This is a genomic window from Parapedobacter pyrenivorans (genome assembly GCF_014636865.1).
Taxonomy (GTDB): Bacteria; Bacteroidota; Bacteroidia; order Sphingobacteriales; family Sphingobacteriaceae; genus Parapedobacter; species Parapedobacter pyrenivorans.
This window is the reverse complement of record NZ_BMER01000001.1, coordinates 2,490,233-2,605,575: the sequence shown is the minus strand read 5'-3', so window position 1 is coordinate 2,605,575 and position 115,343 is coordinate 2,490,233. Positions and strand designations below refer to the sequence as shown.

84 protein-coding genes and 2 tRNA genes (2 of these 86 running past the window's edge) are annotated in these 115,343 nt (G+C 48.6%); 32 read left to right on the top strand and 54 right to left on the bottom strand.

Annotation, left to right across the window (positions count from 1 at the left end):
- The 3 genes in view from asnS to nhaA are tightly spaced (at most 47 nt apart) and all read left to right on the top strand, a layout consistent with a single transcriptional unit that may run on beyond the window.
- Positions 1 to 1,295: the 3' portion of an asparagine--tRNA ligase gene (gene asnS / locus IEV98_RS10225; protein WP_188505738.1), read on the top strand. It extends 151 nt beyond the left edge of the window; 1,295 of the gene's 1,446 nt are visible here — the last part of the coding sequence; the start codon falls outside the window, past its left edge; the stop codon is at positions 1,293 to 1,295.
- Between the two features lie 2 nt (positions 1,296 to 1,297).
- A complete protein-coding gene (locus IEV98_RS10220) occupies positions 1,298 to 1,918 on the top strand; it encodes an L-threonylcarbamoyladenylate synthase (protein WP_188505737.1) in 621 nt (206 codons plus the stop codon).
- A gap of 47 nt (positions 1,919 to 1,965) precedes the next feature.
- A complete protein-coding gene (gene nhaA / locus IEV98_RS10215) occupies positions 1,966 to 3,138 on the top strand; it encodes a Na+/H+ antiporter NhaA (protein WP_188505736.1) in 1,173 nt (390 codons plus the stop codon).
- A gap of 18 nt (positions 3,139 to 3,156) precedes the next feature.
- On the opposite strand, the gene IEV98_RS10210 is transcribed toward nhaA, so the two are convergent.
- A complete protein-coding gene (locus tag IEV98_RS10210; protein WP_229738662.1) occupies positions 3,157 to 3,864 on the bottom strand; it encodes a basic secretory protein-like protein in 708 nt (235 codons plus the stop codon).
- A gap of 265 nt (positions 3,865 to 4,129) precedes the next feature.
- Between IEV98_RS10210 and IEV98_RS10205 the strand changes: the two genes are divergently transcribed.
- From IEV98_RS10205 to IEV98_RS10195, 3 genes are read left to right on the top strand one after another with little or no spacing between them, the layout of a single operon-like run.
- Entirely contained in the window at positions 4,130 to 5,548 is a 1,419-nt protein-coding gene (locus tag IEV98_RS10205; protein ID WP_229738661.1) for a sensor histidine kinase, read from the top strand.
- Between the two features lie 6 nt (positions 5,549 to 5,554).
- On the top strand, positions 5,555 to 6,253 hold the full coding sequence (locus IEV98_RS10200) for a response regulator transcription factor (RefSeq protein ID WP_188505734.1): 699 nt from the start codon (positions 5,555 to 5,557) through the stop codon (positions 6,251 to 6,253).
- A gap of 17 nt (positions 6,254 to 6,270) precedes the next feature.
- Positions 6,271 to 6,636, top strand: a complete 366-nt coding sequence (locus tag IEV98_RS10195; protein WP_188505733.1) for a DUF1304 domain-containing protein — start codon at positions 6,271 to 6,273, stop codon at positions 6,634 to 6,636.
- Between the two features lie 6 nt (positions 6,637 to 6,642).
- Here IEV98_RS10195 and IEV98_RS10190 read toward each other — a convergent pair whose 3' ends face one another.
- Genes IEV98_RS10190 through tilS form a run of 5 tightly spaced genes read right to left on the bottom strand, consistent with a single transcriptional unit; the run spans position 6,643 to position 10,244 of the window.
- Positions 6,643 to 6,915 (bottom strand): DciA family protein, encoded by a 273-nt coding sequence (locus tag IEV98_RS10190; RefSeq protein WP_188506200.1) that lies wholly within the window; start codon positions 6,913 to 6,915, stop codon positions 6,643 to 6,645.
- Positions 6,916 to 6,932: 17 nt separating this feature from the next.
- A complete protein-coding gene (recF, locus tag IEV98_RS10185; protein WP_188505732.1) occupies positions 6,933 to 8,048 on the bottom strand; it encodes a DNA replication/repair protein RecF in 1,116 nt (371 codons plus the stop codon).
- Positions 8,049 to 8,074: 26 nt separating this feature from the next.
- Positions 8,075 to 8,371: a DUF4834 family protein gene (locus IEV98_RS10180; protein ID WP_188505731.1), complete on the bottom strand. Its 297-nt coding sequence runs from the start codon at positions 8,369 to 8,371 to the stop codon at positions 8,075 to 8,077.
- A gap of 45 nt (positions 8,372 to 8,416) precedes the next feature.
- Entirely contained in the window at positions 8,417 to 8,911 is a 495-nt protein-coding gene (locus IEV98_RS10175; RefSeq protein WP_188505730.1) for a hypothetical protein, read from the bottom strand.
- A gap of 4 nt (positions 8,912 to 8,915) precedes the next feature.
- Positions 8,916 to 10,244, bottom strand: coding sequence for a tRNA lysidine(34) synthetase TilS (gene tilS, locus IEV98_RS10170; protein ID WP_188505729.1), 1,329 nt, complete (start codon positions 10,242 to 10,244; stop codon positions 8,916 to 8,918).
- Between the two features lie 395 nt (positions 10,245 to 10,639).
- Here tilS and IEV98_RS10165 point away from each other — a divergent pair, with 395 nt between their 5' ends.
- Entirely contained in the window at positions 10,640 to 13,204 is a 2,565-nt protein-coding gene (locus IEV98_RS10165; protein ID WP_188505728.1) for an OstA-like protein, read from the top strand.
- Here the strand turns inward: IEV98_RS10165 and IEV98_RS10160 are convergent.
- The 3 genes from IEV98_RS10160 to IEV98_RS10150 form a co-directional block, all read right to left on the bottom strand.
- Entirely contained in the window at positions 13,134 to 13,856 is a 723-nt protein-coding gene (locus IEV98_RS10160; RefSeq protein ID WP_188505727.1) for an SDR family NAD(P)-dependent oxidoreductase, read from the bottom strand. The genes IEV98_RS10165 and IEV98_RS10160 overlap by 71 nt on opposite strands.
- A gap of 94 nt (positions 13,857 to 13,950) precedes the next feature.
- Positions 13,951 to 14,142, bottom strand: a complete 192-nt coding sequence (locus IEV98_RS10155) for a cold-shock protein (RefSeq protein WP_188505726.1) — start codon at positions 14,140 to 14,142, stop codon at positions 13,951 to 13,953.
- A gap of 99 nt (positions 14,143 to 14,241) precedes the next feature.
- Positions 14,242 to 15,309: a fatty acid desaturase family protein gene (locus tag IEV98_RS10150; RefSeq protein ID WP_188505725.1), complete on the bottom strand. Its 1,068-nt coding sequence runs from the start codon at positions 15,307 to 15,309 to the stop codon at positions 14,242 to 14,244.
- A gap of 245 nt (positions 15,310 to 15,554) precedes the next feature.
- Here IEV98_RS10150 and IEV98_RS10145 point away from each other — a divergent pair, with 245 nt between their 5' ends.
- The 3 genes from IEV98_RS10145 (at position 15,555) to IEV98_RS10135 (ending at position 18,411) form a co-directional block, all read left to right on the top strand.
- Positions 15,555 to 16,016: a cold-shock protein gene (locus tag IEV98_RS10145; RefSeq protein ID WP_188505724.1), complete on the top strand. Its 462-nt coding sequence runs from the start codon at positions 15,555 to 15,557 to the stop codon at positions 16,014 to 16,016.
- Positions 16,017 to 16,123: 107 nt separating this feature from the next.
- On the top strand, positions 16,124 to 16,939 hold the full coding sequence (gene panB / locus IEV98_RS10140) for a 3-methyl-2-oxobutanoate hydroxymethyltransferase (protein ID WP_188505723.1): 816 nt from the start codon (positions 16,124 to 16,126) through the stop codon (positions 16,937 to 16,939).
- Positions 16,939 to 18,411, top strand: a complete 1,473-nt coding sequence (locus tag IEV98_RS10135) for a S10 family peptidase (RefSeq protein ID WP_188505722.1) — start codon at positions 16,939 to 16,941, stop codon at positions 18,409 to 18,411. The genes panB and IEV98_RS10135 overlap by 1 nt, the downstream gene beginning before the upstream one ends.
- Here the strand turns inward: IEV98_RS10135 and obgE are convergent.
- The 3 genes from obgE to IEV98_RS10120 all read right to left on the bottom strand — a co-directional run bounded on the left by obgE (position 18,401) and on the right by IEV98_RS10120 (position 20,129).
- Positions 18,401 to 19,399: a GTPase ObgE gene (obgE, locus tag IEV98_RS10130; protein ID WP_188505721.1), complete on the bottom strand. Its 999-nt coding sequence runs from the start codon at positions 19,397 to 19,399 to the stop codon at positions 18,401 to 18,403. The genes IEV98_RS10135 and obgE overlap by 11 nt on opposite strands.
- Positions 19,400 to 19,413: 14 nt before the next feature.
- On the bottom strand, positions 19,414 to 19,992 hold the full coding sequence (locus tag IEV98_RS10125) for an adenylate kinase (RefSeq protein WP_188505720.1): 579 nt from the start codon (positions 19,990 to 19,992) through the stop codon (positions 19,414 to 19,416).
- A 63-nt stretch (positions 19,993 to 20,055) separates the two neighbouring features.
- Positions 20,056 to 20,129: transfer RNA gene (locus tag IEV98_RS10120), tRNA-Arg, on the bottom strand.
- Positions 20,130 to 20,285: 156 nt separating this feature from the next.
- Between IEV98_RS10120 and IEV98_RS10115 the strand changes: the two genes are divergently transcribed.
- The 3 genes from IEV98_RS10115 (at position 20,286) to IEV98_RS10105 (ending at position 27,998) form a co-directional block, all read left to right on the top strand.
- Entirely contained in the window at positions 20,286 to 21,116 is an 831-nt protein-coding gene (locus IEV98_RS10115; protein ID WP_188505719.1) for an alpha/beta fold hydrolase, read from the top strand.
- Positions 21,117 to 21,242: 126 nt separating this feature from the next.
- Positions 21,243 to 22,346, top strand: a complete 1,104-nt coding sequence (locus tag IEV98_RS10110) for an MBL fold metallo-hydrolase (RefSeq protein ID WP_229738660.1) — start codon at positions 21,243 to 21,245, stop codon at positions 22,344 to 22,346.
- Positions 22,347 to 22,409: 63 nt separating this feature from the next.
- Entirely contained in the window at positions 22,410 to 27,998 is a 5,589-nt protein-coding gene (locus IEV98_RS10105; RefSeq protein ID WP_229738659.1) for an alpha-2-macroglobulin family protein, read from the top strand.
- 8 nt (positions 27,999 to 28,006) lie between these two features.
- Here IEV98_RS10105 and IEV98_RS10100 read toward each other — a convergent pair whose 3' ends face one another.
- On the bottom strand, positions 28,007 to 29,020 hold the full coding sequence (locus IEV98_RS10100) for a D-alanine--D-alanine ligase (protein ID WP_188505717.1): 1,014 nt from the start codon (positions 29,018 to 29,020) through the stop codon (positions 28,007 to 28,009).
- 223 nt (positions 29,021 to 29,243) lie between these two features.
- Between IEV98_RS10100 and IEV98_RS10095 the strand changes: the two genes are divergently transcribed.
- From IEV98_RS10095 to IEV98_RS10075, 5 genes are all read left to right on the top strand, one after another.
- Positions 29,244 to 30,002 (top strand): PASTA domain-containing protein, encoded by a 759-nt coding sequence (locus tag IEV98_RS10095; protein WP_188505716.1) that lies wholly within the window; start codon positions 29,244 to 29,246, stop codon positions 30,000 to 30,002.
- 27 nt (positions 30,003 to 30,029) lie between these two features.
- Positions 30,030 to 31,076: an endolytic transglycosylase MltG gene (gene mltG / locus IEV98_RS10090; protein WP_188505715.1), complete on the top strand. Its 1,047-nt coding sequence runs from the start codon at positions 30,030 to 30,032 to the stop codon at positions 31,074 to 31,076.
- A complete protein-coding gene (locus tag IEV98_RS10085; protein ID WP_188505714.1) occupies positions 31,076 to 31,483 on the top strand; it encodes an acyl-CoA thioesterase in 408 nt (135 codons plus the stop codon). The genes mltG and IEV98_RS10085 overlap by 1 nt, the downstream gene beginning before the upstream one ends.
- 3 nt (positions 31,484 to 31,486) lie before the next feature.
- Positions 31,487 to 32,500, top strand: a complete 1,014-nt coding sequence (locus IEV98_RS10080; RefSeq protein WP_188505713.1) for a YihY/virulence factor BrkB family protein — start codon at positions 31,487 to 31,489, stop codon at positions 32,498 to 32,500.
- Between the two features lie 83 nt (positions 32,501 to 32,583).
- Positions 32,584 to 34,713 (top strand): ATP-binding protein, encoded by a 2,130-nt coding sequence (locus IEV98_RS10075; protein ID WP_188505712.1) that lies wholly within the window; start codon positions 32,584 to 32,586, stop codon positions 34,711 to 34,713.
- A 68-nt stretch (positions 34,714 to 34,781) separates the two neighbouring features.
- On the opposite strand, the gene IEV98_RS10070 is transcribed toward IEV98_RS10075, so the two are convergent.
- Positions 34,782 to 35,708, bottom strand: coding sequence for an OmpA/MotB family protein (locus tag IEV98_RS10070; protein ID WP_188505711.1), 927 nt, complete (start codon positions 35,706 to 35,708; stop codon positions 34,782 to 34,784).
- 275 nt (positions 35,709 to 35,983) lie between these two features.
- Here IEV98_RS10070 and rpsA point away from each other — a divergent pair, with 275 nt between their 5' ends.
- The 4 genes from rpsA (at position 35,984) to IEV98_RS10050 (ending at position 39,647) form a co-directional block, all read left to right on the top strand.
- Entirely contained in the window at positions 35,984 to 37,927 is a 1,944-nt protein-coding gene (gene rpsA, locus IEV98_RS10065; protein ID WP_188505710.1) for a 30S ribosomal protein S1, read from the top strand.
- 155 nt (positions 37,928 to 38,082) lie between these two features.
- Entirely contained in the window at positions 38,083 to 38,607 is a 525-nt protein-coding gene (locus IEV98_RS10060; RefSeq protein ID WP_188505709.1) for an SRPBCC family protein, read from the top strand.
- Between the two features lie 7 nt (positions 38,608 to 38,614).
- Positions 38,615 to 39,178, top strand: a complete 564-nt coding sequence (locus tag IEV98_RS10055) for a YdeI/OmpD-associated family protein (protein WP_188505708.1) — start codon at positions 38,615 to 38,617, stop codon at positions 39,176 to 39,178.
- A 10-nt stretch (positions 39,179 to 39,188) separates the two neighbouring features.
- Positions 39,189 to 39,647, top strand: coding sequence for a YciI family protein (locus tag IEV98_RS10050; protein ID WP_188505707.1), 459 nt, complete (start codon positions 39,189 to 39,191; stop codon positions 39,645 to 39,647).
- A 5-nt stretch (positions 39,648 to 39,652) separates the two neighbouring features.
- Here IEV98_RS10050 and IEV98_RS10045 read toward each other — a convergent pair whose 3' ends face one another.
- The 8 genes from IEV98_RS10045 to IEV98_RS10010 all read right to left on the bottom strand — a co-directional run bounded on the left by IEV98_RS10045 (position 39,653) and on the right by IEV98_RS10010 (position 52,546).
- On the bottom strand, positions 39,653 to 41,872 hold the full coding sequence (locus IEV98_RS10045; RefSeq protein ID WP_188505706.1) for an NADP-dependent isocitrate dehydrogenase: 2,220 nt from the start codon (positions 41,870 to 41,872) through the stop codon (positions 39,653 to 39,655).
- A gap of 105 nt (positions 41,873 to 41,977) precedes the next feature.
- On the bottom strand, positions 41,978 to 43,864 hold the full coding sequence (locus IEV98_RS10040; RefSeq protein WP_188505705.1) for a RecQ family ATP-dependent DNA helicase: 1,887 nt from the start codon (positions 43,862 to 43,864) through the stop codon (positions 41,978 to 41,980).
- Entirely contained in the window at positions 43,857 to 45,986 is a 2,130-nt protein-coding gene (locus IEV98_RS10035) for a ComEC/Rec2 family competence protein (RefSeq protein ID WP_188505704.1), read from the bottom strand. Before IEV98_RS10035 ends, IEV98_RS10040 begins: the two co-directional genes overlap by 8 nt.
- Positions 45,987 to 46,088: 102 nt before the next feature.
- Positions 46,089 to 47,234 carry a glycerate kinase gene (locus IEV98_RS10030; protein ID WP_229738658.1) on the bottom strand — a complete coding sequence of 382 codons (1,146 nt, stop codon included), beginning with the start codon at positions 47,232 to 47,234 and terminating at the stop codon, positions 46,089 to 46,091.
- A 42-nt stretch (positions 47,235 to 47,276) separates the two neighbouring features.
- A complete protein-coding gene (locus IEV98_RS10025) occupies positions 47,277 to 49,325 on the bottom strand; it encodes a helix-hairpin-helix domain-containing protein (RefSeq protein WP_188505703.1) in 2,049 nt (682 codons plus the stop codon).
- The gene (locus IEV98_RS10020) at positions 49,315 to 50,109 is read right to left on the bottom strand and encodes a PorV/PorQ family protein (RefSeq protein WP_188505702.1); all 795 of its coding nucleotides are present in this window, start codon (positions 50,107 to 50,109) and stop codon (positions 49,315 to 49,317) included. The genes IEV98_RS10025 and IEV98_RS10020 overlap by 11 nt, the downstream gene beginning before the upstream one ends.
- Before the next feature lie 104 nt (positions 50,110 to 50,213).
- Positions 50,214 to 51,638: a Gfo/Idh/MocA family oxidoreductase gene (locus IEV98_RS10015; RefSeq protein ID WP_188505701.1), complete on the bottom strand. Its 1,425-nt coding sequence runs from the start codon at positions 51,636 to 51,638 to the stop codon at positions 50,214 to 50,216.
- A 50-nt stretch (positions 51,639 to 51,688) separates the two neighbouring features.
- A complete protein-coding gene (locus IEV98_RS10010; protein ID WP_188505700.1) occupies positions 51,689 to 52,546 on the bottom strand; it encodes a sugar phosphate isomerase/epimerase family protein in 858 nt (285 codons plus the stop codon).
- A gap of 147 nt (positions 52,547 to 52,693) precedes the next feature.
- Between IEV98_RS10010 and IEV98_RS10005 the strand changes: the two genes are divergently transcribed.
- Complete coding sequence (locus IEV98_RS10005) at positions 52,694 to 53,719, top strand: LacI family DNA-binding transcriptional regulator (RefSeq protein ID WP_188505699.1); 1,026 nt, start codon at positions 52,694 to 52,696, stop codon at positions 53,717 to 53,719.
- 129 nt (positions 53,720 to 53,848) lie between these two features.
- On the opposite strand, the gene IEV98_RS10000 is transcribed toward IEV98_RS10005, so the two are convergent.
- The 15 genes from IEV98_RS10000 to IEV98_RS09930 all read right to left on the bottom strand — a co-directional run bounded on the left by IEV98_RS10000 (position 53,849) and on the right by IEV98_RS09930 (position 79,492).
- Entirely contained in the window at positions 53,849 to 56,005 is a 2,157-nt protein-coding gene (locus tag IEV98_RS10000; RefSeq protein WP_188505698.1) for a c-type cytochrome domain-containing protein, read from the bottom strand.
- An 8-nt stretch (positions 56,006 to 56,013) separates the two neighbouring features.
- Positions 56,014 to 57,486, bottom strand: coding sequence for a DUF1501 domain-containing protein (locus IEV98_RS09995; protein ID WP_229738657.1), 1,473 nt, complete (start codon positions 57,484 to 57,486; stop codon positions 56,014 to 56,016).
- Between the two features lie 43 nt (positions 57,487 to 57,529).
- Positions 57,530 to 59,878, bottom strand: a complete 2,349-nt coding sequence (locus IEV98_RS09990; RefSeq protein ID WP_188505697.1) for a PSD1 and planctomycete cytochrome C domain-containing protein — start codon at positions 59,876 to 59,878, stop codon at positions 57,530 to 57,532.
- Positions 59,879 to 59,982: 104 nt separating this feature from the next.
- Positions 59,983 to 62,109: an outer membrane protein assembly factor BamB family protein gene (locus tag IEV98_RS09985; protein WP_188505696.1), complete on the bottom strand. Its 2,127-nt coding sequence runs from the start codon at positions 62,107 to 62,109 to the stop codon at positions 59,983 to 59,985.
- 31 nt (positions 62,110 to 62,140) lie between these two features.
- Positions 62,141 to 63,289, bottom strand: a complete 1,149-nt coding sequence (dgoD, locus tag IEV98_RS09980) for a galactonate dehydratase (protein ID WP_188505695.1) — start codon at positions 63,287 to 63,289, stop codon at positions 62,141 to 62,143.
- A 37-nt stretch (positions 63,290 to 63,326) separates the two neighbouring features.
- Positions 63,327 to 63,950 (bottom strand): bifunctional 4-hydroxy-2-oxoglutarate aldolase/2-dehydro-3-deoxy-phosphogluconate aldolase, encoded by a 624-nt coding sequence (locus tag IEV98_RS09975; protein WP_188505694.1) that lies wholly within the window; start codon positions 63,948 to 63,950, stop codon positions 63,327 to 63,329.
- A 14-nt stretch (positions 63,951 to 63,964) separates the two neighbouring features.
- Complete coding sequence (locus IEV98_RS09970; protein WP_443094350.1) at positions 63,965 to 66,274, bottom strand: DUF7133 domain-containing protein; 2,310 nt, start codon at positions 66,272 to 66,274, stop codon at positions 63,965 to 63,967.
- An 88-nt stretch (positions 66,275 to 66,362) separates the two neighbouring features.
- The gene (locus IEV98_RS09965) at positions 66,363 to 68,009 is read right to left on the bottom strand and encodes an FAD-dependent oxidoreductase (protein WP_188505692.1); all 1,647 of its coding nucleotides are present in this window, start codon (positions 68,007 to 68,009) and stop codon (positions 66,363 to 66,365) included.
- 24 nt (positions 68,010 to 68,033) lie between these two features.
- Positions 68,034 to 69,005 carry a sugar phosphate isomerase/epimerase family protein gene (locus IEV98_RS09960; protein WP_188505691.1) on the bottom strand — a complete coding sequence of 324 codons (972 nt, stop codon included), beginning with the start codon at positions 69,003 to 69,005 and terminating at the stop codon, positions 68,034 to 68,036.
- A 45-nt stretch (positions 69,006 to 69,050) separates the two neighbouring features.
- Positions 69,051 to 70,355 carry a Gfo/Idh/MocA family oxidoreductase gene (locus IEV98_RS09955; RefSeq protein ID WP_229738656.1) on the bottom strand — a complete coding sequence of 435 codons (1,305 nt, stop codon included), beginning with the start codon at positions 70,353 to 70,355 and terminating at the stop codon, positions 69,051 to 69,053.
- Positions 70,356 to 70,367: 12 nt separating this feature from the next.
- Positions 70,368 to 72,380, bottom strand: a complete 2,013-nt coding sequence (locus tag IEV98_RS09950) for an FAD-dependent oxidoreductase (RefSeq protein WP_188505690.1) — start codon at positions 72,378 to 72,380, stop codon at positions 70,368 to 70,370.
- 203 nt (positions 72,381 to 72,583) lie between these two features.
- On the bottom strand, positions 72,584 to 74,038 hold the full coding sequence (locus IEV98_RS09945; protein WP_188505689.1) for a RagB/SusD family nutrient uptake outer membrane protein: 1,455 nt from the start codon (positions 74,036 to 74,038) through the stop codon (positions 72,584 to 72,586).
- A 12-nt stretch (positions 74,039 to 74,050) separates the two neighbouring features.
- Positions 74,051 to 77,317 carry a SusC/RagA family TonB-linked outer membrane protein gene (locus IEV98_RS09940; protein ID WP_188505688.1) on the bottom strand — a complete coding sequence of 1,089 codons (3,267 nt, stop codon included), beginning with the start codon at positions 77,315 to 77,317 and terminating at the stop codon, positions 74,051 to 74,053.
- Positions 77,318 to 77,589: 272 nt separating this feature from the next.
- Entirely contained in the window at positions 77,590 to 78,816 is a 1,227-nt protein-coding gene (locus IEV98_RS09935; RefSeq protein ID WP_188505687.1) for a FecR family protein, read from the bottom strand.
- A gap of 73 nt (positions 78,817 to 78,889) precedes the next feature.
- Positions 78,890 to 79,492: an RNA polymerase sigma factor gene (locus IEV98_RS09930; protein WP_188505686.1), complete on the bottom strand. Its 603-nt coding sequence runs from the start codon at positions 79,490 to 79,492 to the stop codon at positions 78,890 to 78,892.
- A gap of 156 nt (positions 79,493 to 79,648) precedes the next feature.
- Between IEV98_RS09930 and IEV98_RS09925 the strand changes: the two genes are divergently transcribed.
- Positions 79,649 to 80,686, top strand: coding sequence for an LLM class flavin-dependent oxidoreductase (locus tag IEV98_RS09925; protein WP_188505685.1), 1,038 nt, complete (start codon positions 79,649 to 79,651; stop codon positions 80,684 to 80,686).
- A gap of 26 nt (positions 80,687 to 80,712) precedes the next feature.
- Here IEV98_RS09925 and IEV98_RS09920 read toward each other — a convergent pair whose 3' ends face one another.
- The 8 genes from IEV98_RS09920 to IEV98_RS09885 form a co-directional block, all read right to left on the bottom strand.
- Positions 80,713 to 82,356, bottom strand: a complete 1,644-nt coding sequence (locus IEV98_RS09920; RefSeq protein ID WP_188505684.1) for an arylsulfatase — start codon at positions 82,354 to 82,356, stop codon at positions 80,713 to 80,715.
- Positions 82,343 to 84,472 (bottom strand): arylsulfatase, encoded by a 2,130-nt coding sequence (locus IEV98_RS09915; RefSeq protein ID WP_188505683.1) that lies wholly within the window; start codon positions 84,470 to 84,472, stop codon positions 82,343 to 82,345. Before IEV98_RS09915 ends, IEV98_RS09920 begins: the two co-directional genes overlap by 14 nt.
- A 98-nt stretch (positions 84,473 to 84,570) precedes the next feature.
- Positions 84,571 to 86,028: a RagB/SusD family nutrient uptake outer membrane protein gene (locus tag IEV98_RS09910; protein ID WP_188505682.1), complete on the bottom strand. Its 1,458-nt coding sequence runs from the start codon at positions 86,026 to 86,028 to the stop codon at positions 84,571 to 84,573.
- 72 nt (positions 86,029 to 86,100) lie between these two features.
- Positions 86,101 to 89,364, bottom strand: coding sequence for a TonB-dependent receptor (locus IEV98_RS09905; RefSeq protein ID WP_188505681.1), 3,264 nt, complete (start codon positions 89,362 to 89,364; stop codon positions 86,101 to 86,103).
- Between the two features lie 208 nt (positions 89,365 to 89,572).
- On the bottom strand, positions 89,573 to 90,712 hold the full coding sequence (locus IEV98_RS09900) for a FecR family protein (RefSeq protein ID WP_188505680.1): 1,140 nt from the start codon (positions 90,710 to 90,712) through the stop codon (positions 89,573 to 89,575).
- 363 nt (positions 90,713 to 91,075) lie between these two features.
- The gene (locus tag IEV98_RS09895; protein WP_188505679.1) at positions 91,076 to 91,666 is read right to left on the bottom strand and encodes an RNA polymerase sigma factor; all 591 of its coding nucleotides are present in this window, start codon (positions 91,664 to 91,666) and stop codon (positions 91,076 to 91,078) included.
- Positions 91,667 to 91,869: 203 nt separating this feature from the next.
- Positions 91,870 to 92,205, bottom strand: a complete 336-nt coding sequence (locus IEV98_RS09890) for an MmcQ/YjbR family DNA-binding protein (RefSeq protein ID WP_188505678.1) — start codon at positions 92,203 to 92,205, stop codon at positions 91,870 to 91,872.
- Between the two features lie 10 nt (positions 92,206 to 92,215).
- Positions 92,216 to 93,199: an ABC transporter substrate-binding protein gene (locus IEV98_RS09885; protein ID WP_229738654.1), complete on the bottom strand. Its 984-nt coding sequence runs from the start codon at positions 93,197 to 93,199 to the stop codon at positions 92,216 to 92,218.
- Positions 93,200 to 93,290: 91 nt separating this feature from the next.
- On the opposite strand from IEV98_RS09885, the gene IEV98_RS09880 reads away from it, so the two are divergent.
- The 6 genes from IEV98_RS09880 (at position 93,291) to IEV98_RS09855 (ending at position 99,855) form a co-directional block, all read left to right on the top strand.
- Positions 93,291 to 94,073: a patatin-like phospholipase family protein gene (locus IEV98_RS09880; protein ID WP_188505677.1), complete on the top strand. Its 783-nt coding sequence runs from the start codon at positions 93,291 to 93,293 to the stop codon at positions 94,071 to 94,073.
- Positions 94,074 to 94,600: 527 nt separating this feature from the next.
- Complete coding sequence (locus IEV98_RS09875; protein WP_188505676.1) at positions 94,601 to 95,425, top strand: prephenate dehydratase; 825 nt, start codon at positions 94,601 to 94,603, stop codon at positions 95,423 to 95,425.
- Positions 95,426 to 95,493: 68 nt separating this feature from the next.
- The gene (locus IEV98_RS09870; RefSeq protein WP_188505675.1) at positions 95,494 to 96,600 is read left to right on the top strand and encodes a chorismate mutase; all 1,107 of its coding nucleotides are present in this window, start codon (positions 95,494 to 95,496) and stop codon (positions 96,598 to 96,600) included.
- Entirely contained in the window at positions 96,600 to 97,856 is a 1,257-nt protein-coding gene (gene aroA, locus IEV98_RS09865; protein ID WP_188505674.1) for a 3-phosphoshikimate 1-carboxyvinyltransferase, read from the top strand. Before IEV98_RS09870 ends, aroA begins: the two co-directional genes overlap by 1 nt.
- Before the next feature lie 48 nt (positions 97,857 to 97,904).
- Positions 97,905 to 99,008, top strand: coding sequence for a chorismate synthase (gene aroC, locus IEV98_RS09860; protein ID WP_188505673.1), 1,104 nt, complete (start codon positions 97,905 to 97,907; stop codon positions 99,006 to 99,008).
- Positions 98,992 to 99,855 (top strand): ROK family protein, encoded by an 864-nt coding sequence (locus IEV98_RS09855; RefSeq protein ID WP_188505672.1) that lies wholly within the window; start codon positions 98,992 to 98,994, stop codon positions 99,853 to 99,855. Before aroC ends, IEV98_RS09855 begins: the two co-directional genes overlap by 17 nt.
- Positions 99,856 to 99,881: 26 nt before the next feature.
- Here the strand turns inward: IEV98_RS09855 and IEV98_RS09850 are convergent, their stop codons facing one another.
- The 7 genes from IEV98_RS09850 to IEV98_RS09820 form a co-directional block, all read right to left on the bottom strand.
- The gene (locus tag IEV98_RS09850; protein WP_188505671.1) at positions 99,882 to 102,302 is read right to left on the bottom strand and encodes an alpha-ketoacid dehydrogenase subunit alpha/beta; all 2,421 of its coding nucleotides are present in this window, start codon (positions 102,300 to 102,302) and stop codon (positions 99,882 to 99,884) included.
- Positions 102,303 to 102,546: 244 nt separating this feature from the next.
- Positions 102,547 to 102,741: a YwbE family protein gene (locus tag IEV98_RS09845; RefSeq protein WP_188505670.1), complete on the bottom strand. Its 195-nt coding sequence runs from the start codon at positions 102,739 to 102,741 to the stop codon at positions 102,547 to 102,549.
- Positions 102,742 to 102,817: 76 nt separating this feature from the next.
- A complete protein-coding gene (locus tag IEV98_RS09840) occupies positions 102,818 to 103,282 on the bottom strand; it encodes a Dabb family protein (RefSeq protein ID WP_188505669.1) in 465 nt (154 codons plus the stop codon).
- 10 nt (positions 103,283 to 103,292) lie between these two features.
- The gene (gene rseP, locus IEV98_RS09835; protein WP_188505668.1) at positions 103,293 to 104,621 is read right to left on the bottom strand and encodes an RIP metalloprotease RseP; all 1,329 of its coding nucleotides are present in this window, start codon (positions 104,619 to 104,621) and stop codon (positions 103,293 to 103,295) included.
- A gap of 12 nt (positions 104,622 to 104,633) precedes the next feature.
- A complete protein-coding gene (locus IEV98_RS09830; protein WP_371870666.1) occupies positions 104,634 to 105,806 on the bottom strand; it encodes a 1-deoxy-D-xylulose-5-phosphate reductoisomerase in 1,173 nt (390 codons plus the stop codon).
- Between the two features lie 38 nt (positions 105,807 to 105,844).
- Positions 105,845 to 106,630, bottom strand: a complete 786-nt coding sequence (locus IEV98_RS09825; protein ID WP_188505666.1) for a beta-carotene 15,15'-monooxygenase — start codon at positions 106,628 to 106,630, stop codon at positions 105,845 to 105,847.
- 105 nt (positions 106,631 to 106,735) lie between these two features.
- Positions 106,736 to 106,809: transfer RNA gene (locus tag IEV98_RS09820), tRNA-Ala, on the bottom strand.
- Between the two features lie 179 nt (positions 106,810 to 106,988).
- Here IEV98_RS09820 and IEV98_RS09815 point away from each other — a divergent pair.
- Both IEV98_RS09815 and IEV98_RS24590 read left to right on the top strand, forming a co-directional pair.
- Entirely contained in the window at positions 106,989 to 110,024 is a 3,036-nt protein-coding gene (locus IEV98_RS09815) for a ligand-binding sensor domain-containing protein (RefSeq protein WP_188505665.1), read from the top strand.
- The gene (locus IEV98_RS24590) at positions 110,021 to 110,626 is read left to right on the top strand and encodes a response regulator transcription factor (protein WP_188505664.1); all 606 of its coding nucleotides are present in this window, start codon (positions 110,021 to 110,023) and stop codon (positions 110,624 to 110,626) included. Before IEV98_RS09815 ends, IEV98_RS24590 begins: the two co-directional genes overlap by 4 nt.
- On the opposite strand, the gene IEV98_RS09805 is transcribed toward IEV98_RS24590, so the two are convergent.
- A complete protein-coding gene (locus tag IEV98_RS09805) occupies positions 110,627 to 112,747 on the bottom strand; it encodes a S9 family peptidase (protein ID WP_188505663.1) in 2,121 nt (706 codons plus the stop codon). It lies immediately after the preceding gene.
- Between the two features lie 28 nt (positions 112,748 to 112,775).
- Positions 112,776 to 115,343 carry the 3' portion of a leucine--tRNA ligase gene (gene leuS / locus IEV98_RS09800; protein ID WP_188505662.1) on the bottom strand. Its footprint extends 222 nt past the window's final position, so only the last 2,568 of its 2,790 coding nucleotides appear in the window; its start codon lies off the right edge, out of view; its stop codon occupies positions 112,776 to 112,778.

Genomic DNA, 115,343 nt, shown 5'->3' with positions numbered 1-115,343 from the left:
TCAACAATACCGATGAAGCGTTGCTGAAGCGGATTACCACGGGTGCGGCTGTCGCCGTTACGGGGCCTTTGGTGGAATCAGTGGGCAAAGGGCAGCGCGTGGAAATCAAAGTCGAAGTCTTGGAAATCTTGGGCGATAGCGATCCCGAAAAATTCCCCCTGCAACCTAAAAAGCACAGCCTTGAATTCCTGCGCGAAATCGCACATCTCCGTTTCCGCACCAGTACATTCAATGCCATATTCAAGGTGCGCAATGCACTATCCTTTGCCGTGCATCAGTTTTTTTACGAGCGCGGGTTTGTATACATGCATACTCCAATCATTACAGGCTCGGATGCGGAGGGTGCTGGCGAAATGTTCAAAGTAACCACACTCGACCTCGACGACACCCCACGGAACGCCGATGGTTCGATTGACTACAGGGAGGATTTCTTCGGCAAGCCGACCAATCTCACGGTTTCCGGACAATTGGAGGGCGAGCTGGCTGCTATGGCCCTGGGCAACATCTATACGTTTGGCCCGACGTTCCGTGCTGAAAATTCCAACACGACACGCCACTTGGCAGAGTTTTGGATGATCGAACCCGAAATGGCGTTCTATGAATTGGAAGATAACATGGATTTGGCGGAAGAGTTGCTTAAATATGTAATCCGGTCTGCCCTCGATCATTGCCCCGATGAAATCGAATTTCTCAAAAATCGGCTGCTCGAAGAGGAAAAGAACAAACCTCAGAACGAGCGATCTGAAATGGACTTGATTGCCAAGCTCAATTTTTGCCTGGACAATCGCTTTGAACGGCTCACCTATACAGAAGCTATTCACATTTTGCAACGCAGCAAACCGAACCAAAAAAAACAATTCAAATACCTGATTGAAGGCTGGGGAACGGACTTACAGTCCGAACACGAACGGTACCTTGTCGAAAAACATTTCAAGAAACCCGTCATCCTTACAGACTATCCAGCAGACATTAAATCGTTTTATATGCGGATGAACGAACCGGATGATGAAGGGAGACTTACTGTTGCCGCTATGGACATCCTATTTCCCGGCATTGGCGAAATGGTGGGCGGCTCCCAGCGGGAGGAGCGTTACGACAAACTGATCCAACGGATGAAAGAAATGGGCGTCCCGACTGCCGAAATGGACTGGTTTCTGGATACCCGGCGTTTCGGCACTGCCCCGCATTCCGGTTTCGGTGTCGGGTTCGAGCGCCTCGTGCTATTCGTCACGGGTATGACCAACATCCGGGATGTCATACCTTTTCCCAGAACGCCAAACAATGCGGAATTTTGACCATGCTCCTCAAAATCTACGAACAAAATCCAAACCCCAAGGCTATCCAGCAGGTAGCGAACGTGCTACGGCGGGGCGGCCTCATCATTTACCCTACTGATACCGTTTATGGACTGGGGTGTGACATCAACAACCACAAAGCCATTGAGCGCGTATGCGAATTGCGGGGGATCAAACCGGAAAAAGCCAACCTTTCCTTTATCTGCTATGATCTCACGGCAATTTCTCAATACACCAAACCTTTTGGCACGGTTACATTCAGGATACTGAAAAGGGCCCTACCCGGGCCCTTTACGTTTATCTTCAATGCCAGCGGGCAAGTACCGAAATTGTTAAGCTCAAAGAAAAAAACAGTGGGCATCCGGGTTCCGGACAACAACATTGCCCGTGAAATTGTACGCGAATTAGGCAACCCCATCGTATCGGCATCTATCCACGATGAAGATGAAATTATTGAATATTCTACCGATCCCGAACTCATCTATGAAAAATTCGGCGATCTGGTGGATATCGTCATTGATGGCGGATATGGTGGCAATGTGGCCTCCACGGTCGTGGACGCTACGTCGGACGATTTCGAAATTCTCCGCGAAGGCAAGGGAGATCTGAGCCTCTTTTTGTAACTTAGCTGCCAGTTTAGTGTCATTTTCATTAACAGCTATTTTTCCAGATGCGTAAGCAAATCAAGCAATTTTTCGAGGCGGATTCCGCAAGTGGCATTACCCTACTTGTTTTTTTGGTCATTTCTCTTATTATCGCCAATTCTCCTTGGGGGCCACATTTTGAATCGCTGCTTGCCCAGCAAATCGGAATAGAAACTCAGCAAATACACCTCAAATACAGCGTTTTGCTGTGGATCAACGACGGTTTGATGGCGCTGTTCTTTTTGATGGTGGGCATCGAAATCAAGCAAGAGCTGGCTCATGGGCAACTTTCATCAGCGAAGAAAGCATCATTACCATTTTTCGCTGCTTTGGGAGGTATGGTTGTTCCAGCCGGTTTCTACGCGTTATTTAACACGGGCACCGAAACCGGTCACGGATGGGGTATCCCGATGGCTACGGATATCGCCTTTGCGATTGGTATATTATCCCTCTTGGGCAAACGTGTACCCATCGCATTGAAGGTGTTCCTTACAGCTTTGGCAATTGTAGATGATCTGGGCGCCATTTTGGTCATTGCCATCTTTTATACCACTCAACTCGAATCCAGCTACCTGCTTTATGCATTGGGATTATTCGCCCTCTTGATGTTCATGAATCGCATGGGCGTAAAATCGATATGGTTTTACTTAATCCCTGGCCTATTTATCTGGTATTTCATCCATCACTCCGGCATCCACGCTACCATCGCCGGTGTGCTTACAGCATTTGCCATACCCATCAAGGGACGTAAACAGGGGCACTCCCCTATCCAAACCGTAGAACATGCAATCAGTACCCCTGTCAATTTTGTGATCATGCCGTTATTTGCATTAGCCAACACGAACATCCGTTTTGAAAGCGGGATGATAGACGGGCTAGTCAGCCCACTTGGCTTAGGCATTATTGCCGGGCTCTTTATCGGCAAACCCTTGGGGATTACTCTGCTTTCCTGGATTTCGGTTAAATTGGGATTAAGTGAGTTGCCGAAAGGAACCAAATGGACCCAGGTTTTGGCGATTGGTCTCATGGGTGGCATTGGGTTTACGATGTCCATATTCATCGCATTATTATCGTTCAGCGATATATCGCATCAAACGGAAGCAAAATTTGCCATCCTTGTGGCGTCGGCATTGTCGGGCATTATTGGCTATTTCATCCTGAAAAATATGGGACGAAAACACATCGCCGAAAAGCAATAATGGTTTGAGCGATACTCTTCACCGGTCATGCTCAACATAAGCTGCCCACAACGCACCCAGATCAAGTCCCGTTTCAGACTTCCAGATATCTTCCGTATACGTACGGCTACGCATAGCGCTGTCTAGCGCTTTCACAAAGCCAGCCTTCTGGGTGCTCTCTATCCAATTTAGGAAACGGGCCGTTACCCGGTAGCTGTTGGTATAATGATGATCATCCTGCAAGTGAGGCAAAGACCATCCGGCACCAGCATTATCCACACCATATTTATGGCGTACATAGTCCGCAATTCCTTCCACCAACCAGCCCGGCTCACTACCGGCAGGATAGGCTTGTACAATATGCATCACCTCATGGGTGACTACATCCACATCATGGGGCTTTTTCGCCAACCAGTCCTGGCTGATGACCACCCGCCCATCATGTGCGTACGCCACACCTTTGTAGGCGGTATCAACAGTAAGGACCACCTGATGTACGGCATCCGAGTTAAATGTCTCCACAAGCACGGGATATACTGCAAAAAAGGTTTCTTTTAACCGGGTAGCTACCGCGGTATCAAAGTTCGAATCTTGCTGAATAAAGATAAGCCGAAACCCGTTGTTATCCAACGTGTCACGACCTTTTTCACATGCTGTCTTAACGATCTGCGAGTGGCCATTACTCGCTAACAAAACATATTGGGTGGCGATAAACAATAACGAAATAACTGAAAAACGTATCATCATGCTCGGATTAAAAAACCGAAATGGGCAACCTTTGTCGTTACAAAAATTGCCCATTCGGCATTGGATATATTTATTTTAATAGGGTACAACAGGACTTTCTGCAACAAAAATAATACATGAGCTCGATGAAGCATGTTAACAAATGCCTAATGAAATGTTAACAAAAACCAAATAAATAGGTGTGAGATAGCTATCACACTAATTTCATTGCTATATTCGCTCGTGCTATAACAGCGTTTGATCAGACAAATCAATGAGGTATTCGTTGAGCATACATAAAGGCATTTCACTATTGGGGCTCACCCTATTGATTTCCGTTCTGTTTTATCTCACGTACAATACGTTTAAACTTGAAGACGAACAGTACCAGGCTGTAGAAAAGACCCTCATCAATGACCGCTATACACAACGCATCCGCAATGACAAGCTATTTCCGGGAGGTGTGGCCATTATTGACCGCTATCTGATGACCAACATCCATGCACTGGAATCCGCTTACCACCTCGATCGGGATGTATTTGAACGTGAAAAGAACAAGGTATTGGATAGCATGTTCCGTGCGCTCCGGGCGGGAAACACCATGGATGTCCTTTTCGCAGAAATAAAAACCGAGTATAAACTGGACGGAGATCTCGAATATTTGCTGACCATCAATGCGATACAACTGGTCTTCGAAAACATGCACTTGGTCAACATCTACCATGCCAACCAACCGTCCCCTTTCTTAGCCGACAGTTTGAAGACTACAATCGGCGCCCATATTGGTGGCGCGTTGAACACACCGTTGCCGCAAAACCAAATAGCGAGCATCACGGTCAGCAATGCTGAAGACTACAACTATTGGATGACTTTTTCCTTGCATGCAGACCACCGCAACCGTACCTGGCGTATCATGAAGTTGATGATGCCCACATTTTTGCTGGCCCTCTTTGCCATCGGCTGCGTCGTATCAATTTACTACGTCACCTACCGAAATTGGCTGAGACAAAAAAAACTCGCCGAAATGAAGTCTGACTTCGTCAACGGCATCACGCACGAGTTTAACACGCCCCTCTCGACCATCATTGTGGCCAATAAAAACATGCAAAACAGCAAAATACAAGCTAATACAGAAAATATCAGGCCCCTTACGAAAATTATTGAACGCCAATCATTACGCCTGCAGAAACTGTTTGACCAGCTGATGGATATCACAACGATGGATAATTCTACCCTGCAGAAGGAACCTCACGAACTTAACCAACTACTCCACGAAATCGTTAACGATTACAACGTGAAGCTCTCGGTTCAAAACACTGCTGTTGCGCTTCGCACCTCGCGTCAGCCCCTGGCTGTCGAATTAAATAAATTTTTCTTCACGACCATGCTTTTAAACCTGTTTGACAATGCGATCAAATACAACCATAATGATCACAAGCAGATTACGATAGCTACTGAACTCGCCGATCATGCGATCAAAATACAGATTTCAGACAACGGAACAGGCATTCCCAACAAGGAGATTGAGCATGTTTTCGAAAAGTTCTACCGCTTCCAAAAGCAGGGGACACGGCACATCCCCGGACTAGGTTTAGGCCTCTACTATACCTATCAGTGCATTAAAAGCCACGGTTGGACACTGTCCGTAGTGAGTAAGGAAGCAGTGGGCAGTCAATTCTCCATACTCATTCCTTATAAAAGTTGATCAGTGATGAAACCGAAATTACTCTATGTAGAAGATGAGCTGGATTTGGGCAATGTAACCAAACAATACCTGGAAGCAATGAATTTCGAGGTTACCTGGTGTACGAATGGTAAAAATGCTTATCAAGAGTACCTGCACCATGAGACAACATACAGTCTGGTCATCATTGATATCCAGTTGCCGGACATCAATGGTTTTGACTTGGCGCGAAAGATCGTGGAATACAACAAAAATGCCTTTTTCCTCTTCCTAACGGCACGGAAGGAAAAAAAGGACCGGCTATATGGGCTGGATATTGGTGCAATGGATTACATCACCAAACCCTTCGACATCGATGAGTTGGTATTACGGATACGCAATATAACAAGGCGAACAAAGCCCACCGAAGAAAAAAGCCAACCGGACACCATCGAAATCGGCAATATCGTTTTAAATAAGGAATCTCTCAGCCTCTCGGTAGACGGACATATCAAAACTACGTTGACACTGCGCGAGGCCGAACTGCTGGAATACCTTTATACCTATCGAAACAGCATTGTAAAGCGTGAGGACCTCCTCGTCCGGTTTTGGGGTGAAAACGACTATTTCATGGGCCGTAGCTTGGATGTATTCATATCCCGATTGCGTAAGTTGTTACGGCATTCCTCTTCAGGAGTACGGATTGAGAACATTTATGGTGTCGGCTTCATTTTATCAGTACCTTAGAGAATAAAATCAACATCATGGAACTATTGAAGAATGTACTCGTATTGGTAGTCGCTTTTGAGCATCTCTACATTCTATGGATAGAAATGTTTGCTTGGGAAACTGCGGGGAAAAAGGCTTTCAGAGGCAGCTTACCTGACCACCTTTTTACGCCAACCAAAAAATTAGCGGCGAACCAGGGATTATATAATGGCTTTCTAGCAGCGGGTCTCATTTGGTCGCTACTTATTGAAGATGCTATATGGAGCAAGTATATAGCGATATTCTTTCTTGTATGCATCATCGTAGCTGCGATATACGGTACAATTACTGCCAGTAGGAAGATATTAATTATCCAGGGATTGCCCGCGATTATCGCGTTAGCGATGCTCCTGCTGTTTTGAACAAATTCAAAGTACGACCAATTCCTCAATCACCGCCTGTCCCACAAATTCATTCAGGCGACCGATGATTTGCGAGCGCATCAGCACCAGCTCGCTTTTGATGACCGACGATTCTACTTTCACAAACAGCTTTTTATCGCGGATATACAGTTGCTTGGTACGGTTCGCAATGGCTTTACCCATCAGTTGCGGCCAAGCTGCCACCAATGAGGTTTCATCAAACTTGCGTCGCAGCTTGTACACATCGAACATCTTCTCGATGGCTTCCTTGATGGTCATATCGTCACCCCTGCTGCTCACGCCGTTTCCAATTGCTGTACCGTGCCGTCATTGATTTCGAAAACCCGCACTTTCCGGCCTATTTCTTCAAAGATACGGTTTATTCGACCCGAATCCGTATCCGTCAGAAATATCTGCCCAAAATCATCTGCAGATACCATCTGCATCAGCTTGCGCGTACGCTTATCGTCGAGCTTATCGAAGATATCATCCAACAACAGCAATGGCTTGAATCCTTTTTGACGGTGCAGGAAACTGTACTGCGCCAGTTTCAGCGCAATGAGAAACGACTTTTGCTGTCCTTGTGAGCCGAATTTTTTGAGCGACATATCTCCGTGTATGGAAAACAACAGATCATCCTTATGGATGCCTACCGTGGTACGCTCCAGCAGGCGGTCGCGTTCCAGCTGTTGTTCCAACAGGTCGGCAAACAGCCCTCCCAACAGCTGCGATTCGTACACTAACGACACCCTTTCAGCCGTCTCGGTAAGGAATTGATAATGCTTATTGAACTCGGGGATAAACTCAGCCATAAACGCCTGTCGTTTCTCGAAAATCGGTACTCCCAGTTCCACGAGCTGCATACTCAACACGTCGAGCAGCCCTTTATCCAATGATCCATTTTTGACGGCTTGCTTCAACAGGCTATTACGCTGCGTAAGGCAGTGGTTATAGGCAATCAACCCGTCGAGGTAACCCAGATCGGTTTGTGAAATCACATTATCGATGAAGCGTCGGCGTTCCTCACTGCCATCGGCCACGATGGCGGAGTCATTGGGGGAAACCATGACCAAGGGAAAGAGGCCGATGTGGTCCGCAAGACGGGTATAAGCTTTTTTATTCCGCTTGAATTGCTTTTTCTGATTGCGTTTGAGACTACACGCCACGATCTCCGATTGCCCGTCTTTATCAAAATCGCCTTGCACCATAAACCAGTCTCCACCCTGTCGGATGTGCTGGGAGTCTACCGGATTGAGAAAACTCTTACAAAGTGAAATGTAGTGGATGGCATCCAACAGATTGGTCTTCCCCGCTCCGTTAGTACCCGTGAATGCGTTCACTTCGGGCACGAAGTAAAGCGTGGCTTCGGCATAATTCTTGAAACTAAAAACGGAAAGTTGCTTAAGCCACATACCCGCAAAGGTAAGGTTTTCCTTGGCTATTCAGTGGATGATTTGATTTCTTCGAACTCCACGAATTCCCCTGCACTTTTAGCCCCCTTTTTTGGTTTCTCTATGGGAGGCATATAGTCAATCCGAACCTTGCCATCCGGCTGGCGCCGCTGATTGGTATTGGCACCTCGATAAGTCGTATTTTTAAAGTCGTGTTGGCGTTGAGCATCGCCCATTACTTTCTGTGCCATCTTGCGCATCGCCCACGGGAAAAGAAGCCGCGCTACCAAACGCACCAACCAAAGAACGGCTATCGCAATGAATAAAAATTTCAACAATCCCATATTAATACAAACTTAAATAAAATTGTATTTATATGCAAGTTTACGTCAACTGATTGACGACTTCGCTTTAGCTTTTGAAATGGCCTGCTGGAGTTCGACCTGACGCTGTGTACCGATGATGTACAGTAAGCCGTCACGGTCGGTGAGCCATATGGCATCCTTTCCCCCAGCATAAAATTTTATTCTGCCCTTTTGATGGAGATTATATACCGGATTATTGATAAAGAACTTACTATACGGCTTGCATTCTACCTTCACAATACTGTTGAGATCAATCTTCACAAGGCGTGTGGTCCACAGGCCACTTAATTTCACACAGCCGGTTTCTACCGTAATGCGATATTGAAGCATGTACATCATCACAATTGACACAAACAAAATTGCAATTCCCACCACAAGGAACAATTGGCTTTCGCTCTCCCTATCGATGTTTATGTAATAGGCCGTGAAACAAAACAACGCAAGTACAAGCCTCACGCTTACCCAGCCGCGATCGCGCCCCAGGTATTGATTTTCCACGTATATTGGTTTTTCTCCCATCACTTTAAGAACGTGCTAATGTAAACACTTTTTTCGTTTTGCCCGTAATTTTATAGCGATTATCCAATCGATAAGGGACAACCCAAATAATATCGCCGTTACCATTAACGAGCACCGGTACAGTATGTTTACGATAAACCGGGATTTTGAGCGACACAAAAAAATCGCTCAGCTTTTTGCGTCCCTTCATCCCCAACGGGCAAAACACATCGCCCTCCTGCCATGATCGAATCCGGATGGGAAACACCATCAAATCCGCATCGAACTGTGCAACATGGGTGGCTGTATCGATACCCGTATCGGAAGAACAATCCGATTGGAAGCAGTGTCCGCCCCATTGTACATGGTCCCCTGGTTTTCCGATGACTACCATCTCCTCACGGATTGCTTTGCAGGGTTTCAGCACGACCTCATCGCGATCGAGGTACAATACATGCGACTGTGATAAAAACTGCTTACCGGACACGCCCGACAAGGCCCTTGCCAAATCGCCCAAAACAGCTTCCGTAAACCCGAACGGCTTAAACAACTCATACAGCAAAAATCGCTGTGGTTCAAGTGAAATCAGTTCGGCGATGGGAATGTGCCATTCCCCTGCCGCCTGCTCCGTGAATAGTTTACTACGCATTGCCGTAACATGGGTTTGCAATACGGCATAGGTGTCAGCAAATCGAGTCATTTCCGTTGCAATGGTACGCTCAAGTGAAGGATTAAGTACGCTCAGCTGGGGAATAATTTCCAACCGGATTTTATTGCGGGCATATTTGGTGGAAAAATTGGAGGCATCGTCACGGTATTCCAGTCCCCGCTCCTTCACCTCACGCCCTACCTCCTCGGCATTGAGAAATAAAAGCGGGCGGATGATGCAGCCACGTTTGGGTTGGATACCCTGTAAGCCCGCGAGCCCCGTACCACGCACCAAGTTGAGCAACAAGGTCTCTACATGGTCATTTTGGTGTTGTGCCACCGCGACATAGTCATAATCCTGCGAAGTACGGATGGTTTCGAACCATTCGTATCGCAGTTCGCGCGCCGCCATTTGGATGGAAACCTTGTGCTGCCGGGCATATGCCTCCGTATCAAATGCCGTTGCATAGAATGGAACCCCTAAGGTCTTGGCAAGTTGATAGACCAATGTTTCATCAGCATCAGATTCCGTACCCCGTAATCGGAAATTACAGTGAGCGATACCAATGACGTAACCAGCCTCGGCAAAAAGGTGCGTCATTAATACCGAGTCCTTGCCGCCGCTTACCGCGAGGAGAATCCGGTCATGTGGATTGCACAGCGCCTGCTCGCTAAGGTATTGGCCAAGTCGTTCCTGTACGCTCATGGGATCAAAGGTACGGGATATTCGCAATGGCACAAAACGGTCGGGCTACAACCTATAGCGCACAGCCAGCAACACAGCGCATGAAATAGTTAACCTGTTTACCTACGGTCATTACTTTTTCTCTGACATTGCTTTATATGATAGTTATGGATATCACGGAAATAAAACGGGATTTATTCGGAGTTTGTTCGGAGTTAATTCAGATATACCCGAATAATATCCGAATGAATTCAGGGTTATTTTATGATAAACTTCGACAAATTATTAAATTTAGATTAAAGAAAGTACAAATCAAAAGTAAACCGCGATAAAAAAACTATTGGACGGCATCCAATGCTTTGCCGGAATTTCTCGCAGTATTTACGAATACCATCCATTTTAGCTAAGTTTGCACAGTGAAGAAAAGCCTGCTGCTGATATGCGCTACCACACTGGTTTGCTCCTTGCTACATGCACAGCAGCGGGATGAGCTGAGGCTCATATCATCTTCCCACAGTCGCTTGAATGCTACCACCGGCAACATGATGAATTACCGCCCGGTTTATGAGCACCATGGTTCTACACTCTCGGCGGATAGCGGCTATATCTATAACGACGATGAAGGCAAGCAGTACTTCGATGCCTTCGGGAAAGTCATCATTACCCAGCCCAATGGTACGGTCATTTATGCAGACAAACTGCATTACGCAGCGGAAACACAACTAGCAACACTCACCAACAATGTACGCATGGTGGACGGCAATTCGGTACTCACTACCAACCACCTCACCTACAATATGAAAAGTAGCGTAGGCACCTACACAGATGGTGGTCGGATTTTAAACGCCACGGATACCATTACCAGCCAAAGGGCTTACTATTTCGATAACACCAAAGATGCCTACTTCCGCCATGACGTGATTGTGCGCACACCCGATGTGAAGATCTATACAGACACCATGCGTTATAACTCGGGCACCAAGGTGACCTACTTCTATGGGCCCACCAACATCAAGGGCAACGAAGGGGAAAACCTGTATACCGAACGCGGCGAATACAATACGGAAACCGAGCAAGCATGGTTTGACCGAAATAATCTCTATACCGAAGGGAGCCGGTTTCTCCGCGGCGATAGTATTTATTACGATGGCCAGTCCGGAAACGGCCGCGCCGTGCAGAACGTCGTATTCGTCGATACTGCCGACCAGTATTTCACCTTCGGCGGCGAGGGGGTATACAACCGAATGGATGAATCCATAACCATGACTAGAAATCCGCTCGTCATGACCATTACCCGCAGCGATAGCACGACGACTGATAGCGCCACGATGGATAGCCTGGCGGTGGACAGCGCAGCAATCTCGTTAGATAGCCTTGATACGGACACCTCCAAGCGTGCAAAACGTTCTCCAGACAGCCTTGGCGTGCCCCCCGCGGCGCGACCGGCAGCAGACACCATTTACCTGACGGCAGACACCCTGTTTTCTCGCCTGATCCCCCTAAAAGAGTATATACCCAAGGTTTTTGAGCTCAATCGGGAAGGTGGCGACCTCGACGAATATGAGGACGAGGACTTTGGCGAAGACTTTGACACCATAAATGAAACGGGCGTGCCCGACGATTTGGGCCCAGCGACGCTGACTAGGCCCCAAGTCGATATGGACACCACTTCCCAAGATAGTATCAAGCAACTGCCGGCGGACTCCATCAGCACTCCTGCGGATTCGCTGAAGGCACCGCCTGATAGCTTAACGAAGTCAGGCAAGGATTCGACACGCGCCACCGATATGGTCCTCGAGACCGATTCAGCGGTACTGAAAACGCATATCAAACGGGTGGGCGCTGTACCATTAGCGGTGCAGCTAGGTCACGATGCACTCACACGGAACCTTGCTGCCGACAGTGTATTACGGGCTGAAGCCGTAATTCCCAAAGGGGGCGAGGCAGATAGCCTTATGGCCGATGCCGTGGCTGCCATTTCTAGTCAGGCAATAGATACCATACTGCAGGATTCATTAGCGAACGACACCGCCAAGACACGTATCATCAAAGCGTATTATAATGTGAGGCTGTTCAAGTCAGATTTACAAGCGGTGGCGGATTCGGTCTATTACGGTTACCCTGATTCGATGATGCGTTTTTTCGGCAGACCGATGATCTGGGCACAGGGTTCTCAGATGACCGCGGACACCATATTCATGCAGGTTCGTAATGAGCAATTGGATAATATGCTTTTGATGAACAATGCCTTTATGGTGAATACGCAATTGGACTCAAGCAAATATAATCAAGTAAAGGGCCGTCGGATTACCGGATTTTTTACCAATAATGCGTTGGACAGGATGTTTATAGATGGCAACGCCGAGAGTATCTATTACATGATTGATGAGAAGCAGCAGACTTATACCAATATGTACCATAGCCGGAGCAGCCGTATCAAAATCTTGGTAGACAGCAATCAAATTGTGGAATTTAGCCCCATTAGGCGTGTCGACGGTAAAGTATACCCGATACATCTCATCCCACAGGAAGTTGAAATTTTGGAAGGATTCGTGTGGAAACCGGGCGACCGACCGACGTCCAAAGAAGATCTACTGGCGCGTCGCCGCCCACCCGCAGACGCAGGTTTAGCGGTGCCCTCGGATTCTACGACGTCCGGAGGACAGCCCGGCGGAGCGGGCAGGCCCACAACCACAGACTCGCTGGATACAAAGACCCTCGCTGTCCCACCAGCTGATCGTACCAACACCAAGGATAGTACGGCCTTGGATAGCTTACGTAGTAGACAAGCGCCTATCGATAGCCTCTCGCGAGATTCCCTTGACTCCGCGGTATTCAATAAGCCTGCTGTACATCCGCTTATCGAAGCCAGCCGAGACCGCCCCACATCAGCCCCGCATACTGTGTGCCTTACATCCGTTCGTGCAGCCTACTCGGAAGCCAACGGTAAATCCAGGCGATTATTCGCCACCTTTTGGTGATGTACACCACTTTCCGGCGTTTGCGTAATCCCTGATAGATCTGCCTGGCGGCTTTGGGCACTGGCGCTACCCAGAATCGCACAGGCGATTTGGCCGCTGGAGTATCCACGAATCCGGGACGGATATCCGTAATGACGATATCCGCCTGTTCCCTATTGGCTTTCTGCCGCAATCCCTGGAGGTAAGTAATTTGGTAAGCTTTCGTAGCACTGTAAGCCGGTGCCTGCCTGCTCCCCCGGATACCTGCAATGGAGCTAATTGCAGCCAAATGTCCATGCCCACGACGTTTGAAATAGTTAAATGCCCAATCGGCCACTTGCGTAAAAGCACGTACATTAAGATCGATCATTTTTTGCTCCACCCCAAAATCCAATGATTCGTTGACATCCCCACCCCCCGCGCTGATGATTACGGTGTCCACACCGCCCATAGCGGCGGCTAATGCTTCCAAGTGTTCAATACTGGTATCAACAGCGGTTACATCAAATCCGCTCATGTAATAGCGGTCGGGACGGGAGGCCGCTAATTCACGGAGCAACGGCTTCCGGCGCCCCGTGATTCCAACGAAATACCCTTCCGATACCAACGTCTCAGCCAGTGCACGGCCAATGCCGGAGGTGGCTCCAATGATAATAATTTTCCCCTGATCCATCGCTTATTTGTCAACGTCCAGCGCGCTCCATGTACGCGCACAAAAAAACCACCTACCTGTTGGTGGGTGGTTCTCACAATATCTGAAAATTGAATTAAATCAGCTTTACATTTACTGCATTTAAACCTTTTTGGCCTTGCTGTACTTCGAATGAAACCTCGTCATTCTCACGGATACGGTCTATTAGCCCTGATGTGTGGACAAAAATTTCACGCCCGCCGTCTTTGGGAGTGATGAATCCGAAACCTTTGGTTTCATTGAAAAATTTTACTACGCCTTCTTGCATGGTAATAGAAATAAAATAAAAAATCGATTAATTGCCCATAAAGGTAGAAACAATTATTTGATTTCCAACTTTTTTTGATTTTAAGTATGCAAAGAATCCCTATTGCCGTCCAAGTTGATAAATGTGGCGCAGGTGCGATGCAAACGCATTTCCCATCGTTCGATGTTCCAGATACACCACATTAAATTCCAGGCAGGTAGCTTTGACAAGCTTGTTGATTGCCGGATAATGAACATGGCTAATGCGGGGGAATAGGTGGTGTTCGACCTGAAAATTGAGGCCGCCTAGGAGCCATGATACGACTTTACTACCCGTCGCAAAATTGGCAGTGGTACTTAGTTGGTGTACCATCCACTCTTGCTCAATTTTATTGGTATCAATATCAGGTAAGGGGAACTGTGTCGCCTCGACCACGTGGGCTAATTGAAATACAACGGCCAAACAAAAACCACAGGCTACCCCGGCAATGAGCCAACCGAGCAATGCGGGGCCCCAACCAACCAACAGAATAGGGATGATCAGGTACACGGCAAAATACGTGATCTTTGTTGTCCAGAATATCAGATGCTCACGCAGTGGCATCGCTTTGCTATCGGCTTTCACCCCCATCTTCCCACTGAAATACTTTTCAAAATCCTGGTAAGCCACCCAAGCGATATACGATATACCATACAGTACAAACCAATAGGCAAATTGGAAGCGATGAAACCATTTCCGTGGTTGGTCGGCATGCATGCGCATGAACTTAACATCAATATCGTGGTCTAAGCCATCAACATTGGTAAATGTATGATGGGCGATATTATGCTTTTGCTTCCAAAAATAGATGGTACCGCCCAACATGTTCAGGCTGTAAGCCGAAACCAGGTTGAGCCACCCCTTTTTTGAGAAGCTCTGATGTCCGCCCTCATGCATAATGTTGAAACCAATCGCGGCAAGGTTGCAGCCAAAAAGGATACATAACAGGATGGCTAGCCAAACGGGTGGGGTAAAGAAAACCAAAATGACGTAGCCTGCTACAGCCGTTGCGACCAAAATTACACTTTTGAGGTACAGCCGGCGATTGCCCGTATTGGAAATACGATGGGCTTTGAAATAATCATTTACCCGAGTGCGTAGTGTGCTGGAGAATTGTTTATTGGTGTTATTGAAACTAATCTTTGTCATGAAAAAACTGAAAAATTTCGGGAAGATACGCATTAAATCCGTGCATCGCGCAAAAGAATCCGAATTAACGTTTTTTTAACATCTCCAATGCATCGTTACTGCACCCTTGATTATCCGACTTCCATTTTGTATCTTTGCACGAAGCACCATTTTCATACCTTTCGTTTTTGCTCCCTGCCCAGTTTGCATCATCGAACGTCCGCATTGGTTGCTTAGGAATAAAATGTTTAATTTAAAAATCATCAATGGGAAGATCACAAGAGACATTCAGTAAAAAAGAAAACGCCAAGAAACGACTGCAGAAAAAAAGAGAGAAAGAACAACGTCGTGATGAAAAAAGGCAATCCGCCGGATCCAATAAGGGTAAAAGCTTGGATGACATGCTGGCCTATGTCGATGAAAACGGCAACATCACGACTACCCCCCCGGATCCAAAGAAACTGAAGGTAGTTTCTGCGGAAGAAATCATGATCAGCACACCAAAGCTTGAAGACATAGAAGACGCCAACGGTGCGCGCACCGGTCGCGTGGCCTATTACAACGAATCCAAGGGATACGGTTTCATCAATGATTCCAGCAGCGGTGAGCGTATCTTTTTCCATGTCAACGACCTAACCGAACCCATCGCCGAAGAAAACCGCGTGGAATTTACCGTTGTGAAAGGTCTCAGAGGATTGCAAGCGAGCGCCGTAAAGAAAATCGGCTAAAACGCAAGGCTTTCCCTGCCGAACGGCAGGTATGTTACCCCGCACAACGCTTCCCTTCGCAACACAGAAATTTGCGTTCATTGCGTTTTTTTTATTACGTTTGCTTTATGTCTGTAAATAAGGAAATCAAGCGAATCACCACGCATACCATCCGCGAGATGAAGACCCGTGGTGAAAAAATAGCTATGCTGACGGGCTACGACTTTTCCATGGCTCGCGCATTGGATGACGCAGGAATAGACATTATTTTGGTAGGTGATTCCGCTGCCAATGTGATGGCTGGCTACGAAACCACGGTGCCGATTACCCTAGAAGAGATGATGATGCATGCCTCATCGGTAGTCCGCGCGGCCAAACGTGCGCTTGTTTTGGTGGATTTACCATTCGGCACATATCAGGGGGATAGCAGCGATGCCCTGAAAGCCGCGGTGCGCGTAATGAAGGAGACCGGCGCACATGGTCTCAAAGTAGAAGGAGGCATCGAAATCCAAGAGACCGTACAACGTATCGTCAATGCCGGAATTCCGGTGATGGGTCACTTGGGCCTTACTCCCCAATCCATTTACAAATTCGGCACGTATACCGTCCGCGCCAAAGAAGAGGCCGAAGCCGAGAAGCTGAAATCGGATGCCAAATTGTTGGAAGAGGCTGGTTGCTTCAGTATTGTACTAGAAAAAATCCCTGCAAAGCTGGCCACGGAAGTAACGAACAACCTCGCCATCCCTACCATCGGCATTGGTGCTGGTGCAGGCTGTGATGGACAGGTGTTGGTGATACATGACATGCTTGGACTCAATAAGGGGTTCAAACCCAAATTCTTGCGCCAGTACCTCAATCTTTATGAGGAAATCGGCGGTGCAGTAAGCCGTTACATTAAGGACGTGAAGTCATCGGATTTCCCGAACGAAAACGAGCAGTATTGATGAAACATCTCCTATCCACGTTGGTCGCCATCGCGATCTGCCTACTTTCGGTAGCACAATCCACGATCCCCGCCGACTCCGTAATCATCACCACGCACGAAACAAGCATTAAGGGTAAGCATATTAACTACACGGCGTATAAGGGCACCCAACCCGTATGGGATGAAGATGGGAAACCTATTGCCACCGTTGACTATACTTACTATGAACGTGATGGCATCGACGACCGTACTTCGCGTCCGCTTGTCATATCGTTCAACGGCGGCCCCGGTTCGGCATCGGTATGGATGCAAATCGCCTATACTGGGCCTACGCTATTGGAAATCGACGACGAAGGCTATCCGATTCAACCTTATGGCATCAAAAAGAATCCTTATTCCATATTAGACGTTGCTGATATTGTCTTTGTCAATCCGGTCAATACCGGCTATTCGCGTATCCTCGACAAGGAAGCGAAAAAATCCACCTTTTTCGGTGTCAATGCGGACATCAAATACCTGGCCGAATGGATCAACACCTTTGTGACCCGACAAAACCGGTGGCCATCACCCAAATACCTCATCGGGGAGAGCTACGGCACAACACGTGTATCCGGGTTGGCACTTGAATTACAGAGCAACCAATGGATGTACCTGAATGGGGTTATCCTGGTATCGCCCACGGATTTGGGCATTGAACGCGGTGGCCCCGTAGCGGTGGCACTTAGGCTCCCTTATTTCGCAGCTACCGCTTGGTTCCATAAAGTATTGCCTGCCGACCTTCAGCAGAAAGACCTCACCGCGATGCTGCCCGAGGTGGAACAGTATGCAGTGGACGAATTTCTACCCGCCCTGGTAAAAGGGGGTACGCTCACCCAAGCCGAAAAACAGGCTATCGCAACTAAAGTAGCCCGGTATTCTGGGCTACCCGAAAAAGTTATCTTACAAAACAATCTGGACGTCTCCACTTCGTTATTCTGGAAAGAACTGCTTCGTGACAGTGGCTATACGGTAGGCCGGTTGGACTCTCGCTATTTGGGTATTGATCGCCGCGATGCCGGTGAACGCCCGGATTTCAATGCCGAACTCACCTCCTGGCTTCACTCCTTCACACCTGCTATCAACTATTACATGCGCAATGAACTTAATTTCAAGACGGATGTGAAATATAACATGTTCGGGCCAGTACATCCCTGGGATAGGAGCGACGATCGGACAGGTGAAAACCTCCGCGCAGCGATGGCGCAAAATCCATACTTGCATTTGATGGTACAATCCGGTTATTACGACGGTGCCTGCGATTACTTCAACGCCAAATACAATATGTGGCAAATGGACCCATCGGGAAGACTGAAAGACCGGACGAGCTTTGTAGGTTATCGCAGCGGACACATGATGTATCTCCGCAAGGAAGATCTTGAAAAAGGAAATGAGGATATTCGTAATTTCATCAAGGCTAGCATACCCGAAAAGGGACTTCCAGCTAAATATTGACCGCCTGCCAGATCATATCTTTCAGCGACTGTATGTTCTTGCCGGATACGGATGAAATAAATACATGGGGAATCTCCGCAGGGATTTCTTTTTTCATTTCTCCCTCCAGTTCATCATCCAGCAAATCTGACTTGCTAATGGCTAGGATACGGGGCTTGTCTTTCAATTCGGGATTGAAGGCAATCAATTCATCAAGGAGTATCTGATATTCTTCTCGTATGGTTCGGTTCGTATCTGCCGGAATCATAAACAGCAATACCGAATTGCGTTCAATGTGACGCAGAAAGCGATGTCCTAGCCCTCTCCCTTCAGATGCTCCCTCGATAATACCTGGGATATCTGCCATCACGAACGACCTGTTGTCCCGATAGGAAACAATACCCAGATTGGGCACTAAGGTTGTAAATGGGTAGTCCGCAATTTCGGGCTTCGCTGCCGACACTGCGGAAAGCAATGTTGACTTACCCGCATTGGGAAACCCCACTAACCCCACATCTGCCAACACTTTCAATTCGAGGACAATCCACTCCTCTTTGCCCGACTCGCCCGGCTGTGCAAACCGGGGTGTCTGCTGTGTAGGGCTTTTGAAATGCCAGTTACCCAATCCACCTCGTCCACCCGCAGTCAGCACTTTGGTCTCACCGTCTTCCGTAATGTCAAATAAAATTTCATTGGTCTCGGCATGCCGGGCAATCGTCCCCAACGGCACTTCCAACACATCGTCTTTGCCGTTGGCCCCATGCTTCAATGCGCTACCGCCGGGCTGCCCATCTTCGGCAATGACGTGCTTGCGGTATTTCAGGTGAAGCAACGTCCAAAGTTGCGTATTACCCTTCAAGATGATATGCCCACCCCTGCCGCCATCGCCGCCGTCAGGTCCGCCCTTCGCTGTAAACTTGTCGCGATGCAAATGTGCAGACCCAGCTCCGCCCCGTCCAGAACGACAGCATATTTTTACGTAATCGACGAAATTTGATCCTTGGGCCATTTTCAATTAGAACCTTACTCCACTACCCATCCGTTGACGACGCGCTTGATTTCACCAAAGATAGTTTCGATATCACCGATACCGTTGACCTTGGTAAGCTTGCCCTGAGTTTCGTAGTAAGGTAGCACATGGATCGTTTTGTTGAAATATTCTTCGATGCGCTTTTTCAATTTCTCACTATCGTCATCTGCACGATTGCTGATCGCCCTACGCTTGGCGATACGCTCCGTTAACTCGGCTTCCGTTACATCGAGCGCCACTACGCCGGTGATACCGGTGCCTTTTGATGCAAGAAAACGGTCTAGCGCCTCAGCCTGTGCAACCGTACGCGGGAACCCATCGAAAATAAACCCTTGTGCTTGCGGGTTTTTATCGATTTCCTCCTCCAGCATAGCGATGGTAATGGAATCCGGCACCAACTCACCGTCGGCTATCAATTTACTCACCCGCTGGCCCAGTTCCGTTTGGTTGCCGATATGAGCGCGGAATAAGTCGCCCGTGGAAATATGCACCAACTGGTAGTTATCGATAAGCCTTTGTGATTGAGTACCCTTCCCTGCTCCCGGAGGGCCAAATAAAACAAGGTTTAGCATAATATACGCGTGAAAAATAATAGCCTAATCGGCATATTGACTAGGCTATGTGAGTGAAACATGTGCGCTTGAAGGGAGTCGAACCCCTAACCTCCTGATCCGTAGTCAGGTGCTCTATCCAGTTAAGCTACAAGCGCATTCCCCGAATCGGTCTGCAAAGATAGAAATCTGATTGATATCAACGAAATATTTTTGGAAAAAATAAAGGACTACCGGACAATATTGGATTAGTCCCCTGATTTTATTATCTTTAAAAGCAAAACATATTTACTTTGCAAATGTTACAAACCCATATGGAATACAATAAAAGCCTAATCAAGCGAAAGCGGATTCGTATTGGAGATATCAGCATAAGCTATTTACTCAAGGACGCAGACCTACCAGCACACACCGTCGTATTTGTTCATGGTTTTCCGTTCAACAAAAATATGTGGATACCCCAATTGGAATCGTTGCCGTCCACAGTGCGGGGTATCGCAGTGGATGTACGCGGGCATGGTAATAGCACTGCCGGGCATAGTTTCTTCAGCATAGATGTGTTTGCCAAAGACCTGTTAGTGTTCCTAAGAAAACTGGCTATCCCCAAAGTTGTACTCTGTGGGGTGTCAATGGGGGGATACATCGCGCTGCGTGCTCACGAAATCCAACCTGAAGCATTCGCGGGCCTGTTATTGAGCGACACTAATTCCCTGGCAGACGACAACGCTGCAAAACTGAAACGATTTGACAGTATCCAGTCTGTGCTCAAAAATGGCAAGCGGGCATTTTCCATTGGCTTTGTCAATAACGTTTTTTCCCAAAAAAGCTTAGGCGAAAATCAGCCCGCTATCGACCTGATCAAAAGCAGTATCCGTAGGAATACCGAAAGCAATATTTGCGCCACCTTACTTGCCTTGGCCGCCCGTACCGACACCACGGATAGTTTAAAGACTATCGCTGTTCCTACGCTGGTCATTCGCGGTGCCGAAGATCGCCTCACCACCAAGGCGCAATCCGACATCCTCGCATCAAACATCCCCGATGCAACGTATGTTGAAATCCCCGAATGCGGTCACCTTCCCAACCTAGAAGACGCCACCCGCTTCAATGTCGAGCTGATTGAATTCCTTGATCGAATTCAATAGCGGTTACCGGCTTGAAGCCGTCAAACCAATGTAAAAATCAAACGGTCAGTTGTGATATCTTGCTGAGTGTGGTTACTTTGCCTTTTTATTGGTCCAAATATTGGCATGAGAAAAACCATTACCCGTATGCTTATATCTCTTTTGGCGCTCTGTGTAATTCTAGTCGTAGGTATCGCCCTATTTATCCGACAACCACCATTTGGCAAAGCACCCGTGGGCCAGCGGCTAGAGCGGATTAAAAGCTCCCCAAACTACAAGGACGGAAGCTTTCAAAATATGGAGGATACGCCAAATCTTGCAGAAGGAACTAATATGCTTACTGTATTATGGAGTTTTTTGTTCGATAAAACACCGCGGCAGGTACCTATAGATAGCATTCCGTATGTCCAAACCGACCTCCATGCGCTCGACATCCACAAAGATGTATTGGTCTGGTTCGGTCATTCTTCCTATTTCCTTCAAATAGATGGCAAGCGGATACTGGTAGATCCAGTATTTAACGGCAATGCATCGCCGGTATCGTTCACGACGAAGAGTTTTCCGGGAACGACCAACTACCACGCCGAGGACATGCCAGACATCGACTACCTCGTTATCACACACGACCATTGGGACCATCTCGATTACAATACCGTCAAGAAACTTCAACCAAAAGTCGGCGGAGTTATCTGCCCGCTGGGTGTGGGGGCACACCTTGAATATTGGGGATATCCGGCCGGAAAAATCGTGGAACTTGACTGGCACGAATCAGCCGGTCTAGCCGATGGATTTTCCTTGCGTGCCACTCCGGCACGCCACTTTTCGGGTCGGGCTTTCAAACGTAACGGCACATTATGGGCTTCCTTTGTACTGAACACGCCCTCACGCCGTATTTTTATTGGTGGCGATAGCGGCTACGGATCTCATTTTGCCCAAATCGGCCGGCAATACGGACCTTTCGATCTGGCCATCCTAGAAGATGGCCAGTACAACCCTTACTGGATCTATATCCACATGCTTCCTGAACAGGTATTGTGCGCTGCCGAAGATCTTGGTGCCACCCATATTTTACCTGTCCACAATTCCAAGTTTTCATTAGCCATGCATGCATGGGATGCCCCCCTAGTGAGCATTACCGAAGCCAATAAGCAGAAGACTGGCCTGAACCTGTTAACACCGATGATCGGTCAGCCCGTCTATTTGCAAGACAGCACACAGACCTTTTCTCATTGGTGGGAAGGGAAGAATTAAGTTACGATTTGGTAATTTATATCCCCTTTTGCGTACATTCGCTTTCGTAAAAACCCGGTAACTATGGATATGGCTAATTGGAGCCCAGCGCGCAAGACCACGCTTATTGCCGCAGGGGGAGTAATCGTCGTTGCAATCATTACGTTCTTTATTTGGAAATATACCCAATCTACCGAAATAAATGCTACTAATTCGGCCTTTGCCAAATATATCGAGGGATATACCACCGGTGTGGTTTCGCGTGAAAGCACGATACGCATACGTCTTGCCTCACAGGTAAACACCTTCCAGCAAACCAATGAGGAAGAACCTCGCCAGCTTTTCGCCATCAGTCCGACAGTAAAAGGAAAGACCTATTGGGTGGATGCGCGCACCTTGGAATTCAGGCCGGATAAACAACTTGAACCCAGCCAGGAATACCACGTCAGGTTTGACCTCGGCCAGGTGACTGAGGTTAGTAAAGAATTGGAGACGTTCGCATTCAAACTAAAGGTTATCGATCCTTCCTATCATGCTGAAATGGATGGTCTTAAGGCCCAAACCAATAATGCGCTTGATCGCATGAAACTCACCGGACGGGTCCGCCTGGCCGACGTGGAACAGCCCGAACGCATTGAGCAGCTATTAACGGCCACCCTTGGGAACAACACGATGGCCATCAAATGGGATCATAATAACGAAACCCGTATCTCCTCATTCACCATCGATTCCATCGCTAGGGATAAAAAGCCGGGAAAGCTCGTCCTGCGCTGGGATGGCTCACCGATCGATTCGGAAAAGAAAGACATTACGGAACTTGAGGTACCGGAAATCGGTGCTTTCAAGGTACTGGATATTCGGGCAGTACATGAACCGGAGCAATATGTATTGGTTCAATTTTCCGATCCGATACTCGTCGCGCAACAACTTGATGGGCTTATCGCAATCAGTGGCATAACGGATGCCCGTTATACCATCGATGGCAGCGAAGTGAAGGTGTATGCACCGGATCGCCTGGAGGGCGATTATGCCATCGCAGTCAATGAAGGCGTGGAAAACATCAATACGCAGAAAATTACCGCCGCATACGCTGCAAACGTTAATTTCGAAAACAGGCTACCATCGGTCACCATTCCCGGCAAAGGGACCATCCTCCCTGGATCCGGCAAACTAACGATGCCCTTTGAGGCCGTCAACCTACGCGCAGTGGACGTGACCATCGTCAAAATTTTCGAAAACAATGTGCCCCAATATTTTCAAAACACCTACGACAGCAAGTATGAATTGCGACGTGTAGCTAAACCCGTCGTACAGAAGACCATCGCGTTAGACACTGACAAAAGTATAAATCTCCGCCGTAAAAACCGCTTTTCCCTAGACATCGATCAGCTCCTGAAAACTGAGCCGGGAGCGATTTACCGCGTATTGATCGGTTTCCGCCACAGCTATTCGGTATACCCATGCAGTGATGCAGACCCGGCAGAAATAGCCGATGCGGAAGCCGGACAGTCCAACTATTATTATTCCGATAACATCGACGAAGATGACGAATTTTGGTCGCGGTATAACAACTACTATCCCTACGATTACGACTGGGACGAACGCGACAATCCGTGCCATAGTGCTTACTATACCACAGAGCGTTGGGCCAGCCGGGATATGCTTGCGTCAAACATCGGACTCATCACCAAGCGAGGCAATGACAATAGCGTCACCGTGGTAGCAACCAGTATCCTCACCGCCGAGCCACTGGAGGGGGTGGAAATAAAATTACTGGATTATCAGCAGCAAGTCATTCAAACCGCTGTGACCAATAGTGACGGATTTGCCCATATTGAGGCACCTCGTAAACCGTTCATGCTCATCGCGGCCAAAAATGAAGAGCGTGGATACCTCAAATTGGATGACGGCTCATCCCTGCCGTTAAGCCGCTTTGATGTAGGGGGCGACGTGGTACAGAAAGGCATCAAAGGTTTCATCTACGGCGAGCGCGGCGTATGGCGACCCGGTGATTCCCTTTTTGTGGGGTTCATCATGGAAAACCAATCGGCCAATCTCCCCGAAGGCCACCCGGTAACCTTCGAGCTTTATAACCCCAAGGGTCAGCTGAACAAAAGGCTGGTGGAATCCAAACATACTAACGGCTTCTACACCTTTAAAGCCAAAACGGAAACAACCGCACCCACAGGCAATTGGATAGCCAAGGTAAGTGTGGGTGGAGCGGTTTTTCAGAAGACGTTGAAAATCGAGACCGTGATGCCCAATCGACTGAAAATAGACCTCGGTTTTGGTGGCCGCAAGGTGCTCAGTAAGGGAAGCAGCACGCCCATCAACTTATCCGCCAAATGGCTTTTCGGTGCCGATGTACAAAACCTCAAAGCACGTGTAGAGGCGGTCGTCTCACCGACGAGCACCGCATTTACCGATTACCGGCAGCATACGTTTGACGATCCGACCCGCAGTTTTGCCACAGAAAGTCAGGTGCTGTTCGATGGTACATTGGACGGGGAAGGCAAAGCTTCCTTTTCTGCCGATATCGCTGCTACCAACGGTGCTCCGGGCATGCTCCGGGCCAACTTTACCACTCGTGTGTTCGAACCTGGCGGGAATTTCAGTATCGACAACATCACCGTACCATATAGTCCTTATACCAGCTATGTGGGTCTACGCACCCCGACGGGCGATCGCATGTCGGGGATGCTGCTCACTGACGAAGATCACGAAGTGGATATCGTGGATGTGGATGCAGACGGCAAAAAAATAACGGGAAACCGACGCGTACAGGTGGAATTTTACAAAATCCGGTGGCGCTGGTGGTGGAACCAAGAAGAGGAATACCTCGGCAATTTCACACAAGACAAGTATAACCAATTGCTGAAAAAAGAAACCATTACACTCAACAATGGCAGCGGCAAATGGAAAATCCGCGTGAACTATCCGGACTGGGGACGCTACCTGGTGCGGGTGGTCGATCTGGAAAGCGGGCATTCCTCGGGTAAGACGCTATATGTGGACTGGCCGGGATGGGCACAGCGCGAACAGCAAAACAATCCTACTGAGGCATCCATGCTGTCCTTTACGGCCGATAAAGAGACCTATCGTGCGGGCGAGGAAGTAACATTGACCATCCCTTCCTCCGCCGGTGGACGAGGCCTGATCAGTATCGAAAACGGTAGCCGCGTGCTCCAAAGTTGGTGGATAGATACCAAACAGGGGCAAACCGTGTACACCTTTAAGGCCACGGAAGAAATGGCACCCAACGTTTTTGTGAACGTGACACTCTTACAACCGCATCAACAGACGGCTAACGATCTACCCATCCGCATGTACGGGGTGATACCGCTACTGATTGAAAATCCGAAAACTATCCTTAAACCGCAAATCAGTATCGCGGAGACACTCCGCCCGGAAACGAAATCAAGCATTACCGTATCCGAATCCAATGGCAAGGCCATGACCTATACTGTCGCCATTGTGGATGAAGGGTTGCTTGACCTTACCCGTTTCAAAACGCCCGATCCACATGCCAGCTTTTATGCCCGCGAAGCATTGGGCGTTACGTCTTGGGATCTATTCGATCAGGTGCTTGGCGCTTGGGGGGGCGATCTCGAACGCATCCTCAGCATTGGTGGCGACGGCGAAATCGACCGCAACGTAAACCCCGCTAAAGCCAACCGGTTTCAACCGGTGGTCAAATTCCTTGGGCCATTTACGTTGAACAAGGGTAGGAAAAACACCCATGAGTTCACCTTACCCCAGTACATCGGCTCCGTACGCGCAATGGTCGTTGCTGGGCAGGATGGCGCATACGGCTTTGCTGAAAAAGCAGTGGCCGTCAAGAAACCGCTCATGTTACTGGCGACGCTACCACGTGTCATCGGCCCCGGCGAGACATTCAAATTGCCGCTCACCGTTTTTGCTATGGAAAACCATATCAAGCAGGTAAATCTGGAGGTGTCCGCTTCGGGTGGCCTATCCGTAAAAAGCGGAAAACAGACGGTGAGATTTGCGCAACAGGGCGAGCAAATGGCCTACGCCACCGTCACAGCCGGCAGTAACACTGGGGTAGGTAAATTGCGTGCTGTGGCAAAAAGCGGTAGTGAGACCGCTGTATACGAGGTCGAAATCGATATCCGCAATCCCAACCCGTTCGTTACTTCCGTGGATAAGGCCGAGATAAGCGGCGGTGGCACATGGCAACAAGGCATTGAGCCCCTCGGACCAGGCAATCGCAATACCGCAATGGTTGAGGTATCGGCACTCCCCCCAATTAACCTCAGCAAGCGCCTAAATTACCTCATCCGCTATCCGTATGGCTGTGTAGAGCAAGTTACATCAGGGGTTTTCCCCCAACTGATGTTGGACAGGCTAGTCGAATTGAAAGAGCAGGATAAAACTGCCATCGATCGGAATATCAAAGCGGGCATCAACCGACTCCGCAACTATCAGCTCTCCGATGGCGGATTGGGCTACTGGCCGGGTGCGCAGGAGGCCGATGAATGGAGTACGAATTATGCCGGCCACTTCCTATTGGAAGCGCAGGCCAAGGGATACGAATTGCCCGCGGGATTCCTCGATGGATGGCTCCGATACCAACGGAGTATGGCACAGGTCTGGACGCCCAATCAATACAATTGGCGTGGTGGAGATCTCGTGCAGGCGTATCGGCTGTACCTGCTCGCGCTTGCAAAAGCCCCTGAAATCGGTGCGATGAACAGGCTCAAGGAATTCCCTTACCTATCTGATGAAGCTGCGTGGCGACTAGCGGCGGCCTATCAACTGGCCGGGCAGGGTATTGTGGCCAACCAGTTGGTGAAAAACCGTACGACCGAAGTGAAGCCCTATGAACATGCCGGCTACACCTTCGGCTCTTCACTTCGAGACCGAGCAATGATCCTCGAAACGATGGGCCTGATGGGACGTCGTCCGGATGCCGAGCGACTCTTGCTTGCGGTCGCCGCCGGACTAGACAACGACAGTTGGTACAGTACGCAAACCACGGCCTTCGCCTTGCTTGCCATTGGCAAGTTTGGCGGAAACGACCAGGGTAAAAACAATTTTGAATATACGTTGAACGGCAAATCGAACAGGGTAACCGCAGAGACCTACCTGCACCGAATTACCATCGACATGAACAATCCAGAAAACCAGCTCCGCATCCAAAACAACGGCAGTAATAAGCTATATGTCCGTGTCGTACGGGAGGGTCAACTGCCCATTGGAGAAAACCCGCCAATGCGCAACAATCCGGAGTTACTCACGATGAACGTGCGTTATACCAACAACAATGGGGAAGCCATCAATCCGGCAACATTGGCTCAGGGTACGGATTTTGTTGCCGAGGTGACGCTTAAGAATACGGGAAGTATGGGTACATACGAACATATGGCGCTTGCCCAGATCTTCCCTTCCGGTTGGGAAATCATCAACACGAGGCTAGCCGATACCGAATCTGCATTGCGTTCATCTCCGGCTACCTATAAAGATATCCGGGATGACCGGGTGCTCACCCATTTCAATATCAGGCAGCAAGAGACACTTACCTACAGGGTATTACTCAATGCCTCGTATGCAGGCCGTTATTTCCTGCCATCAGTAAGTGCCGAGGCGATGTATGACAATAGAATTCAAGCCATCATGACGGGGCAGTGGGTAGAGGTGATAGAACAATGATAGACGCGCTAATGCAGTGAATCACCAACCAAGGCTTGCTCGATCAGTCCGCCGTAAAACTCGGTTTCGGTCATTCCCGCCGCACGAATCTGTTGCGGAATGAAGCTCTGCGCGGTTTGTCCCGGTATGGTATTGATCTCGATAAAAAAGAAACGGTCGGTACCGTTTTCCAAAAAAAAGTCGATACGCACCATACCCTTGCAATTGAGCCGGGTGTAGATAGCTTTTACAAGCCTTTCAACACGCGCTCGTTGATCCGATGTCAGATCAGCGGGCGTTATCTCCGTGCTCTGCCCAGCGATGTACTTCGCCTCGTAGTCAAAAAACTCACGTTCGGTGATTACCTCGGTAGCCGGCAATACAACCAACCCATTCCCTTTTCGGTAAATGCCAACCGAAAATTCCCGGCCATCGACAAACTCCTCGACGAGGACCTGTCTGCCCGTGTTTTCGGCATTAAATGCCTTTTCAATAGCGTCATGCAACTCCAGGTGTGCTTTTACCTTGGTCATCCCAATACTGCTCCCGCCCGCGTTCGGTTTTACAAAATAAGGTATCGATAGCTCCCGCTTCACCGTATCTACAGCCTCACTTCGTTGAGATTCGAATAACTGTATAGACTTGGCCAGATACAAATCGGGAATACCCACCAATACTGCCTTTGTATAGGCTTTATTCATCGTCAGCGCAGATGTTAGCGCATCGCAAGAAGTATAGGGTAATCCCACCATGTCAAAATACCCTTGAAGGCGGCCATCTTCTCCCGGCGACCCGTGCAGCATGATAAAAGCCAGATCAAAGCGGATGATACGATCATCTATGGGCAATGTGAAATCATCCCGATTGATTTCATACCTGATCCCATTATCTGCAACATGGAACCAACTATCCTTCGTGACGGTGATGGTATAGACGTCATACTTCGATTTGTCTAGCTGTTGGAATACAAACGCTGCGCTTTTCAGCGAGACCTCGGATTCGGCGGTGTACCCCCCGGTTATCAGTGCAATGCTTACCTTCATGATTCGGCAAACTTAGCTAAGTTACCTTTGATATGCAAGTTATCGTTTGCGCGCAACAGCCAATGAAATATGGCCAATCAGACGAAATATAATTTGCGATGCCCGGAAAAACGAATAATTTTGTCCAATATACTTCGTTTTGGTTTACGGGGTACAAACTATGGCGCTAATATTGCTTAACATCACGTTAAATTGCACATAGCGCGAAATCATAATACTAAACATGGTAAAACTTCTCCAGTACCTACGGACAGAGATCTTCAGAAAACATCTCATCGGTGCCCTAATCGGGCTGACTGTCTTTTTTCTGGCCATCGTTTTTGGTCTCCGCCATTACACCCGCCACAACGAATCCGTATTAGTACCCGAATTGAAGGGAATCCTAATCGATGAGGCGGTGAAAAAATTACAATCACAAGGGTTTGAATATGACCTTGACTCCGTCTATCAGGTAGATAAAAAACCCGGCCTGGTGATTGAGCAAGATCCCGACCCAAACACTAAAGTTAAGAAAAACAGGACGTTATACTTAACGATCATTACCCGTACCGCGCCGGAAGTAGCATTCCCCGACCTTGTGGAGAAGACCTTTGTGGAAGCGCGTGCAATCTTAAACAGTTATGGTGTTAAATTAGGAGACACCATCTACATACCGGATATTGCCCGTGACGTGGTGCTAGATGTTAAGTTCGGCGGTGAAAAGCTCAACGCCGGACGCCCGATCCCGAAAGGTTCAACAGTAGACCTGGTATTGGGCGATGGCCGTGGTGCCAGTGAAATACAGATCCCGGATTTGACCGGTCTCACTTTGGAGCAAGTTAGATTTGCATTGCAAGGCAATTCGCTGACATTGGGGTCTGTTAATTACATGGGGCTGATAGCTGACAGCCTCAGTGCAACAGTCGTCTCCCAAACACCTACCCCGGGAGACCCGAAAGTAAGCATAGGTACCCCCATTAATATTGCACTTGCAAATCAGTGATATAAAAAAGAAATTGCAGAAGCTTACATGGAAAAAAAGAAGAGAAGAGGACTGTTCGCTACACTATTGATTGTTGCAGCGATGGTAATCGCGGTAGGCGGCGTAATAGCCTATAAATATTACAAGGCATTTTTTGCCCCCAATGTCACTGCGGAAGCGGAGTATCTGTATATTTATACGCACTGGGATTTTGAAGACATCATGACCAACCTATCGGAATTGCATGCCGTTGATGATACCGCTGCTTTCCGGTGGGCTGCCAATAAGATGGACTATCCCGGCCGCGTAAAACCGGGTAAATACAAACTGGAACCCGGCATGAACAATCGTACGCTAATCAATAAATTGGGGGGTGGTTTTCAAGAACCAGTGAAACTCCGCTTCGAGAACGTAAGACTCAAGGAAAATTTAGCGACGGTATTGGCGAAGCAGCTTGAACCGGATTCCATTGCCTTCATCAACTTGCTCAACAACGATAGCCTCGCTACTCGCTATGGCTTTAATACCGAAAATTTTCTCAGTATGTTCATCCCGAACACCTATGAATTTTACTGGAATACGTCGATCGAGCGCTTTGCCGACCGGATGAATGAAGAATATCAAAAGTTCTGGAATGACGACCGCCGAGAAAAAGCTGCGGCGCTCAATCTCAGTCCACAAGAAGTGGGTGTATTGGCATCCATTGTCAAAGGAGAGGCCCTACATACCGACGAAATGCCATCCATTGCCGGGCTATACCTCAATAGGCTTCGCAAAGGCATGCTGCTTCAGGCCGACCCCACCGTAATTTTTGCCAACAACGATTTCACTATCCGCCGGGTGTTGTACCGACATTTACGCACTGACTCACCTTACAACACTTATTTATATCGGGGATTGCCGCCGGGTCCCATCATGATGCCAAGCATTGCTTCCATTGACGCGACATTGAACTACCAACAGCACGATTATTTGTACATGTGCGCAAAAGATGATTTTTCCGGTTACCACAATTTTGCTGTGACACAAGCGGAGCACAATATCAACGCGCGCAAGTTTCAGCAGGCACTCAACGAAAGGAACATCAAGCGCTAATGTACACATTTGAAACCAAAGTAAGGGTTCGATACGCAGAAACCGATCAGATGGGATACGTGTATTATGGCAATTACGCTACCTTTTACGAAGTGGGCCGCGTGGAGCTATTTCGAAGCTTAGGATTTTCATATAAAGCGCTGGAAGAAAGCGGCATCATGCTACCAGTGATGGAACTGCACTCCCGGTTTTTAAAACCAGCGCGCTATGATGAGGAAATCACGGTAAAGGTGTATTTGAAAGAAAAACCCAGCGTTAAAATTCGATTTGACTATGATTTGTTTAACCAAGGGGGCGAATTACTCAACAGTGGTAGCACTACCCTGGTCTTTGTAGACATGAAGCGCAACAAGCCCTGCATGGCTCCCCGTGATTTTATGGAACGGGTGCAAACACATTTCGACTAGACAATGAACTGGATTCACCGCACTTTACTTAGATTCCGACCTTATTTCCAATTTATTGAATGGACTAAAATTGTGGTCCTTCCAGGATTCGGTGCGTTGCCCCTTTATACCGTGGCCACTTTTTTTTTCCAGGAAATCGCCCGCGAAGCCATCCTCAATAAAGCCTCCTCATTGGCCTACAATTTTATGTTGGCTATTTTCCCCGGCATCATTTTTCTGTTTACGCTCATTCCCTATATCCCGATTGACAATTTTCAAGAGCAACTACTCGACTTCATGGAGGTGGTAATACCTGAAAATGCGTTCCTAACGGTCGAGTCCACACTGGAGGACATTGTGAAAAACCAAAACAGCGGCTTGCTTTCAATCGGTTTTATCTTGGCCACATTTTTTGCAACCAACGGTGTAAGCTCATTGATGCTCGCGTTCAACAAAGCTTCACTTATTATAGAAAGTCGCAGCTGGGGTCAGCAACGACTCGTGGCCATCTGTCTGACATTAATGATTATCATGGCGCTGGCAGTGGGGATGACCATCTTTACCGCTGCGGGCTATGTAATTGGCTACCTTCGCGAAAATATCGAGTTTAACGCGGCATTTTGGAGCTTTGTCATCACAGCCTCCCGCTGGCTAATCTTATTTGGCATCTATTTTCTAACGGTCAGCATTCTTTATAAATTCGGCCCTGCGTCGTCGAGGAAATGGAGACTTTTCAGTCCGGGTGCCATGCTGGCTACCATCTTGGCTATTCTGACTTTTTCGGGTTTTGCATTTTATATCAACAATTTCAATGCTTATAACAAGCTCTACGGTTCAATCGGCACATTGATTGTCATTATGATTTGGCTATACCTCAATTCCCTCATCCTACTTGTTGGATTCGAACTCAATGCCAGTATAGCGCTCTCCAAACAAAGCATCAAAATTGTGCGACCGCGGACATTTAACACCTTTAAACCCACTACGACATCCGAGAATGTGGATGGTAATACCAAGCGCAGCACCCATCGCGATTAAAAATTTTGCCATACATGAAATTTTAGGCTACTTTTGTCGCGCTAAAACGTTTGGCCGTCCTGTTATGAACCGGCCGCTTAACCATGAAGCAAAACACTAAAAATACACCAACGGTAAGAATTTTACTACTGTGCAGCTTCGTCGTTTTGTTCCTTTTTATCGGGGCAGTCTTCATCTATCAATATGGCCAATACCGCGTACTTGAGCGGAAGCTGACCGAAGCGTATCAAATCCGGCAAGCCGGTTCGGACAACCTGAATTACCTGTTTTCCACCTATAGCGAAGCAGAAAACACGTTTCGCCTCTATACATTGGAATTCAGCGACAGCAGTTATACAAAATATCTCAGCAAGCTTAATTTGCTCAAAAGCTTCGTCGATTCATTAGAATCCCTACCATTTTCGGATAATCCGTTGAATAACCCCATGCTGAGGGTTGAAGACCAACAGAAAATCGCAATGGAATTTGCTGCACTCAAAAAAAAGCTGGACCATCTTGTGTTGCACACCAATGATTCTTTGAGTCTATTAAGCAATGATCATCTAAAACCGGTTCGCCCCCTCCAGGTCGAGTCTGTCGTCGATCAGGTTTTGAGCGATACCACGACAACAATCACGAAGGATACCATTGTAAGAAAACGGCCAGGGTTACTCAAACGTATTTTCAACACCAAAGACGACACCATCGTGATTTCCAGCGAACATAATAGTCTCGATGTTGAACGGATGTCTGTACTGCGTGATAATTTATCGGCGGCTCAAGCTGGGTTAGAACAATCGTATTTGGGTAGTATCACCAATCTGCGGCAGACCTTTCTGCAACTTCAGGAAAAGGAAAGGCAATTGATTACGACCAATATCGATTTACTGAATAGGCTGAAGGAAAGCATGGAAATCATCAAAACACTTGATGTATACACCCTGCGCAAGGCGGAAGAAAGTGATTTTTCACTTTATAAAGAAAACATAAATTTATTTGGCAAGCAGCTGATTTTTGCATTGATATTGATGTTCATCATGATTGTAGCGCTGGTATATTATCAGTTTTATGCCCGTTCATACGAGCGTAGGCTGCATCTTGAAAAGGATTATGCTTCCAAGCTTGCCGAGGAAAAAACCAGTGTATTAGCGAACATCAGTCATGAAATCCGCACCCCACTCAACTCCCTATTGGGTATCATTGATTTGCTGAAGAATAGGGCTGCTTCCGAAGCGATTGATGAAAAATTAATCGATTCCGCCTATTACAGCATCAACATCATCAGCAATAACATCGCTGATATACTGAGTTTAAGCAAATTAGAAGCATCCCATAAAGGCAGCATCGCAAAGGATTATTTCTCACCAAACCGATCATTTCTGGATGTCGTAGCCCTGCATAAGAACCAGGCGGAGTTGAAAAACTTGCTACTGCATACCGAAATTGACATCGATCCAAGGCTGAGCTTGGTGAGTAACGAATTTAGGATCCGGCAAATAGCCTCCAATTTCTTGAGCAACGCCATTAAATACACCCAAAAAGGTGAAATCATTTTTAGGGCATCACTATCCAACACAGACAGCCAACCTAATTTACATATCGAAATCGAAGACAGCGGAATCGGCATCAACGAACAAGACCGACATCAGATATTCCGTAAATACTTCACAACCAATGCCAATTCGGGCGGCATCGGCCTGGGATTATATATATCCAAAATCATGGCTGAAGAATTAGGTGGCGCCATCGGCGTGAAGAGCAAGCCAGCGAAGGGCTCCATTTTTTTTGCCGACATCCCATTTTCGGATAGTAGGATCGAAACGCACGAACAGCGGAAGGCAAAACTATCGGACCTCCCCCCTAATCTCCGACTCCTAGTTGTGGACGATAATCCGATCAATATCTTGCTTATGAAGCAGTTTTTCAAGGACGTTGGTAGTATCCATACCGTCAACAGCGGTGAAGATGCACTGGTTTCCTTGAATGCTCACTTGGTCGATCTAGTGATTACAGACATTAACATGCCGGGCATGAGTGGTTTGGAGTTGCTTGAAAAAATCCGCGGGGAAGAACGGTTCAAAGCAATACGAGTAATGGCCATCTCGGCTGACATGTCCACCTTGAAATATGCGGAAGAAAATCAAGCTGAAGCTTTTTTTGATGGTTTTATCGAGAAACCTTTCACCGAAGCCGAAATCGTCAAGACGATCATGCGTGCACTTGACAATAAGTAGTTAAGGGGCATAAAAAAAGCCAATAGCTATTGGCTTTTTTTATGCCCCTTAATTTAGCTGGCGAGGTGTTACGGTTGCTCGATGGGGAGCACTTCCGTCATACCTGCGGGTACAGAGTCGGTAGCAGTCGTCGCCTCGTTTTCAGGCGCTTTATCAATCAACTCCATAAACTGGTCGAGCTTTGGGGTAATGATGATTTGGGTGCGGCGGTTACGCGTTCTTCCGCTTTCAGTATCGTTACTCGCAACCGTATTATATTCACCCCGTCCGGCGGCGGTAAGACGCTTAGGATCCACGCCATATTCATTTTGCAACGCTTGCACAACGGACGAGCCACGCAAGGCACTTAAATCCCAGTTGTTGCGGATGTTCGTTTGCGAAATTGGCACATTGTCCGTATTACCCTCAACTAGCACTTCGTAGTCGCTGTAATCCATGATAATCTTTGCGATCTTGCTGAGTGTTTCCCCTGCCTGTTCTGAGATTTCGTAACTTCCAGATTTGTATAGCATATTGTCTGAAAGGGAAATGTACACCACCCCTTTTAGTACCTGTACATCTACATCCTGCATTTCTTCCCTGCTTAGCGAGCGAGTAAGGTTGTTGGTCAGCACCATGTTGAGCGAGTCGCTTTTATTCTTGGCGTTCACCAAGTGCTGGATATACCGGTTGGAAGCATTGATTTCATCGACCAGCTTGGAGATATTTACATTACCTTGATTGGTCGAAGATAGGCATTTGTCGAGTGCGTCCTGCAACGCTTTTACATTAGCGCGCTCCGAAGCGAGCTGGTCTTCAAAGCTCTTTATCTGCGTATTGGCCGACGAAAGCTGACGCTGCACATCCTGATAACGCGCGCTCACCTCCCGTTCTTTCAAAAGTACGGCATCGTAGTTTTCCTGCAGTGTTCGATATTTCCTTGTACCCACGCATCCGGGCAGTAACAGTGTGGCCGCAATCATGGCTAATCCCATGTATAGTGATAATCGTTTCATAATATACACTCCTTTCGTTTTCAATCTTTTCTTACCATTATGCCAACATGATGCCAAAAATATCCAAACCAAGTTACCGACGGCAATCCGGCGTTCATTCTTCGACAATAACGAAAACAGTACATGCAGCGCTAAATAATAACTAACTCCTAAAAGAAGCAGGTTAACCCTAATAACAAAATAAAAATAACAACTACCTATAAATAAAATAAATAAAAGTTTTTCATACCTTTGCAGTCCCGATAAAAATCGGGAAAAAGGAGACAAATGAATTAATGGCAAAAAAACAAGAAGCAGAAAAGGAACTAGCAGCCAAAGCAGCTGAACTTCAAGACACTGGGGAAACCTTAGTGAAAGAAAAGGAAGACATCGAGTCGGAAGCCGATTCGACGTTTATTGACGAAATCAAATCAACCACCTGGAGTACGCCCGATGACGACTTCGATTGGGATAAAGAAGAAAAAGGTTTCGGCAATTACAGCGATGAGGAACGCTCCAAATTAGAAGACCTGTACGCAGGCACCTTCAATTCCGTAAACAGGGGTGAAATCGTACAGGGTATCGTCGTATCCATCAACAACAAGGACGTCGTGCTCAACATCGGTTTCAAGTCTGATGGCTTGGTATCCCTTTCTGAATTCCGTGACACCCCAGATCTGAAAGTGGGTGATGCGGTAGACGTATTCGTCGAATCACAGGAAGATGCCAACGGACAGTTGGTGCTTTCGCGTAAACGTGCAAAAACCCAGAAATCTTGGGAAGAAATCAATGAAGCACTTGAAAACGACACCATTATTGATGGTTTCGTGAAGAGCCGCACCAAAGGTGGCCTTATTGTGGACATCAAAGGCGTTGAAGCATTCTTGCCGGGATCGCAAATTGACATTAAACCAATACGTGACTACGATATTTACGTGGGTAAAACCATGGAATTCAAAGTGGTGAAAATCAACCATGAGTTCAAAAACGTAGTCGTATCACATAAAGTGCTTATCGAAGACGACTTGGAAAACCAAAAATCCGAAATCGTCTCCAAGCTCGAAAAAGGCCAGGTACTTGAAGGCACGGTCAAAAACATCACGGATTTCGGTGTATTTATCGACCTCGGCGGTGTGGATGGCTTGCTACACATTACCGATATTTCGTGGGGCCGTATCGAGCATCCGAGAGAGGTATTGCAGCTCGATCAGACGGTCAACGTCGTGGTATTGGATTTCGACGATGAGAAAAAACGTATTGCACTCGGCTTGAAACAGCTGACCGAGCATCCTTGGGAGTCATTGGATACCACATTGGAAATCGGTTCAAAAGTGAAAGGCCGAATCGTAACTGTAGCCGACTATGGTGCATTCCTAGAAATCACTCCGGGAGTGGAAGGCCTGATCCACGTATCCGAAATGTCGTGGTCACAGAACTTGCGTAGTCCTCAGGAATTCCTGAAGGTGGGCGACGAAGTGGAAGCGCAAATCCTTACACTTGATCGCGATGATCGCAAGATGAGCCTTGGAATCAAACAATTGACACCAGATCCTTGGAAAAATATCGCTGATCGTTATCCGATAGGTTCCAAGCAAAAAGCTGTGGTGAAAAACATGACCAATTTCGGTGTGTTTGTCGAATTGGAAGAAGGCATCGATGGATTGATCCACATCTCCGATCTCTCTTGGTCGAAGAAAATCAACCATCCCAATGAATTCACCAAGGTTGGTGAAGAGTTGGAGGTTGTCGTCTTGGAGCTCGACGAAGAAAACCGCAAGTTGAGCCTTGGTCACAAACAATTGGAAGAAAATCCTTGGGATACGTTCGAAACCATTTTTACGCTTGATTCCATCCATCAGGGAACGGTCATCAAAGTTGGTGAAAAGGGTAATATTGTAGCACTTCCTTACGGCGTTGAAGGATTCTCTCCGGCAAAACATAGCGTGAAAGAAGACGGCAGCGTGTTGAAACTAGACGAAGTCTCTGATTTCAAAATCATTGAATTCAACAAGGAAAACAAGCGCGTAGTCATCTCGCATTCCCGTATCTGGGAAGACCAACGGGCGGAAGCACGGATGGAGGATTTCAACAACCGCAAGAAGGAAGCCAAAGCAGCTTCTTCAGCAGTGAAAAAAGTGAAAGAATCTGTCGAGAAGTCTACATTGGGCGACCTTGATGTTCTTGCACAGTTGAAAGAGCAGTTGGAAGGTGAAGAAAGCGCCAAACGTGCCAAAAAATAATAGCTTAAGCTATTAACAAAATAGAATGACTCTCCTTGTTACACAAGGAGAGTTTTTTTTGTGCCAGAATTAGCCTATCATAAGTTGCCTGTTTTTTTTCATCATATAAAAAAACATTTGCTAAGTTTGTTTTAAGAAGACTAACCTCTAATATTATGAAAACTGTAAAAAAGATTTTGATTATCTTGGCAGTAATCATTGCCATTCCGTTGATTGCTGCGCTTTTTGTCAAACGTGAATTTACCAGCGAACGTCAAATCACGATTAACAAGCCGAAACAGGAAGTATTTGACTACATCAAACACCTAAGCAATCAAAAGAACTACGACACGTGGCATAAGATGGATCCTTCCGTCAAAAACACGACCTCGGGTACCGATGGCACTGTTGGCTTTATATACGCTTGGGATGGCGAAAAGATAGGCCAGGGCGAACAAGAAATCACCAACATTGTAGAAGGCGAACGAATGGACACCAAATTACGCTTCAAAACACCTATTGAATCCGAAGCAGCGTGCTATATGCTTACCGAAGCAGCGGGGTCGAACCAAACGGTTGTGAAATGGGGGATTTCGGGCAAATCACCCTACCCATTCAACCTCATGTCACTATTTTTCGACATGGGCGATGATTTCGATAAAGGGTTGGAGAGCCTAAAAACAATTCTGGAAAGCCAGTAAGCAGCGCATGAGCAAAATAATAGCCCCCTGGCAGGAAGAACTGGCTGCCTTGCAAGCCATTATCCAAAAAACTGCACTCGAAGAAACCATCAAGTGGGGCATACCGGTATACACTCACAATGGTCGCAATGTAGTCGGGGTTGCGGGGTTTAAATCCCACTTCACACTGTGGTTCTACAACGGCGTTTTTCTCAAGGATGAAAGCAATGTCTTGACAAATGCACAAGAGGGAAGAACCAAATCTTTACGACAGTGGCGCTTTACCGCACAAGACCAAATCAACGAGGCACTAATTCTTGCCTATCTCAACGAAGCTATAGTGAACGAAAAAGCGGGTAAGCAACTGAAATCCGAACCCAAGGGAAAACTCCCCATACCGCCGCAGTTCGAACAAGCCTTGAAGGACTTGCCACTTCGGCAACACTTCGAAAGGCTTACCCCATATAAAAAAAATGAATACCTAGAGTACATCACTGAAGCTAAACGGGAAACCACTAAACTGGCAAGGATCGAAAGAATCAAGCCACTTATTCTGCAAGGGATAGGCTTACACGACAAGTATAAGAAATAGGCCATACGAAATGAAACTGCTTTCCCTACTTGTTCTTGTAATAGTGTGGTGCGCTGGGGTTACCGCGCAAACCGACAACCCAAATTATGACAAAGCCCTGGCCGACTCATTGGGAGCCGATGAATACGGCATGAAATCCTATATTTTTGTTATCTTGAAAACCGGCACTATCCAGATTGACGATAAGCAAAAAGTGGGCGAATTGTTCCGGGGGCACATGGACAACATCAACAGGCTGGTGAAGATGAAAAAACTAATCGTAGCGGGGCCCTTTGGGAAAAACGACCACAGCTACCGCGGCCTCTTTGTCTTCGATTCAAAAAGCAAAGAAGAAGTGATCACACTATTGCAGACAGATCCAGCCATAAAAGAAAAGCTCCTGGAAGCGGAGCTTTTTGATTGGTACGGTTCTGCTGCCTTACCCACTTACCTGAAAGTGAGTGATCGGGTGTCGAAGACCCACCCTTAAGGTAATTACAACGATGCAATAACCGAATTCAATGTTTCACTGGGACGCATGGCTTGCTCAGCCCGAGCCTCATCCGGCCAATAGTAACCACCGATGTCCTGTGGCTTGCCTTGGGCGCCTACCAGTTCTTCGTTGATTTTATCTTCGCTGGCCTTCAGTTTTTCGGCTATTGGGGAAAATAACACACGGAGTTCGTTGTCTTTACCCTGAGTAGCTAACGCCTCTGCCCAATACATTGCCAAATAATAATGTGAACCCCGATTGTCGATCTGGCCTACTTTTCGAGCCGGTGATTTGTCGGTTTCCAAGAACTTCTCCGTCGCGGCATCCAGCGCTTCCGCCAATACCAACGCCTTGGCATTACCCTGGGTTTGCCCTACATGTTCCAACGAAACGGCCAACGCCAGAAACTCACCCAGCGAATCCCACCGCAGGTACCCTTCGTGGAGAAATTGCTCCACATGCTTGGGTGCAGATCCCCCCGCCCCTGTTTCGAATAGGCCCCCGCCATTCATCAACGGCACGATGGATAGCATTTTCGCTGACGTACCCAATTCGAGTATCGGAAATAAATCAGTAAGGTAATCCCTCAGCACATTACCAGTCACGGAAATTGTGTCTTCGCCCTTACGGATACGCGCCAACGAGAATTTCGTGGCGTCCACGGGATTCAAAATACGGATATCCAGACCAGCAATGTCATGGTCTTTCAGATACGTATTGACCTTATCGATGATCTGCCTATCGTGAGCACGATTTTCATCCAACCAGAATACAGCAGGTGTGTTAGACAGGCGTGCGCGGTTCACCGCCAGCTTTACCCAATCACGAATTGGCGCATCCTTTGTCTGGCACATGCGAAAAATATCGCCAACTTCTACGTTCTGTGCCATCAACACATTTCCTTTGCCATCCACTACCTGTATGGTACCCTTGGACGTTGCTTGGAAAGTCTTGTCATGTGATCCATATTCTTCAGCCTTCTGGGCCATGAGCCCCACATTAGAGACCGACCCCATGGTCGAGGGATCGAAAGCACCGTGTTTTTTGCAATCTTCGATGGTTGCGACGTAAATGCCTGCGTACGAACGGTCCGGTATCAGTGCAATCGTATCTTGCAATTCGCCATTTTTATTCCACATCTTACCCGAACTACGTATCATGGCCGGCATAGAAGCATCCACGATGACATCCGAAGGCACATGCAGGTTGGTGATGCCCTTGTCCGAATTGACCATCGCCAAGTCGGGGCCATTTTCAATAGCGGCAGCCAAATCGGCTTTCACCGCTGCCTCTTGTGAATGCCCGGCAATTTTCACAAACACATCACCAAGACCGTTTCGCGTATCCACGCCAAGTTCATCAAACAAACCGGCATATTTTTCAAACACACGCTCGAAATAAACTTCCACGATAGCACCGAATATAATGGGATCCGAAACCTTCATCATCGTCGCTTTCAAGTGCGCAGACAGCAATACACCTACGTCCTTTGCTGCCTTGATTGCCTGAACTACGAAACTTTTCAGTGCGTTGATGCTTAGGCGGGAGGAGTCGATAACTTCTCCGGCCAATAAGGGTGCTGCAGCCTTTAACTCCGTTTTGGATCCGTTTTCATCAACAAACTCAATGCTGAATGTGGTTGCCTGAGGTACGGTAATCGACTTTTCATTCCCATAGAAGTCTCCATCCGGCATCGATGCCACACGGGTTTTCGAATCGGCCGCCCAAACACCCATGGAATGGGGATGTTGCTTCGCATAATTTTTTACCGCCCGGGGCGCGCGACGGTCGGAATTCCCCTCTCTCAATACCGGGTTAACTGCTGAACCCAACACCTTGGCATATTGTGCTTTGATTGCCTTTTCGTCCGCCGTCTTCGGCTCTTCAGGATAATTGGGTACTGCATATCCTTTCGCTTGAAGCTCCGCTATGGCACTTTTCAGCTGTGGGATTGATGCTGAGATATTGGGAAGTTTAATGATATTGGCCTCCGGTTTCGTGGCCAGCTGCCCCAACTCGACCAGGGCATCCGACGCCTTTTGGCCATCCGTAAGGTATTCCGGAAAATTGGCGATGATCCGACCTGCCAATGAAATATCTTTCTCCTCGACCGAAATCCCGGCAGGGGCTGTAAACGCTTTGACAATGGGCAAAAATGAATACGTGGCTAAGGCTGGAGCTTCGTCTGTTCTGGTATAAAAAATCGTGGTACTTTTTGACATAATCTGATATCCGTTTGCGATCGCAAAAGTAGCTAAAAATGACCGAATTTACAAGTTAAGCGCATGTATTATCATTGTAGCATAAGTTAGACTTCACACACAAATTTACTTTAAGTAATACTTATCCCCATTCACATTCAACCTCCCCTCGTCCAATCGTTTGCGTATGAACGCCAAGCGAGTTGCTTCGTCGCCCGATTGTAAACCCAACACCAGCTGATCGATGGTCAGCGGGCCGTCAGACAACAGTTCCACCAATTCTACCATGAGCTGATCTTCTGTATTTTCGTTTTTATGGGCCACCAAACAACGATCGCATATACCGCACGGTTTCGATTTATCTTCGTCGAAGTAGGTCAACAATTGTGTACTGCGGCAAGCCGGACCATCGAGGTAGGCGAAGACGGCATGCAATTGGTTTTGTTTGGTAGTTTTTCGTTCATGGATATACTGGCTATCAATATGCAGATGTTTGCCGTCCATCCGTGGCCGCAAAAACTGCAACTGCGGGCTGTCTGTCTGCGGAAGATAAGTAAGGATTTCTGCTTTTTGAAGGTATTCAAGCATTTCGATAACGGTTGAACGTGTCTTACCGAGTCTTTTCGCTAATTCATATTCGCGAATCGGGACGAAGTCATCAAACGCACCGCCATAGCTTCGGAGAATGGTTTTGATAATCGCATCATAAATTGCATTTTCTACTTGAAATTTATACAAGTCTGTTTGGCCTGCCTCAAACTTAACCCGTGATGGCAAATACACCGTTTCGCTTACGCTGATCCATCCATCGCGTTCGAGAAATTTCAGCGCGCTAAGCGTCGCCATTACATCCAGTTTATAACGACCGCAAAAATCGGCAACATCAAAATCCAGTGTGAGCCCTTCTCCTGCCCCATAAGCCAGCTGATAATAGTTGGCCAATTGCTGATAGACCTGTTTGATATAATTGATGGATGGGAAACTCAATGCGTGACTTTTCACAAGTTGATCGCGGTCGCTTTGATGGTAAAGCAATACGGCGTATGCTTTCTTACCATCACGCCCCGCCCGGCCAGCTTCTTGATAATAGGCTTCAAGCGAATCCGGTATGTCCAAGTGAATGACACAACGTACATCCGGCTTATCGATGCCCATCCCGAAAGCATTGGTCGCCACGATAATGCGCGTGTCATTCTTCATCCATGCTTCCTGCCTGCGCGCACGTTCGGGGGTTTCCAATCCCGCATGGTAAAAGTCGGCCGAAATGCCTACATTTAGCAAGGTACGGGCTACTTCCTGCGTCTCCCGCCTATTGCGTACATATACAATACCGCTACCACCCAACTTCCGGATCACGCGCAGCATCCTTCCCATCTTGTCTTCTTCCTCAAAAGCCATGTAAGCGAGGTTTTCGCGGAAAAAACTTTTCCGCAGTACGTGGCCGTTGCTAAAAGTCAATTGCGTTTGGATGTCATCGACTACCTTAGCCGTAGCCGTGGCCGTCAATGCAAGGAAAGGGATACCGGGGTGAAGCGATCGCAGCACTACAACATGGAGATAAGATGGCCGGAAATCATAGCCCCACTGGGAAATGCAATGTGCTTCATCCACAGCAAAGAGGTTGACCTTCATGTAACGGATCCGCTCCTGTACCAAATCACTGGCAAGTCGTTCCGGAGATAGGTAGAGGAACTTAATCTGACCATAGATGCAATTATCCAATGCAATGTCAATTTCACGCTTAGTCATGCCCGAAAAAATGGATATTGCCTCAATACCTCTTGCCCGAAGGTTTTCCACTTGATCTTTCATCAGGGCAATGAGGGGCGTCACCACGATACATATCCCTTCCTTCGCCATCGCCGGCACCTGGAAACAGATTGACTTTCCCCCTCCTGTAGGCATCAACGCAAGCGTATCGCGCCCCGATAGCACTGACCGGATAATATCTTCTTGTAAAGGTCGAAACGATTCATGCTTCCAATACTTCCGGAGAATCTCCACGCTATTCATGATGATCGGCATCTAGCTTCCAAACATACGCAAAATTGTCTTTTAACACATACACAGGTATATCCAAGGCACCGGCTTCTGTTACCAACCGGTCGATGGTCGAATCGAAATTAGAACCATCCAACAACAATAGTCTGCAGTTAATGGTAGCGAGTAACGTTTGAAGAGATTTGCGTGGATTGTTCCGCAGAACAAGAATATCCACGTCCAAGCGCCCACCGTACGTGGCTGTTCCGTCGTAGACCAAAAGCCTTGTATTGTCAAACTGGATTACCCCACCCTTTACATATAATTGATGGTCGTGATAATTGCTGTCTTGTGGTATGAAATGGATGTTTTCAATGGGCACATGTGCCTCGAGTTTGGGCAATACAGAATACCTGATTGTCCGGTCGTCTACAGAAGCCAAATTACTATACAACCAAACTTTCCGTTCATCGACCAAACCAATCGCCAAATTGCGTCTAACATTGAATAGCACGATTTCCTGTCGGTCGTCCGATTGGAGTGTTGTTGAAAACGAAGAACATACCAATAGCGTTGTACATCCCAGTACCGCATAAACCCCATATTTTTTGCGTGCCGCCAACGATATCACCGCCATAACTATCAGTATGTAAATCAATGCGTCCTGCCACCAAGTTAGCCAGATTCCCCCGATACTTGCCAAGGGTAACTGCTCAATATAACTCAATGAAGCATTCGTCAACAAAATCAATTTCTCCAGTGCAATTCCTATCCAGGAGGCTACTTGCCCTGGAGGCACGAGCAACAGACCAAATCCGAGATACATAATGCTACTGGCTGGCAAGACAATAAGCAGATTTGCGGGCAGGAAATATACGGGAAATTGATGGAAATAAAATGCTGCCAGTGGACCTGCTCCCGCTTGAGCCCCAACGGACATCCACGTGTATTCTACAATAGGTCTGACCAAACGGTTGCCGACTGGAAAAGCGGCTCGCATAAGGGGATACAGGAAAACAATACCCAAAACGGCAAGATAGGAAAGCTGAAATCCGATATCGATGATAAACTTCGGATTATATAGCAATAAAAAAAACGCCGATGCAGCAATACTGTTGTAAACGCGATTTTGTTGACCAAAGAGGGAAGCTGCCATTACAAAACTAATCATTATTGTAGCGCGCAATATCGATGGCGAAAAGCCGGTAAGTAAAGCGTAACCCCATACAGCCGATAGCAAAATCACCAATTTACCCGTCCGGAGGTATTGATGGCGATTCATCCACCAAAGCAATTTGGAAAGCAACCAGAATACGATCACCACATGCATGCCCGATACGCTCAGCACATGAATGGTACCCGTATTGGAGAATGCTTGGAGCAATGCATCGCTCAATTCCGCCCGATATCCCAAAATCAATGTAGACGCCACTGAATAAGCATCCTTATCCGAAATATACGCAGAAAATTTGACAACCATTCGTTGGCGCAACGCCAATGCATAGGCTATAAGCGGATTACCCTTTCCCGTGCTTATTTTTTTCAATTCGACGGCCTGCAGGTAATCCTGATGCCAAATATCTTTACCAGCCAAAAAGCGCTTGTAATCCAGCTCGCCAGGATTGTATGGTGGTGACACCTCTTCGTATCCAGTTGGTATCAGCAGTTCGTCACCGTAGTTCAGTGACTGAGAGCACAAGCTATTTTCCCTGTTGATCGTGAGCATCAATCTTCCAGCTACCTGGGCGATTCCATCTCTTACATATGCTTGAGTAACCTCAAAAGGAAAACGGACATGATTTCCATGTACCACGGGTTCATCAACGATATGGCCAATTAAGCCCTTGGATTCGAAACGGCTGAAATGCAATCGGTCTATCGCTGGATCGGACTGCCATACCATTATAAAACCAACAACACACCAAGCGAAGAGGGCGAAAAAGCCTAGGACGCTATAGTACCTATGCTGCCTCAATCTGGTAGTGCAGAGGACGCCCAGAAAGGCAACGAGTACAACGACCAATATTGCCCACGCCATGCTATGCAGCGACTGCTGTGGGGGCATAGCGTAGCCTATCCCTATTCCCAGCAACAGGGCAAGCAGGAAACGTACAAAAGGTAAATGGCCAATACGGATACGTGTTGGCGGTCTCATCGGGTTAATTGGGTTTATTTCTGTTAGTTTTTCCGATTAGTACCGACCAAATTAGAAATTTATTTCAAAAAAAGCAAAGTGACGGCTTAGTTTTTGAGCAATTCAGCGCTTTACGGTATTTGCGATCAGGTTGCCAATTTGGGTGGCAACCCTCGAGAGGTCGTTGGATGTAGCTGGCAACGCATCCGCCAAGGAGCACGGGCCATGTGCTATGGCCATCAATACGTCGAAGTAAGCGCTCAGATCCGCCGTAATAGCCATTGGGATCCTGCCGGCCAAACCAACGACGGGCAACCCGAGATGCTTGGCTTGCTTGGCGACACCATAAGGCCCCTTGCCTTGCAACGTTTGACTGTCGATGCTACCCTCCGCTGTTATTACGAGATCACTTTTTTCAAGCGATTTTCCAAATTGGGTCAGATTCAGAAAATATTCGATTCCATTGACAAGATGAGCGCCCCAGACTCCGTATAACCCGGCACTGGCACCACCCGCAACCCCTCCTGATACGATGCCGGAAATCGACACGCCTGTCTCCGCATGTATGACCTCCGCATACCGTGTCAAAATAGACTCTAGCCGACCTACCATTTCCGGAGTAGCTCCCTTTTGTGGACCGAAAACACGGGCTGCACCAAGTTCTCCAAGCAACGGATTGGTTACATCGCAGAGAATCGTGAGCTTGCAGTCCACTAACCGCTTATCCATAGCCGAACGGTCGACTCGATGCAGCTTTTCCAGACCTAGCGGTAACTCGGTGATTTCCTGGCCGGCCTCATCGAGAAAGCGTAGCCCCAATGCCGCCAATATCCCGCTTCCGCCATCGGTGGTCGCCGACCCACCCATACCAATGATGACTTCGCTGACCCCCAGTTCCAGAGCCCCCTTCACCAATTGCCCCGTACCATAACTATTGGCACGTAACGGATCCAGCTCATTGCTCTTCAACAAGTGAAGCCCGGAGGCATCGGCCATCTCAATAACTGCAATCTGTCCGCCCTGAATAAGCCCAAACGTCGCTGAAATGGGCCTACCTATTGGATCGTTGACCACCAATTCGACGATTTCCCCTTGCAGTTTTTCCATGATCAACGCACAAGTACCATTCCCCCCATCTCCAATCGGAAAACATTCACATGAACAGGGCAGTTTGCTGGCTAACAAACCTCGTTCGATAGCCCTAGCCACCTCACGGGCGTCAAGGGCATGTTTAAATGCGTTTGGCGCGATTAGAATGTGCATATTCATTGCCGTCAAACATAGTGTAAACGAAGGACTTTTTCAACTATTTTAAAACCGCCACCTCCATTGGATACGAATATCTGAACGACGGTTGCCGGCGATAGCGTCCAATCCACTGCCTACCTCGGTGACATCACGATATACAAAGGTTGCATACCTCAGCCATATATCCATCTTCCGTGCAAATCGATAGCGAAGGTTGAGATACGCGCGGATGCCGTCATTATGATATAAGGGAAAAGAATAGGCATACAACACATCATTCTCGTATGCATAGATGCGCGTATTGTACCCGGGAATACCGAACACCGCTAATCTCATATTACCGCTCAACCTGGCATGCATAGGCTTGTAAATAACATCATGGTATACCATCAATCCCAGCTCGGTCACATCACCTTCCTTTTGGTAATGCGAAAGCTCAACCCGGTTCCGCATACTCCAAATGGCATTCAATTTATACTGTCCATTTACGCGGACCTGCTGGCGCGACACATCACCGAGCGTACGGTGTGGGAGTTCTAATGTCGCATTTTCTTGCCGCTTACGGTAGCGGTAGCGAACCGAAACATTGGCTTTTTTGTACCAAGTGAACGTAAATTGCGTAAGCATATCAATCCCATGCGAAGGCGCATCGACCCGGTAACGAAGCCATGGGAATTGAAAGAAATCGGCGTATACCATCCACTCGACTTTCCTGCTTGGATGGTACACCAAACCGGAATAAAAACCACGCTCGTTGGACACGCTGCTTCCCGTTGCAAGGCCCTGACTAAAAAAAGAATGGTAATTGCGCTGGTAGTTACGGTAATGCAACGCCAGTGACAGGTGCGGATGCAAAGTCGCAATCAACCCATTGGCGAAAGCAAAACCACTGCCGTGGCTATGTGCAGCCTCGCCAAAAAGATAGATCCCCCGCCACGAGTGATTGTAATAGATGCTGGTATTCCACAATGCTTTTCCACGAAATGCATATTGATTGCGGAGTAATTGTCGGGGCTCGACAGCCTTATCAAATCGGGTATAATAGGATGTTATTCCCATCCGGAGTCGTCTGTATTGGTATTGCACATTGGTTCCCGATACCCACTGCTGTACCGCACCACGGTTAGCAACCTCTGCTGGAGTACGGTGGAGACCTGCCTGACTTAGGGAACTGACAGCGGATATACTGTCTCCCATATGAGAAATCGACCCATCGAGTCGACGTAACGAAAGAAAAGGGGTAACTGACAGATGTCCAAACGCCAAGGTAGCTGCCCCACCCCGTAAAAATAACACCTCATTGGATGACGTATAAGGCCGTAAGCCCGTGGCTTGCTTGGCGATACCCTGTATCATAGCCCCCTTACCGAATCCCAACCCACCCCACATGGCCAGTCCTTGCCCAAATTGCAACGCGTAGTCACCCACTACCACATCCGTTAACTTACCCTGATTACGGATATAGAGGCTACCGGAATAAAAGTCAAAGCCGTATCGCTGAGCTCCAGCGAAAAACGCTTCGCCTGCATCTTTTTTCATATTGAGTGCAACCTGCACGTCGCGACCGAATTGATAGCGATAGCGCGCAAACACTTGATCGGGGCTACCCAAGTATCGCGAGCGCGCAGTATCCGTAATCTCATATCCCCGTCTTCGTTGAAGGATACGTCCATACCTAACCATCAGTTCATGTTCCCCCTCTCGGAGCAACTCGACCATACCAACATCGGAGAGTGAGCTTGAAACACCTACGGTAACATAGGGTAAAAGCAGTCTAAGCAACTCGATATCCAACCCTTCAATGGCCTGCAGTTCATAAATCGCAACAAACTTTCCGGAACGATCACGATGCTCCAAAAGATTGTCGATAAACAGTTGGGGTACGAATTGGAGGTCCCTCAGCGCTCGCCCATCGGTATTATTAAGGTCTATGGGGTGCCTTTGATAGTAGTCCAACCGTTCGATCAATTCCGAGAAATCAAAATCTTCAGCCACTTCCTCTGCGGTAAGTTCGGTCAAACGCTCGACAATTAGGTCAACGTCCGTCTGTGCACTTACGGCATACATATGCAGCAAACCGATTACCAAAATAATATATCGACTAAAATGCATAGCATACACCAATTTGGGGCGACGTGCCCAGGCGAGGGTGAAATGTGGCCGCAGCATCGAACACAAAGCGGAACCAGCGGACACCAAAACCAGCATGTTGTTGCATGGGGTTGATGGATACTCCACCCCGCAAACACAGGATTTCACCTATACGGTATTCAACTCCGAAATGCCCTCCTAAGGCACGAGCTGTTTGATACGCCACATCGGCGGTGATAATCACTTCCTTCAGCGGATAGCTCAACCCAATCCGCATGAACGACGGAATAACGCCGTATGCATCCACACCATAGCCCGTGTTGCCTAGATTGGTGTATTGAAATCCGATGATGGAACCCTGTTCAAAATGGTACTGTACCCCCATATCTACCGATAGGGAAAATGTGTACAAATAATTCGGTATGTAAAGTTGGTGGTAGCTGGCCATCATACCAACGGAAAATCGGGGCCCAAACTGTCTCGCAAAAGAGAAACCGGCCTTTGTATCGTCGTATGCTCGCTTCAGTCCGTATCGGCTTACAGCCAATCCGAATGTTCCCAGACGAGTAGGCACGCCCACCAAGGCCGCCTGTGTAGTAATGGCTGTTGTCAAGAAATGGTGTTGATAGTTAAGGCCTATTTCAGTACGCTGCAACCCTGTCAGACCAGCTGGGTTGGCGGTCAGGCTATAAATCCCCTGTAAGGCGGTACCCGTATGACCCATGGCCTGGTAGTTTGGACCTGTATAGGTTTGGGCGATGCTTTCATAGGAGATTAGGAGGAGTATGAGACACCTTCCAATCATGGAGGTGAATCTATTTTAAAAAAATGATAGTTGAAAATGAAAAGTGGAAAATTAACCTTCCATCCCTCATTTTCAACTATCAATTACATACTTTCAACTATCATTTAAACCTGGTAATATTGCTCCCAGCCCTTGCGGGGTGGCGGGCCCATCAACAATTCGTTGGCCATCTTGTTATTGGTGATTTCTTTCTTCCTCCGGTTAAATTCCAGTTTGGTGTTTAGCTTTTGGGCCAACACGCCCAGGGAAAACACTTGGCTCAATGGTCCTGAGACTTCAAACGGTGAACGGGTCTTTTCCTCTCCTTTGCAGGCTTTCAGAAAATTAGCAAAGTGATTGGAAGGACTAACCGGCACTTCCGGCAATTGTGAAGCCATATCTTTGGCTTTCTCTTCGGGGATAATGGAGAGTGTGCTGCCATGCGAACCGCCTTTGAAGGTCAATTCCTTACCATAAATGATTTTACCGGGGTTCAGTTTCACCGGTTCGAGCTTGCCCGTGCTGGGTGGCGGGATATTGGGGTCTAATCCGGATACGCCATAACCTTCGGGAATCGGTGGCAGGTTGTCCAATCCGTCATACCACGTAATATCAAGCGCAGGCATTCGTTTGCGTTTCGGGAACCTGAACACAATTGTAGATGACATCGGGAAGAAAAAGTCGTTATGCCCCGTGGCCTTCGTGCATTCCACCTCATAGGGTAGACCCAAATCCAAAAACTCATGGGCGGTGTCAATGATATGCGCTCCCCAGTCTCCTAATGCGCCCATCCCGAAATCATACCAGCAACGCCACTGCCCATTGATATAGTCTTTATTAAAATCATGCTGCTGGGCAATAGCTGAGTGCCATAAATCCCAATCTAACGAGTCTGGAATCTGTTGCGCGGGGGGAAACGATTTGATATTGGGATCCCACCCATGCCAGCGACGCGGCGAATTCATGTGTGCCGTCATCGCTGTCACATCTTTGATGATGCCTGCGTCCACCCATGCCTTGAACTGAAAATAATTGGCGTCTGAATGCCCTTGGTTGCCCATTTGAGTAACTACATTTTTGTATTTCCGAGCGGCTTCCATAAGCAATTCACACTCCTGGAATGTACGAGCTAACGGCTTCTCCACATAGACATGCTTACCCAATCCCATGGCATGCATGGTAATTGGAAAATGCGAATGATCGGGAACGCCGATTGATACTGCATCAATCTGGCTCCCCATCTTATCGAATAGCTGCCTGAAATCCTGAAAACGGGGTACATCAGGGAATTGCTCCAACACTTTAGCGGTATGCGGTGCTCCCATATCTACATCACACAAGGCGACGATATTTGCCAACCCCGTCGCATATAGCTCACGGATGATTTCGCCGCCCCGGTTTCCGATACCTATACAAGCTAAGTTAACACGTTCATTGGCAGCTGCTAATTTAGGTTTAGCCATCAGCAAGCTTGGAGCCATGGCTGCCGCAGCGGAAGCCAGCATTGCTTGTTTAAGGAAAATTCTTCTTGAATATTCGTTCTTGTTCATCTAACTTGATTTATTGATTGAAAAAGCTCTTTATTTGTTAATTTATCGAGTTATGCCGAAGCGTCTGATACCCCTTTAAAATAACCCACACTCTCCGCAAGTCCAGCTAACGGATCTTTCATATCCTTCTCAAATTCCAGGCTGCACTTCCCATCATAGCCAACGTTGCGCAGGGTATTGATGAACTTAGGAATATCGATGACGCCTCGCCCCAACTCGCAGGTCTTTCCATCTTTTGTAGCAGCCGTAACGTTCTTCAAGTGGATATCAAATATCCGCTTGTGGTATCGCTCCACATCGCGGATGGGATCCTGCCCGTCGCGCATATTATGCCCCATATCGAAGCAAATACCCATGCGGGCGTCCAAGTTCTTGACTAATTCAAAAATACTGGTTGCATTCGGATACAATTTATCTTCCGGGCCATGGTTGTGTATCGCATACCGGATATCGTATTCGGATGTTTTGCCAGCAATATACTCCAGATCCTCTTTATTGGGTATACCAATAATCAACTTGACCCCTGCCCGCTTTGCATATTCAAAGGCATTGTCAATCTCTGCCTTGGATTTGGTCATATAAAGAGGCCCAACGGCATAGCCGGCAACGTCCGATTCTGCCAACTTTTGATGGAACGCCGCTATTTCAACATCGGTGCTCGTTAACGGGAGGTGAAAGTCCTTAATACAAAGGTAGTGTACGTCCATTCGTTTCATCATCGCCAATGATTCATCCAAGCCGAAATGCACAAAGCTATATCCCGCAATACCCAAATCAAATCGATCGTTGCGATACGTCTTCTCGCCTTCCCGGCTCGTTGAATAGGCCGATGCAGCCAAGGGCCCGATAACGGTGGCAGCTGATACTCCTAATAATCCTTTTTGAATGAATGTTCTTCTCGTTTCCATTAATGTTTAACTAACTGATTGAATATATTTGGTCATTTTCTTCTGTTCCAGATTTCCATTTGCTTTTTTATTGGCAATAAAGCTTGCGTAAATTACCCATGTCCATTTATTTATGGCAATTTATGCAGGTTTCATTATATTAGCCCGATGGACCACAAGCGAGCTACCATCAAGGATATTGCGTTAGCATTGAAACTTTCACCGTCCACTGTTTCGAAAGCACTCCGGGATCATCCTAACATCGGCGTGACCACCAAAGAACGCGTCAAGAAACTTGCTGAACAACTCCATTTCGTTCCCAATCAGACAGCTATTCGGTTCAAACAACAAAAATCGTTTACGCTGGGCATCCTCATACCCAGCATGCTCGACCATTTTTATGTCGCCGCCGTGGAAGGCTTTGAAAAGTTCGCCTATGACAATGGATACAACGTACTGATCGGCCAGAGCCACGAAAGCCTCCAACGGGAAAAAGAACTCTTGCTCACCATGCAAAGCAACCGTGTAGATGGGTTGATTATTGCGATATCGCGGGAAACTGTGGACACCACCCATATCAATGAGTTTGTCCAGTCTGGCACACCCATTGTGTATTTCATGCGCAAACCCATCAATGAGGAATATCATTGTGTTTGCAGTGATGTGTATACCGGTTCCATCGATGCTATCGCCTTTTTTGTATCCCGAATGCACAAACGTATCGGTTTCATCAATGCCTCATCCTATTGGACGACGAGCCGGGATCGGTTTCTTGGGTATCGCGATGGACTGATCCAGCACCGGATTCCTTTCGACAAATCACTCGTTCAGGAAAGTGACTTTACCCAAGAAAGCAACTTCCAAGCCACGCGCCGATTAATGCAGCTCGACAAACCACCTACCGCCATCCTTGCATTCAAGGATCAGGTGATGCTTGATGCGCTTAGCTGCCTACGACGGGACTTTGCCACAAGAGCCGATTCCATCGAACTGATTGGCTACGGTTCCAATCCAATGATCCAATACCTGGAACGCCCTCCCCTCGCTTCACTCAAAGAACAACCCTTTGAAATCGGGCAAAAAGCAGGTTTATTGTTATTGGACTTGGTCAACCATCCGCAAACAGGATACCAACCCCAGCTTGTTAAACTACCTTGTGAATTGCAGGTTTTCTCCAGTTATAAACAAAGGTAAAGAAAGCCCCATTCAATTGAATGTTTACTGCAAAACTTTCAAACCCGACGCAACATTGGCCATTAAAAAGCCTGTTTCCAGTGCTTTTCAAACGATGTACTTGATTTTTTGCTCTTCTACCGGTTGACGCTACCGAACAGTGATTTCGTCTGCGAAAATCCAGGCGGGGTTGCCGTTCGCCGGATATCCCGCAGGTATGGGTATATAGGGCTCTACCGTTAAACGGAGGTAACGGATATTTTTGCCACCTACCGGAACATTTACCAAACGTGTTGGCGAAACCTGCTCTGGCTTATGCAATTCCGGACGGAATCGGGAAAGCAATTGCGCACTCACCGAATCCGCACCGCCCCATACTTCTACCCATTCCGGCGGATAGATATGACTGCCATAATCCTGTTTAATATCGATGCCTATTGTATCGACGCCTATGCCCGTATCGAAATGCATGGAAGCAATTATCGGCCGACCATGAGATCCTAGCCATTTTCCGTCTGCATGATTGTTGCTCCCGCTTTCCAAGTCATACAACGAGTATGCACCCCTTCCTTTATATCGCGGATCCGGTTGGCTCAACAGAACAACCTTGGCAGGGCTGTGGGCGGATCGGTGGAAAGCCCGTTTTATCTCCCTGCTCGAAAGCCATCCAGCCTTATACCCTTTCACCCGCACCACGGTAGACGCGGCGACATCAAACGGAGCTTTGTAGATCATTGAATGCACACTGTCGGGCTCAGCGCCATCAAGGGTATAACGGAGTTCAACGCCAGTCACCGGATGGGCTAACGTTACCTGTATCTTATCATTGAAAAACTTGCTTACCGGGGTTATAATCGGGTCATTCAATGGCAGTACCGTGCTACCGTCGTCTACGTAGCCACGCTCAATGCGTACGTGCTTGTATTGTTGCTGGAGCCGCTCTAGCGCAGCTGCATCAATCCCCGTATTCCACACGTACACCGTCCGTAGCGCCGGTGCGGATAGCACTTTGGTCAGGCCAGCTTCGGTCATGTCTGTACTGCTTAGGCTAACGGATTGCAGTTTCGAAAGCTGGGAAAGCATCTCGCTCCAGCTATCATCCACAGGAGTACCGTTTAGCATTAGCTCCCGCAGGTTAGCAAAAGCACCCAATACATCACGGTCGCCCCCGGTCAATGGCATTCCGCTCAGCGTTAACGAAACCACCTGCTGGTTAATGGGCTCCAGCTCCCGCAATGACCGGTCGTTGTAAAATGCCTTTCCAAAATAACCAACAGCCAATGCAGGCGAGGTCTGTGCCAGCGGCTTGACAACCCGATAAGGGCTATTCAATTTTTCAATTATTTCGGCATCCGCGGCTGCAAAATCAAACGTCTCTTCAGCCGCATCATACAGCGTAGCGACCAGGTAGCGGATGGTATCGTTGGGGGGCAATTCCGCCAGTGGGATATTAAAATCAGCACCGGACGCAATCCAGGCATCAATTAGGGCCAACTCCTCCGATGTCAGCTGTGGTTTACCCTTCGGCGGCATGCGATGTTCATGATCCAGATCCAGCAATAGTCGTTGCATCATCAGGCTTTCTCCTACCGAGCCCTTTACCAGTACAGGCCCATTTTCACCCCCCTTCATCAAAGAAGCCGTATCCGCCAGCACGAGGTCACCCTTCGCCTTGTTCGTGCTGTGGCAGCTCAAACATTTCGCCTTCAAGATGGGGTAAACCAGGTCTTGGTACACTACCGCTGTCGCCATGTCCAACGTTTTCTGCCTGTTGTCACGCAGGGGTTCAAACAGGAAATCATCACCATGGGTCAACCCGGCACCCTGATGCCCCGCTACCAGCAATACAACCAGCGAAAGGCTCAGTCCCGCCAGGAAAAACCGGTGATGGCGGCCTGCGCGTTCCGTACTCCATCGATAGTACCACAGCAAGCCGTTAGCTAAAAAGCACAATACCACACCCATCCATTTATGCCACAAAAAGCCACTACCCTCATACCCACCTTCTTTAGCGAGCAGCAGCCCCGCTACCACGGTGATGGCAGCGCTCCAGGCGCTGGCAAACAGCAATACGTATATAAACCGCTTGGCCGCGTTTTGCGGAATCCCCAGCCGGTCGCCAAACCAGGACAACCCCCATGCCAGCACCAGTAACACAATCGGAAAATGCAGAAACAATGGATGCCCCCGCCCTAACACCTGCAACGCGGGAGACACAACAATCCTACTTTCGAACAGCAGGAAAAAAAGGATAAATACATTAAGTCCGATCAGCAGGTTCAGCAGCAGCGCATGGATGGTTCTCATCGTTTCCCTTACACCAGAATATCGTTCACCACAGTACCGGCAACATCGGTGAGGCGATAGCGCCTGCCCAAGTGCCGATACGTCAATTTCTCATGATTGAGCCCCAATTGGTGTAAGATGGTGGCATGGAAATCATGTACGTGCACGGGATCCTTTACAATGTTATAGCCAAATTCGTCCGTTTCACCATATACCATTCCCGGTTTCACACCGCCTCCGGCCATCCACACACTAAAACAGCGTGGGTGGTGATCCCGGCCATAGTTGTTGTATTCCAGATTACCCTGGCAATAGTTTGTCCGCCCGAATTCCCCCCCCCAGATCACGAGTGTTTCATCCAGCAGCCCCCGTTGCTTCAGATCCGTAATCAACGCGGCCGACGCTTGGTCTACGTCTTTGGCCTGCATGGCCATCTCGTATGGCAAGCCGCCGTGCTGGTCCCAGCCCTGATGGTATAATTGTACAAAGCGCACACCATTTTCAGATAACTTACGTGCCAACAGGCAATTGGCCGCATAGGTACCCGGCACAAGGCAGTCGGGCCCGTATAGTTTAACGATGTGGTCCGGCTCCTTTGAGAGGTCGGTCACTTCCGGCACGGACGTTTGCATGCGGTAGGCCATTTCGTACTGCTGCACTTTTGCCGTGATTTCGGGGTCGCCAAACGCTTCAAACTGCAGGCTGTTCAGCTCCGCCAGTTTATCAAACATGGCCCGCCGGCTCATGCGGTCCGTGCCCGGAGGATCACTGAGATACAGTACCGGGTCTGGTCCGCCCATGAACTGCACCCCCTGATGCACCGAATCCAGAAAGCCGTTGGTCCATAGTTTGGAGTAAACCCCCTGCCCATTGCCCTTTCCTTTAGACACGAGTACGCAGAATGCCGGCAGGTTTTGATTGTCGCTGCCCAGCCCGTAGCTTAGCCACGCGCCCATACTGGGGCGATTACCCTGCTGCGCACCCGTTTGGAAAAACGTGATGGCTGGATCGTGGTTGATTGCATCGGTATGAAGCGAACGAATAATGCACAGATCGTCTACCACGTTGGCCATATGAGGAAATACCGAGCTTACCCATGCCCCACTCTTGCCATATTGCGCAAAATCATAGTATGAACCCACCAGGGGAAAAGTTGCCTGGCCGGCCGTCATGCCCGTGAGCCGTTGTCCTCCACGTATCGATTCCGGCAGGTCCTGTCCCATCATTTCCCGTAGCTTGGGTTTCGGATCGAACGACTCCAGTTGGGACACCCCTCCACTCTGAAACAGGTAAATCACCCGCTTTGCCTTCGGGGCAAATTCCGGAAGCCTCGCCATCAGCCCTTCTTCATCCACACCACCGCCAGAAAACAAGTCCGGTATCAGCAATGAGCCCAACGCCGCACTTCCAATACCGATGCTCAGCCGTGAGAGAAACTGCCGCCTGTTTTGGAATAGACGGGCGTTCGCTACCTCTTTCGCAATCATTTCGTCTTTCTTCATGCTATACGTTCATCTTTTTCAGCTATCGGCGATTAGCCGTTCATCATGTCCGCGTAATGGTTTCCTCCAGGTTATACAAGGTATGAACCACCGCCATTAACGCCGCCTGCGCCGCAACCGGAACACTTTTTTCCTGCGGGGCCTCCCCCACATCCAAGAAAGCCTCGGCCTCCGACGGCGATCCCCGGTAGCGTTTCAATTCGCTCTGATAGTAATCTTCCAACAGGTCCATTTCCTGCGTACTCGGCTCCCTACTCAAGATTCGGAGGAATGCGCGCTCAATATAGTTACGCGTTGGTGCTTCCGGTGAGGCAGCTAGCAGCTTCCCGGAAAGTACCCGCGACGCTTCAAGGATTACCGGATCGTTCAGCATGACCAAGGCCTGAAGCGGAGTATTCGTACGTTGGCGGGTTACTTCACACATGTCTCGGTTACTGGCGTCAAATATCAGCATGTTCGGCGGCGGAACCGTCAGCTTGATGAACACATACATCCCCCTGCGGTACAGCGCACCGCCGTGATCCTGCACATAATTGGTCAGCGCGCCCCGTCCGGAACTGGTTACTTCCCATATACCGTCGGGCTGGTAGGGTTTCACACTAGCGCCACCGATTTCCGGATTCAGCAATCCACTACTGGCCAGCACCAGGTCGCGGATGGATTCTGCCGGCAACCGCACCCGCTTGGCCCGTGCCAGGTAAACATTGTCTGGGTCTTCTTGAAGGTGTTTTTTTGTAACCTGCGACGACTGACGATAGGTGGCACTCATCACAAACTGTTTCATCAACCGCTTCACATCCCACCCGTTGTCGCGGAAGTCGGCAGCCAGCCAATCCAATAGTTCCGGATGACTTGGGAGTTCGCCCTGATTACCGAAGTCTGCCACCGTAGCGACCAGCCCACGTCCAAAAACCATGGCCCACAATTGGTTTACAAATACACGGGCAGTAAGTGGGTTATCCTTGTTGAAAGCCCATTCCGTAAGTCCCAACCGATTGGACGCATATTGAGTGCTGTCAAATTCCAGCACAGATTCCGGCGTTCCCGGGTAAACACGTTCCGCAGGTGCATCATACACCCCTCTATCCAGCACGTACGTTGGCCTAACCTCGTCACGTTCGCCCATCACGGATACCGATACGGCCGACGTATCTTCGCCTTTATTGATAAATTGCAGAATGCTCTCCACATCCTGTTGGGTAATCGTAAGGCGAGGTGTTTTCGACGGTCCGGAATTAACTAGTCCTTCGAGCCCCTTCTCCATCGAATTATTGAAAAAGGCGTATAGTTCAAAATAATTCTTCTGCGAGAACGGGTCGTACTTATGATCGTGGCACTGTGCACATTCCATGGTAATACCCAAAATCCCTTTGCTGAAGGTGTTGGTCTTATCAATCGCATAGGCCACCCGGTATTCCTCTTCGATCACTCCGCCTTCTTCGGTAATCTTATGGTTCCTGCTAAAAGCAGAAGCCAGCAATTGCTCCTTCGTCGCATTGGGTAACAAATCGCCCGCCACTTGCCACGTTACAAATCGGTCATAGGGCATATTCTCATTGAAAGCATGGATTACCCAATCGCGCCATGGCCACTGCGTACGGATATCGTCATCCTGGTACCCATAAGAATCCGCATAACGTGCCACATCCAGCCAATGCATAGCCATGCGCTCGCCATAGGCTAGCGAAGCAATGAGTTCGTCTACTGCGGTTTCATACGCCTTTTCGGAGTTATCTGCCAGAAAACGTTCGAGCTGCTCATCAGTGGGCGGCAGTCCGGTAAGATCGAGGCTAACGCGTCGTAGCAAATGATGTTTTTCTGCCACGGGGTTAGGTTCAAACCCCTTCACTTCCATCCGTGCCAGCACAAAGCGATCCAACTCGTTGATTGGCCAATCCGCATCATCCACCTCCGGAACTTCTGTCTTTTCAGGCGGGGTAAATGCCCAATGGGGCTTGTATTCCGCTCCCTGCTTAATCCACCGTTCAATGAGTTTGATCTCATAGTCGTTTAGCGCTAGGTTGGCCGATACGGGGGGCATCCGCACGGACTCGTCATCACTGGTCATCCGCAGATAGGCCTCGCTTTGGTCTGGATGGCCCGGCACAATCGCGTGCATACCGGCAGTCTCCACCAGTGCCTTGTAGGCACCCTCCTCCGTATCCAGCCGTAGATCCGCTTCGCGCGCATTCTTATCCGGCCCATGGCAAGCAAAGCATTTGTCTGATAGGATCGGTCGGACGTGAAAATTGTAGTCGACTACCGCCGGCAACGGCATAGAACCGCCCATGCTGCTTGTTTGGCTTCCGGAGAAAAAATAAGCGGAAAGCAACACCACAAACAACAGAATCAATATGCCAATTAGCCATTTCGGCGAAAGAAAGCGCCTCATAATCGATTCAAAATGGTACGTACAATCAAATGTAGCAAAAATATCCCGAAGTACGATATGCTAAATGGCCTAAAGCAAAGAATTCTGAATGACAGTAGAATACGCTATGGCAATGCAAATGCCACATAACTATCGCCTTTATTCGTACCAAGCTTACCTCCTCCACAGGCTATCACGACATATTGCTTTCCATTCAACTCGTAGGTAGCGGGAGTGGCAAAACCTGAAGTCGGCAACTCATATTCCCATAATAATTTCCCTGTGCGTTTGTCAAACGCCCGGAAACGGTTGTCCTTCGTTGCAGCAATGAACAACAAACCGCCTGCCGTCACTATCGGACCGCCATAGTTTTCCGTTCCGGTGATGGGGATACCTCGTTCTCGAAGGGCACTTATCTCGCCCAATGGGATCTGCCAGACATGCCGACCCGTATTGAGGTCTATTGCCGTAAGCGTACCCCAAGGCGGGGTAATAGCAGGGTACCCGCGTTCGTCCAAAAATTTATTATAGCCATTGAATACGTAGGGTACCTCGGAGACGTCATCTACTACGGCAGTAGACACCTTTTCAAACACTTCTTCTTTTTCCTCCCCGAAAATGTAGTTAATGAGTGATTGCTTTTCCTGTTCTTTGATTGTTGTAAATCCCGGCATCATCCCTTTCCCAGCAGTAATCATATTTGCCATCTGCTCCCGCGACAGCCGTGTTTTCACATCGATTAGGCTTGGATAGCCACTTCCCGGACTACCGGATAGATCGGGTTTATGGCAAGTACGGCAGTACGTGTTATACAACTGCTTTCCGGATGATGGGCTGGCACCTCCATTCATTCCATCTGTCGGGCTGAGACTGAACAGCCAGGCCATCTCGTTCGCATTTACATAGAGTACGCCGCTTTCATCGACCGCAGCCCCGCCCCACTCGGCACCGCCATCAGCACCTGGGAAGACAATCGTTTCCTCGAATCCCAAGGGGTGGAACAAGCCTTTATTGGCCTGTTGAAAAACAGTGAGAAGCGAATCACGCCTATCAGAAAACCAGGTGATATCCGCCTCGGTCAACACTTGCCTCGCGAAGGGCTGGGGTAGGCGGGGAACGGGTTGGGTGGGCCATAGTTCCTCACCCGGCAATCGGGACGATGGTACCACTACTTCATCAATCGGGAAAATGGGTTCACCCGTCTCCCGGTTGAATACAAAAATGTAGCCCGACTTCGTGACTTGCGCTACGACATCAATGGACTTCCCTTCTTTATGGATGGTTAATAAGTTGGGCGGGGCCGGAAAATCGCGATCCCAGGTATCGTGATGTACAGCCTGGTAATGCCAGATATAATCACCAGTCTGTGCATCCAACGCGAGCAGCGAATTGGCAAACAGATTTTTGCCTTTCCGGTTGCCACCATAGAAATCAAATGCCGCCGATCCAGTGGGCACGAATACGATTCCCCGCTTGTGATCTACGGCCATCCCTGCCCAGCTATTTGCGCCACCTATCGAAGGATCTTTATACGCTTGCTCCGGCCACGTATCATGCCCCATCTCGCCAGGATGTGGAATTGTACGGAATACCCATTCCAGGTTGCCTGTGATAACGTTGAATGCCTGGATGTATCCGGGAGCAGCGGAAATGCCCTCCCCCACGCGTATAGGCATAATGATGATATCCTTGTAGATTGCTCCAGGAGTCGTGGAAACCACATATTTATCCGCCGCAGCGTCGCCCAAACCGGTCTTTAACCCTACCCTGCCCCCATCGCCAAAGCTCATTATCGGTGTTCCCGTTTCGGCATCAATAGCATACAGCCAGGATTTGGAAGCAAAAAGCAGGCGTCGATCCGTATCATGCTCCCAATACGCTATGCCACGATTTACATGCGATGGTCCCGCTGTATCGGCCTCAAAACGCCACAATTCTTTACCCGTTGCTGCATTCAACGCAAAAAGGCGATTGGAAGCTGTTACACCATATAATTTTCCATCGATCATCAAGGGGTTGCATTGCACTTCTCCTGAATCGAGTGAATGGTATTCCCATGCTTTTTGCAAGGAACTCACATTAGTGGTATTGATTTGTGAGAGCGCAGCATAGTGGTTCCGATCGGATCCCCCTAGATATTCCCGCCATTCCCGATGGTGTGCGTGATCTGAAATGCAAGTAGAAAGAAAAACCAAGGATGTCACGCATCCCAAGAACCAGGTCGCTTTCCAACGATGAACGATTCTTTTCATAATCCAAGTTTTTCAGGCCGTAATAGGCACCTTACCACTCAGCTACACTTCCATCTGAATGCCGCCAAACTGGGTTTTGCCACTGATGCCCAACAGTCGCCATTTTCCGTACATGTTCTTCATTGATCTGGATGCCCAATCCCGGATTGTCTGGAATGTTAACATATCCGTCTTTGTATTCAAAAACGGTTTTGTCCGACAAATAGTCAAGCAGGTCACTTCCCTGATTGTAGTGTATACCTAGGCTCTGCTCCTGGATAAACGCGTTGTGGCACGTCGCATCGACCTGCAGACACGCTGCCAAGGCGATAGGGCCCAATGGGCAATGCGGTGCGGCAGCGACATCAAACGCTTCCGCCATGGAAATGATTTTCTTACACTCTGTAATCCCACCTGCATGGGATACGTCCGGTTGGATAATATCCACATAGCCGGCATTCAGCAGCGTCTTGAATTGCCACTTCGAAAACATTCGCTCACCCGTGGCGATAGGAATAGCCACGTGATTTGCTATTTCCCTTAGATCCTCATTGTTTTCCGGCAACACCGGCTCTTCGATAAACATCGGCCGGTAAGGCTCAAGTTCCTTCGCTAGTATCTTGGCCATCGGTTTGTGCACACGTCCGTGGAAATCGATACCTATTCCAAAAGCGGGACCTACAGCCTCCCGCACTGCCGCAATGCGTTTAATGGCCTCATCTATTTTATCGTAGCTATCCACGTATTGCAATTCTTCGGTCGCATTCATCTTAACGGCCAAAAAACCATTCGCTGCCATTTTCTTTGCTGCGAGACCAACATCCGCAGGGCGATCGCCACCGATCCAGGAGTACACTTTCATTTTATCCCTTGCCATTCCGCCTAGCAGTTGATGGATTGGGGCATTGTAATACTTGCCCTTGATATCCCACAGTGCCTGGTCAATACCGGCCATTGCACTCATCAGTATGGGACCGCCCCGATAAAAACCGGCCCGATACATCACATTCCAATGGTCCTCAATCGGCATAGGGTCCTTACCCAATAGATAAGTCATCAATTCATCGACCGCTGTCTTTACCGTCGCAGCTTTCCCCTCAATTACAGGCTCCCCCCAGCCCGTAATCCCTTCATCCGTTTCGATTTTCAGAAACAGCCACCGGGGTGGCACTTGGAATAACTCGTAGGATTTGATCTTCATATACGCTAAATGGTTTAAATGGCATTTGTACAGTTTGTCATTCGGTTATGGCGTCAACGAATTGCCGTGCGCGCTCGGTAATTTGCTCAAAATATCGGGAAGTCATGGGCTGCTTGGTATCCACCAATGCGCTACCTATACCAAAGCCCACAGCCCCAGCATGTTTAAAGTCCTTGATATTTTGTGGCGTAATACCACCCGTTGGCAACAAGGGTATTTGCGGTAACGGCCCTGCAATATCCCGAATATATGCCGGTGATGTAGCGGGAAAGACCTTCACAATGTCTGCACCATTTTTATATGCCGTATAAATCTCGGTAGCGGTATAAGCTCCCGGTATACTGACTACGCCCAAGTCCTTTGCCTTCCTGATGACCTCCACGGCTACGATGGGTGAAAGCACAAACCGCGCGCCGGCCGCCACCGCCACTTCCGCCATATCGGCATCGAGCACGGTTCCTGCACCGACCACCATTCGGTCACCAAACCGATCAGTGATCTGACGTATAACCGATAGCGGTTCGTCGGAATTCATCGTAATTTCCAATATCCGGATACCACCGGCATATAACGCTTCAGCAACCGCAACCCCATAGCTGGGGTTCAGGCCCCTGATAATTGCTACGATTTTTTCTTCGGTAATGCGCGATAAGGTAGACATAACAGCAAACTTAGTTAATTCTTTCCAAACAATTCATAGAGTTCATTTTGGGTAAACGGCTTAGCCCGATCGCCGAACTTCGACCGTACCATTCCCAAATCTTCTGGCAACACCTCGTCTTTGGCGACATTTCCCCAAGCATGACGGATGTAACTTAGCAGTTCAGCCAGTTCCGCATCACCAATAGTCGGGTTATGCGCGATACCCGGCATTTCACCGCTTACCTCAGGCGAGTTATAGGTGTGCCCGGCAACGTCTACCGGTCCGGTGAGGCCGTATAAGACCAGTGCCATTAGGCGCTCCTTATTCCCCGTTACCCATTCGGATCCCGCCAGAGGTGGAGCAATTGGCGAAACGCCACGACCATCCTCTCCATGGCAGGGCTGACACGTCGTTTGGAACAGGGCGGCACCCTGCGGAAAACGCGTGGCCAACAGGGACTGATTATGGCTTTCTTCCTTACCCTTCATCTCGTTTACGACGACAGAAAGACGGCGATACAATACAGAAGCCGTGTCTATTACTTGTTGACTGGCTATTTCTCTTGCAACCCGGTCTTCACGGCCTTTCCATCCGCTTATCAACGCATCTACCACATAACGGTTATCTGAGTAGCCCACAGTCAGCTGTCCGGTCACCTGTGCGATTGCTGCGTGACCAGCGGCCATGGATGTAATGACAAATGCGGCATAAGGTGCAAGCAACGTATCAGCGGCTTTGATCGTGGTTTCGACCAGATCAACCAACTGCTCCGGTGGAACCTCGTCGCCCAGCGAAGGAAGTGCAGCCAGTGCCTGGGCTTGCACATGCCATTGCGGGTACCTCAATACTATCCGCACATCGTCAATCGTCAACAAACCCAATCCTTCAAGTGTCCAAAGGGCGTGGATAACCTGCAACGGATTACGCCCAGTTTGCAATAGTGAGCGCAAAGCACCCGCCGCATCGTTTGCCTGCCGGTCTATCAACACATGTTGTGCTTTATCCCGTACCCATCCATTCGGGTGCCCCAATAAAGCAATCAGCGAATCGGTGCGTTGGGGCATCGTTACCCAATCGCCCTTCTCAGCCTTCGGGAATACCCGATAAATCCTTCCCATACCCAATGGCAGCGTTAATCCCCGCACTGCGATTTCATTTTTCAAATAGGGTGTAAGGTAGGTACTGTGTTGGATGATACCCCGATACATATCCAAAATATAAAGGGATCCATCGGGGCCGTCATAAAGATTAACGGGTCTGAATCGCTCGTCGTGGCTGGCCAGGAATTCTCGTCCTTGGTAGGCCTGCTCCCCGCTCACCAGATAACCTTCCTTTTTCAACACATTCCGTTTGATCAGGTTTGCTGATGGCTCAGCCACGAACGCATTCATCCCAGTAATCACCCCACCGCGGTATACCAACGGCCCGCAGGCCGCCGTGAAGTTCAGTAAGCGACCAGCACTGTCAAGGACACCGTCCATGTAGCCCCTATTTACGCCGGTCGTGGGATGGACGGGGTAAACACGTTTATCGGGCACAACAACCTCGCCATATCCGGCTACATTACGTTGGTTCGGATTACCAACGCCCAGACCGGGAGGGAAATAATCTCCCGAAAGGTTGCTCGAATTGTCGTTGTAATAGAGTCGCCCCCAATTATCCTGGCTGATTCCCCACTGTCCACGGAAGTGGGTCTTTTCCTTTTGCCAAGCACCATCCGAAAGCCTTCGGTAGCGTCGGTCGTATTTCGCGCTGTATATCCAATTGTCCAGTGCGCGGAGCAACCCATTGGGTTGATGCTCTACATTACCGCCATCTGCATAGACACTGTCTACCAACGTCTTGCCGATCGGTCGATCCGCTTCGATTTCGTAAAACCACAAATTAGGCGGTTCAGCCATGAGTAGCCCGCCATCTACCAGGCAGATTGCCCTGGGCATGACCAGCGAGTCTAAGAATACGGTTCGTTCGTCCATTCGGCCGTCACCATTCCGATCTTCCAAAATGACGATTCGCCCTACCGGTGCCTCTTCACCGGTACCTAGGGTATCGGGCATATAGCCATCCATCTCCACGATCCACATCCTACCCCGTTCGTCGAATGTCATCGCTACCGGCGCAGCGACCAAGGGCTCGGACGCGACCAATTCAACTTCGAAGCCTTCTGCCACTTCCATGGCCCTCAACGACGCTGCAGGGGATAATACACCATCACTATCCTGCCCAGTACAAGCGCTAAATAGCCAGCAAACAACGAAGACAACAGTTATCGTAAAAAAATATGTTGTCCGTCTATCAACGACGTGGCACCGTTTAGGATTACTGTTACTTTTAATTTCCACGCGCCAAATTTGTAAAATTAAGGGCAGACATCCTAAAGTCACGTAGAAACTTCGTACCTCTTTTTTTGTAAACTGGCTTATATTCCACCTAATTCTTCGATAGTACTTGCTTTTCGCTCAAAAGCTGGCTTTCCAAATCGCCATATGAAACATCCTGCACATGAATACCTTGATCGATTGCCAAAGAGGCGGCCAAGGCAGCACTCTGGCCGAGAATCATAAACACAGGTTCCATGCGGATACTGCCGAAGGCGATATGCGAACTGGAGAGGCAAACCGGTACTAAGAGGTTGGTACATTCTTCTTCTTTGGGCACCAACGAGCCATAGGATATTTGATAGGCCCCGCCTTTGGGCGACACCCCGATATCTCCCTCGTTTTGGACAAAACCATCATCCGTTACATAACGTTGCACATTATGCGAATCCAGGGCATAAGAGCCCATGCCAACAGGATCGATAATTTCACGTTCGCTAAAGGTGTCGTGCTCCGTCATCACGTATCGTCCTACCATACGGCGTGCCTCCCGGATATACAGCTGGTGTGGCCAGTTGCCATTGTCTGTAAACTCATCGGCAGCCAACCCCCATTGCGCCATCTCGGCACGCACATCCGCGGGTACCTTCTGGTCATTGGTCAAGAAGTACATCAATCCTTTTTGGTAATCCTCGTGCTCCTTGATAATCTCCCTTCTCCGCTCATAACTCGCTTCAGGATAATCATAATTCATTCCGATGAAATCGGTACTGAAGGGACCGTGGTTATTGGTATCCGTCTTTCGATTCGGAATGATATCGAATTTGTCAAACGTTTCCCGCCAGCCCGAAGCGAACACTCGCGCCAGCAATTCATAGTTTTCGGGATTGTAATTATCCGGCTTCGGAAAAGCGATCCGATTGTCGGGGTGATTGCTCAAGCACATGCGAAAACAATAGGCTTGTACGCGATGATCACCTTGTCCGTAATCGCCCGGAAATTCCGGCGAAACCCCGTAAAGTAAGCCACTGGCGCTATCGCCCGGCACTTTGTATGGACTGATATTGCTCGCGAACCAATGCCGGTGATGCAATACCCCTACCTGCACACCATTCCATTTTTCGTCATAGACATTGTTCGCTTCCCTTCCCACGTGGTAACTGACCCCAGCCGCGGCCATTAAATCACCTTCATACGTGGCGTCAATGAATACCTTTCCGCGATACGTATTGCCGTCCAGGGTAGTGATGGCAACGATACGATCTCCCGATTTTTCCACCCCTTTTTCCCGATTCAGCCACTCGTCCCGATGTACCTCAATGCCGTATTCCTTGATATAGTCTTCAAATACCTGCTCAGCTACATGCGGTTCGAATATCCACATCGTACGCGCATCGCCATCGATAGCCGGCGTTCCCTGCCCTTTATTGCCATAATCCTCACGCCGTTCCCAACGCCAGGTTGCACTATCGGCGTAATGCATATAAACCCGGTGGTAAAAATCGCGGGCAAGGCCACCAATAACCGATTTATCGCCCGTATCGGTAAAGCCGAGCCCACCGGAGGATAAGCCACCTAGATGCTTATCCGGTGAAACGACGACGACCGATTTACCGGATTGCTTAGCTTGAACCGCTGCGATCACCGCTGCCGATGTTCCTCCATAGATAACAATATCGACTTCGTGCGCGTTGTCCGTTGAGCTACAACTGCTGTTGATCAGCGATAAAACCGCTAATAAAAAAGAAAGGTACTTCATGGTTAATTTGGTTATCTGGATCATTTAGGCCTTCAGCGCTTCTCGGGCATACGCTACGCATCTGGCCACCTCTTTTACCGCGTCTGAACCCTCTGGGATGGGGTATTCCAGTTCGACGGTAGCCGGAAATTTATAATTACGCATGGCCATCAGCTGCAACGCTTCCGTAATCGGCGTATCCCCTTCCCCCCATGGTAGGTTGGCACCACCATTAGCCTTGGATTTGCGATCCTTAACGTGCATGCTCACGATGTGGCGGTGCTTCGCCTCGATAAAGGCAATCGGGTCATAGCCAGCGGCCACGTAATGGCCCATATCGAAATTGGCGGCATTGTATGCAGACTGCTCAATGGCGGCATCCCACATATCGAATGTCTGTTGCAAATGTCCGTGGTAGCCCACGTAGACTTTGTTTCGGGCCGCAATCGCTCCCAAGCGCTTGGTGTGCGCCGGATCTTTCGGAAACTCCACATTGGCTTGATTGGCACCAAGGGCTTTTGCTGCACGGAATGCATAGTCGATTTCCGCATCGGTATTATTCGTACCTAATGCACTGGGTTTATAACCATATATGGAGACGCCTGCATCATTATAGATTTTCCTGAGCTGCTCAAACTTAGTCATGGGAACCTGCGCGCGCCAATCGGCTAACGTACTGAGGTATGCCTTCCTTTCTCCGTTCTCTTCTTCACCATCGCCTGATTTTGCGGGTGGCTGGGGTGCCCCGGCAAACGCCTCGGCAGCAGGTCCCATCAGTTCCACAGCGCTGACGTTGGCTTCCAAGCAGTAGCTGAGTAGTTCCTCGGCACTACTGGGCATGGTCCGGAATGAATAGGTGATTACACCTACCTGTACCCCTTTGAATAAGGAGTTTGGTTTTCCCAGATTGCGGATATAGGCGGGCACGCCAAATGCACGCGAGGCAACGCCGATGCCGACGGCCGCAACGGAGGCCGAAGCTAAAAATCGACGACGGGAGAGTTTTCTTTCGCTCATCTTATAATCGTTTGATCATTGATATGTCAGTTTCCGGAATCCATTTTAAAAATCCTGGTAGTCCCATCCTTTACGGTAAGGTCTGCCTTTCAGCATATTCGCATAAGCGTTGTCAAACAACTCCTTTTTGGGGTTCCATCCAAGCGGTTGCTGCAATTCGTATGCAATATTGATGGCATTACAAACAGAAGCGGTACGATGTCCTACTTCCACGTCAGCAATGGGCTTGCTACGCTTTTTAATCGCGTCTATCCAATCTTGATAATGATTGTCTGAATGGTATACCAGTTTATCCGAAGCTTTCGGGGATTGCTTAGCCAACCCTACTGGCTCGGTGTTCAACGCTCCTCTTGAAACTTCGATTTTGCCCTCCGTGCCGACAAACTGAATGGCGTTGTGCTGTCCCCATGCTTTATGGTTGACCCGTACGCCGTTTGCGTACGTAAAATACAGCCCCTCTACTGAACCTGGCTGCTCTGGGGGCACAAACGAGACTGGACCAGAAGCATCCATGTCCAGTGCCCACTGCACGATGTCAAACATATGAGCCCCCCAGTCGGTAATGTATCCGCCACCAAAGCCGCGGTATCCCCGCCACCACGCCCATTTATCGTCTTCGATAGGCGGAGAAAGGGTTGGGTGGTACCCGCGATAAAGCGACGGTCCGATCCAGCGGTCCCAGTCGAGGTAGTCGGGTATTGGCATGGACGGCAAGTCGCATTGCTTTACGGGCTCACCTACCGCGACATTGATTTCTTTGATCTCGCCGATGTAGCCATTTTTCACTAAATCAGCCGCCTGCCTGAAATTGTACTGCGAGCGCTGCATGCTGCCGGTCTGTAGTACCCGCTTATATTTTTTTACCGCTTCCACCATGGCCCTGCCTTCATCAATGGTCAATGCCAGTGGCTTTTCGCAATAAATGTCTTTTCCACTTTTTGCGGCGTCGATCACGTTCATCGCATGCCAATGATCGGGTGTTGCTACCACTACGGCATCCACATCAGGCCGTGCTAGCAGTTCGCGGTAGTCACCGAAAGCAGGGACCGGATGGCCGGATTTAGTTGCGTTGAGCTGTGTCGCTTCTCCAACAAACTTTGCCAGTTTCTTGCGGTCTACATCACACGCAGCAACCACCATGGTTTCCTGCACTTTCCCGATGTTGCGCAATAGCGTATACACTTGTTTACCCGTGCCGATATAACCCAGGTTAATGCGGTCGCTCGGCGCGATGAACCCTGTTCCGCCCAGGACTTGGCGTGGCACGATCATAAAGCCTGCGGTAGCTACCGCGCTTGCCTTCAAAAAGTTTCGACGGGAATAACCTCCGCTTTTTTCGTTATTCATCATTGGTTTTGCAGTTTACAATTGATCGTCTGCAGGCACAAACAGCACGGCATTGGCAGCGACGACCCCTTCGGCCCCATCGGTGCTGAGCTCGACAAATACCTCGTCGGCTCCTTCCCCCACTGTCAACCCGCCAATGGAGACCCACGTACTCGAGGTTTGGCCCTTGATTTCTATCTTTGACAAATCTAAGATTTTTTCGGAAACCTGCTTACCATCAGAAATTTTAAAATTAAACTGCAACGCGCTTTTTGGCGCTTTAGGAAAATAAGTATAGACTTGATAACTGCCTGCCTTCAGGTTTTGTGCCGCAAACGTGGCGGTGCTTAAGCCGTCTTTGCTGTCCGCTTCGACATATGTGCGGCCATACCCCTTACTGTGGCCTTCCTTCCAGGTCCCAACGAATTGCACCGCACCCGAATCAGTGCTACTGACCAGCACATCGGGTTGCCTACCATCGGCTTTCGGGTTGGCTGCCAAAGTTGATTTGATGTCGTTCACATCTACTGCCTGTACATCGATATCCCCATCTATTGCATGGCACGCTGCCACCGCCGCAGACTGCCCCAATACCATAAATACCGGTTCCATTCGGATGGAACCAAAAGCGATGTGGCTGGCCGACAAGCACACGGGGACTAATAGATTCGTAACCTCATTGCGCTTGGGCACGATCGCACGGTAGGAAATCGGGAATGGCGGGAAACCACCAATTTCCACGTTACCTTCGTTCTTTACCATACCATTGACCACCAATCGATCGCAGTTGTGTGAATCCATCGTGTAGGCGGCGTAGCCCACCTCATCGTTTACCACTTTGTTGCCCTGGCAATGTTGTTGAGTCATCACCAGTTCACCAACCATCCGACGGGCTTCACGGATATAGAGCTGTGGGCTCCAGTGACCATCATTTACATATTCATCTTTGGGATACCCCCATTGTTGCATCTCCTTGCGGATAAACTCCGGCACGGATGGGTCGTTGCCCACGAAATACAGCAACCCTTTCGTGTAGTCTTCATGGGCTTTGATGATTTCCTGCCGACGCTGGTAACCAGCCTCCGGATAATCCCAGTTCATACCAATCATATCCGTGGAAAACCCATTGCGGTTATTGATATCCGTCTTGCCATTCGGCATCAGGCTCCAAATGAAAACATCATTCAATCCTTTCCAGGGTTGGATTTCCTTCTGCCGCCTCAACAATTCATAGCGCTTAGGATCGTAATTTTCCGGTTTGACGATCGGAATACGGTTTTCGGGCACATTGGTGAGCGTAATACGGTAGTTATAGGCCTGCACCTTCTCATCCCCTGTACCATCTGGCAATAATTCACCGTCACGTATCCCCCACAATAATCCGCTGCTCGGGTCGCCACGCTTCATATATGGGTCTATGCCATCGGGAAACTGGTGTCCGTTCATTAATTGCACCCCGTTGATGGTCTCGCCATATACGGTGTTGGCCTCTCGGCCAACGTGATAGGATACACCCGCTGCGGCAAACAGGTCGCCCTCATAGGTGCAATCCATATACACGTTTGCCTTTACCGTCAGTGTAGGCCTGCCCAGGTTTTCGGTCGACTGAAAACGAGCTTGGGTTATTTTCGTTCCTGTCTTCTCTACATCCAGCAGCAATTGCCCGAATTCGACCTCGGCATCGCAATCCTCCATATATTGATTAAAAATCGCTTCCGCTACTTTAGGTTCAAAAATCCATTGTTCAAACGCATTGTAGTGTTTTCCGATTTTCCGATAAAAATCTAGCGCTAGGCCGCTGACTACATATTTGTTGCCAATATCGGTTTGGCCAAGCCCACCCGAGCTCAAGCCTCCAAGCCGTTGGCCGGGTTCGATAAGTATAACGGATTTTCCTGCCTTAGCTGCTGTATAGGCGGCAATAACTCCGGCAGAAGTTCCACCGTAGATGCAGAGGTCGTAACTGGCCTCTCTGATCTGGGCAATACAAGACAAGGTTACGAAAACGGATAGCACCGTTTGCACACATATTTTTTTTATGATGCTCATGTTCATAAGTAATTATTGTTGTTTTATTATTGGTTATGTACTAGTTGAATCAGTCGCTCGTCGTGTCATTCCTATGCCGAATCATCCACCAATGATGAAAAGCACGGTACAATCCGCTGTTATCGATGCATTCGTCGACTGCACGGACAAGCCGGAATCCATCCCAGCAAGATAGTGAGCAACGAAAACCGCATAGCCACGCACTAATATCCCGGATTTTGATCTTCCTGGCCGATTGCAGGGTTGTTGTTAATTTCGTTCTCTGGTATTGGCCAAAGCAGACGTTCGTCGATCAGCGTTTTACCCACCGCGGCAAAAGCTTCTTTTGCTCTCCCTGTACGTTTTAGATCCCACCACCGCCGCCGTTCGATTAGAAATTCATAAGCGCGTTCCTGCAATACTGTATCTATGAACTGCTCTTCACTCATCCCCGCGCTGTAGTCGGCCGGCGACGGCACGTCGGGATCGTAGCCGTATGCCCTGCGTCGGATCATGTTCAGCCGCTCCAACGCCAAAGCCGATGGCGCCCCTTCCGCGCGGCAGGCAGCTTCAGCATAAAATAGCAGCGCCTCTGCATAGCGGTATATCGGCGCGCTGTACGTTCGCAATCCGGTGTTATCCGTAATAAATTTCTTGAAAAGAACGGGAGTCGTAGAAGGCAACGGTACCCATTCGCCAGCAGCATTCTGAGTGTGTGTATAAAGATTGAACGGTTTGCGCAAATCGTTTTCGTCCCAATCTTCACCAATAAATGAATTCATGTTCGGCACCCATGCAAAATAGCCTGAACTCGCGTAATTAAATGGAATGTTATTACCCATATGCAGGTAGTTCGTAATCTCAGACTGCCGAGTTTCGGAGTGGTGAACCGACATAATATCCTCTGAACTGGTATTGGCCGCGAAAATTTGATAAAAATCATCAGGTTGCTGCACGCTCACGAGTTGATATTTGCCACTGGAAATCACTTCATCCGCTTTGGCCGCCGCCGTCGCCCAATCACCAATCGTTAAGTATACATGAGCAAGGAGCATTTTCGCTGCTGATTTCGATGCCTGACCTGTGCCGCTAACCGCTTCGAGCAATCCTTGTTCCGCAGCCAATGCATCGGCAATGATGAGTTCATACACCTCATTTTCAGGCCGTCGGGGCGATTCCAACTCGGAGAGGTCGGTACTTTCCTTGGTCTTGATCGGAACGGGTCCAAATCCCCGCACCAGCTCGAAGTAGGCCAATGCACGGATAAAATGCGCCTCACCAACGATGCGGCTGCGCGCCGTTTCGCTGATGTCCGCTATCCCGGGTACGTTGTTTAATACTGCGTTTGCGCGGTTTACGGCCAGGTATAACCGTGACCATAAACTGGCCGTCCGACCGATGTTCTGCTGATCCAGCAGCTGGTCCATAAGCGAAATAGATGCTTGCGATCCTCTTCCATTCAGGTAGTCCCCATGGAGCTCACTCAATATATAGTTCTCTATGTTAAAAAATTCAGGACCCAGCGTATTGTAGGCACCGTTCAGCGCGCCCTGTGCGTCGGCCTCATTTGTATAATAATTGTTTCTTGCTACAAAGTCCTTCGGAATCTCGTCTAGCATGTCTTGGCAAGACGTCAAAAGTGTCGTAATAACGAGTATGGATATTCCTATTCTTTTCATTGTTGCTTTGCTTTAAAGAGTTAATCGTAAACCAATTGCATAAACTTTGGCATTGGGGTAGCCACTTTGATCGTGTCCCATCCGGAGACGATTGCCGACCTCCTGTGAATCATCGCCCCGCGTATTGATTTCCGGATCCAGGCCAGTGTAGTCCGTAAAGGTAAACAGGTTAGTTCCCGATACGTAGATCTGAATGGCGTTGCACCATGTAGCGCCCCATTTTGCCATAGGCAAATCATAACCCAAGCTGATATTTTTCACGCGCAGGTAGCTGCCGCTTTCAATAAACCGATCAGAGATATCCACACCACTAGCGGCACTGATCTTGGGGTATTTGGCATTCGGATCCGGATTTTCAATCGTCCAATAATTTCCGATGATGTCTCGGAACTGATTACTGCCGCGCTGAAAAGAATTCAGGTGCGTACCATTGGTCGCATTGAAAATCTCATTGCCCTGCACACCTTCCAAGAAAATATTCAGGTTGACTCCTTTGTAGGAGAGTGTCGAATTCAAGCTGTATATCCAGTCGGGCGTAGGATTCCCGAGAATCACCCGGTCTTGAGCATTGACCGTCCCGTCGCCATTGGTGTCTTTATATTTGATCAGTCCATTTTCGGTAAGCCCGTCTTCCCGGTAGCCGAAGAGAGCGCCCAGCGGCTCACCTTCACGGGCAATGTTCGTGCTGGACCATACTGCAGCTTGGCCAGCACTGTAAATATCACTTCCGCCCGCAATTTTCACGACTTCATTTTTATTGGACGCCAGCATGGCAGCCACGTTCCACTTCCAGTCACCAGTTAGTACATCTCCATTTACCCCCAACTCAAATCCTTGATTCTGGATTTCCCCGACGTTCTGAAACATAGATCCAAACCCTACGGAAGGTGGCAACGGAACCGAAGCCAACAGGTCTGTCGTATATTTCCAGTAATAGTCGGCTGTTACATTCAGGCGGCTATTCCAGAAACTGATATCCAAACCAACGTCGGTCTGCGCAGTTGTTTCCCATTTTAAGTCTTCATTGGCAATGCCATTAGGGACATAACCGACTATTTCTTCATTGTCGCCATAAATGGTGCGTACCGCTTCCATCCGGTCCAATGACTGATAGGGATCTAACGCGGTATTGCCCGTTACTCCATAGCTTGCCCGCAACTTCAGGTCGTTGACAACTGTCACATCTTCCATGAATGCTTCTTCTGAAATTCTCCACGCAACTGCTGCCGATGGAAATGCTGCCCACTTATTATTGTTTCCGAAACGGGAAGAGCCATCTGCCCGTAGGCTGGCGGTCAACAAATACTTACCCGCAAAAGAATAATTGGCACGGGCTAGCCAGGATGCCAGCACCCACTCCGAAATAGCTGATGTAGGTGGATTAATGGTCTCCGCAGCCGAAAGGTCATAATTTTCAGTGGTATTGCCCGGCAGACCGGACACCTGTGCCTCGAAATACCGGTTCCTGTTTGTTTGGTAGGTATAGCCGCCCAATACGGTCAACCGATGAATGTCATCGAAATCCTTCGTATAGGTCAGTGTATTTTCATTCAGGAAAGAGCTCCGGTAATCGGTGCGTTGCCTTGCATAGCCACGATCTGTTTCGAATATGATGGGCGTAAACTGATCGGCCAGCGAATTGGCGTATTCCAATCCGACCATTGAACGGAATACCAGATTTTCCGTCAATTTGACATCCAAGCCCGTATTACCAATCACGATATTGCCTAAGGTCGTGGTTTTGTCTTCCGCAAAAATCAGCGGGTTGCGCATATCGGACGAGCCAAAACTGTAAAACCGCTCAATCTGCGTAGGGAGTCCGTTTTCATCGTATACCGGCAGCGTTGGGGGCGCCGAGGCAGCACCCGATAATACAGAGCCTCCACCCCGGTAGCCGTTATTGACCGGTACTACAAGCTGCTCCCGCCGCGAAAGGTTGAGATTTACATTGAAACGCAACCAATTTTTGATATCATGCCCGAGATTAACACGTGCCGATCCGCGCTTCACGCCCGAATTGATTAAGATTCCGTCCTGTCCGTAGTAATTGCCGGATACAGAATACTGCGTCTTTTCCGAGCCCCCTGAGAATGTGAGCGTATGATCCTGAATCGGCGCAGTACGTAGCACCGCATCCTGCCAATCGGTACCTGGATTTTCCACCTCATCAACATTGAAGTAGGGTTCCTGGCCACCATTTCTCAACCATTCATTTGCAATTATGGCATATTCCTTGGCATTAAGCAAGTCGTAGCGCTTGGTTTCCTGCTGAATGCCGTAAAAGCTATTCAGTTCTATGCGACCCGCTTGCCCTGCCTTCCCTTTTTTGGAGGTGATGATCACCACACCATTGGCACCTCGGGCTCCATAAATAGCCGTAGCGGACGCATCTTTCAGAATATCGATGGATTCGATATCCGCGGGGTTGAGAAAATTAATTCCGCCAGTTACGGGAAAGCCGTCTACGACATACAGCGGCTGATTACTGCCGATCATCGAATTTCCACCACGCACGCGGACTTCTATCCTGCCTCCTGGCTGCCCAGAGTTCTGCGTGACCTGCACACCCGCCGCACGCCCCTTCAGCGCCTGCTCCATATTGTAAACCGGTACTGCTTGGATATCCTCCGACTTAATTTGCGCCACAGATCCGGTCAAGTCCGATTTACGCATGGTGCCATACCCGACCACCACCACTTCCTCCAGGTCGCTGACAGCGGCCCTCATCGTTACATTAATGATAGAAAGCCCATTTATCGGCCGCTCCACAGCATCGAAGCCAACCATGGTGAATACCAGTGTACCGGCTCTATTGGGCACCTCAATCGTGTAGGCTCCTTGCTCGTTAGCAGTAACAGCTGCTGATGCCCCCTTAACTGTCACAGTAGCTCCCGCCAGTGGACTACCGGTCTCATCTTTTACCGCGCCGGTTACCGTTAATTGTTGGGTGTCAGGGCTTACCGCTATTTTCTTTTTTGACTGTTCATTTCTCGTCCGTGAAATGATAATCGTTTCGTCCTCCAGCGTCCAAGTAAACGGCAGTCCGTCCAGTAGGATATTCATAGCTGTTTTCAATTCAGCGTCTGCAATATTTGCATCGACACGTGTATAAGCCACATCCTTGCCGCTAAAGAAAAACAAGTAGCCTGTTTGGGCTTGTACATTCTCCATCGCATCATTTAGGGATATGTTACTCGCTTTCATCGTGATGCGTTGTGCATAGCCGGTTGCGGCGGCTTGCAAAACGGTCAAGAATGTCAGAAAAATTGCCAATTTCATAATTAGCAGTAATTGGTAAGTCAAAGGTTTATACCAACCTCTAACACATGGATAAAAATTCATATGTTTGTACTGTTTGGATGTTTTCTAAATGGTTATATTGATGCTGGTTTCTACCAGCTTCTGTATACGGATCCAACATTTGACCGGATAGTGTCGCGACCACTATTCGGTTTTTTTACGGACCCGTATTCACTTACTTAAGTCGGTGTTTCGTTCATACGTTCTTCAATTTAATGGGTTAATGATGGTTATTTATAAACAGTTTTAAATTAAGGAAGCACGATCAGTCGGTTTTTGCCCTCCACGTTTGCAATCCTAAAATTCAGTCCACTTTTTTGCAGTATTTTCAATACGTTGCTTAAGCTGTTATCCCGTCTAATTCTTCCAAAAAAATACGTTGCAGGTACGTTCCCGTCATATGTCACCTCCAAGTCGTACCAGCGACTCAGCTGAGTCATCGCATCTTGCAAACTCGTCTCCTGAAAGCTGAATAGACCGTTTTTCCAATCAATATAGGTATCGACATCTACTTCTTTCACGGACAGCACAGTGCCGCGGAGCGTGGCTTGTTGATTTGGGCGCAATAGCCTCGAATCCCGTTGTCCTGCAGACGCCACCTGAACGCTCCCTACCACCAACGTGGTTTTCGTTTCTTCATCATCCAAATACGCTGAAATATTGAATCGCGTACCTAGGACTTCTACAATCTGCCTTTGAGTGCGCACCAAGAAGGGGATCTTTTGTTCACTGATCTCAAAATATGCTTCCCCTTCTAATTCTACGACACGCTCCTTACTATCGAATCGAGATGGATATCTCAATGTAGATGCCGAATTAAGCCACACCCTCGATCCATCGGGTAGTGTAATTTGATATTGGCCGCCTTTCGGGGTTGTAAGTTGTAAATCTTCGACCGCCAATGCCGTTTGCTCATCTTCTTGCCCCAGCTCCTTGTCCGCGACACCTTGTTCCAATACTAATGTACCGTTATCATATGTAATTTCATCTCCGACCACGATACCTTCCTGATTTGCGTTCAACTCCACGGTTCGTCCATCGGCCAAGGTGAGCGTGGCCCGGTTACCACCGGGCAATACTTCGCCACCGTATTTGCTGGTTGCTTGTACGACTTGCTGCCTATTTTTCTCCATCAGAAAATACCCAAGAGTACCTAAAGACAGAAACGCGACCAGGACAGCTGCAACAGTTCGCCATTTCCTAAGGTGCAAGGTAAGGATGGGGGCTTCTATTGAATGCTGCTGTGATATTTCCTTGGAGAGCCGGTCGCCCACCCGCTCCGTGAATGCCGTCACTTGCGGTCCAAGCAGCGGATTGGCGTTTTCCTCATCAAACAATGCATTTTGAATCAACCGCCTTAACGTTCCTTCATCGGCGTCTACGCCAAATCGCTGAAATAGCGATTCGATTTCTGCCGGCGTACATGCGCCAGATAGGTATTTTTCAAATAAAACATCGCTGTCTCCTGGATTACCCATAGCATTTATAACGTGGTTATTTTATGCTATTACGGATGGCAGAAAAAAAATCACGGCTGTGATTTCATTTTTTTTATTTTTCCAGGAAGAAACTGACTAGCAGGCCTGTTAATTGCATAACCGGTATGCGGTGAATATTGGCTTTTAGGCATTCCATGGCCTTTTGTATGTGGTCGTTGACCGTCGTGGTCGATATTCCGAATTCCTCAGCGACTTCCTTATAACTCTTTCCTTCAAGCTTGCAGGCCACGAATATTTTCTTGCGCTGGCTCGGCAATTGGGCAAGTAATCGCTCTAAAAAAGCGATGTTTTCTTTTTTTAACAGCGATTCCTCCACGTGGGTATAAAGCTCCGTGTTTGCCGCGATAATTTCCTGGAGAATCTCCTTCTCCCTCGCCGCTCTCCGAAAGAAATCATACGCCATGTTCTCGGCAATGCGATAAAGGTATGCCTTAAAGGATCGCGTAGGATCAATGGCTGCACGATGCTCCCATACCTTCATAAATACATCCTGCAATAACTCTTCTGCAAGTACTTCCGACTTCAACAGGCGGAGCAGACTGTATCCCAACCGAGCCTTATACCGGTCATAAATCTGTCCGAAAGCCAGATCGTCACCATCTCTCAGTCGAAGCAGCAACTGCACTTCATCCACCGAAGCAAGAATATCTGGCATGCATTGGCTTTATAATTCAGAGGCAAAAGTAATGCATATCCCGGGAGAAACAAAAAACCTGAAATACCACCGCTCACCCCACGTCCCTTTTCTTAACCTAGGTCAATGCCATACACGGCCATCTTGCTTACTTTTGTGGTCAAACAAGGAGGAAACATGGAATTAGGAATTAGTATGTTTGGGGATAATCGGATGGATCTTGCCACCGGCAAATTCAGGCCTGCCGGCGAGCGGCTGACCGAACTTCTCGAAGAAATCAAACTGATGGATGAAGTAGGACTGGACTATTTTGGCATCGGCGAACATCACCGCCCGGACTACGTTGTTTCCAGTCCGGAAATCATATTGGCCGCTGCAGCCACGATTACCAAGCGCATCAAGCTGGGGAGCGCTGTATCCGTGATCAGCTCGGCCGACCCGGTGAAGCTGTACCAGAATTTTGCCACGATCGACCTCCTATCGGGCGGACGGGCAGAACTCATGGCCGGAAGGGGTAGCTTTATTGAATCTTTTCCACTTTTCGGTTATAACCTACAGGACTATGATGCACTATTCGCCGAGAAATTGGATTTACTACTCGCTATCAACAAAAACGACCGCGTAACGTGGAATGGGAAATTCAGAGCGTCGCTTGACGACCAACAGGTGCTACCGAGGGCGGTAAACAACGACCTTTCCATTTGGATAGCCGTCGGCGGAACACCGCAATCCGTTGTCAGAGCAGGCAAACTGGGCCTACCGTTGATGATTGCTATCATCGGCGGCTCGCCCGCACAGTTCAAACCCCTCTTCGAATTATACAAGAAAACCTACCTGGAGCATGGCCATGATCCGTCACAACTCCGAGTTGGTATCCATTCACACGCCCTTTTCGGTGATGACGATGCGGTGCTAAGCAAGGAGTACTATCCATTATATGCAGCTCAGATGGATCGGGTGGGCAGGTCGCGGGGCTGGCCGCCCTACCAACGCACGCAATTTGACTTCGGGAAATCCAAAAACGGGGCCCTATTCATCGGGGAACCCGAGGCGATGGTCGAAAAAATCCTATATATGCAGGAGCAATTTGGGCTCACCCGGTTTGCAGCACATATGGATATGGGCGCGCCTTCTCATAAAATGCTAATGAAATCCATCGAAATCTACGGCACCAAAATCGCTCCCAAAATACGGACTGCGCTCGGTGAGAATTAATAGGTAAACAGGGGCAGTTGCCCCTGTTATTCGTTTGTGCGGCGCTGGTTCGCCCGCAGACGAGCTAGCATCTCCTCCCAAGGACGCACTTGGTGTGTCCGGGCCCATTCTTCCCAACCAGCGACGAATGAGGCCAAGCGGTCCGGCTCTTTCCCACTCAGGTCATTTAATTCGGTTCTATCTTTCGACAAATCATAAAGCTCCCATTTTTCGGGCTTGTTTTCCTCCCATTTCATCACCGCTTTGTAGTTGCCCAAACGTACGGCCTTATTCCCCTCATGCTCCCAGAATATCGGTTGGTCATGAATAGGCGCGTTGCTTCCTTTCAACAACGGAAGGAAACTTTCACCAACCATTGAAGGCACCGGCTTGCCCTTTCGCGCTGATGGATAGGATGCACCCGAGATATCAGCGAAAGTTGCCATGATATCGGGGAGAAAGCCATATTCGTTGATCAGTGTCCCCCGGAGCGAAGCGGAGATCCCTGCCGGCCAATGCGCAATGAGCGGCGACGAAATGCCGCCTTCGTGCACCCAATGCTTGTACTCCCGGTACGGTGTATTGGATGCATTAGCCCAACTTTGGCCATACGTCAGGAAATACCCCGCTTTTGTTTCCAGTTGCTCGGACTTACCTCCTCCCAGCATCCCCCCTTCCGCACAGGCCCCGTTATCATTGATAAAGACAATCAACGTATTCTCGAACAGCCCGTTCGTCTTCAGGTAGTCGACCAAACGGCCGATGTTGCGGTCCATCTGGTCGACTTGTGCAGCGTAAATGGCGCGCCGGAGCGCCAAATCCGCCCGCTTTTCCGAACTCAATGTATCCCAATCCAGCCCATCAGCGGGACTTAATCGCCAAGATGGATCAACCAAGCCCAATTCGATCATTTTCTCGTACCGCTCGCCTCGTATGGCTTCCCATCCCTGATGATACCGCTCGCGGTACTTGTCGATAACCGATTTCGGCGCCTGTAAGGGCCAATGGGGCGCCGTATAGGCTAAATAGAGGAAAAAAGGCGACCGCTCGTTTGCCTCCTGTCCTTCATTGATGAAACGGATGGCATAGTCGGTAAACGCATCTGTCGTGTAATACGTTGAATCCTGCACATCCACCGGGTCATTGTCCAATGTAATTCCCCTCGGATACACGGGTTGAAAGTAATTGCTGGCTCCGTCCAAGATACCATAGAACCGATCGAATCCCCGCTGCAATGGCCATTGTTCACGGTGCTCCATCCCCAAATGCCATTTGCCGGTCATCAACGTGCGGTAGCCCGCTGTCTTAAGTACCTCGGCCAACGTGTTCGTTTGTTGGCTGAGTTCTCCGCGGTATCCGGGTACGTCATAATCATGGACTTCGAAGTTTTCGGACGGATTGGTCATGTGCCCGATTCCGGTTTGATGCGGATATAACCCGCTGATCAACGACGCTCTTGTCGGACAACACCGCGCACCATTGTAAAATTGGGTGAATCTCACCCCGCTTTCGGCCAAACCGTCCAACACCGGTGTTTCGATTTCACCACCATAACAACCAATGTCCGAATAGCCCATATCGTCCGACATGATCAGGATAATATTTGGCTTACCGGGCTCCGTTTGATCCTGACAGGATACCGCCGTGCATATCGTCAGTAGATAGCTTATTAGCGCTTTAAAACGTATCATCGGTTAATGTTAATTTGCTTTCTTTTACCATGGTTACCTGCTCGCTTTGCACGGGCCTAAGGACGACATCGTCTATCCAAAACTCGGTATCCTCACTAGGTCCTTCAAAATAGAAGGCCAGCCGGTATTGCCCATCCGCGGGCAACGGTCCGGATACAAACTGTGTTTGTTTCGGATTCGTCTCTACCGCGATTTCTTCATCCGTCAGTGGTGCCCCGCCTGGACCGACCTGTTCCAGTCGCAAGTAGCAGCCCGATTGCTTGGTGGCGACAGCGGTCATTCCGACCTCAAAACGTTCTCCCTTTTTACCGGGGAAAGGCCAGGACAATATCATGTCGGCTGATTCCGTGTCAGCGTTCGTTATCGCCACATACGCTGATTTGGAACCTGTAAGCTTCCCGGTTGTATCGATGGAAACGGTTGCACCGGCACCTGCGGGGGTTTTCCAGCCGCCGAGGTTGTCATCGAACCCGCCGTTGATAACTCTTCGGTATGTCTGCGCCCGGAGTCCATAATTGCGGGTATCTAACGGGAATGCGCCAATCTGCATCGCCCAGACCTGCCATTCCGCATACATGCGCTTTACCCGTTTGGGTTCGCTAATAGCTAGATCCGTCAATTCAATCGGGTCATCCTCCAAGTTGTATAAATGGAGATCCTGCGGGTCAAAGGACTCCCCTTCGGGGGTCTTGGCGACCAGCTTCCATTTTCCATCGCGCATCGCGATGTTTGCTTCATGCTCCCAGAAGATTTTACCCCGATGGTTATCGAGGCCCGCAAAATGCGGCGCGAGACTCTTGCCTTCCATCGGTTGAATGGTCTTACCGTTCATTTCCGACGGATAGGTTGCTCCCGAGACATCGACACAGGTCGGCATGATGTCTGTCAAGTGGCCATACCGGCTGACCAACGTATTGTGGAGTTCCATATCCACCCCCTTCGGCCAGTGTACAATCAGCGGTGTAGCAATACCTCCCTCGTACGTATAGTGTTTATACTCCTTGAAGGGTGTACTGCTCAAATTCGCCCAATTTATCCGATAGCTTTCAAACGTATCTTCTTTTCCGTCTGCCGCTTTACGTTTACCGCTGCTTATAAATTCTGCGCAGGCGCCATTGTCACTCAGGAAAATGAACAACGTGTTGTCCAACTGGCCTTCCGACTCCAACGTCTGGATGATTCGGCCAATACCCTGATCCATATTATCGATCTGAGCGGCATAGGTTGCCATGCGCATTGCCATATCTTCCTTTTGGTCTGCAGATAATCCATCCCACGCGGGTACGGTGGCGTCCCGCGCGGAAAGTGTTGCAGTGGCCGGAAACAAGCCGATTTGTTGCTGTTTCTCGAAACGCTGCACGCGCAGCTTATCCCAGCCTGCTTGATAAACATGTTTATACTTGTCAATGTCCTGCTGCAAGGCGTGCAACGGCCAATGCGGGGCGGTATAGGCTACGTACATAAACAGGGGTTTATCCGGATGCTTTGTGAAGTGATCACCGATGTATTGGACACTTGTATCGCTGATGGCATCAGTGAGGTAAAAATCCTCAGGTGCTTTATACCGCTGGTTCCCACTGTACACGACGGGCGTAAAATAATTGGCTCCGCCGGGTACAATCCCGAAATAGCGGTCAAACCCACGTTGCAAAGGCCAATTATCTGTGACCATCCCGTCAATTTTCCGTTCGTTGGTTAAATGCCATTTCCCGGTCATATACGTGCGGTAGCCGGCCATTCGCAATACTTCGGCAATCGTAACCGCCTTGTCATTCAGATTACCCTGATAAGGCGGCGTACCCAGATCTGCAGCAGCCATCCAACCCATGCCGGCTTGGTGGGGATAAAGTCCGCTAATTAAGGACGCACGCGTGGGGCAGCATCGGGCGGCATTATAAAACTGTTTGTACCGTATTCCGTCGGCCGCGAGGCGATCAAGATTGGGCGTCTGTACTTCGCCTCCGTAACAACCGATATCCGAGTACCCCAAATCGTCGGCCATAACCAATACAATATGGGGACGTTTACTTCCACTCGCTTGCTGCGATTGTACAGGTAAGCACCAGACTTGTCCTACCAAGATCACAAAAAAAAGAACCCGCCCAGAAAAATCCATAGTTCGTATATTAGTTTACGTAAGTTTAACACATCAAATTTAACTATCAAACGTTAGCACCAGCACAAATGGGCCGGTCTTCCGGTGGTTCGGAACACTCAGTATCCCGGATTTTGTTCCAACAGTGGGTTCGCGTCAAGTGCCGATTGCGGAATGGGATACAGTGTGCGGTATTCCTCTGCATTTTCTACCCCCCGCTTTCGGGCAAATTCAACAAATTTACCCATCCGGATGAGGTCGGTTCTCCGGTGCCCCTCCTCATAGAACTCCCATGCACGTTCTTGCACGATGTGGTCCCTTAACGCTTCCTTCGTAGCAAAGTCCGTCACGGATAAATCGTGCACATCTGCACGTGCCCGCACTTGGTTGATGAGATTGATTGCATCCTCGCTCGGGCCGTTCAGCTCATTTAATGCCTCTGCCCTAGCCAGTAAGATATCCGCATACCGGATTTCCGGTAAGTCATTTCCGTGCCGATTGCCTTGTGCATTTATGTCGGGCCAGAACCGGAACGAACGAATGTTATCTTCCGCATCGTTCAACAGGTCGACAGTTACTCCCCGGTCATTTACATACGTCGTCAGAATGGGTTCCCGGCGCTTGTCCTCCGGGTCAAAAGAATGGTAAAAACTTTCGCGGAGTCGATGCTGGGTACCGTGGTTTTCCCAAGAAGTATTGACGACGTTCTTTTCGGGCCATGCTGCGAAGCCGGGGGGGAACGCTCCTTCCATGTAATTGAGCGCAGGACCGTCCGGGCTCAGCGGCGTGACTAAAATCATCTCGCTGTTGCCGTCGTTTTCGCCCTTTAACAAATCCTCGAAGGACGGGAAAAGCCGATATTTGTCCATGTCGATTACGTCTTGGCAAGCTGCGGCGGCCTTCTCCCATTGTTTGTTGTTGAGATAGAATTTGGCCAGCAGCGCCTTGGCTCCGCCACTCGTGACTCGACCATATTGGGCCTCCGCGCCTGGTTCCGGCAAGTCCGGAATTACCGCCAGAAGCTCCGTCTCGATAAATTGAAGCATCTCCTCCCGGCTAGCTTTGGCCATTTCCGCCGGATCATCAATACTGGTCCGGAGTGGCGTGGCACCAAAATAAATGTAAAGCCGGTAATAGGCCCAAGCCCTTATAAACCTGGCTTCAGCAGTAAGGCTCGCCTTTTTATTATCGGCAATTCCGGTTACCAAATCCAGATTACCCAAGATAATGTTAGCATCCCGAATGGCATCATAATGTCGACGATAAGCACCGATAAACTGGTCCTGGGAGGCATCCCATGTCCAATTCATAATTGTTAAGGCGGTCCTGTTCTCTACGCCGCCGGTTTGCCAAGAAAGATCCGCCGGCCACCCCTCAAAGCGGGTTAGCCTGAATTTGACATTGTTCCATACCATATTCCCATAGGCGGAAACCAGCACCTTCTCGATACCATTCACGGTGGTTAGTACATCGCTGGGATCCAGTTCCGAATACGGTTGCTCTTCAAGCATGTCTTCACAACTTGTAAATATGGAGCACAACAATAGCATAAACGGGATAAAATGTCTTGTGTTCATGGTCGTTAAATTATTTTCAATCGCCCCAGAATCTTTATTGCCGGAGTGAATTCTATCGTTATTATTTTTTAACTAAAAATCAACTTTCACGCCGATTTGGAATCTCCGTGCCAACGGATAGGCATTGTAATCAATCATTGCATTCGGGTCGCCACCGGAATTCAGCGCCGGATCAAACCCGGAATAATTGCTCCACGTTTTCAAGTTTGTAGCTGCAACATATAGTTGCACGCCCCGCAAAGCGCTGCCGAGCAATTGCGATGGAAAATCGTAGCTCAATTGCACACTTTTAAGCCGGATGTAGGAAGCATCTTCGACGGTCAATGAATTGACTACGTTTTGTCCCTGGCTTCCCGGGCTGACAAAAGAAGGGTATTTATTGGATGGGTTCTCCGGTGTCCACCGATTCAGGTAAGGTTCGGCATATTTATTCCGTCTATTTTGAAGTGGGAAGTACGTATCAACAAGGTTATTGTTAAGCATATTGACTCCTTGGACCCCTTCGATAAATACCACCAGCCCGAAATTTTTATAGGAAATCGTATTGCCAAACGACAACGTGAGGTCGGGGAACGCGTTACCCAAAACCACCCGGTCATTGGCATTGATCTCGCCATTTGCGTCCTGATCAACATATTTGAGATCGCCCGGCTTCACATTTTGCGTGGTCTGCGAAAAATCATCATCGGTTTGCCATACGCCCTCCACCTCATATCCAAAATATGACCGGAGGGGTTGCCCCACCCGGGTGACCAGGAAACTATTGGTGAAGCCCGAAGCACCGGAAATGACCTGCAACGTGTTACCGATGTCGGTGACTTCGTTATGCACCGTTGCCATATTCAGATTGGTTGTCCAACTAAAGCCCTGGCGAACGATATTTCTGGTCGAGATATCAAATTCAAAACCCCGGTTTGCGATACTGCCAATATTGCGGATCTGCGTTGCAAAGCCCGTTTCCACAGCAAGGGGAACAGCCATCAGCATATCAAAGGTCTTTTGCCGAAAGTAATCAAAATGGCCTACTACACGGCTGTTGAACAAGGCAAAATCAAGGCCGACATCCAACTGCTGGGACGTCTCCCACCGGATGTCCTCATTGGGTAAACGGGCAGGTGTCAACCCGACTTGCTGCGCTTCATTCCATATCGCCGTGGCACCACGGGCAAAGGTAGTGATCGACAGAAAATCACCGATCGATTGGTTTCCGGTACGCCCCCAGCTGATCCTCGGCTTCAACTCGTCAATAAAGGAAACGTGTTCCATAAAAGGCTCCTTGCCGAGATGCCAAGCAAATGCAAAGGACGGGAAATACCCAAACTTGTTGTTCGTGCCGAATCGTGTAGATCCATCGGCACGCATAGTGGCTGTAAGTAAATAACGATCCTTAAAGGTATAGTTGGCACGTCCAAAGGCCGATGCCAAACGATTACCTGCCCTACTGCTGCCCATGGTAAACGTCTCCGGATTACCCAGTGCCATGTTATCGGTACCGGTACCATCGGCGGCGAAACCCTCTGCATGCATAGACAACCCCGAACTCTTAAATTTCTGCATTTCAACCCCGGCCAGCAAGCCCAATTGATGATCGTTGAATGTCTCCGCGTAACGGATGGTCCCCTCCACCACATGGTCGAAGTTTTGCGTCTGATCGATATTGGCAACACCACCCCGGGCGGCTCCCACCAGGGTTTGCCGGGTCAGGTAGCTATCGTTCCGGTTATCGCCGATATCGAAGCCCACGTTCAAACGAACGCTTAAACTCGGCAGGATACTATACTCGCTGTATACGTTGCCCGCAAACTGGTTGATCCGTCGGCCGCGGTCTTCCCCTTCCAGTATGGCCACCGGGTTGTTGATCGTAAGTAACTCGGCGGTCGTAAAACCACCGTCTTCATTCCGCACCGGTAATGTAGGGTCGAAAAATAAGGCCGAATAGACCGCGCCCGCATTTTCATTGACCCCGGCCTTATTGATCAATTGATCTTCGATATGTGCAAACCGGAGATTCGTGCCGAACTTGAATTTGTTTGAACCACCGTAGTTCAGGTTTATACGTCCTCCATAGCGTTGAAAACCCGAATTGCGGATCACCCCCGCCTCATCGGTGGCATTCAACGAAACGTAGTAGTTAAGGTCGCTCAGGCGCCCGCTGAATGACAGGGAGTGGTTGTGTTCCAGCGCACCGGGATTGAAGATCTCAGCCATCCAGTCGGTTCCGGCACCGGTACTTTCTATCCGGTCTTCCGGATTGCCTCCACCATCGTCGATAATCGCATTACTCACCGTCATATATTGTTCCGGAGTGAGCAGGGTGATGTTATTGACCGGCTGATTAAAACTCGCGCTGCCATGGTAATTTACCTGCAAAGGCACATTGCCACCTTTTTTGGTGGTCACCATAATGACGCCGCCTGCCGCCCTCGATCCGTAGATGGCAGTAGCGGAAGCGTCTTTCAGCACTTCGATCGATTCGATGTCATCCGGATTGAACGTGCGTAAGCCGCCTGCCATCGGCGATCCGTCCACTACCCACAGTGGTCCCGTACCAGCACTGATGGAGCCAGCCCCCCGAATACTGATCGAATAGCTACCGCCCGGTTCGCCTGAACTTTCGACTACGCGCACACCGGGCAACTTCCCCTGAATCAATCCCTGTACCCCACCGCTTTGCCCGGGGTTGAAATCTTCACTTTTAATGGTAGATACGGATCCCGTCAGGTCACTCCGTTTAACCGTCCCGTATCCAATAACCACCACTTCGTCCAAATCGCTAACCGAAGTTTTTAAAGCTACCTTAACGACCAACCGATCACTGACCGCCACTTCCTGGGCATCGAATCCCATCAGCGAAAACTCCAGTACGGCCGATTGATTCGGCACCTTAATCCGATAATTGCCCGATTCGTCCGTAGCTACGGCCAAAGTGGAGCCTTTCAGCGATATGGTGACTCCCGGAAGGGGCACGCCATTTTCATCCGTCACTGTCCCGGTAACCTCCCGTTCTTGGACCAACGGTTTCCCCAGCATAACCTGTGGTCCTTTCCGTGAGATCAACACCCGTCTTCCACGGATTTGGTAGTCCAGCGGTTGGCCATCAAAACAAAGGTCGAGCACTTCATTAAGCGAAGCATTGCGGACATCCAAACTGACGGGCTTCGCGGCCTTCAGGTCATCGGTCAAAAACAGGAAGTGATAGCCCGTCTGCTTACGTAATTGGGTAAAGACTTCGCGAAGCGGCGCATTGCTGACCTCGATCGTCGCCTTTTGCGCGTAGACCACGGCCCCCGCCTGCAAAACGGCGGTCATCGTCAAAATAATAGTCATTTTAAACATGATCAAAAGCTTAATAAGCTGATGATTAGCGAATATTTTGCACCCTCGTGCAATACAAAATGCGTACATTTGCAATACAGTTTTAATTGCGTTAGTGAATTAACAGATCCATTCGTAGTTAGCCTGTGTAGGCGATTTTGCCAAACCAGCCGGATGTGTTAGCCGCACGTCCGGCTTTTTTTTGACGTAAAGGATAAACGTCACGCGATCATTTGAGCTCTACCTCCTTTCCCTCTCGTTCGAATTTTATATTACCCACGGTCTCTAGATCGGTCAGTAGCTCGTCTACACCCGCCGTAATGGGAAAACTTCCCCCGAACCGCTTAGCCGACACACCTACGCCGATCGTGACCCGTACGTCATACCAACGTGCGACACTCCGCATCACCGCCTGGATATCCATATCGTCAAAAATGAAATAACCGTTCTTCCATGCCAACGCCTGCTCAACGCCGCCACGTCGTCTCTCGATTTTCCCACTTTTTCCTACAATGGCTTGGTCACCGGGCGACAGCTCCGCTTCCCTCGCGCCCGCGCGGACGGTCACACCTCCTTCCACCAACGTGGTGGTCACCCCATTATCGGAAGCGTAAGCCGAAACGTTAAAGCGGGTTCCTGTTACGACAATCGACGTTCCATTGGCTACCACCTCGAATGGGCGTGATTCATCTTTGGCGACCTCAAAATAAGCTTCGCCGTCGAGTTCCACACTCCTTTTGCCTCCGGTAAAGCTTACAGGATATGTTAGGGTCGTAGCCGTATTTACCCACACGTCTGTACCATCGGGCAATGTGAGCTGGAATTGCTTGCCGTTGGGGATATGGATGGTATTCATTGGCTGCTTTCCATGCTTTGGCACCAGATCTCCCGATTCAAGGTGTGCATATACCAGTTTCCCCGCATCAAGTTTAATGATTTCCGAACCACTTGCCACATCGACGACTCCCTTATCTAGGCTATCCAAACTAATCACCGAACCATCGGCCAATGTTAAGCGGACACCGTCGGAAGGGAAGGCTGATGTTTCTGTAATCCGGAGCGGTTTATCGGCCGATTCCATAGTTCCGACACGGAAAAACCACCAACCACCAAGGGCAACCAAGAGGGATGCGGCGACCGGCCAGTACCAACGCATGTTCCTTATTGACCTTCCCGATCCGAACCGCCGCTCGTCGATGGCTTGTTTGATCCGGATTCCCATCAACACCTTTTCTTCCTCACTGTTCCACTCCCAATTGCCCACAACGGGGTTATGAAGCACCAAATCCTCTAGAAACTTACGCTCTTTTTCGGTACAATCACCGTTGGCGTAACGACGCAATAGCTTTCTGAATGCCTCTTGTTTCATACGGATTTATATTGGGTGCTTTACTAAGAGAGTATAAAAACCAACCCGATGGGGTATCCTTTAGTTAAAAAACCCACTAAACAGCTGGTAGTCAAAAAGAAAATCTTACATGATCATCCAACCAAAGTCGGTTTCGCTTACATTTAACACTCCAATTTACCATATTCGGCTGCCCTACCGTCCCGTAAACCGATAAATGTGAAAGGTTGGTGCCGAATCAACTGCAGGTACACATGCAACGGTTGACGTACAGGTACATACTGTCATTCGCAAAAGTATGCGCCCTATATAATCTTTGAAACCCATAAATTGTACGCATTCTAGGTATAAATGTTGCGCAAACTAAATGGTGAAAGGGGAAGTCTAACAGAAATTATCGGAAATGGCCAAAATGATGAGGTATGTGATGTACTCTTCATTCAATTTCAATCGCAGATGTCTCAACGATTTACTGATCTGTTTTTTTACGGTTTCATCGGATATGTTGAGCCGTTCGGCAATTTCTTTGTACGAGAGATGTTCCTTCCTACTCAACGTAAAGACTTCACGCATCCGTTCCGGCAACTTATCAACTTCTGCGTCAATGAGTTGGGACAGTTCCTTGGTATGTATATCCATTAACATGTCGGAATTGCCTCCACCGAAATGATCCATAAGCCGCTGTTCAAACTGTGTCCGCTTCAGCTGCTCGCGAAAACGTTTGAATGCGAGGTTACGGGCAATCACAAGTAGATAAGCCTCCACCGAGTTGAATTCCCTCGCATCGAAGTCCGACTCCCAGAATAGGATAAACGTCTCTTGTACCACATCGGCAACGTCGTCTTCGTCAGGAAGAATACGAACGACATACCGGAACAGTCGCTCCCAATGCGCATCGTATAGCATCGAAAAAGAAGTTTCCCTTTCGGCACTGACACGCGGGATATGATATTTCCGGTTACATTTGGTTTTCATCAATCGTGATGTGTCTATTAGCCAATTCGGCCAACTTCACCAAACTTAGGTAAATTCCAGTTATATAAAAAAATAGTTACCTGAATTTATTGACTTACCTCAATAGGCGTTAACGGACACCTTCCATCGTTTATTCTTCAAACACATGCTACCGGCTTGATGATGCACCATTCGTCGATAGAAATTGGATTGGCTGTTTGCCATCATTGATATTGCTCAGCAAGTCTTTTAGGTGCAACAGTACAAAATGCAACAGTCAACGCATCAATTAGCAACGCGGCTTCCACGAGCGAGAGTTCGACGAATGTCCAGCCTTGTTTTCCCCACTTATTAGGGACAGGGTAAATGATGCGATGATCATAAGACGAAAAAACATCCTGATCAACTTCGTTGAATTTTAAACAGGCCCTGTTGTTCTTTTCGTCCAGTGTCGCGAATATCTTTTTTACCGCTCGAAAGGATGCCTTTTCAAAATGCGGTCGTTCTATTGTTTCGGGGAATGACAACGCGAGGTTACGGAATTGTTGATTGGTCACCATATGATGTGCACTATTTCGATGTGATCGCATCAAACGTATCCGGGAATACGTAGCCAAAGCGTTCGGCTGCCTCGGGATTATACACCCGCTTCCTCACGTGGAGCATCTCCACCTCCAGGCTATCGGTCGAGCCGCTTTTCAGATACCCTGCGGCCTGCAGGCCGCTTTGGTATCCCCAATGGTAGATGTCTGCACCGAAAGCTGCTACTGCGCCGCGCATGACAAGACCGGACTCGCTTGTGAAAACAGGAACCCCTTTATCATTGCAATTTTTCAAGATGGTTTCAAATGCAGCAAATACGGTATTATCTGGATTGGCAAAGAACGCATCGATATTTTTTGTAAGTAGCGAACGAACGACCAATTGTGCTTCGGCGGAAGAGTTGAGCGGCAGCGCTACCAAATGGGTATTCATGCTATCGGCGATTCCAGCAATCCGCTCGTAGGCTTCAACCGACTGGGGTTCTGACTGATTGTAGATCATACCAACGGTCAACTGGGCGCTCTTGGGCTTTACCATTTCGGCGATCAACGTGAAAGAGGTATCAATGTAAGCCAGGTTCTCTCCCACACCAAACAAGTTTTGTGGTGCTTCGCCATCGGCTGCCAATAACCCTAGGATATCAGGCATGGCCGTAACGGTTTGGAATACGGGAATGTCCTCACTACGCTGCACAGCCGCAATAGTAGCCAAAGTGGTACTGGTGCCGATTAGCGCTACCTTTCTGCTGTTGAAGTAGCTGATGATCTGGTTGAGCGTAGCCGCATCTCCCTGGGCATTCCGGCGGATGATTTCCATTGTGGTATCCGATTCGCTATACCCACTGTCGCGCAGCGCCTTGACAAAACCTTCATATGCTTGGGCGATAGTTGCATCCTCAAACGCCTCCACAAACCCAACCACGGGAACTCCCCCCTGCTCTTTCTGTTGTTCACAGCCCCATAAATATGCACTTAAACATACCGCCATCAGGGCGCAGCATCTTTTGATCATAATAGCAAACTTAACGAAAAATGTATGGTATTCGCGAACACATTTTAAAATTATATCCTCACTGTTGCCCCAAAATTCGTAACGTTGCCATATGGTTTTCAGTCTGAAAAAACGACAGCGGCGTCCCCACAAAGTAGGCCTTGTACTCTCCGGTGGCGGATTACGTGGCATAGGCCATTTGGGTGCCATCAAGGCCCTGGAGGAGCATGGCTACCGGCCTTCAATTATTTCTGGATGCAGCATGGGTGCCATTATCGGTGCTTTTTATGCTGCCGGATATACGGTAGAAGGGATGCTGCGCATCATAGGAGAAAACGACCTTTTCCCTACTACAAGCTTTCGCTTGCGTACCTCCGGTTTTGTAGATAATCGCTTTCTCGCTCGATTGATCCATAAACACATTCCTGAAAATACGTTTGAGGCCTTGAAGATACCGCTTCACGTATCGGCCACAAACTTTAGGGCGGGCAAGGTCGAATACTTCCACTCGGGTACGCTAGATGATGCACTGTTGGCATCATCCAGTGTGCCATTAATGTTTCCTCCCATAAAACGTGGCGAATCTGTTTATTATGATGGAGGGATACTCGACAACCTCCCCGTTAAGCCACTGCTGGGGCAATGTAAGTACTTAATCGGGGTACATGTAAATGCACCCGATCATATTGAACCCGAAAAACTCACGCCGGCAAAGATGCTCGACCGGATCACTCATCTTGCAATCGGGCAGTCCGTGGGCTTAAATGCCCGGGAGTGTGATTTGTTTTTGGAACCGCCGGATATGCTTCAATTCAGCATGTTTGGCAAGAAAGAACTAATGCATATTTATGAATATGTTTACACCTATGCATCTCAATTTCTCAGCCAGCGCTAACGAGCGCTCAAAGCAATCCGGCAGCATACCCAGCGTCACCCTAGGAACGTCTACTCCCACCACCTCAAGCACATTCCGACCCTTTTTCATAATTGGCGTAGCAAAACCGAAAATCCACGGATTGTCAAAACATACCTCATGCGCGCTCCACCTATGCGTCGCGTTTGCCTCAATGATAAAAGGTGAACTATACGTGGCTGATAGGTGGGAAATACGTGGCTGACATGCGGATAGTTAGGCACTAAAGTATAACACACAGCGGACATTGAAAGGGATTGTCGACCTACTACAGCTATTTCCATATGGTTTTTTTTATTTTTCTCTTGATAATAAAGAAAAATGATGTACATTTGGCTCGTCAAACAGAAGAGATGTTAACACGGAACAATGCATACTGGTTTTTTGGCTTCTTTTATTTTAGCGATAAAAGCCGGGATTGATATGCATTCATAACGTAGAAGATATAAATGTAGAAAAGTCCCGGCAAGAAAGCCGGGACTTTTTTTATTGTCCATTTAGCACAACATATGAGCATAAAAGTAGCCATACAAGGGATCAAGGGATGCTTCCATGAAGAAGCTGCCTACAAATATTTCGGGGAAGATATCGAAACGGTGGAGTGTGAGTCGTTCAAGAAAACCTGCGAGCTGCTAAAACAGGGAAGGGTCGACTACGTAGTGATGGCCATCGAGAACTCCATTGCAGGCGGATTATTACCCAACCACAGCCTGCTCCGCGACTACCGTTTCCCCATAGTCGGTGAAGTATACCTACACATTAAACTGCACTTGCTGGTTTCACCGGGTGTAACCATCCAAGACATCAAGTTCGTAGAGTCGCATCCCATTGCCTTACAGCAATGCAGCGATTACCTGGAGGAAAACCCACAGTTCAAAATTACGGAGGGTGAAGATACGGCCGGCAGTGCAAAAAAAGTAAGTGAGTTGCAACTGAAAGACACCGCAGCCGTCGCTAACCAGCTCTCTGCAAAACTATATGGATTGGAAATCCTCGAACGGCGGATCGAAACCAATAAGAAAAACTATACCCGCTTTCTCATCCTCGCAGCTAAAACAGACGAAAAAAGCAACGTCAATAAAGCCTCGCTCTCTTTCCAAACGGGCAATGGTGTGGGTGCATTGTCTAAAGTGCTACTGTGCTTTGCCGAGCAAAACATCAATCTTAGCCGGATACAGTCCATGCCGGTACTTGGAAAACGCAACGAATACGACTTTTATGTCGATGTGGAATGGAACGACCAAGCAGACTACGAAGCCGCGATACGCCGGGTGTTGAAACTTACTAACAACTTTAACATCATGGGCGAATATGTGAAGAATGATAAAGTTTGAGAATAGTCATCTATGCTCCACTTTTTACAGATAAGCAAATAACAAAAAACAAATAAACGGTAAAAACAATGAAACAGACATTAGACATCGTACCCTTGAAATCATGGATCGATACCGGCGACTTACCATTGGTAATTGCTGGGCCATGCAGTGCCGAAACGGAAGAGCAAGTATTAGCCACGGCACACCTGCTTGCCAATACCGGCAAAGTAAACGTACTTCGTGCAGGCATTTGGAAACCGCGCACACGTCCGGGTGAATTCGAAGGAATTGGCAGCGTTGGTCTCCAATGGCTTCGCAAGGCCAAGGAAGAAACCGGGCTACCCATCACCACGGAAGTCGCTACAGCCAAACACGTGGAAGAGGCCTTGGCGGCCGGTGTGGATATCCTATGGATAGGTGCCCGCTCCACAGCAAACCCCTTCACAGTCCAGGAAATCGCCGATGCGCTTAAAGGCGTGGATGTACCCGTATTGATCAAAAACCCGGTAAACCCCGACCTTTCCCTCTGGCTCGGCGCTTTGGAACGGGTAAACCGCGCCGGCATCAAGAAATTGGGCGCTATTCACCGTGGCTTCTCTTCTTACGAAAAAACAGCTTTCCGCAATGAACCCATGTGGGACCTCGCCATCCAGCTGAAGACCATGGTGCCCGACCTGCCGGTCATCAATGACCCCAGTCATATCTGTGGCAACCGCGAACTGATCCCTTACATTGCACAAAAAGCACTGGATATGGATATGCAGGGGCTGATCATCGAATCGCATATCGATCCTTCCGTAGCATGGACCGATGCGAAGCAACAGGTAACCCCACAAGCACTTGCCGAAATCATCACCAACCTCGTGGCTAGGCATGCGGAGTCCAACGACCCTGTATTCGAAGACAAGCTGGCTGGGTTTCGAAAAGACATCGATAAGCTGGATGATCAAATCATCAAGATACTGAGCGACCGAATGAAAATCGTCGAAAAAATCGGCGAATATAAGCGCGACAATAATGTAACCATCCTGCAGGTAAGCCGTTGGGATGAGATCATCCAAAAGCGTAGTAACGTAGCTCAAGCCCTTAAACTGGACAAGGAATTCACCGTAAAGATGCTGGAGTTGATTCATAATGAATCTATCCGCAAGCAAAACGAAATTATGAATACCAAACCGGTAGCAGAGGCGTAATGGCGGGCCCTACAATAAAACTTTCCCATCCGGTGAAATCGCTCAGCGGCAACGTACCACTTACGGGTTCGAAAAGCGAAAGTAACCGGGCATTGATCATCCAGGCCCTCAGCGGAGGGAACGTCACGATCGAAAACCTTTCTGCGGCCGCTGATACGGTAACGCTTCAGCGCGCGCTCGCTGCCTCGACAGCTGCCGACGGGAAAATTGAAACGGTAATTGATATCGGACCCGCCGGAACGGCCATGCGTTTCTTGACTGCCTATCTATCCATCAACGGGGGTCAAGCAACCCTTACCGGAAGTGAACGGATGAAACAACGACCCATCGGCATCTTGGTAGACGCCCTTAACACCTTGGGCGCCCATATCCAATACGCAGGGGCAACCGGCTATCCGCCACTCGCTATCGATGGTGCCTTTAAGCAAGAAACGGCCCACGTGCGGATAAAAGGCAACGTAAGCAGCCAATACCTATCTGCATTGCTACTCATCGCTTCCGCACTGCCCCAAGGCCTGGAATTGCAGATCGAAGGTGAACTTACCTCACGCCCCTACCTTACCATGACGCTTGATATGCTGGCGGAGGCAGGTATCCAACACCAATGGAACGGTGATAGGATAACCATCGCACCGCAGGCAACCAAGCCCTGCCGATTGACTGTCGAGCCGGACTGGAGCGCGGCATCTTATTGGTATGCCATGGTGGCGTTGGCTGAGGATGCCAACCTCTTTCTGCCAAACTTAAAAAAAAACAGCCTCCAGGGAGATGCGGCCATTAAGGATATCATGGTACACTTCGGTGTGGCATCCACCTTTGAGGATGGTGGACTGCGTATTCAGAAAACGACCAGCGTTCATCAGGCAGAAGAAACTTTATTTGACTTCACCGAATGCCCGGACCTGGCACAAACAGTGATTGTATGTGCCGCGGTGCAACGACGAAATCTGTCGTTCACCGGATTGCATACACTCAAAATCAAAGAAACCGACCGCATTGCCGCGCTGCAAAACGAATTGGGTAAATTTGGCGTGAAGCTGGTGGAAGTTGGAAAGGTGTACCATCTGGTTACCGAGGGATTATTCCGCCCGCAACACCTCACCATCGAAACGTATGAGGATCACCGCATGGCCATGGCCTTTGCTCCCTTGGCACTGCTATTCGACGGCGTACAAATCAATGAACCCGATGTGGTGGAGAAATCTTATCCCGATTTCTGGAAACATTTGAAACAACACGGATTTATTCTATCTTAGCCGGTCGAAAAAAGTCTAACAACTCATGTCTATTATCTAAAATCTGGAATGGCAGGAAACTCATTTGGAGATGTATTCCGTATTACCACCTTTGGCGAATCGCATGGTGAAGCAATCGGCGTGATTATTGATGGTTGTCCGGCGAATATTACCCTCGATGAATCATTCATCCAGTCTGAATTGGATAAACGTCGTCCGGGGCAATCGAGAATAACGACTCAGCGCAAGGAGAGCGACACGGCCAAAATACTGTCCGGCGTGTTTGAAGGTAAAACCACGGGTACACCACTGGCCATGGTCATCCCCAATGAAGATCAACGGTCGAAAGATTATTCGCATATCAAAGATAGGTACCGCCCCTCTCATGCCGACTACACTTACCAAATGAAATACGGCATCCGCGACTACCGCGGGGGCGGCCGGTCTTCGGCCCGTGAGACGGCAGCAAGGGTGGCAGCAGGTGCTGTGGCAAAAACACTGCTCGCACAATCTGATATCCGCATTTTCGCCCATGTATCCGGTGTAGGTAAAATTGAAGCCCCCAACCTGGTATCCCACGATATCGATGAGCTTATCAACATCCGAGAAGGTAATATCGCGCGTTGCGCCGACCCCGCGACGGCCAATGAAATGATTGATTTCATAGATAGCGTCCGTAAAGCAGGTGATACCGTTGGTGGTCGCATCAGCGTCATTATACAAAATACACCGGTGGGATTGGGTGAACCCGTATTCGATAAGCTTCATGCCGATTTGGCTAAAGCCATGATGGGAATCAATGCGGTACACGGTTTTGAGTATGGCTCGGGCTTTGCCGGATCACAGATGCGGGGATCGGAACACAACGATATCTTTGTCAACCCCGCAAATGATGCTGAGCACCTCAAGACACTGACCAATTTTTCGGGGGGTATCCAAGGTGGCATTTCGAATGGCATGGATATCACATTCCGCGTGGCGTTTAAACCTGTTGCAACCATCATGCGCCCGCAGCAGACCGTAAACCAAGCGGGAGAAGCTAGCGAAATCACCGGCAAAGGCCGGCATGATCCCTGCGTGGTACCACGTGCTGTCATCATCGTCGAAGCAATGGCAGCATTGGTCCTCGCCGATCATTTACTCAAAAACCGAATTTATGAAACAACAAAATAGCCCCTTTGTAATCGCTTCCGATATTGGAGGCACACACGTCACCGCCGCCTTGGTTGATACCAACCACTGGCAGGTGATTACCGAATCTACCACCAGGCATCATGTTGATTCACATACCGATGCTAAATCGATTTTATCGGCATGGGCCGCTCCTTTCCAAGAAGTTATCCAAAACCGGACCCGCACTGATAACTCGGTCATCGGCATCGCGATGCCCGGTCCATTCGACTACGAAAACGGCATTTCGCGCATGCGCGACCAAGATAAGTACGACAACCTGTATGGCATGGACATCCGCCGGGAGCTTGCTGAAAGGACGGGAGTAGCCGGGGATAACATCCGTTTCATCAACGATGCGGCAGCGTTTCTGCAGGGCGAGGTCTTTGCCGGAAAACATAATGGCCATACCAAAATCTTAGGCATCACATTGGGTACGGGACTGGGAAGCGCCATTTGGGAACGGGGGAACAATGCCGTAGATGCCGATCTGTGGAAAACACCCTACCTGGACAGCAATATGGAAGAGCATTTGGTGACTCGATGGTTCGTCCGCAAGGCCGCGCAACACAATGTAAAAGTCACCGGCCTCCGAGAGCTTCTCCAATTACGCGATAAACATGCTTTAGTTGATGATTTATTGGCGGAGTACAGCCATCACTTGCTTCAGTTCATCCAATTCTTCAGTGACCATGAAGGCACCGAAAAATTTATCATTGGTGGCAACATTTCCAAGGCATGGGATATATTCCGCAGTTTTAACACCAACGCTTTTGATCGTTTCGACATCCGAATCAGTCAATTGGGTGAACAGGCGGCGCTAATCGGCGCAGCAGCATTGTTCGTATAATAACTGGCCGAAAACGAAGCTTTAATTCAGGAGAATAACGCAGGAAACTTGCTCGGATTTGCCTCGTGCATAATGGCATATACCGCTTCGATGACGTCATCTGCCGAAGGCTTGGAAAAATAGTCGCCGTCAGAGCCATAGGGCGGGCGATGTGCCGCTGCCGTCAACGTGCGGGGTTGCCCATCAAGATGATAATATCCGTTCTGAGTTTCCAGAATCTGTTGCAGAATGAAGGCAGACGCGCCTCCGGGTACATCTTCATCCACCACAAGCAATTTATTGGTTTTGCTTAATGATTGTGCACATAGATGCTTTTCATCGAACGGCTGTAAGGTCTGTGGATCTACGATTTCAATGGAAATACCCAAGTTTTCCAATTCGGCAGATGCTTCCTGTACTACGCGCAGTGTAGATCCATACGATACCACCGTGACGTCCCTACCCGCTCTCACCACTTCTGCATGACCCAGTGGGACAGTAAATTCACCGACATTAAGCGGCATGCGCTCTTTGAGCCGATATCCGTTTAGGCACTCGATGATCAATGCAGGCTCATCAGACCGCAGCAAGGTGTTATACATACCTGCGGCTTGGGTCATGTTTCGCGGCACACATACATGTATCCCACGCATGGAACCCAAAATCATACTCATGGGGGATCCGGAATGCCAGATGCCTTCCAACCGATGGCCACGTGTCCGGATAATCAATGGTGCTTTTTGCCCACCTTTTGTTCGGTAGCTCAGGCTTGCAAGGTCGTCGGTCAGCACGGTCAGGCCGTACACGAGGTAATCCAGGTACTGGATTTCCGCAATGGGCCGCAGTCCACGCATGGCCAACCCCATACCCTGACCGATGATGGCCGCTTCTCGGATGCCCGTATCGAAAATACGGTGGTCACCATACTTCGCCTGTAGCCCTGCAAATCCTTGATTCACATCACCGATTTTCCCTACATCTTCTCCGAAAGCGACCACGCGTGCATCCCGTGCGAAATTCGCATCGAAGCATGCGTTCAGTACTTCCCGGCCATCCACCGGCTTACCATCTGTCCGGTATTCAGCCGGTATTGCAGGCACGTATCGCGGTGATTCTGCCGTATCCGTGAATAGGCGTGAATTATACCGATCACGGTTGATTTCCTGTTGCTGTTTATACCACGACAATAACATCGACTTTTCTTCGGTTTGCACATCGCGCAATAGCCGAAAGACCCGTCTAACCGTACTATACACCTCTTTGAGCGAAGGCTCGGTGAGCGACTTCAGTTCATTAAGCAGCAGTTGGGCGGTTTCATTTCGGATTTTCGCCAATAGGCCGATAGCCTCATCAACTTCCTTTTTGAGAGTTCTATTGTAATCAGCCCAAGCCCGTCGTTGCTCAGTGCGCACACGATCTTTTATGGCACGTTCGATGGCTACCAATTCATCTTCATCTGCGATGCTTGATTCAATCATCCAAGCCCGCATCTTAGCGTTGCAGTCATACTCTTCTTCCCACGCCAAACGTTCCTTTGATTTATATCGCTCATGCGAACCGGATGATGAATGCCCCTGAGGTTGGGTCATTTCCGTCACATGGATTAATACGGGGATATGCTGTTCACGGCTGATACGAGCTGCTGTTTCATACGTCTCGCAAAGACCCGGATAGTCCCAACCTTTTACCTTAAAAATTTCAAACCCTTCTCCGTGCTCATCGCGTTGGAAACCCTTCAAGACTTCCGAGATGTCCGCCTTGGTGGTTTGCACCTCATTGGATACCGAAATGCCGTAGCCATCGTCCCATATCGATATTACCACTGGAATTTGCCGTACACCAGCAGCGTTCACCGCCTCAAAGAATACGCCTTCCGACGTTGATGCATTGCCTACCGTGCCGAACGCCACTTCATTACCGTTATTGGAAAAGTTGCCCATATCGACCAACTCCGGGTTATTCCGATACATTTTCGACGCCAGTCCAAAACCGAGTAGGCGAGGCATTTGACCTCCCGTCGTGGAAATATCGGAAGCGGCGTTTTTCATCAGTGTCTGGTCCACCCAATTGCCATCTGGCGTAAGCATCCGAGTCGCAAAGTGACTATTCATTTGCCTCCCAGCAGAAGATGGATCGGCTTCCACATCCGGATGAGCGTATAACTGCGAAAAAAACTGATAAACCGAAACAATACCGGCAGCAAACATAAACGTCTGGTCGCGATAATAACCCGAGCGCCAGTCGCCCAGTTGGAATACCTTGGCCATCGCGATTTGTGCCAACTCCTTGCCATCACCGAAAACCCCGAACTTCGCTTTACCCGTAAGCACTTCCTTTCGGCCCAACAAACTCACGAACCTGCTCTCCACAGCAATATGATAATCCGCTATAACGATGGCTTTGAAATCGTCAAAACTGAGTTTGGTGTGAGTGGGGTGTTCGCTTTGTTTAATATGGGTATCAGACATAATTAAATTGCGTTTGCTCCAAAAATAGGAAAAAAATATTTGCACAAAAGCGATAACCGCTTTTAAATTCAGGTGCGTTTATTGGTTTTGGCAAAACTGGCCGTTAATCACGGACTCCATCGAATTGTACTCCCATAAATGGGCTTAACGACCCCGGATATATATATATAGTATAACGCTGGTTGTTGGGAAAGATTGTATCAGAAACCTCAAAATATCGATGGACTTCCCTGTTTCTCAACAGCTATCCCAACAGCGCTGCAACACGGCCAACCTGTCCGTCTTCCAAACGTACCTTGATGCCCCGGGAATGAAACGAGGCCGACGTAAGAATGTCCTTCACGACACCTTCCGTGTGTTTACCTGTACGTTGGTCTTTCTTAAGGATAATGGCCACTTCCAAGCCAGGATAGATGTCCTTACGGTATTTTCCGTCCATTGGTTAATTATTGGCTTTCAGCCTACCGCAACTCGCGGATAGGCTGAAAGCCATCTTATTCCGTCTTTAATCAAATCTACTTCAGCACCGAATCGTGAACAACGACCTTGCTCCAAAACTTGGAGTATTTTTCGATGGCTGCAAGATGAATCGGATGGGTTTCGTACGTATTGATGTCTTCCATGGTATCACAGTACACCAATAAATTGTACGTAAAACTATTATCTACCACGTCACGCGCGTTCGTATTTGCGGCACGTCCGTAATGGAGTGACTTAATGCTGGGGATCGGTTTCAGTTCCTCAAAAAAATTGGCAAAATCACTGATTTCCTGCTCTGAAAGTCCATCCTTTAACCAAAAAAGCACATAATGTGCAATCACTTCTTTGTTTTCCATTGTTGCGTTCGTTTCGTTGTTTGATGCTGTTTGATTGTTTTCCTCGTTTGAAGTTTTGGGGGCACACGCGGCCAATACACCGGCGCCTACGCCAGCCAATGCTACGGCGGCGCCAGCCTGTTTGATAAAATGACGTCTTTCCATATGAGTTGATTTATTTATTCATGATTTTCAGAATGTCGTTGCCAAAGACAAACACCATTAAGGCTAAGAGGATGAAAAATCCGGCCATCTGTGCCTTTTCGAGGAACTTATCGCTCAACGGCTTGCCCTGAATCATTTCTACGAGCAAAAACACCACATGCCCTCCGTCCAGCGCCGGGATTGGTAGGAAATTCATCAATGCCAACGCCATGGAGAGTAGGCCGACCAACGTCCAGAATTTAACCCAGTCGACCTCCGAACCAAACATCGTTGCTATGCGCACCGGCCCCGATATAGCTTTGTCAGCCCGCAACTCACCCGTTGCAATTTTCCCAAGCCCCTTTGCATTGTCTATCAGCGTACCCCAGGCTTTCGAAGCGCCTATGGGCGCCGACTCAAAAAAGCCATAATGGGTGGTCACGTACGGGAAGTCCATATCGTGTTTGATGCTAAAGCCCAACTCGCCGCTTTCCGGTACTGTCGTCTGTACCGTGGTGGTATCGCCGCCACGCAGCAACAGCAATGCCACGGGCTTGCCTGCATTTCCGCCGATAGCTGCCCGTACTTGGTCCCAAAAGGGTACCGGGCTATTGTTTATCCTCAGAATGCTATCGCCTGGTACAATACCTGCCTTCTCCGCAGCACTTTCTGCTACGACCGAATCAACAGCCATCGTGCGGCTGCGCAAACGCACAAATTCATTGCGATCGTAATCCGCTACGGTGTTCAGAATGTCTCCCGGTACGGGAATCGACAGCGTCTCACCGTTGCGTTCCACCGTCAACACCGTATTTCCCATGAGTACTTTTGAGCCAATCAGGTCATTAAACCTCAGTACAGGTTGCCCGTCTATTTCAGTAATGCGGTCGCCGGCCTGCAGCCCGATCTTTTCACCGATGATACCGGGAGTTATACCGTTTACCAATTGGGTATTATCCACATAGGTTTCGCCGTATTTGAACGTCAGCATCCAAAAGATAAACATTCCCAAGATGATATTGACAATAATCCCGCCCATCATGACGATGAGGCGCTGCCAGGCAGGCTTCGAACGGAATTCCCACGGTTGCGGCTCACCCTTAAGCTGCTCGGTATCCATCGATTCGTCGATCATACCGGCAATCTTTACATAACCACCGAGGGGCAACCAACCGATACCATACTCACATTCTTTATATTTGAATTTAAATAGCTTTACACCCCAGGCGTCAAAGAACAGATAGAACTTTTCAACTTTAATTCCAAATGCACGTGCGGCCAAAAAGTGACCGAACTCGTGCACAACAATCAATATGGACAAACCTAACAGTACTTGTCCGATCATTACCAATACACCCATTTACTTTATTTACTATATAATATACGTTTTATTCTTTATTACCAACGCTTTCGCGATTGCCCGGCTCTCTCGGTCCGTCCTCAGGTAATCATCCAAAGAGGGCTTCGCGATATGGCCAACCGTAGCCATCGTCTCCTCGATAATGTCACTCATCTGCAGAAACCCAACTCCGCCTTTCAAAAATGCTGCCACGACCTCCTCGTTAGCAGCATTAAGTATACAGGGCACGTTGCCCCCCAACTCCAATGCACGATAGGCCAATGCCAAATTACGGAAGGTATCGGTATCGGGCTGCTCGAAAGTCAGTGACGGAAAATCCGCAAAATTGAATCGTTTGAAGTTATTCCCTACCCTGTTGGGATAAGTAAGGGCATATTGTATCGGGAGTCTCATATCAGCGGGGCCAAGCTGTGCCTTGATACTTCCGTCTTCAAATTGCACCAAGGAATGGACTGCGGACTGCGGATGCACGACCACGTCAATTTGTCGTGCTTCCAACCCGAACAGCCATTTTGCCTCAATGACTTCCAGGCCCTTATTCATCAACGTAGCTGAGTCGATCGTGATTTTGGCGCCCATCACCCAATTCGGATGGCATAATGCTTGCTCGTGGCTCACCGAGGCCAAATACGCTCGGTCTTTCCCCCTGAATGGCCCTCCGGATGCGGTGAGATATACACGCTCGATGGGGTTGTTACTTTCACCTACCAGACATTGGAAGATCGCAGAATGTTCGGAATCCACCGGTAACAAATTTACGCCGTGCTTACTTACCAGCTCCATCACCAGTTGTCCGCCCACCACCAACGTTTCCTTATTAGCTAATGCAATGTCTTTTCCCGCTTTGATGGCTGCAATTGTGGGGCGGAGCCCCGCCGATCCGACCAGGGCACTGATAACCAAGCCTACCCCATCGTACTGCACAACCTCCTCCAGGGCGGCTGAACCGGCTAGCACCTCGATGGAAGTACCCGTAAGGGCAGCCTTCACTTCAGCGTATTTCCCTTCATCGGTAATCACCACCGCCTGCGGACGAAATTCAAGCGCCTGTTGAATTAACAGTTCTGCGTTTGTGGCTGCGGTAAGCACCTGCATTTCAAATCGATTGGGATGGGCCCGCACAACCTCCAATGCCTGTGTGCCAATGCTACCCGTGGCACCTAATAGAACAATCTTCCTTTTTATCAACGTGATGCTACAATTTTACCATTTCCGGTTTCCAACTAAATAATATTCTTCATCACCTCCGGATTTTCCCCACCATCATAGTCAGCCATCATCCGACGGTAAGCCATTGCAACAACCACGCTAGACAGCGGGCCTACCAGAAAAGAATTGACGATGCTTAATGCCGTTGACACCATGGGATATCCTGCATAATTGAAATATAAATATAAAAGGTGCAAAATGGCAAAAAATGCTAAGATGAGCAATAGTTTGGTAACATTTCCCTTGGTGAGTGCAAAACTGAGACGCAAGGCGCGGAAGGGTTCGGCGTGCCGATCAATGATAAAAAACGGATAGAATGCAACACGCAACAAAAATAAAAAGATCAAAACAGCCGATATAATTCGGGCAATCTTGACCATCGCCGAAACATCGATACCGGCGTACACCAATGGGAACGCAAGAACAGAAATTAGGAGGTAAAATACCAAAGCAAGCAGTGCGATGCTAAGCATACCCGTAAAAAAATAGAGCAGTTCCTTAGTGCTGGGTATCGTGTCTATCAGGTGGATTCGTTCTTTTTTATCGATCAGCGTAAAAATATACTTAAACAAGGTAAGCTGCGTGCCGAAATAAAGGATAACAAAGAGAAACGCCATGAAGACACTTAGAAACGTATTGACCTCACTAAAATAAAATGCCAGAATACCTGAGGTATTGGACGTCAGGAAAAGCAGAAAACAGAGACCAGCAACGGAAAAATAATGGTTTTTAAGCAAGTCCCAAGACTTGTTGATCACCTCATTTACGGCAAATGTACTGTCTCGCAAAAATTGAATCATCGGATTGGCTAATTACCAGTGCAAAGGTGGGATAAAGTTTTAGTATTTAAAAATAAGCGACTGCGCTATATAACAAGAATCCCGGCATAAGCCAGGATTCCCACGTGGAGGATACCGGATTCGAACCGGTGACCTCTTGCCTGCCAGGCAAGCGCTCTAGCCAGCTGAGCTAAACCCCCATTTTGCGGACTGCAAACATAGAAAAAATAGATTTCACTTGCAAGGGGCTGTAAAAAATTAAATCGGCCTGTTGCTTGGCCATGTACAAGAATATCATATACTCAATACAGGGTATTTTTCTGCAAAATGCAATTTGATATCTTTGCTAGCCATTAACCACGTATCATTCAACATTTAAATGCGCCAATTTCAAATAACCCTTTCGTTGACGTTCGTGCTGATTGCCTTCAGCTTATCGAGCGTAGCGAGCATCGCTCGCCATACAGATTCGATTACGGTTACCCATATCGCACAGGAGGAAGGGTTGTCACAGCTTGGCGCGCTTGCGATGGATTTCGATGACAAAGGCTATCTATGGATCGGTACCGAAAACGGCTTGAATCGCTTCAACGGATATCAAATGAAAGTGTATAAGGCCAGCGACGCGGGGGGCAACCTACCTGATGACCATATCCGCTCCATGTATTATGCTAACGATACACTTTGGCTAGCTACCAACACACATTCGATATGTGCTTACTTGATGGCTGAAGACCGGTTCGTCGATTTCCAATCTCAACTTAATATTGAGCAATACCCGTTCGTCAAATTCGGCTATACACTGTATCCGGCCTCTGGGAGTCTTTTGATTGCGGGGACTATTGGCCACTGCGTATTGATCGATCGAAACAAGCTGACATTCGAGGTGCTATCAATTCCAGATGCGACCGATAACGATTACGTGACGTCGATTATGGAATTAAGCCCCCGGAGATACCTCGTCGGAACATATGCCAGCGGCGTGTATTTGCTTGATGTCGTTAACCGATCGATCCGTCCGATATCCGAATTGGCTCCGCTGAAGAGCAAATCAATAAATACCTTCTTCAAGTTGTCTCCAGAACGAATATTGATCGGAATAGAAGGCGGGCTATATGAATATCATGAAAAACATCGAGCGCTTCGAAAAATCAGGGATATCACGATAAAAAGCTTGCATCGATGGGATGATCATACCTTGTTGGCGGGCGGTTTCAACGAAGCCTACTTTATCCAGAACGACACATCATGGCAGAAAGTTATTTTTCTGGATCAGGCAGAAAGGGAATTGCAGGCTGATATCCTTCATGTAAAAAGAGATCAGCTAGGTGGAATATGGATCGGCACCGCCGGTAGAGGTGTTTTTTATTACCACCCCCACCAGCACAAATTTGTCCCTTCCCGCATAACAGCCAGTAATTCACCAAAAAAAGATTTTATCAGCATTTTCCATTTCATCCGGGACGGCGACAACCTGTGGATGGCTACCGACCTCGGGTTTGTACGGCATGATTTGCATCGTGGCGAATACAAACTATATCGGACCGATTTTCTCGAATATGCCCTAACGAAAGATGCAAACCAAACCATCTGGGCAGGCGGCTTTGGACAAGGCCTAGTAAGATACAACAGGCAGAAAGATCGCTTCGACCCTGTTCCATTGCCGTTCGCCGACAAAGACATCATCCAGATAACCCCTGTTTCGCCAGATACGGTTTGGGTGCACACTTGGTCGAGTGGCATCTATGCGCTCAATGTTCGCAACTATGGAGTCAACCCCCGTCAAATCCACGGTCAACAGCTTGTTCGATCACGAACCAGCTTCATCGATGCATCGGGCGCTATCTGGATCGGGAGTGACGAAGGATTATACCGTATAAAAGGCGATCAGTCTGTACACTACGACTCGCTATCAAACAGCCGGGTATTCGCAATCACCGAAGATCCCGAAAATAACATCTGGGTGGGTACAGCCAAGGGACTAAACTGCATTAACCCCAAAACAGGTCAGATCACGAAATATATCCAGCAACCCGGACTACCCAACGACTTCATCTACAGCGTAGAATCCGACCAGAAGGGCAATATCTGGGTTTCGACTAACTATGGCGTTTCCGTACTGGATCATCGACACCGGACATTCAAAAACTACACCGAAAATGATGGCCTCCAGAACAATGAGTTCAACGGAAAGGCAGGCTACAAAGACTCCATAGGTTACCTTTACTTTGGCGGCATGAATGGCTTCAATAGTTTTCATCCGGACAGCGTATACGTGAACCGAAAAGTGGGAAAAACATTAATCGAAAATGTTTACCTATTCGGCAGACCTATCTATAAGAACATACCTTATACGGATACCTTAACATTCTCTCATAACCAAAATGTTATCACGTTCGATTTCGCCAGTCTCAATTATCTTTGGGCAAAGAAAAATCGCTATCAATTTATCCTAGAGGGATTCGACAAAACATGGCGGCCAATCACGGCAGACCGGTCCACCACTTACACCAACCTAGATCCTGGCACATATACATTCAAAGTGAAGGGAAGTAACAACGAACTTCTGTGGGGTGAATCCGATACGATGACCATTATCATTCGGTCACCGTGGTACGCATCTATCTGGTTCCGTTTGGCGGCTGGCATTCTGCTGGTATTGGCAGTGGTAGGCACGTTCGCCTATAAGAGCTATAAACAAAAAAAAATGAACCTGAAGCTATTTGCTATGGTCAACACACGTACCGAAGAGCTTCACCAGGCTAACCAAGCACTCAACTTGTCTCTCGAAACAACCCAGAAACAAAAGGAAAATATCAGCTTCTTAATGCAGGAACTCAATCACCGTGTAAAAAACAACTTGCAGCTGATTACCAGCCTAATCGACATCCAAAGCTTTGAAATAGAAGATATGGCAATTCAGGAGAAGTTACGGATTTTGCAATCAAGGGTGTTTACGGTATCGAAAATACACGACATCTTTAACAATAAAAATACTGAAGACAGCATTCGTAGTGACCGATTCATCACCAATCTAGCGAATGACTTGATTGTATTCTCGGGCTTGGCTATCGATCTTGATATCAAAGTCGACCCAATTTATTTCCCGGTCAACAAGCTGACGCACCTGGGGTTGATCATGAACGAGCTCATCACCAATTCCATCAAACACGCATTTGTCGACCAGCAAGAAACCAAGCGGATCGGAATTCTCTTCGCCGACGAAAGTAATCAGTGGAAGTTCGTTTATCGCGATAATGGCAGTGGTTTCAAGAATATCGAGACAACCATAGATGGGAAGAAAGGAGTTAATCTCGTCAAAAACCTAGCTCGCGAGTTAAAAGGGACCATTACGCTTACAAACGACTCCGGAGCCGTATTTACCTGTTGCTTCCCAAAAACGAACACTATATGAGAAAGAAAGTCCTGATTCTTGAAGACGAAATCATCATCGCCAACAGCATTCAACTCCACCTGGAGGCTAATGGATACCACGTGGAAATCGCCACCGACCCCATCGATGCAGAAACCCTATTCGGGGAATCAACCTTCGATATCGTATTGTGTGACATCAACCTGAACCACGAAATCGACGGAATCAACTTTGTCGAAAATATCATACAGGACTCCGTACCTGTCGTCTTTCTGACCGCGTACAATGATCTCGATACCCTCAAAAGAGCAGAGGTAACATGTCCGTTTGCTTACTTGATCAAACCCTTCAATAAAGACCAGTTATTGGTTACCATTAACCTTTCCCTCGTGCACGCACGGAAGAAATTCCTCCATGCCACCATCCAACGGAATACGCCTATTCCTGATAAAATCGAATTGACGGGTCGAGAATTGGAAATATTGAAGCTGTTAGCTCAAGGCAAAACAACTGACGAAATCTCCGCGAGGTTGTTCATCAGTCCGTTTACCGTTGCTACACACCGCAGGAACATCCTTCGGAAAACCGAGGCTCGGAGCCTGATCGAGCTGATATCGCTGGCCGTGGAAAGAGCGTGGATTTAATTATTTCAATTCTGGCGGGACGGGTTTTTCCAACAAGTATTGGTAATAAAACCGAAAGCGTTCTTTACGATCATAGTTGGATTTTTCCTGACTAAATCCATGTCGGCTGCCCGGATATATCATCAATTCAAACGGTTTATCGCCGTTGGTCAATGCGTCCACCAACTGAATGGTATTCTGCATGTGCACATTATCGTCCATATCGCCGTGCAAGATCCGTAATACGCCTTTGTATTGGTCTACATAGGTAAGTACCGACCCCCTTTTATATCCATCGGGATTGTCCTGCGGCGTGTCCATAAAACGTTCGGTGTAATGAGTGTCATATAAATCCCAGCTGGTAACAGGGGCCCCTGCGATGCCAAAATCAAAATAAGCTGCGCCTTTGGTCAACGCCAGACAAGTGATATAGCCCCCATAACTATGCCCCGTGATGAGCAACTTGTCTTTGGCTACCCACGGCTTGCTTTTGAGCCATTTGGCAGCCGTGATGTAATCCACCATTTCCCAATGACCCAGGTTGCGGTGCATCAGCGCCACCCCTTCCTTGCCAAAATGGCCGGATGCACGGTGGTCTACACTGATTTGGATAATCCCCTCATTAGCCCAGTGCTGATTGGATATACCTTTCCATGTGTTGCGTACACTGCCGGCATCAGGCCCACCATAGATGCTGAAAATCACTGGGTATGGTTTGGTCTCGTCAAAATCCGTAGGCCAGGTGATGGTGGCAGGCAATTGATAACCATCCGGTGTGGGAATGCTGATCAGTTCGGTTTTGGCATAGTTATAATCATCAAAATCATCAGCCTTGCTATCTGCTAATTCCTTTACAAGCTTTCCTTTGTTGTCCAACAAGGCCACCTTGGGCGGAGTGCTTACGTTCGAATAGGTGGTAACGAAATGCTTGCCGTCTGGCGATACGGCAACTTGATGCGTATAATTACCGAAGGTCAAGCGTTTAGCGTTTTTGCCGCTGTAGTCTACACGGTAAAGGTCCACCGTGGCCGAGTGTTCTTTACGGGCTGTGAAATAAATCACTTTATTTTTCTCATCGACCAGTTCGAGAGAAGAAACTTGCCATTGGCCTGCGGTGATGGGGTTAATCAACGTGCCATCCAAGGTGTACAAGTAATAATGGGCCCAGCCGGTTTTATCGCTTTTTAGGATATAGTGGCGGTTATCTTTCAGGTAGGTAATCCGCTCTTCGTGACTAAGGTCGATCCAGGCATCCTGCTTTTCATCGTAGATTTCTTTCTTGGCTCCGGTATGCGGGTCCACCTCATAAAACTTGAGGTTGGTCTGGTCACGATTCATCCATTGTACCATCAGATTACTGCTATCGAAGCTCCAATACGGTTGACCGAAATACTGGTCGTCTTTTTCATTGAAATCAGCCCAGGTCACTTGCCCACCTTCTACGGGCACAAACCCCACTTTTACTTCCGGATTGGGATCACCTGCCTTGGGGTACCGTGTCTGCTCCACATATCCATGTTGCCCGGTAGCGCCATAGATCGGGAACATGGGGACCTGGGTATCATCGAATCGCATAAAGGCGAGTGTCTTACTATCGGGGGCCCACCAAAAGGCTTTGTAACGGGAGCTGCGACCCAGGATTTCTTCGAAATACACCCAGGAGGCCCATCCGTTGTAGATCACGTCTGTCGCATCCTTGGTATAGCGGATTTCGCGACCGTCGGTCACCTGTATGGCATAGAGGTCGTTGTCGCGCGTGAAGGCAACATATTGATTATCTGGCGACAATGTTGGATTTTTCTCTTCTATATCGGGCGACTGGGTCAGGCGCTTCTCGGCATGATCACCTCGACGGATATAAACATCATTTTCTTTTACATACACCTCCACATCGCTGTTAGGGGGAGGTATATAGGCCGTTCGGTCTCCGGTTTTGATGTGTACGCGGTACTGCTGCCGTGTCGTCGCATCGACTTCAATGTAATGCTGATCGTCTGCCCAGCTCTGAATCGTATAGATTGATTTGGTGAGCGACGGCTTCTGACCAAAAATCTGCTCCAGTTCCAACCGTTTGGTTTGAGCAGCTGTCTGGGACACAAAAAACAGGAATATCCCTATTACCCCGTAAAGTTTACTATTCATATGTGTATTGTTTGCTTACTTGTGTCGATTACACCACCACATTCACAATCCTACCCTTCACAAAAATCACTTTCCTTACGGGCTTACCGTCCAAATAGCGCTGTACATCCTCGTTGGCTAATACCGCCCTTTCGACTTCGGGTTGATCCATATCAAGTGGCAGGATTAGATTTGTCCGGGTTTTACCATTCACCGAAACGGGATACGAGAATTCACTTTCCACGAGGTAGTCCGGGTTGAAAGCGGGATACGCCGCATACGAAAGTGTACCCGGCTCATTCCCCAACAATCCCCACAGCTCCTCGGTGATGTGCGGCGCATAAGAATGCAATACTACGGTTAGGTCCTGCAAAATGGCCCGCTTGTTGCATTTCAGGTCGGTCAGTTCATTCACACAGATCATAAAAGACGATACCGAGGTATTGAAAGAAAAACGTTCGATATCTTCTTCGACCTTCTTGATGATTTTGTGTAAAGCTTTCCACTCGGCTTTGGTAGGCGCCGTATCACTAACCGCAAAGTTACCCGAAGCATCATGGAAAAGTTTCCACAGCTTGCGTAGAAACTTATAAACGCCTTCAATGCCATTGGTATTCCATGGTTTGCTTTGCTCCAACGGGCCCAGGAACATTTCGTACATCCGCAAGGTATCGGCACCATACTGATCGATAATATCATCCGGATTCACGACATTATACTTGGATTTCGACATCTTCTCCACTTCATGACCACAAACGTACTTCCCGTTTTCTAGAACAAATTCGGCATCGGCAAAGTCAGGCCTGAATTGGCGAAATTTCTCCAAATTAAGCACATCATTGCTCACGATATTGACATCTACATGCAATGGTATTGTTCGGTATTCATCTTTCAGCCCATAGGAAACAAAGGTATTCGTACCCTTTCCTTGTGCATCAAGCACCCGATACACGAAATTGCTCCGCCCCTGGATCATCCCTTGATTGATGAGCTTCTTGAACGGTTCCTCCTCAGGCACATATCCCATATCCTTGAGGAATTTATTCCAAAAACGACTGTAAAGCAGATGCCCCGTCGCATGTTCTGATCCACCGATGTACAAATCAACATCGCGCCAATAGTTGATCGCTTCTGCTGATGCGAATTCCCGTGAGTTTTGTGTATCCATATACCGATACCAATACCAACTGGAGCCTGCCCAGCCGGGCATCGTACTTAGTTCATACTCGAATTCGCCTCGATATTTCCAGCCTTTGGAGCGACCAAGCGGTGGTTCCCCGGTTTCCGTGGGTAGGTATTTATCCACATCGGGGAGCAATAGGGGCAATTCGGCTTCTTCAATCAATTTTGGTAATCCGCCATCGAAATAAACAGGCACCGGTTCGCCCCAATAGCGTTGACGGCCAAAGATGGCATCGCGCATCCGGTAGTTAATCGTGGCTTTGCCCGCACCAATTTCTTCTAGTTTGGCGATCAACACGTCGACGGCTTCCTGGTACGCCAAGCCATTGATGATATCTGAATTGATGTATCGGCCTTCCTTAGTGGAATCTGCCTGTCCATCCAATTGCTGCGCGTCCGATATCGCTACGATGGGTAAACCGAAATGCGTAGAAAACAGATAATCGCGCTGGTCGCCCGATGGCACCGCCATCACGGCACCTGTACCGTAGCCAGCCAATACATAGTCGGCAATCCAAATGGGCACGTCTTTTCCGGTAAGCGGATGTACGGCATGACTGCCGGTAAATGCGCCCGAAACCGCCCTGACATCAGCCATGCGATCGAGCTCGGATTTCTTTTGGGTTTGTGCGATATAGGCTGCTATTTCTGCTTGCTGACCCGGAGTGGTCAAACGGGACACCCATTCATGCTCGGGTGCTAGCACCAATGCATTTACACCGTAGATCGTATCTACGCGCGTGGTAAACACCTCGATATATTCACCATCACCGAGCGTAGGCACGTCAAAACGCACACTGGCACCTATACTCTTACCGATCCAATTACGCTGCATTTCCACAAGCGGTTCCGGCCAATCGATGGTCGCCAAGCCATTAAGCAGACGCTCAGCATATGCGGTGATGCGCATGCTCCATTGCATCATCTTCTTTTGTTCAACGGGATAGCCACCTCGTTCGGATACACCATTGACCACTTCATCATTAGCCAGTACCGTGCCCAATGCCGGACACCAGTTGACGGTACTTTCGCGCAGATAGGCCAACCGGTATTTCAACAATTCCAACTGCTTTTCAGCTGCACTGAAAACGCCCCACTCGTGGGCCGTGAATGAACGCACATCGTCGTCGCAAACCGCACGCACATCTTTGGAACCGTGGCTTTCAAAATGAGCGATCAGGCTGCTAATAGGCTCGGCTCGGTCTGACAAGCGATTGTACCACGCGTCGAAAAGCCGCATGAATATCCATTGAGTCCATTTATAATAAGAAGGATCACTGGTACGCACCTCCCTACTCCAGTCAAAAGAAAAACCGATATTATCCAGCTGCTCGCGGTAACGCTTGATATTGGCTTCCGTAGTCACAGCCGGATGCTGTCCGGTCTGGATGGCATACTGCTCGGCCGGGAGGCCGAATGAGTCATAACCCATCGG

What these genes read in the sequence shown, in the direction of transcription:
- panB (WP_188505723.1), top strand. Translation starts at nt 16,124, where the DNA reads ATGTCTGTAAATAAGGAAATCAAGCGAATCACCACGCATACCATCCGC.
- IEV98_RS09845 (WP_188505670.1), bottom strand. Translation starts at nt 102,741, where the DNA reads ATGGACGGAAAATACCGTAAGGACATCTATCCTGGCTTGGAAGTGGCC.
- IEV98_RS10145 (WP_188505724.1), top strand. Translation starts at nt 15,555, where the DNA reads ATGGGAAGATCACAAGAGACATTCAGTAAAAAAGAAAACGCCAAGAAA.
- IEV98_RS10080 (WP_188505713.1), top strand. Translation starts at nt 31,487, where the DNA reads ATGAACTGGATTCACCGCACTTTACTTAGATTCCGACCTTATTTCCAA.
- IEV98_RS09920 (WP_188505684.1), bottom strand. Translation starts at nt 82,356, where the DNA reads ATGATACGTTTTAAAGCGCTAATAAGCTATCTACTGACGATATGCACG.
- IEV98_RS09910 (WP_188505682.1), bottom strand. Translation starts at nt 86,028, where the DNA reads ATGAACACAAGACATTTTATCCCGTTTATGCTATTGTTGTGCTCCATA.
- IEV98_RS10020 (WP_188505702.1), bottom strand. Translation starts at nt 50,109, where the DNA reads ATGATTGGAAGGTGTCTCATACTCCTCCTAATCTCCTATGAAAGCATC.
- IEV98_RS09875 (WP_188505676.1), top strand. Translation starts at nt 94,601, where the DNA reads ATGAGCATAAAAGTAGCCATACAAGGGATCAAGGGATGCTTCCATGAA.
- IEV98_RS09985 (WP_188505696.1), bottom strand. Translation starts at nt 62,109, where the DNA reads ATGAAAAGAATCGTTCATCGTTGGAAAGCGACCTGGTTCTTGGGATGC.
- IEV98_RS09895 (WP_188505679.1), bottom strand. Translation starts at nt 91,666, where the DNA reads ATGAAAACCAAATGTAACCGGAAATATCATATCCCGCGTGTCAGTGCC.
- IEV98_RS10015 (WP_188505701.1), bottom strand. Translation starts at nt 51,638, where the DNA reads ATGAACAAGAACGAATATTCAAGAAGAATTTTCCTTAAACAAGCAATG.
- IEV98_RS24590 (WP_188505664.1), top strand. Translation starts at nt 110,021, where the DNA reads ATGAGAAAGAAAGTCCTGATTCTTGAAGACGAAATCATCATCGCCAAC.
- IEV98_RS10150 (WP_188505725.1), bottom strand. Translation starts at nt 15,309, where the DNA reads ATGACAAAGATTAGTTTCAATAACACCAATAAACAATTCTCCAGCACA.
- IEV98_RS09890 (WP_188505678.1), bottom strand. Translation starts at nt 92,205, where the DNA reads ATGGTGACCAATCAACAATTCCGTAACCTCGCGTTGTCATTCCCCGAA.
- IEV98_RS10030 (WP_229738658.1), bottom strand. Translation starts at nt 47,234, where the DNA reads ATGAATATGCACATTCTAATCGCGCCAAACGCATTTAAACATGCCCTT.
- IEV98_RS09940 (WP_188505688.1), bottom strand. Translation starts at nt 77,317, where the DNA reads ATGAAATTGGCAATTTTTCTGACATTCTTGACCGTTTTGCAAGCCGCC.
- IEV98_RS10070 (WP_188505711.1), bottom strand. Translation starts at nt 35,708, where the DNA reads ATGAAACGATTATCACTATACATGGGATTAGCCATGATTGCGGCCACA.
- IEV98_RS10155 (WP_188505726.1), bottom strand. Translation starts at nt 14,142, where the DNA reads ATGCAAGAAGGCGTAGTAAAATTTTTCAATGAAACCAAAGGTTTCGGA.
- IEV98_RS09900 (WP_188505680.1), bottom strand. Translation starts at nt 90,712, where the DNA reads ATGAAACAAGAGGCATTCAGAAAGCTATTGCGTCGTTACGCCAACGGT.
- IEV98_RS10160 (WP_188505727.1), bottom strand. Translation starts at nt 13,856, where the DNA reads ATGGATCAGGGGAAAATTATTATCATTGGAGCCACCTCCGGCATTGGC.
- dgoD (WP_188505695.1), bottom strand. Translation starts at nt 63,289, where the DNA reads ATGAAGATCAAATCCTACGAGTTATTCCAAGTGCCACCCCGGTGGCTG.
- IEV98_RS09965 (WP_188505692.1), bottom strand. Translation starts at nt 68,009, where the DNA reads ATGAAGTACCTTTCTTTTTTATTAGCGGTTTTATCGCTGATCAACAGC.
- IEV98_RS10100 (WP_188505717.1), bottom strand. Translation starts at nt 29,020, where the DNA reads ATGAAGGTAAGCATTGCACTGATAACCGGGGGGTACACCGCCGAATCC.
- IEV98_RS10095 (WP_188505716.1), top strand. Translation starts at nt 29,244, where the DNA reads ATGGTAAAACTTCTCCAGTACCTACGGACAGAGATCTTCAGAAAACAT.
- IEV98_RS09935 (WP_188505687.1), bottom strand. Translation starts at nt 78,816, where the DNA reads ATGGGTAATCCAGGAGACAGCGATGTTTTATTTGAAAAATACCTATCT.
- IEV98_RS10175 (WP_188505730.1), bottom strand. Translation starts at nt 8,911, where the DNA reads ATGGGAGAAAAACCAATATACGTGGAAAATCAATACCTGGGGCGCGAT.
- IEV98_RS09975 (WP_188505694.1), bottom strand. Translation starts at nt 63,950, where the DNA reads ATGTCTACCTTATCGCGCATTACCGAAGAAAAAATCGTAGCAATTATC.
- IEV98_RS09995 (WP_229738657.1), bottom strand. Translation starts at nt 57,486, where the DNA reads ATGAAGAAAGACGAAATGATTGCGAAAGAGGTAGCGAACGCCCGTCTA.
- mltG (WP_188505715.1), top strand. Translation starts at nt 30,030, where the DNA reads ATGGAAAAAAAGAAGAGAAGAGGACTGTTCGCTACACTATTGATTGTT.
- IEV98_RS09815 (WP_188505665.1), top strand. Translation starts at nt 106,989, where the DNA reads ATGCGCCAATTTCAAATAACCCTTTCGTTGACGTTCGTGCTGATTGCC.
- IEV98_RS10035 (WP_188505704.1), bottom strand. Translation starts at nt 45,986, where the DNA reads ATGAGACCGCCAACACGTATCCGTATTGGCCATTTACCTTTTGTACGT.
- IEV98_RS10190 (WP_188506200.1), bottom strand. Translation starts at nt 6,915, where the DNA reads ATGACCATCAAGGAAGCCATCGAGAAGATGTTCGATGTGTACAAGCTG.
- IEV98_RS10135 (WP_188505722.1), top strand. Translation starts at nt 16,939, where the DNA reads ATGAAACATCTCCTATCCACGTTGGTCGCCATCGCGATCTGCCTACTT.
- IEV98_RS09945 (WP_188505689.1), bottom strand. Translation starts at nt 74,038, where the DNA reads ATGAAAAGAATAGGAATATCCATACTCGTTATTACGACACTTTTGACG.
- IEV98_RS10005 (WP_188505699.1), top strand. Translation starts at nt 52,694, where the DNA reads ATGGACCACAAGCGAGCTACCATCAAGGATATTGCGTTAGCATTGAAA.
- recF (WP_188505732.1), bottom strand. Translation starts at nt 8,048, where the DNA reads ATGTGGCTTAAGCAACTTTCCGTTTTTAGTTTCAAGAATTATGCCGAA.
- IEV98_RS10105 (WP_229738659.1), top strand. Translation starts at nt 22,410, where the DNA reads ATGGATATGGCTAATTGGAGCCCAGCGCGCAAGACCACGCTTATTGCC.
- IEV98_RS09840 (WP_188505669.1), bottom strand. Translation starts at nt 103,282, where the DNA reads ATGGAAAGACGTCATTTTATCAAACAGGCTGGCGCCGCCGTAGCATTG.
- IEV98_RS10125 (WP_188505720.1), bottom strand. Translation starts at nt 19,992, where the DNA reads ATGCTAAACCTTGTTTTATTTGGCCCTCCGGGAGCAGGGAAGGGTACT.
- IEV98_RS09850 (WP_188505671.1), bottom strand. Translation starts at nt 102,302, where the DNA reads ATGTCTGATACCCATATTAAACAAAGCGAACACCCCACTCACACCAAA.
- IEV98_RS10220 (WP_188505737.1), top strand. Translation starts at nt 1,298, where the DNA reads ATGCTCCTCAAAATCTACGAACAAAATCCAAACCCCAAGGCTATCCAG.
- IEV98_RS09870 (WP_188505675.1), top strand. Translation starts at nt 95,494, where the DNA reads ATGAAACAGACATTAGACATCGTACCCTTGAAATCATGGATCGATACC.
- IEV98_RS09950 (WP_188505690.1), bottom strand. Translation starts at nt 72,380, where the DNA reads ATGAGCATCATAAAAAAAATATGTGTGCAAACGGTGCTATCCGTTTTC.
- IEV98_RS09885 (WP_229738654.1), bottom strand. Translation starts at nt 93,199, where the DNA reads ATGATCAAAAGATGCTGCGCCCTGATGGCGGTATGTTTAAGTGCATAT.
- IEV98_RS10110 (WP_229738660.1), top strand. Translation starts at nt 21,243, where the DNA reads ATGCTTATATCTCTTTTGGCGCTCTGTGTAATTCTAGTCGTAGGTATC.
- IEV98_RS09915 (WP_188505683.1), bottom strand. Translation starts at nt 84,472, where the DNA reads ATGGATTTTTCTGGGCGGGTTCTTTTTTTTGTGATCTTGGTAGGACAA.
- IEV98_RS09960 (WP_188505691.1), bottom strand. Translation starts at nt 69,005, where the DNA reads ATGAGCGAAAGAAAACTCTCCCGTCGTCGATTTTTAGCTTCGGCCTCC.
- IEV98_RS09825 (WP_188505666.1), bottom strand. Translation starts at nt 106,630, where the DNA reads ATGATTCAATTTTTGCGAGACAGTACATTTGCCGTAAATGAGGTGATC.
- IEV98_RS09955 (WP_229738656.1), bottom strand. Translation starts at nt 70,355, where the DNA reads ATGATGAATAACGAAAAAAGCGGAGGTTATTCCCGTCGAAACTTTTTG.
- obgE (WP_188505721.1), bottom strand. Translation starts at nt 19,399, where the DNA reads ATGGCCCAAGGATCAAATTTCGTCGATTACGTAAAAATATGCTGTCGT.
- IEV98_RS10050 (WP_188505707.1), top strand. Translation starts at nt 39,189, where the DNA reads ATGAAACTGCTTTCCCTACTTGTTCTTGTAATAGTGTGGTGCGCTGGG.
- IEV98_RS10210 (WP_229738662.1), bottom strand. Translation starts at nt 3,864, where the DNA reads ATGATGATACGTTTTTCAGTTATTTCGTTATTGTTTATCGCCACCCAA.
- IEV98_RS09855 (WP_188505672.1), top strand. Translation starts at nt 98,992, where the DNA reads ATGAAACAACAAAATAGCCCCTTTGTAATCGCTTCCGATATTGGAGGC.
- IEV98_RS10045 (WP_188505706.1), bottom strand. Translation starts at nt 41,872, where the DNA reads ATGTCAAAAAGTACCACGATTTTTTATACCAGAACAGACGAAGCTCCA.
- IEV98_RS09990 (WP_188505697.1), bottom strand. Translation starts at nt 59,878, where the DNA reads ATGAGGCGCTTTCTTTCGCCGAAATGGCTAATTGGCATATTGATTCTG.
- IEV98_RS10060 (WP_188505709.1), top strand. Translation starts at nt 38,083, where the DNA reads ATGAAAACTGTAAAAAAGATTTTGATTATCTTGGCAGTAATCATTGCC.
- nhaA (WP_188505736.1), top strand. Translation starts at nt 1,966, where the DNA reads ATGCGTAAGCAAATCAAGCAATTTTTCGAGGCGGATTCCGCAAGTGGC.
- IEV98_RS10055 (WP_188505708.1), top strand. Translation starts at nt 38,615, where the DNA reads ATGAGCAAAATAATAGCCCCCTGGCAGGAAGAACTGGCTGCCTTGCAA.
- IEV98_RS10195 (WP_188505733.1), top strand. Translation starts at nt 6,271, where the DNA reads ATGGAACTATTGAAGAATGTACTCGTATTGGTAGTCGCTTTTGAGCAT.
- aroA (WP_188505674.1), top strand. Translation starts at nt 96,600, where the DNA reads ATGGCGGGCCCTACAATAAAACTTTCCCATCCGGTGAAATCGCTCAGC.
- IEV98_RS10010 (WP_188505700.1), bottom strand. Translation starts at nt 52,546, where the DNA reads ATGGAAACGAGAAGAACATTCATTCAAAAAGGATTATTAGGAGTATCA.
- IEV98_RS10200 (WP_188505734.1), top strand. Translation starts at nt 5,555, where the DNA reads ATGAAACCGAAATTACTCTATGTAGAAGATGAGCTGGATTTGGGCAAT.
- IEV98_RS10040 (WP_188505705.1), bottom strand. Translation starts at nt 43,864, where the DNA reads ATGAATAGCGTGGAGATTCTCCGGAAGTATTGGAAGCATGAATCGTTT.
- IEV98_RS09925 (WP_188505685.1), top strand. Translation starts at nt 79,649, where the DNA reads ATGGAATTAGGAATTAGTATGTTTGGGGATAATCGGATGGATCTTGCC.
- IEV98_RS10115 (WP_188505719.1), top strand. Translation starts at nt 20,286, where the DNA reads ATGGAATACAATAAAAGCCTAATCAAGCGAAAGCGGATTCGTATTGGA.
- IEV98_RS09905 (WP_188505681.1), bottom strand. Translation starts at nt 89,364, where the DNA reads ATGTTTAAAATGACTATTATTTTGACGATGACCGCCGTTTTGCAGGCG.
- IEV98_RS09930 (WP_188505686.1), bottom strand. Translation starts at nt 79,492, where the DNA reads ATGCCAGATATTCTTGCTTCGGTGGATGAAGTGCAGTTGCTGCTTCGA.
- IEV98_RS10075 (WP_188505712.1), top strand. Translation starts at nt 32,584, where the DNA reads ATGAAGCAAAACACTAAAAATACACCAACGGTAAGAATTTTACTACTG.
- IEV98_RS09805 (WP_188505663.1), bottom strand. Translation starts at nt 112,747, where the DNA reads ATGAATAGTAAACTTTACGGGGTAATAGGGATATTCCTGTTTTTTGTG.
- IEV98_RS10085 (WP_188505714.1), top strand. Translation starts at nt 31,076, where the DNA reads ATGTACACATTTGAAACCAAAGTAAGGGTTCGATACGCAGAAACCGAT.
- IEV98_RS10000 (WP_188505698.1), bottom strand. Translation starts at nt 56,005, where the DNA reads ATGAGAACCATCCATGCGCTGCTGCTGAACCTGCTGATCGGACTTAAT.
- rpsA (WP_188505710.1), top strand. Translation starts at nt 35,984, where the DNA reads ATGGCAAAAAAACAAGAAGCAGAAAAGGAACTAGCAGCCAAAGCAGCT.
- tilS (WP_188505729.1), bottom strand. Translation starts at nt 10,244, where the DNA reads ATGAGCGTACAGGAACGACTTGGCCAATACCTTAGCGAGCAGGCGCTG.
- IEV98_RS10180 (WP_188505731.1), bottom strand. Translation starts at nt 8,371, where the DNA reads ATGGGATTGTTGAAATTTTTATTCATTGCGATAGCCGTTCTTTGGTTG.
- IEV98_RS10025 (WP_188505703.1), bottom strand. Translation starts at nt 49,325, where the DNA reads ATGCATTTTAGTCGATATATTATTTTGGTAATCGGTTTGCTGCATATG.
- rseP (WP_188505668.1), bottom strand. Translation starts at nt 104,621, where the DNA reads ATGGGTGTATTGGTAATGATCGGACAAGTACTGTTAGGTTTGTCCATA.
- IEV98_RS09880 (WP_188505677.1), top strand. Translation starts at nt 93,291, where the DNA reads ATGGTTTTCAGTCTGAAAAAACGACAGCGGCGTCCCCACAAAGTAGGC.
- aroC (WP_188505673.1), top strand. Translation starts at nt 97,905, where the DNA reads ATGGCAGGAAACTCATTTGGAGATGTATTCCGTATTACCACCTTTGGC.